The sequence below is a fragment of the Pseudomonas sp. NPDC087346 genome (genome assembly GCF_044744235.1).
Taxonomy (GTDB): Bacteria; Pseudomonadota; Gammaproteobacteria; order Pseudomonadales; family Pseudomonadaceae; genus Aquipseudomonas.
Map to the genome: position 1 here is coordinate 175605 of NZ_JBIUXX010000002.1, position 109589 is coordinate 285193.

At 56.5% G+C, this 109589-nt stretch carries 120 protein-coding genes, 1 tRNA gene and 2 pseudogenes (1 of these 123 only partly in view); 61 read left to right on the forward strand and 62 right to left on the reverse strand.

Going from position 1 to position 109589, the window contains the following annotated elements:
• Positions 1–670 precede the first annotated feature (670 nt).
• Positions 671–2590: a tyrosine-protein phosphatase gene (locus ACIOZM_RS02100; protein ID WP_401208955.1), complete on the forward strand. Its 1920-nt coding sequence runs from the start codon at positions 671–673 to the stop codon at positions 2588–2590.
• A 39-nt stretch (positions 2591–2629) separates the two neighbouring features.
• Here the strand turns inward: ACIOZM_RS02100 and ACIOZM_RS02105 are convergent, their stop codons facing one another.
• Both ACIOZM_RS02105 and ACIOZM_RS02110 read right to left on the reverse strand, forming a co-directional pair.
• Complete coding sequence (locus ACIOZM_RS02105) at positions 2630–4141, reverse strand: EAL domain-containing protein (protein ID WP_401208958.1); 1512 nt, start codon at positions 4139–4141, stop codon at positions 2630–2632.
• 186 nt (positions 4142–4327) lie between these two features.
• Positions 4328–5305, reverse strand: coding sequence for a helix-turn-helix domain-containing protein (locus ACIOZM_RS02110; protein ID WP_401208961.1), 978 nt, complete (start codon positions 5303–5305; stop codon positions 4328–4330).
• A gap of 261 nt (positions 5306–5566) precedes the next feature.
• Here ACIOZM_RS02110 and ACIOZM_RS02115 point away from each other — a divergent pair, with 261 nt between their 5' ends.
• The 3 genes and pseudogenes from ACIOZM_RS02115 to ACIOZM_RS02125 all read left to right on the forward strand — a co-directional run bounded on the left by ACIOZM_RS02115 (position 5567) and on the right by ACIOZM_RS02125 (position 11091).
• Entirely contained in the window at positions 5567–6370 is an 804-nt protein-coding gene (locus tag ACIOZM_RS02115) for a 2OG-Fe(II) oxygenase (protein ID WP_401208964.1), read from the forward strand.
• A gap of 744 nt (positions 6371–7114) precedes the next feature.
• Positions 7115–10207, forward strand: a pseudogene (locus ACIOZM_RS02120) (Ice nucleation protein); the annotation flags it as partial.
• Positions 10208–10362: 155 nt separating this feature from the next.
• Entirely contained in the window at positions 10363–11091 is a 729-nt protein-coding gene (locus tag ACIOZM_RS02125; RefSeq protein ID WP_401208966.1) for a type 1 glutamine amidotransferase, read from the forward strand.
• A 107-nt stretch (positions 11092–11198) separates the two neighbouring features.
• Here ACIOZM_RS02125 and ACIOZM_RS02130 read toward each other — a convergent pair whose 3' ends face one another.
• The 4 genes from ACIOZM_RS02130 to ACIOZM_RS02145 form a co-directional block, all read right to left on the reverse strand.
• Positions 11199–11714 (reverse strand): hypothetical protein, encoded by a 516-nt coding sequence (locus tag ACIOZM_RS02130; RefSeq protein WP_401208969.1) that lies wholly within the window; start codon positions 11712–11714, stop codon positions 11199–11201.
• Positions 11715–12011: 297 nt separating this feature from the next.
• Positions 12012–12311 (reverse strand): hypothetical protein, encoded by a 300-nt coding sequence (locus tag ACIOZM_RS02135; protein ID WP_401208972.1) that lies wholly within the window; start codon positions 12309–12311, stop codon positions 12012–12014.
• A 605-nt stretch (positions 12312–12916) separates the two neighbouring features.
• On the reverse strand, positions 12917–13318 hold the full coding sequence (locus ACIOZM_RS02140) for a GFA family protein (RefSeq protein WP_401208974.1): 402 nt from the start codon (positions 13316–13318) through the stop codon (positions 12917–12919).
• 339 nt (positions 13319–13657) lie between these two features.
• Complete coding sequence (locus ACIOZM_RS02145) at positions 13658–14422, reverse strand: SDR family oxidoreductase (protein WP_401208976.1); 765 nt, start codon at positions 14420–14422, stop codon at positions 13658–13660.
• Positions 14423–14519: 97 nt separating this feature from the next.
• Here ACIOZM_RS02145 and ACIOZM_RS02150 point away from each other — a divergent pair, with 97 nt between their 5' ends.
• Positions 14520–15461, forward strand: coding sequence for a LysR family transcriptional regulator (locus ACIOZM_RS02150; RefSeq protein WP_401209255.1), 942 nt, complete (start codon positions 14520–14522; stop codon positions 15459–15461).
• 202 nt (positions 15462–15663) lie between these two features.
• Positions 15664–16098 (forward strand): hypothetical protein, encoded by a 435-nt coding sequence (locus ACIOZM_RS02155; protein WP_401208978.1) that lies wholly within the window; start codon positions 15664–15666, stop codon positions 16096–16098.
• Positions 16099–16245: 147 nt separating this feature from the next.
• Here the strand turns inward: ACIOZM_RS02155 and ACIOZM_RS02160 are convergent, their stop codons facing one another.
• From ACIOZM_RS02160 to ACIOZM_RS02170, 3 genes are all read right to left on the reverse strand, one after another.
• Positions 16246–17133, reverse strand: coding sequence for a serine hydrolase domain-containing protein (locus ACIOZM_RS02160; protein WP_401208980.1), 888 nt, complete (start codon positions 17131–17133; stop codon positions 16246–16248).
• A gap of 88 nt (positions 17134–17221) precedes the next feature.
• Positions 17222–17659, reverse strand: a complete 438-nt coding sequence (locus ACIOZM_RS02165; RefSeq protein WP_401208983.1) for a GNAT family N-acetyltransferase — start codon at positions 17657–17659, stop codon at positions 17222–17224.
• Between the two features lie 48 nt (positions 17660–17707).
• Positions 17708–18568: a LysR family transcriptional regulator gene (locus ACIOZM_RS02170; RefSeq protein ID WP_401208986.1), complete on the reverse strand. Its 861-nt coding sequence runs from the start codon at positions 18566–18568 to the stop codon at positions 17708–17710.
• A gap of 192 nt (positions 18569–18760) precedes the next feature.
• Here ACIOZM_RS02170 and ACIOZM_RS02175 point away from each other — a divergent pair, with 192 nt between their 5' ends.
• The gene (locus ACIOZM_RS02175) at positions 18761–20284 is read left to right on the forward strand and encodes an MFS transporter (RefSeq protein WP_401208988.1); all 1524 of its coding nucleotides are present in this window, start codon (positions 18761–18763) and stop codon (positions 20282–20284) included.
• A 149-nt stretch (positions 20285–20433) separates the two neighbouring features.
• Complete coding sequence (locus tag ACIOZM_RS02180) at positions 20434–20901, forward strand: NUDIX domain-containing protein (RefSeq protein WP_401208990.1); 468 nt, start codon at positions 20434–20436, stop codon at positions 20899–20901.
• 82 nt (positions 20902–20983) lie between these two features.
• Here ACIOZM_RS02180 and ACIOZM_RS02185 read toward each other — a convergent pair whose 3' ends face one another.
• Positions 20984–21385 carry a hypothetical protein gene (locus ACIOZM_RS02185; protein WP_401208993.1) on the reverse strand — a complete coding sequence of 134 codons (402 nt, stop codon included), beginning with the start codon at positions 21383–21385 and terminating at the stop codon, positions 20984–20986.
• 191 nt (positions 21386–21576) lie between these two features.
• Between ACIOZM_RS02185 and ACIOZM_RS02190 the strand changes: the two genes are divergently transcribed.
• Positions 21577–22137 carry a fasciclin domain-containing protein gene (locus ACIOZM_RS02190; protein ID WP_401208995.1) on the forward strand — a complete coding sequence of 187 codons (561 nt, stop codon included), beginning with the start codon at positions 21577–21579 and terminating at the stop codon, positions 22135–22137.
• A 142-nt stretch (positions 22138–22279) separates the two neighbouring features.
• Here ACIOZM_RS02190 and ACIOZM_RS02195 read toward each other — a convergent pair whose 3' ends face one another.
• The gene (locus tag ACIOZM_RS02195; protein WP_401209258.1) at positions 22280–22528 is read right to left on the reverse strand and encodes a hypothetical protein; all 249 of its coding nucleotides are present in this window, start codon (positions 22526–22528) and stop codon (positions 22280–22282) included.
• A gap of 342 nt (positions 22529–22870) precedes the next feature.
• Here ACIOZM_RS02195 and sseB point away from each other — a divergent pair, with 342 nt between their 5' ends.
• From sseB to ACIOZM_RS02210, 3 genes are all read left to right on the forward strand, one after another.
• Entirely contained in the window at positions 22871–23671 is an 801-nt protein-coding gene (sseB, locus tag ACIOZM_RS02200; RefSeq protein ID WP_401208998.1) for an enhanced serine sensitivity protein SseB, read from the forward strand.
• Entirely contained in the window at positions 23668–24276 is a 609-nt protein-coding gene (locus tag ACIOZM_RS02205; protein ID WP_401209000.1) for a hypothetical protein, read from the forward strand. The genes sseB and ACIOZM_RS02205 overlap by 4 nt, the downstream gene beginning before the upstream one ends.
• Before the next feature lie 356 nt (positions 24277–24632).
• On the forward strand, positions 24633–25043 hold the full coding sequence (locus ACIOZM_RS02210; protein ID WP_401209003.1) for a hypothetical protein: 411 nt from the start codon (positions 24633–24635) through the stop codon (positions 25041–25043).
• Between the two features lie 228 nt (positions 25044–25271).
• Here ACIOZM_RS02210 and ACIOZM_RS02215 read toward each other — a convergent pair whose 3' ends face one another.
• From ACIOZM_RS02215 to ACIOZM_RS02230, 4 genes are all read right to left on the reverse strand, one after another.
• A complete protein-coding gene (locus ACIOZM_RS02215; RefSeq protein ID WP_401209006.1) occupies positions 25272–25511 on the reverse strand; it encodes a hypothetical protein in 240 nt (79 codons plus the stop codon).
• Positions 25512–25563: 52 nt separating this feature from the next.
• Positions 25564–25851 (reverse strand): hypothetical protein, encoded by a 288-nt coding sequence (locus ACIOZM_RS02220; RefSeq protein ID WP_401209009.1) that lies wholly within the window; start codon positions 25849–25851, stop codon positions 25564–25566.
• 170 nt (positions 25852–26021) lie between these two features.
• Positions 26022–26504: a hypothetical protein gene (locus ACIOZM_RS02225; RefSeq protein WP_401209012.1), complete on the reverse strand. Its 483-nt coding sequence runs from the start codon at positions 26502–26504 to the stop codon at positions 26022–26024.
• Between the two features lie 214 nt (positions 26505–26718).
• Positions 26719–27048, reverse strand: a complete 330-nt coding sequence (locus tag ACIOZM_RS02230) for a DHCW motif cupin fold protein (protein ID WP_401209014.1) — start codon at positions 27046–27048, stop codon at positions 26719–26721.
• Between the two features lie 329 nt (positions 27049–27377).
• On the opposite strand from ACIOZM_RS02230, the gene ACIOZM_RS02235 reads away from it, so the two are divergent.
• The 4 genes from ACIOZM_RS02235 (at position 27378) to ACIOZM_RS02250 (ending at position 30006) form a co-directional block, all read left to right on the forward strand.
• Positions 27378–27788 (forward strand): hypothetical protein, encoded by a 411-nt coding sequence (locus ACIOZM_RS02235; RefSeq protein ID WP_401209017.1) that lies wholly within the window; start codon positions 27378–27380, stop codon positions 27786–27788.
• Positions 27789–27870: 82 nt separating this feature from the next.
• On the forward strand, positions 27871–28395 hold the full coding sequence (locus ACIOZM_RS02240; RefSeq protein WP_401209019.1) for a hypothetical protein: 525 nt from the start codon (positions 27871–27873) through the stop codon (positions 28393–28395).
• 197 nt (positions 28396–28592) lie between these two features.
• Positions 28593–28898, forward strand: coding sequence for a barstar family protein (locus ACIOZM_RS02245; protein ID WP_401209021.1), 306 nt, complete (start codon positions 28593–28595; stop codon positions 28896–28898).
• A gap of 595 nt (positions 28899–29493) precedes the next feature.
• Positions 29494–30006, forward strand: a complete 513-nt coding sequence (locus ACIOZM_RS02250; RefSeq protein WP_401209024.1) for a hypothetical protein — start codon at positions 29494–29496, stop codon at positions 30004–30006.
• A 47-nt stretch (positions 30007–30053) separates the two neighbouring features.
• Here the strand turns inward: ACIOZM_RS02250 and ACIOZM_RS02255 are convergent, their stop codons facing one another.
• Complete coding sequence (locus ACIOZM_RS02255; RefSeq protein WP_401209026.1) at positions 30054–30416, reverse strand: DUF6124 family protein; 363 nt, start codon at positions 30414–30416, stop codon at positions 30054–30056.
• A 603-nt stretch (positions 30417–31019) separates the two neighbouring features.
• On the opposite strand from ACIOZM_RS02255, the gene ACIOZM_RS02260 reads away from it, so the two are divergent.
• Complete coding sequence (locus ACIOZM_RS02260) at positions 31020–31277, forward strand: DUF2790 domain-containing protein (protein ID WP_401209029.1); 258 nt, start codon at positions 31020–31022, stop codon at positions 31275–31277.
• Between the two features lie 51 nt (positions 31278–31328).
• Here ACIOZM_RS02260 and ACIOZM_RS02265 read toward each other — a convergent pair whose 3' ends face one another.
• The 5 genes from ACIOZM_RS02265 to ACIOZM_RS02285 form a co-directional block, all read right to left on the reverse strand.
• Complete coding sequence (locus ACIOZM_RS02265) at positions 31329–32267, reverse strand: LysR family transcriptional regulator (protein ID WP_401209031.1); 939 nt, start codon at positions 32265–32267, stop codon at positions 31329–31331.
• A gap of 104 nt (positions 32268–32371) precedes the next feature.
• Entirely contained in the window at positions 32372–33322 is a 951-nt protein-coding gene (locus ACIOZM_RS02270; protein WP_401209034.1) for an aldo/keto reductase, read from the reverse strand.
• 23 nt (positions 33323–33345) lie between these two features.
• On the reverse strand, positions 33346–34809 hold the full coding sequence (locus ACIOZM_RS02275) for an efflux transporter outer membrane subunit (RefSeq protein ID WP_401209036.1): 1464 nt from the start codon (positions 34807–34809) through the stop codon (positions 33346–33348).
• A 16-nt stretch (positions 34810–34825) separates the two neighbouring features.
• A complete protein-coding gene (locus tag ACIOZM_RS02280; protein WP_401209038.1) occupies positions 34826–36301 on the reverse strand; it encodes an MDR family MFS transporter in 1476 nt (491 codons plus the stop codon).
• Complete coding sequence (locus ACIOZM_RS02285; RefSeq protein ID WP_401209041.1) at positions 36301–37437, reverse strand: HlyD family secretion protein; 1137 nt, start codon at positions 37435–37437, stop codon at positions 36301–36303. The genes ACIOZM_RS02280 and ACIOZM_RS02285 overlap by 1 nt, the downstream gene beginning before the upstream one ends.
• Positions 37438–37675: 238 nt before the next feature.
• Between ACIOZM_RS02285 and ACIOZM_RS02290 the strand changes: the two genes are divergently transcribed.
• Together ACIOZM_RS02290 and mug are read left to right on the forward strand one after the other, a co-directional pair.
• Entirely contained in the window at positions 37676–38299 is a 624-nt protein-coding gene (locus ACIOZM_RS02290) for a TetR/AcrR family transcriptional regulator (protein ID WP_401209044.1), read from the forward strand.
• A gap of 5 nt (positions 38300–38304) precedes the next feature.
• A complete protein-coding gene (mug, locus tag ACIOZM_RS02295) occupies positions 38305–38820 on the forward strand; it encodes a G/U mismatch-specific DNA glycosylase (RefSeq protein WP_401209260.1) in 516 nt (171 codons plus the stop codon).
• A gap of 47 nt (positions 38821–38867) precedes the next feature.
• Here mug and ACIOZM_RS02300 read toward each other — a convergent pair whose 3' ends face one another.
• Entirely contained in the window at positions 38868–39104 is a 237-nt protein-coding gene (locus ACIOZM_RS02300; RefSeq protein ID WP_401209048.1) for a hypothetical protein, read from the reverse strand.
• A gap of 170 nt (positions 39105–39274) precedes the next feature.
• Between ACIOZM_RS02300 and ACIOZM_RS02305 the strand changes: the two genes are divergently transcribed.
• The 4 genes from ACIOZM_RS02305 to ACIOZM_RS02320 all read left to right on the forward strand — a co-directional run bounded on the left by ACIOZM_RS02305 (position 39275) and on the right by ACIOZM_RS02320 (position 41086).
• Positions 39275–39919 carry an ATPase gene (locus tag ACIOZM_RS02305; RefSeq protein WP_401209050.1) on the forward strand — a complete coding sequence of 215 codons (645 nt, stop codon included), beginning with the start codon at positions 39275–39277 and terminating at the stop codon, positions 39917–39919.
• 86 nt (positions 39920–40005) lie between these two features.
• Positions 40006–40347: a hypothetical protein gene (locus ACIOZM_RS02310; protein ID WP_401209052.1), complete on the forward strand. Its 342-nt coding sequence runs from the start codon at positions 40006–40008 to the stop codon at positions 40345–40347.
• Between the two features lie 155 nt (positions 40348–40502).
• Positions 40503–40886 carry a DUF1801 domain-containing protein gene (locus ACIOZM_RS02315; RefSeq protein ID WP_401209055.1) on the forward strand — a complete coding sequence of 128 codons (384 nt, stop codon included), beginning with the start codon at positions 40503–40505 and terminating at the stop codon, positions 40884–40886.
• A gap of 125 nt (positions 40887–41011) precedes the next feature.
• Positions 41012–41086, forward strand: a tRNA-Gln gene (locus ACIOZM_RS02320).
• Between the two features lie 72 nt (positions 41087–41158).
• Here the strand turns inward: ACIOZM_RS02320 and ACIOZM_RS02325 are convergent.
• Together ACIOZM_RS02325 and ACIOZM_RS02330 are read right to left on the reverse strand one after the other, a co-directional pair.
• Complete coding sequence (locus ACIOZM_RS02325; protein ID WP_401209058.1) at positions 41159–41929, reverse strand: HNH endonuclease; 771 nt, start codon at positions 41927–41929, stop codon at positions 41159–41161.
• Positions 41926–44325, reverse strand: coding sequence for an AAA family ATPase (locus ACIOZM_RS02330; RefSeq protein ID WP_401209061.1), 2400 nt, complete (start codon positions 44323–44325; stop codon positions 41926–41928). The genes ACIOZM_RS02325 and ACIOZM_RS02330 overlap by 4 nt, the downstream gene beginning before the upstream one ends.
• Positions 44326–44517: 192 nt before the next feature.
• Between ACIOZM_RS02330 and ACIOZM_RS02335 the strand changes: the two genes are divergently transcribed.
• A complete protein-coding gene (locus tag ACIOZM_RS02335; protein WP_401209064.1) occupies positions 44518–44898 on the forward strand; it encodes a RidA family protein in 381 nt (126 codons plus the stop codon).
• Between the two features lie 224 nt (positions 44899–45122).
• Positions 45123–47111: a U32 family peptidase gene (locus tag ACIOZM_RS02340; protein ID WP_401209066.1), complete on the forward strand. Its 1989-nt coding sequence runs from the start codon at positions 45123–45125 to the stop codon at positions 47109–47111.
• 19 nt (positions 47112–47130) lie between these two features.
• Here the strand turns inward: ACIOZM_RS02340 and ACIOZM_RS02345 are convergent, their stop codons facing one another.
• From ACIOZM_RS02345 to ACIOZM_RS02370, 6 genes are all read right to left on the reverse strand, one after another.
• On the reverse strand, positions 47131–48111 hold the full coding sequence (locus ACIOZM_RS02345) for a Dyp-type peroxidase (protein ID WP_401209069.1): 981 nt from the start codon (positions 48109–48111) through the stop codon (positions 47131–47133).
• A gap of 69 nt (positions 48112–48180) precedes the next feature.
• Entirely contained in the window at positions 48181–49455 is a 1275-nt protein-coding gene (locus ACIOZM_RS02350; RefSeq protein ID WP_401209071.1) for an FAD-dependent oxidoreductase, read from the reverse strand.
• A gap of 3 nt (positions 49456–49458) precedes the next feature.
• Complete coding sequence (locus tag ACIOZM_RS02355) at positions 49459–51036, reverse strand: aldehyde dehydrogenase (NADP(+)) (protein ID WP_401209074.1); 1578 nt, start codon at positions 51034–51036, stop codon at positions 49459–49461.
• A gap of 76 nt (positions 51037–51112) precedes the next feature.
• Positions 51113–52060 (reverse strand): dihydrodipicolinate synthase family protein, encoded by a 948-nt coding sequence (locus ACIOZM_RS02360; RefSeq protein WP_401209077.1) that lies wholly within the window; start codon positions 52058–52060, stop codon positions 51113–51115.
• 51 nt (positions 52061–52111) lie between these two features.
• On the reverse strand, positions 52112–53038 hold the full coding sequence (locus tag ACIOZM_RS02365) for a 4-hydroxyproline epimerase (protein WP_401209080.1): 927 nt from the start codon (positions 53036–53038) through the stop codon (positions 52112–52114).
• A gap of 34 nt (positions 53039–53072) precedes the next feature.
• Positions 53073–54707, reverse strand: a complete 1635-nt coding sequence (locus ACIOZM_RS02370) for an APC family permease (RefSeq protein WP_401209082.1) — start codon at positions 54705–54707, stop codon at positions 53073–53075.
• A gap of 200 nt (positions 54708–54907) precedes the next feature.
• Between ACIOZM_RS02370 and ACIOZM_RS02375 the strand changes: the two genes are divergently transcribed.
• The gene (locus tag ACIOZM_RS02375; RefSeq protein ID WP_401209084.1) at positions 54908–55681 is read left to right on the forward strand and encodes a helix-turn-helix domain-containing protein; all 774 of its coding nucleotides are present in this window, start codon (positions 54908–54910) and stop codon (positions 55679–55681) included.
• Positions 55682–55686: 5 nt separating this feature from the next.
• Here ACIOZM_RS02375 and phnE read toward each other — a convergent pair whose 3' ends face one another.
• The 6 genes from phnE to ACIOZM_RS02405 form a co-directional block, all read right to left on the reverse strand.
• Entirely contained in the window at positions 55687–56454 is a 768-nt protein-coding gene (gene phnE, locus ACIOZM_RS02380) for a phosphonate ABC transporter, permease protein PhnE (protein ID WP_401209087.1), read from the reverse strand.
• A complete protein-coding gene (locus ACIOZM_RS02385) occupies positions 56451–57278 on the reverse strand; it encodes a PhnE/PtxC family ABC transporter permease (protein ID WP_401209089.1) in 828 nt (275 codons plus the stop codon). The genes phnE and ACIOZM_RS02385 overlap by 4 nt, the downstream gene beginning before the upstream one ends.
• Positions 57272–58069, reverse strand: coding sequence for a phosphonate ABC transporter ATP-binding protein (locus tag ACIOZM_RS02390; RefSeq protein ID WP_401209092.1), 798 nt, complete (start codon positions 58067–58069; stop codon positions 57272–57274). The genes ACIOZM_RS02385 and ACIOZM_RS02390 overlap by 7 nt, the downstream gene beginning before the upstream one ends.
• Positions 58066–58929, reverse strand: coding sequence for a putative selenate ABC transporter substrate-binding protein (locus tag ACIOZM_RS02395; RefSeq protein ID WP_401209095.1), 864 nt, complete (start codon positions 58927–58929; stop codon positions 58066–58068). The genes ACIOZM_RS02390 and ACIOZM_RS02395 overlap by 4 nt, the downstream gene beginning before the upstream one ends.
• A gap of 211 nt (positions 58930–59140) precedes the next feature.
• Positions 59141–59611 carry a MaoC family dehydratase gene (locus ACIOZM_RS02400; protein ID WP_401209097.1) on the reverse strand — a complete coding sequence of 157 codons (471 nt, stop codon included), beginning with the start codon at positions 59609–59611 and terminating at the stop codon, positions 59141–59143.
• Positions 59612–59714: 103 nt separating this feature from the next.
• Positions 59715–60332, reverse strand: coding sequence for a LysE family translocator (locus ACIOZM_RS02405; protein WP_401209100.1), 618 nt, complete (start codon positions 60330–60332; stop codon positions 59715–59717).
• A gap of 156 nt (positions 60333–60488) precedes the next feature.
• On the opposite strand from ACIOZM_RS02405, the gene ACIOZM_RS02410 reads away from it, so the two are divergent.
• Positions 60489–60941, forward strand: a complete 453-nt coding sequence (locus ACIOZM_RS02410; RefSeq protein ID WP_401209263.1) for an Lrp/AsnC family transcriptional regulator — start codon at positions 60489–60491, stop codon at positions 60939–60941.
• A 13-nt stretch (positions 60942–60954) separates the two neighbouring features.
• Here the strand turns inward: ACIOZM_RS02410 and ACIOZM_RS02415 are convergent.
• Together ACIOZM_RS02415 and ACIOZM_RS02420 are read right to left on the reverse strand one after the other, a co-directional pair.
• Positions 60955–61152 (reverse strand): annotated as a pseudogene (locus tag ACIOZM_RS02415) (transcriptional regulator); the annotation flags it as partial.
• 13 nt (positions 61153–61165) lie between these two features.
• The gene (locus tag ACIOZM_RS02420; protein ID WP_401209103.1) at positions 61166–61564 is read right to left on the reverse strand and encodes a RidA family protein; all 399 of its coding nucleotides are present in this window, start codon (positions 61562–61564) and stop codon (positions 61166–61168) included.
• Positions 61565–61694: 130 nt separating this feature from the next.
• Between ACIOZM_RS02420 and ACIOZM_RS02425 the strand changes: the two genes are divergently transcribed.
• Positions 61695–62621, forward strand: a complete 927-nt coding sequence (locus tag ACIOZM_RS02425; protein WP_401209106.1) for a LysR substrate-binding domain-containing protein — start codon at positions 61695–61697, stop codon at positions 62619–62621.
• Here the strand turns inward: ACIOZM_RS02425 and ACIOZM_RS02430 are convergent.
• The gene (locus tag ACIOZM_RS02430; RefSeq protein ID WP_401209109.1) at positions 62602–63459 is read right to left on the reverse strand and encodes a LysR substrate-binding domain-containing protein; all 858 of its coding nucleotides are present in this window, start codon (positions 63457–63459) and stop codon (positions 62602–62604) included. The two genes, ACIOZM_RS02425 and ACIOZM_RS02430, sit on opposite strands and share 20 nt — an antisense overlap.
• Positions 63460–63571: 112 nt before the next feature.
• Here ACIOZM_RS02430 and ACIOZM_RS02435 point away from each other — a divergent pair, with 112 nt between their 5' ends.
• Genes ACIOZM_RS02435 through ACIOZM_RS02455 form a run of 5 tightly spaced genes read left to right on the forward strand, consistent with a single transcriptional unit; the run spans position 63572 to position 68892 of the window.
• On the forward strand, positions 63572–64624 hold the full coding sequence (locus tag ACIOZM_RS02435) for an agmatine/peptidylarginine deiminase (RefSeq protein WP_401209112.1): 1053 nt from the start codon (positions 63572–63574) through the stop codon (positions 64622–64624).
• Between the two features lie 3 nt (positions 64625–64627).
• A complete protein-coding gene (aguB, locus tag ACIOZM_RS02440; RefSeq protein WP_401209114.1) occupies positions 64628–65536 on the forward strand; it encodes an N-carbamoylputrescine amidase in 909 nt (302 codons plus the stop codon).
• A 1-nt stretch (position 65537) separates the two neighbouring features.
• Entirely contained in the window at positions 65538–66641 is a 1104-nt protein-coding gene (locus tag ACIOZM_RS02445; RefSeq protein ID WP_401209117.1) for an extracellular solute-binding protein, read from the forward strand.
• A 53-nt stretch (positions 66642–66694) separates the two neighbouring features.
• Positions 66695–67816: an agmatine/peptidylarginine deiminase gene (locus ACIOZM_RS02450; protein WP_401209120.1), complete on the forward strand. Its 1122-nt coding sequence runs from the start codon at positions 66695–66697 to the stop codon at positions 67814–67816.
• Positions 67817–67866: 50 nt separating this feature from the next.
• On the forward strand, positions 67867–68892 hold the full coding sequence (locus tag ACIOZM_RS02455; protein WP_401209124.1) for a GlxA family transcriptional regulator: 1026 nt from the start codon (positions 67867–67869) through the stop codon (positions 68890–68892).
• 1 nt (position 68893) lies between these two features.
• Here the strand turns inward: ACIOZM_RS02455 and ACIOZM_RS02460 are convergent, their stop codons facing one another.
• The 4 genes from ACIOZM_RS02460 to ACIOZM_RS02475 form a co-directional block, all read right to left on the reverse strand.
• On the reverse strand, positions 68894–69556 hold the full coding sequence (locus ACIOZM_RS02460) for a glutathione S-transferase family protein (protein ID WP_401209126.1): 663 nt from the start codon (positions 69554–69556) through the stop codon (positions 68894–68896).
• A 75-nt stretch (positions 69557–69631) separates the two neighbouring features.
• Complete coding sequence (locus tag ACIOZM_RS02465) at positions 69632–70306, reverse strand: DUF3313 domain-containing protein (protein WP_401209129.1); 675 nt, start codon at positions 70304–70306, stop codon at positions 69632–69634.
• A 40-nt stretch (positions 70307–70346) separates the two neighbouring features.
• Positions 70347–71615 (reverse strand): OmpP1/FadL family transporter, encoded by a 1269-nt coding sequence (locus tag ACIOZM_RS02470; RefSeq protein WP_401209132.1) that lies wholly within the window; start codon positions 71613–71615, stop codon positions 70347–70349.
• Positions 71616–71688: 73 nt separating this feature from the next.
• A complete protein-coding gene (locus ACIOZM_RS02475) occupies positions 71689–73305 on the reverse strand; it encodes an arylsulfatase (protein ID WP_401209135.1) in 1617 nt (538 codons plus the stop codon).
• 247 nt (positions 73306–73552) lie between these two features.
• Between ACIOZM_RS02475 and ACIOZM_RS02480 the strand changes: the two genes are divergently transcribed.
• Positions 73553–74242, forward strand: a complete 690-nt coding sequence (locus tag ACIOZM_RS02480) for an alpha/beta hydrolase (RefSeq protein ID WP_401209137.1) — start codon at positions 73553–73555, stop codon at positions 74240–74242.
• 41 nt (positions 74243–74283) lie between these two features.
• Here the strand turns inward: ACIOZM_RS02480 and ACIOZM_RS02485 are convergent, their stop codons facing one another.
• The 3 genes from ACIOZM_RS02485 to ACIOZM_RS02495 all read right to left on the reverse strand — a co-directional run bounded on the left by ACIOZM_RS02485 (position 74284) and on the right by ACIOZM_RS02495 (position 76066).
• Complete coding sequence (locus ACIOZM_RS02485; RefSeq protein WP_401209139.1) at positions 74284–74700, reverse strand: low affinity iron permease family protein; 417 nt, start codon at positions 74698–74700, stop codon at positions 74284–74286.
• Positions 74701–74817: 117 nt separating this feature from the next.
• Positions 74818–75561 (reverse strand): anti-sigma factor family protein, encoded by a 744-nt coding sequence (locus ACIOZM_RS02490; RefSeq protein ID WP_401209142.1) that lies wholly within the window; start codon positions 75559–75561, stop codon positions 74818–74820.
• Positions 75554–76066 (reverse strand): sigma-70 family RNA polymerase sigma factor, encoded by a 513-nt coding sequence (locus ACIOZM_RS02495; protein WP_401209145.1) that lies wholly within the window; start codon positions 76064–76066, stop codon positions 75554–75556. The genes ACIOZM_RS02490 and ACIOZM_RS02495 overlap by 8 nt, the downstream gene beginning before the upstream one ends.
• Before the next feature lie 153 nt (positions 76067–76219).
• Here ACIOZM_RS02495 and ACIOZM_RS02500 point away from each other — a divergent pair, with 153 nt between their 5' ends.
• From ACIOZM_RS02500 to ACIOZM_RS02510, 3 genes are all read left to right on the forward strand, one after another.
• Complete coding sequence (locus tag ACIOZM_RS02500; RefSeq protein ID WP_401209147.1) at positions 76220–77188, forward strand: metallophosphoesterase family protein; 969 nt, start codon at positions 76220–76222, stop codon at positions 77186–77188.
• 14 nt (positions 77189–77202) lie between these two features.
• Positions 77203–77511, forward strand: coding sequence for a cupredoxin family copper-binding protein (locus tag ACIOZM_RS02505; protein WP_401209150.1), 309 nt, complete (start codon positions 77203–77205; stop codon positions 77509–77511).
• A 79-nt stretch (positions 77512–77590) separates the two neighbouring features.
• The gene (locus tag ACIOZM_RS02510; protein ID WP_401209153.1) at positions 77591–79450 is read left to right on the forward strand and encodes an ABC transporter ATP-binding protein; all 1860 of its coding nucleotides are present in this window, start codon (positions 77591–77593) and stop codon (positions 79448–79450) included.
• A 36-nt stretch (positions 79451–79486) separates the two neighbouring features.
• Here ACIOZM_RS02510 and ACIOZM_RS02515 read toward each other — a convergent pair whose 3' ends face one another.
• Positions 79487–80413, reverse strand: coding sequence for a LysR family transcriptional regulator (locus tag ACIOZM_RS02515; RefSeq protein ID WP_401209156.1), 927 nt, complete (start codon positions 80411–80413; stop codon positions 79487–79489).
• Positions 80414–80569: 156 nt separating this feature from the next.
• Between ACIOZM_RS02515 and ACIOZM_RS02520 the strand changes: the two genes are divergently transcribed.
• Positions 80570–81775 carry an MFS transporter gene (locus ACIOZM_RS02520; protein ID WP_401209158.1) on the forward strand — a complete coding sequence of 402 codons (1206 nt, stop codon included), beginning with the start codon at positions 80570–80572 and terminating at the stop codon, positions 81773–81775.
• Positions 81776–81932: 157 nt separating this feature from the next.
• Here ACIOZM_RS02520 and ACIOZM_RS02525 read toward each other — a convergent pair whose 3' ends face one another.
• Positions 81933–82673, reverse strand: a complete 741-nt coding sequence (locus ACIOZM_RS02525; RefSeq protein ID WP_401209160.1) for an NAD-dependent epimerase/dehydratase family protein — start codon at positions 82671–82673, stop codon at positions 81933–81935.
• A gap of 589 nt (positions 82674–83262) precedes the next feature.
• On the opposite strand from ACIOZM_RS02525, the gene ACIOZM_RS02530 reads away from it, so the two are divergent.
• Entirely contained in the window at positions 83263–83544 is a 282-nt protein-coding gene (locus ACIOZM_RS02530; protein WP_401209162.1) for a hypothetical protein, read from the forward strand.
• Positions 83545–83584: 40 nt separating this feature from the next.
• On the opposite strand, the gene ACIOZM_RS02535 is transcribed toward ACIOZM_RS02530, so the two are convergent.
• Positions 83585–83785 carry a hypothetical protein gene (locus ACIOZM_RS02535; RefSeq protein ID WP_401209165.1) on the reverse strand — a complete coding sequence of 67 codons (201 nt, stop codon included), beginning with the start codon at positions 83783–83785 and terminating at the stop codon, positions 83585–83587.
• Positions 83786–84475: 690 nt separating this feature from the next.
• Between ACIOZM_RS02535 and ACIOZM_RS02540 the strand changes: the two genes are divergently transcribed.
• Entirely contained in the window at positions 84476–84604 is a 129-nt protein-coding gene (locus ACIOZM_RS02540; protein ID WP_401209168.1) for a hypothetical protein, read from the forward strand.
• 311 nt (positions 84605–84915) lie between these two features.
• On the opposite strand, the gene ACIOZM_RS02545 is transcribed toward ACIOZM_RS02540, so the two are convergent.
• The 4 genes from ACIOZM_RS02545 to ACIOZM_RS02560 form a co-directional block, all read right to left on the reverse strand.
• Positions 84916–85125, reverse strand: a complete 210-nt coding sequence (locus ACIOZM_RS02545) for a hypothetical protein (RefSeq protein WP_401209266.1) — start codon at positions 85123–85125, stop codon at positions 84916–84918.
• A gap of 368 nt (positions 85126–85493) precedes the next feature.
• Positions 85494–86543, reverse strand: coding sequence for a tyrosine-type recombinase/integrase (locus ACIOZM_RS02550; RefSeq protein WP_401209170.1), 1050 nt, complete (start codon positions 86541–86543; stop codon positions 85494–85496).
• Position 86544: 1 nt separating this feature from the next.
• On the reverse strand, positions 86545–86787 hold the full coding sequence (locus ACIOZM_RS02555; protein WP_401209172.1) for a DUF4224 domain-containing protein: 243 nt from the start codon (positions 86785–86787) through the stop codon (positions 86545–86547).
• Between the two features lie 38 nt (positions 86788–86825).
• Positions 86826–87029 (reverse strand): hypothetical protein, encoded by a 204-nt coding sequence (locus ACIOZM_RS02560; RefSeq protein ID WP_401209174.1) that lies wholly within the window; start codon positions 87027–87029, stop codon positions 86826–86828.
• A 213-nt stretch (positions 87030–87242) separates the two neighbouring features.
• On the opposite strand from ACIOZM_RS02560, the gene ACIOZM_RS02565 reads away from it, so the two are divergent.
• Positions 87243–88055, forward strand: coding sequence for a hypothetical protein (locus tag ACIOZM_RS02565; RefSeq protein ID WP_401209177.1), 813 nt, complete (start codon positions 87243–87245; stop codon positions 88053–88055).
• 313 nt (positions 88056–88368) lie between these two features.
• On the opposite strand, the gene ACIOZM_RS02570 is transcribed toward ACIOZM_RS02565, so the two are convergent.
• Positions 88369–89145, reverse strand: a complete 777-nt coding sequence (locus ACIOZM_RS02570; protein WP_401209180.1) for a DUF2786 domain-containing protein — start codon at positions 89143–89145, stop codon at positions 88369–88371.
• Positions 89146–89213: 68 nt separating this feature from the next.
• Between ACIOZM_RS02570 and ACIOZM_RS02575 the strand changes: the two genes are divergently transcribed.
• Entirely contained in the window at positions 89214–89900 is a 687-nt protein-coding gene (locus tag ACIOZM_RS02575; RefSeq protein ID WP_401209182.1) for a hypothetical protein, read from the forward strand.
• 243 nt (positions 89901–90143) lie between these two features.
• On the opposite strand, the gene ACIOZM_RS02580 is transcribed toward ACIOZM_RS02575, so the two are convergent.
• Entirely contained in the window at positions 90144–90545 is a 402-nt protein-coding gene (locus ACIOZM_RS02580) for a hypothetical protein (RefSeq protein ID WP_401209184.1), read from the reverse strand.
• 111 nt (positions 90546–90656) lie between these two features.
• Between ACIOZM_RS02580 and ACIOZM_RS02585 the strand changes: the two genes are divergently transcribed.
• Positions 90657–90935: a hypothetical protein gene (locus ACIOZM_RS02585; RefSeq protein ID WP_401209187.1), complete on the forward strand. Its 279-nt coding sequence runs from the start codon at positions 90657–90659 to the stop codon at positions 90933–90935.
• A gap of 14 nt (positions 90936–90949) precedes the next feature.
• Here ACIOZM_RS02585 and ACIOZM_RS02590 read toward each other — a convergent pair whose 3' ends face one another.
• Positions 90950–91294, reverse strand: coding sequence for a hypothetical protein (locus tag ACIOZM_RS02590; RefSeq protein WP_401209268.1), 345 nt, complete (start codon positions 91292–91294; stop codon positions 90950–90952).
• A gap of 29 nt (positions 91295–91323) precedes the next feature.
• Here ACIOZM_RS02590 and ACIOZM_RS02595 point away from each other — a divergent pair, with 29 nt between their 5' ends.
• The 3 genes from ACIOZM_RS02595 to ACIOZM_RS02605 all read left to right on the forward strand — a co-directional run bounded on the left by ACIOZM_RS02595 (position 91324) and on the right by ACIOZM_RS02605 (position 92354).
• Complete coding sequence (locus tag ACIOZM_RS02595; RefSeq protein WP_401209189.1) at positions 91324–91512, forward strand: hypothetical protein; 189 nt, start codon at positions 91324–91326, stop codon at positions 91510–91512.
• 69 nt (positions 91513–91581) lie between these two features.
• The gene (locus ACIOZM_RS02600) at positions 91582–91812 is read left to right on the forward strand and encodes a hypothetical protein (protein ID WP_401209191.1); all 231 of its coding nucleotides are present in this window, start codon (positions 91582–91584) and stop codon (positions 91810–91812) included.
• A 95-nt stretch (positions 91813–91907) separates the two neighbouring features.
• Positions 91908–92354 carry a hypothetical protein gene (locus ACIOZM_RS02605; protein WP_401209193.1) on the forward strand — a complete coding sequence of 149 codons (447 nt, stop codon included), beginning with the start codon at positions 91908–91910 and terminating at the stop codon, positions 92352–92354.
• Here ACIOZM_RS02605 and ACIOZM_RS02610 read toward each other — a convergent pair.
• From ACIOZM_RS02610 to ACIOZM_RS02620, 3 genes are all read right to left on the reverse strand, one after another.
• A complete protein-coding gene (locus ACIOZM_RS02610) occupies positions 92341–92694 on the reverse strand; it encodes a hypothetical protein (protein ID WP_401209196.1) in 354 nt (117 codons plus the stop codon). The two genes, ACIOZM_RS02605 and ACIOZM_RS02610, sit on opposite strands and share 14 nt — an antisense overlap.
• A 75-nt stretch (positions 92695–92769) precedes the next feature.
• Positions 92770–93063, reverse strand: a complete 294-nt coding sequence (locus ACIOZM_RS02615; protein WP_401209198.1) for a hypothetical protein — start codon at positions 93061–93063, stop codon at positions 92770–92772.
• A gap of 11 nt (positions 93064–93074) precedes the next feature.
• Entirely contained in the window at positions 93075–93350 is a 276-nt protein-coding gene (locus ACIOZM_RS02620; RefSeq protein WP_401209201.1) for a hypothetical protein, read from the reverse strand.
• Between the two features lie 359 nt (positions 93351–93709).
• Here ACIOZM_RS02620 and ACIOZM_RS02625 point away from each other — a divergent pair, with 359 nt between their 5' ends.
• Positions 93710–94555 (forward strand): hypothetical protein, encoded by an 846-nt coding sequence (locus ACIOZM_RS02625; RefSeq protein ID WP_273878434.1) that lies wholly within the window; start codon positions 93710–93712, stop codon positions 94553–94555.
• A gap of 845 nt (positions 94556–95400) precedes the next feature.
• On the opposite strand, the gene ACIOZM_RS02630 is transcribed toward ACIOZM_RS02625, so the two are convergent.
• Together ACIOZM_RS02630 and ACIOZM_RS02635 are read right to left on the reverse strand one after the other, a co-directional pair.
• Positions 95401–95652, reverse strand: coding sequence for a DUF1654 domain-containing protein (locus ACIOZM_RS02630; RefSeq protein ID WP_401209205.1), 252 nt, complete (start codon positions 95650–95652; stop codon positions 95401–95403).
• 145 nt (positions 95653–95797) lie between these two features.
• Complete coding sequence (locus tag ACIOZM_RS02635) at positions 95798–96454, reverse strand: LexA family transcriptional regulator (RefSeq protein ID WP_150653606.1); 657 nt, start codon at positions 96452–96454, stop codon at positions 95798–95800.
• An 86-nt stretch (positions 96455–96540) separates the two neighbouring features.
• Between ACIOZM_RS02635 and ACIOZM_RS02640 the strand changes: the two genes are divergently transcribed.
• The 8 genes from ACIOZM_RS02640 (at position 96541) to ACIOZM_RS02675 (ending at position 102104) form a co-directional block, all read left to right on the forward strand.
• Positions 96541–96753 (forward strand): Cro/CI family transcriptional regulator, encoded by a 213-nt coding sequence (locus ACIOZM_RS02640; RefSeq protein WP_150653605.1) that lies wholly within the window; start codon positions 96541–96543, stop codon positions 96751–96753.
• A 66-nt stretch (positions 96754–96819) separates the two neighbouring features.
• Positions 96820–97242, forward strand: coding sequence for a phage regulatory CII family protein (locus ACIOZM_RS02645; protein ID WP_401209209.1), 423 nt, complete (start codon positions 96820–96822; stop codon positions 97240–97242).
• 284 nt (positions 97243–97526) lie between these two features.
• On the forward strand, positions 97527–98234 hold the full coding sequence (locus tag ACIOZM_RS02650) for a helix-turn-helix domain-containing protein (RefSeq protein ID WP_116254781.1): 708 nt from the start codon (positions 97527–97529) through the stop codon (positions 98232–98234).
• Positions 98227–99606 carry a replicative DNA helicase gene (gene dnaB / locus ACIOZM_RS02655; RefSeq protein ID WP_401209212.1) on the forward strand — a complete coding sequence of 460 codons (1380 nt, stop codon included), beginning with the start codon at positions 98227–98229 and terminating at the stop codon, positions 99604–99606. Before ACIOZM_RS02650 ends, dnaB begins: the two co-directional genes overlap by 8 nt.
• Positions 99606–99815, forward strand: coding sequence for a hypothetical protein (locus ACIOZM_RS02660; RefSeq protein WP_339433061.1), 210 nt, complete (start codon positions 99606–99608; stop codon positions 99813–99815). Before dnaB ends, ACIOZM_RS02660 begins: the two co-directional genes overlap by 1 nt.
• On the forward strand, positions 99806–100108 hold the full coding sequence (locus ACIOZM_RS02665) for a nuclease domain-containing protein (RefSeq protein WP_401209216.1): 303 nt from the start codon (positions 99806–99808) through the stop codon (positions 100106–100108). Before ACIOZM_RS02660 ends, ACIOZM_RS02665 begins: the two co-directional genes overlap by 10 nt.
• Positions 100105–101418 (forward strand): tyrosine-type recombinase/integrase, encoded by a 1314-nt coding sequence (locus ACIOZM_RS02670; protein WP_401209219.1) that lies wholly within the window; start codon positions 100105–100107, stop codon positions 101416–101418. The genes ACIOZM_RS02665 and ACIOZM_RS02670 overlap by 4 nt, the downstream gene beginning before the upstream one ends.
• Before the next feature lie 296 nt (positions 101419–101714).
• Positions 101715–102104: an antiterminator Q family protein gene (locus tag ACIOZM_RS02675; protein ID WP_401209221.1), complete on the forward strand. Its 390-nt coding sequence runs from the start codon at positions 101715–101717 to the stop codon at positions 102102–102104.
• A gap of 63 nt (positions 102105–102167) precedes the next feature.
• On the opposite strand, the gene ACIOZM_RS02680 is transcribed toward ACIOZM_RS02675, so the two are convergent.
• Positions 102168–103979 (reverse strand): hypothetical protein, encoded by a 1812-nt coding sequence (locus ACIOZM_RS02680; protein WP_401209224.1) that lies wholly within the window; start codon positions 103977–103979, stop codon positions 102168–102170.
• Between the two features lie 336 nt (positions 103980–104315).
• Between ACIOZM_RS02680 and ACIOZM_RS02685 the strand changes: the two genes are divergently transcribed.
• The 6 genes from ACIOZM_RS02685 to ACIOZM_RS02710 all read left to right on the forward strand — a co-directional run.
• The gene (locus ACIOZM_RS02685) at positions 104316–104660 is read left to right on the forward strand and encodes a phage holin family protein (RefSeq protein ID WP_401209226.1); all 345 of its coding nucleotides are present in this window, start codon (positions 104316–104318) and stop codon (positions 104658–104660) included.
• Between the two features lie 400 nt (positions 104661–105060).
• On the forward strand, positions 105061–105630 hold the full coding sequence (locus tag ACIOZM_RS02690; protein ID WP_401209228.1) for a terminase small subunit: 570 nt from the start codon (positions 105061–105063) through the stop codon (positions 105628–105630).
• Between the two features lie 4 nt (positions 105631–105634).
• Complete coding sequence (locus tag ACIOZM_RS02695; RefSeq protein ID WP_401209230.1) at positions 105635–107629, forward strand: phage terminase large subunit family protein; 1995 nt, start codon at positions 105635–105637, stop codon at positions 107627–107629.
• A gap of 1 nt (position 107630) precedes the next feature.
• Complete coding sequence (locus tag ACIOZM_RS02700; protein ID WP_041481045.1) at positions 107631–107837, forward strand: phage head-tail joining protein; 207 nt, start codon at positions 107631–107633, stop codon at positions 107835–107837.
• On the forward strand, positions 107837–109318 hold the full coding sequence (locus ACIOZM_RS02705; protein WP_401209233.1) for a phage portal protein: 1482 nt from the start codon (positions 107837–107839) through the stop codon (positions 109316–109318). The genes ACIOZM_RS02700 and ACIOZM_RS02705 overlap by 1 nt, the downstream gene beginning before the upstream one ends.
• Positions 109315–109589, forward strand: the beginning of a protein-coding gene (locus ACIOZM_RS02710) for a head maturation protease, ClpP-related (protein ID WP_401209236.1). It continues 880 nt past the right edge of the window; 275 of the gene's 1155 nt are visible here — the first part of the coding sequence; the start codon lies at positions 109315–109317; its stop codon lies off the right edge, out of view. Before ACIOZM_RS02705 ends, ACIOZM_RS02710 begins: the two co-directional genes overlap by 4 nt.

The following is a 109589-nucleotide window of genomic DNA, read 5'->3' on the forward strand; positions in this document are numbered from 1 at the left end:
GGGGCGTGGCTGGATTTTGTGGTTACACCACAAAACCTGTGGGAGCCGGGCTTGCCCGCGATGGCGTCGGTACATTCAAAATATTGGTTGGCTGACACACCGCTTTCGCTGGCAAGCCAGCTCCCACAATGTCCGTGGCGCAGTTGAATAATGTGTTCACACCGCAAAACCTGTGGGAGCCGGGCTTGCCCGCGATGGCGTCGGTACATTCAGAATCTTTGTTGGTTGATATACCGCTTTCGCTGGCAAGCCAGCTCCCACAATGTCCGGGGTGTGGCTCAATTTTGTGGTTACGCCACAAAACCTGTGGGAGCCGGGCTTGCCCGCGATGGCGTCGGTACATTCAAAATATTGGTTGGCTGACACACCGCTATCTCGAGCAGGCTCGCTCCTACAGTGTCCGGGGCGTGGCTGAATTTAGTGGTTACACCACGAAAACTGTAGGAGCTGCCGAAGGCTGCGATCTTTTGATCTTTATCTTGAAAACCAGGATCAAAAGATCGCTGCCTCGTTTCACTCGTGAGCTCCTACAAAAAGCATTTCATGGACAGAATGCGCAGACACCGGACCAATCGCGCAGCCATTTCCGTTTGAACTCGTTTTGTCATATTCAGTATCACTTCAATACAGATAGTAGCCAGCCCAACGCTAATTCCAATGAGGCTGCACCGTGTTCCAACGTCTTGTGTGTTCGCTGTCCGTTCTGAGCCTGTCCATCGCCGCTGCCCACGCTGCCGAGTCCGTACCGCTCGATACGCCGCACCTGAAGAGCATCGACAACTTCCGTGACATCGCCGGCATCACCACCGCGTACACCACGGCCCACGATGGCACCATGCGCAGCGGCGTGTTCTATCGCTCCAACGCCATCACGCCTTCGGCAGCGGATCTGGCCACGCTGAACAGCCTCGGCATCAAAGCCGTCTACGACCTGCGCACGCCGAGCGAAATCGCCGGCACGCCCGACACCATGCTGACCGGCGCGACCTACCAGAACATCGACATCATCGGCAGCACCACCTCCGGCTCGAACATCACCACCGTCTCGTTCAAAAGCGCCGCCGACGCCATCGCCATGATGGAGCAGACCAACCGCGCCTTCGTCAGCGATGCCGGGATGCGCGGTCAGTTCGGCAAACTGTTTAATGACCTTGCGAGTGTCGACGCCGCGCAACTGTTTCACTGCACCGCCGGCAAGGACCGAACCGGTTGGACCGCCGCCGTATTGCAAAGCATCGCCGGGGTCGACAACGCAACGATCATGGCCAACTATTTGGCGACCAACGACTACACCGCTGCCCGCGTCGCCGCGACCCTCAAAGCCATGCCGCCAAGCATGGCTTCGGTCTACGCGCCGCTGCTTGGTGTGCAGGCCAGCTACTTGCAGGCCGGTCTCGATGAAGTCACCGCGCAATACGGCAGCATGGACAACTACCTGAAACAAGGCCTCGGCCTGTCGCAAGAAACCATCTACGTCCTGCGCGGCAAACTGGTCGAGTACAACAGCCTGCCGGGTCAGGCCGGGCTGATCGGCAATGGCGCCGCCGGTGCCAAGCTGTTGCGCGAATTGCAGAACACCAACCTGTCCGGCACCTACAGCGCCTACAACTACTACCTGCAATCGGCCATCGATGCAGGCACCCTCGGCGGCGTCGAGTCGCAAGTCGGCGGCCAGGTGCATGCTGACGCAGCCAGCTACTTGCTGCGGCAGAACGCAATGATCGAACAAGCCGCCGCGCCGTTCGCCAGCGGCACTGACCTCAAAGTCGGTCAATATCGTCTGTGGACCACCGCGCTCGCCGGCTACCTCGGTACCGACGGCTCGGCCCATGCCGAAAGCAGCAACGAACACAGCCAGGGCCTGATGGTCGGGATCACCCAGCGCTTCTCCGAGCAACTCAGCGCGCGAGGCGGTTTTGGCTATAGCAAAGGCTCGGTCGGTGGCGCGGGTGGCGAAGCCGATACCGACTTCACCTTCCTCAACGTCGGCGCCCGTTACGGCTTCACCAGCCTGGAACGCGGTCTGTTCGTCGACGCCAACGCCAGTGCCGGTTACGTCGATTACGACAGCAAACGCGACCTCGGCGGTGGCCTCGGCTCAGCCAAGGGCGACACCCACGGCAACCTCTCTGGCGCCACATTGGCGTTGGGCTACCGCGTCCCGGTCGACAACATGATTTTCGAGCCGAGCCTGGGTTTCCGCGTCAGCCATCTCGACCTCAAAGGCTTCCAGGAAAAGGGCAGCGAACTGGCGCTCGACGTCGATGACAACACCGAAACCCGCCGTAGCGCCGTCGCCAACCTCAACGTCGCTTTCGCCCCGGTAGCGATGGGCGCGTGGCAACTGGTGCCGGGCGTGCAAGTCGGTTATGAACGCACATTGGGCAACAACGAAGTCGACAGCCAAAGCCAACTGCTGGGTCTCGACATCGAACAACGTGCCGCCTTCGACAACCGCGATCAGTTCAGCGGCGGCGTCAACGTCATGGCTAGCCTCGGCGCCCTGAGGCTGGGTGCAGAGGTTGGCGCAAATGGTGGCGGCGACAGCCACGGCTTCAATGGCGGCCTCAAGGCCAGCTACGCGTTCTAAACGATAGGATGTCGGCCGTCGGAGTTCGGCGGCCGGCACTCACGAGCATTCCAGCGCGTGATCTACTGGCGCGACCACAACCGCGTGTTCCTGAACGAATCCTAAAAATTTGGAAGCAGGCATCGGTCTGGCAAACAACCAACCCTGCCCAAACTGCACACCATGCCCGCGCAAATAATCCAGCTGCGCCTCAGTCTCCACACCCTCGGCTACCAGCCTCAGACGCAGACTCTTGGCCATCTCGATAATGTGCTCCGTCACCGAACCCGCCTCGGAGCACGGGTCGATCGCATCAACAAACGACTTGTCGATTTTCAGCACATCCAGCGGCAGTTTCTGCACATGCTGCAAGCTGGAAAACCCGGTGCCGAAATCATCAATGGCCGCCAGATAGCCCAACTCACGCGCCCGATTGATCGTCGAGCGCGCAGCATCGATCTTCAAGAAACCACGCTCCGTAACCTCCAGCCAGATCTGGCTCGGCCAAACATCCGCCTGGCGCCTCGTCGCTTCGAGCCAAGGCAGAAAACGCCCACTGCTGACATCCGCTGCCGCCAGATTGATCGCCACGTGCAGGCTGCGATCCTTGACCAGCAATGGTCCCAATTCCTGCATCACGTTATCGATCACCTGATCAGTGATCGGCAGAATCAAACCACTCTGTTCTGCCAGCGGAATAAACGAGTCGGGCGGCACCAGGCTGCCGTCCGGACGACGCCAGCGCACCAGCGCCTCGGCACCGACACAGGCGCCATCGCTCATATCGACAATCGGCTGATAGTGGACGATGAACTCACGATTGCGCACCGCCAACTCAAGCTCCGCCAGTGGCGACAAACGCTTGCGGGCGCGCCGGATGATCAGCAACACCAACATGCCGGCGAGCAGTCCGCCAATCGGCAGCAACAGCATCTCCCTGCGGATCAGCCCTTGCAGCAACTCCTGACGCGACACCGCCGCAATCGCCACCCAATCGCCGCTGTGCACCAGCGTATAGAGGTAACCGTCCTCCAGCGCCGAGTCGGACCCAAAGTGCACCCGGCTCATAAAGCGCTCGGCCCCGGGCCGCGACGCGCCAACCAAATGGCCCGCCGCCGTACCGACTAGCAAGTGCACATCGTCCTCGACCATCACCTGCAAGAACTGCTCAGGATCGATCAATACATTGAATGCAGCGTATTGCAGGGCCATCATCGGCTTGGCCGGCACAATCCGCGCCTGCACACCGAGCGACACCCGCACGCCGTCGGAAGTGATGAAATCCTCCTTCCACGGCGTCACCCGATGGCCCACCGCGCCCCAAGAACTGCACGCATAAATATCTTCCTCAACGTAGCCGATCGACTTCACCGAAAACGTATTGATGGTCAGCAGACGCATCTCGTCGATGCTTTCCGGGGTGCAGGGCGCGAGGTTGGACGCGGCGACGGTCTTCAGCACACCGGCTGCTTCATGGAAGGTATTGTTGGCGCGGCTGGAGGCCACGGTGGCCAGCGATTCAAGACGCTGCTGCGCTGCCGACAGGTTCAATACCCAAGCGACGTAACCCATCAAAAGCACTGGAAGCAAGACACACGGAAGGCCCAGGAGAATACTCCCCCAGACAATGCGATTCTTATTCATTTGACGCCACCTTGGGCCTCGGCCCGTGACGTGCGGTTGCACGGCTGTTTCTTCAGCCAATACAGATTACGGCTGCCGCGAAACCAGAAAGTTGTCGCAGATCAACACTCGCAATCACGCCTGACGCCGCGAGCGAAAATCCGCAGGGCTCAACCCATAAGCACTCTGAAAATACTGACAAAAGCGCCCGACATTACTGAAACCAAAACGCAACGCCACCTCAGTCACCGACTGCGTGCCCGGTTGACTCAGCGCCGCATAAGCCCGTTCCAGCCGCACCTGACGCTGATACGCAACAATCGACGTCCCGACAAATCGCCGAAATCCCTCCTGCAACGCACGCTGACTGACATTGCTCAGCCGCGCCAGATCCGCACCGTTGACCAGATTGTCCGGATGCTCCTGAATGTACTCCACCGCCAATTTCACATGCCGTGGCGCAATCAGCGGAGCAGGGCGGCGCAACGCTTCGGTGAAATTGTGCGGCCACGCCTCCAGCACCGCATCCACCAACATCTCGCGCAGCCGCGACGGCATCAACGTCCCGGCATGGATCAACAAATCAAACTCGGTGCCCGTCGCCAGATCGATCAATGCCTTGATCCCCTGAAACCCCGCCACGTTCAAATCCACCATCGGCTCGAAGACAATCTTCTGCAGAATCGGCTTGCCCAGCAGCGCCGACAGACGCTCGGTGAGCTGCCCACGATTGATCGAAATCCCGTGCTGCGCGTGATTGTCGAGAAAGTGCATTGAGCGGATGTCAGCCTTGTCGATGGCCAGACCGACCTGAGCGACGCCGACAGATTCGGTGACATGGTTGAACACGATCTTGCCCGCCGTGGGAATGACGAAGGTGATCTCGTCTTGCGGATCGGGGAAGGAAACCGTGAAATCGCCGTGGTAGTGCATGCGCCGGAAACTAACGCCTTCGTGCCTGCCGTAGACGCCGCCGATGATGATGTTCGAGGGGATTGGCGGGGTGTCGGCGTAGCGGTTGCCGAAGAGTCGGGAGAACAGGGCACCGAAGTCATCGGAACCAAGGTTGTTGGAGCGCAGGATGATTTTTTGGCGGGTTGGAGGAGATAACACCTTGAGTGGCACCTTGTATTTGGGGCTCTTGGACAGGGGTGAGAAGTGACGCGTCGAGCAGATTAGCAGACGAAAGATGACGGATTTGTGACTGCTGGAAACATGCCGTAACAGCGTCAGGCCCAGTTTCAGAACAGGGAACTCGGCAGGCCATCGCCGACATGGCAACCTGCATGCGGATTTGCCGGTGTAGTGATCCTTACAGGATTTAGCCGATTTGACGTGACCTGAATATCTTCATCCAAGCTTACTGGAGCGGTAATGCAAGCCAACTCTCAAACCCTGCCGATCACGCTGTCCCCGGAACTCGACTTCGACCAGAACGCCGCCAGCGCCTTTGGCGAGTCGCTGACCAGTCACTACACCCAGGCCACGCCATTCCCGCACATCGTCATCGACAACTTCCTGCAAGAAGACGTGATCGCCAGCATCCGCTCAGACTTCCCGGTCGAGCCGACCAACAATGAAATGATTTACGAGCGCGGCTACAAAGGCCAACTCAAACGCCAGATCAGCCCCAACGAATGCACCCCGTACTTGAAGAGCGTTTTCAACACCTTCAACTCGGCACCGATGCTGCAATTCCTCGAAAAACTCACCGGCATCCAGGGACTGATCCCCGATCCGTACTTCAGCGGCGGTGGCCTGCACGAAACCAAAAGCGGCGGCTTCCTGGGCGTGCACTCGGACTTTCGACTCAACAAAAAGCTCAACGTCGAGCGCCGACTCAACGTCATCATTTACCTGACTGAAAACTGGCAAGAAGAGTACGGCGGCAACCTCGAACTCTGGGATGTCGGCATGAAAACCTGCCTCAAGAAAATCCTGCCCATATACAACCGCTGCGTCATCTTCAACACCGACAAAGACAGCAATCACGGCCATCCAGAGCCGTTGACCACGCCTGAAGACATCACCCGCCGTTCGATTGCGCTTTACTACTACACCGCGAGTGCGCAGGCGATTGATCCTTCGCAACGGAACAAAACCCATTACAAGCCACGGCCGAAGGATCGTTGGAGTGTGAAGTACTACGTGAATAAGTTGTTCAAGAAGAAGGTGTAGCGTCAATCAAATTCCTATTAAGTTTTTCTTGTCGATACTGAATATTACTTATTAATTCTTCACTAAAATCCAAATTCGTTCGATCATTGACTTATCGCGAAACAATACGGCTGATGTAAGTACCGTTTCTGGCTGATCTTCAGGGATATAAAGGGGCGCGGATTCAAAGTGCTGTGCCTGTTGATTCTGCATGTTGATATGGACGTTTAATTCCAAAGGATTTTGAGATGTAATGCTATAAGGATGTCGAAAATGAAAACTGGCAAGGTTTTAGTTTTGCGCACGTGTGCTAATAATATGTCCGATCACTGTGGTTTGATCTGGCCTGTTTCAGGGTTGGTTGAATGCAGATTTTGGGAGCCCACAATAAAACTCGAAAATGGCCTGGCCGGTGTGCTTTGGGGGCAAGGGGCAAGTGCCCAGTTAAGCATGCAGGCAGACGCTCAATGGGTTGTGTGCGAAGTGGAAGTGGCCGAGCTTATTTTTCTGGAAGATGATGAAGGCGTGAAGTTTTCTCGTGCTGAAGTTGTTCACGTGGGCACGCGAAGCAGTGCCATGAATTATATCTCCGAGAATGCCTCTGAATTTGAATCTTCAACTAACAATCTGTTTGAGATATCTGTATCTCCTGAATTGGAATCAGGGACGAATGCGCTCGTTCCAGCCTTGCCAGAGCTCGCAAAAATCGCTCGAGATGTTGTCAATCGACGTACAACTGTGCGCAATACGCATAAATTGGAAACCGCCGTTTATGGAAGCACCCTCACCGGAGCCAATCAGAGCCAGCTTATTGCAGGTTACGGCAGCACTGAAACTGCGGGAGACAGCAGCACTCTGATTGCGGGTTATGGCAGTACCGGAACTTCAGGCTCCGATAGCTCGATCATTGCCGGCTATGGCAGTACTCAAACCGCTGGAGATGAAAGTACGCTGATGGCGGGGTATGGCAGTACACAAACAGCGAAGGAAGGCAGTGATCTCACCGCGGGTTATGGCAGTACCGGTACCGCTGGCTCCGACAGCTCCTTGATCGCCGGTTATGGCAGCACTCAGACCGCCGGAGGGGAAAGCTCCTTGACTGCCGGTTACGGCAGCACGCAGACCGCACAAGTGGGCAGTGATCTCACCGCTGGCTATGGAAGCACCGGCACTGCCGGCTCCGACAGTTCGCTGATCGCCGGTTATGGCAGCACTCAGACCGCCGGGGGTGACAGTTCTCTGACAGCCGGTTATGGCAGTACACAGACGGCTCAAGTGGGGAGTGATCTCACTGCTGGCTACGGCAGCACCGGGACCGCGGGGTCCGACAGTTCGCTGATCGCCGGTTATGGCAGTACGCAGACTGCCGGCGGAGAAAGTTCTCTGACCGCAGGTTATGGCAGCACCCAAACAGCCCAAGAAGGCAGTGAACTCACCGCCGGTTACGGCAGCACCAGTACCGCGGGGTCCGACAGTTCGCTGATCGCCGGCTACGGCAGCACGCAAACTGCTGGCGGAGAAAGCTCTCTGACCGCAGGTTATGGCAGCACTCAAACAGCCCGCAAAAGCAGTGATCTCACCGCGGGCTACGGCAGCACGAGCACCGCGGGCTCCGACAGTTCGCTGATCGCGGGTTATGGCAGTACGCAAACTGCTGGTGGAGACAGCTCCCTGACTGCCGGTTATGGCAGTACACAAACGGCTCAACTGGGCAGTGATCTTACCGCCGGCTACGGCAGCACGAGCACCGCTGGCTCTGACAGCTCACTGATCGCCGGTTATGGCAGTACGCAGACCGCCGGGGGAGACAGCTCCCTGACTGCCGGTTACGGCAGTACACAAACGGCTCAAGTGGGCAGTGATCTCACCGCGGGCTACGGTAGTACGGGAACCGCGGGCTCCGACAGTTCGCTGATCGCGGGTTATGGCAGCACCCAGACCGCGGGGGAAGAAAGTACCCTGACCGCCGGTTACGGCAGTACGCAGACCGCTCAGGAAGGCAGTGATCTCACCGCTGGTTATGGCAGCACGGCCACCACCGGCCCTGATAGTTCGGTGACTGCCGGTTATGGCAGTTCGCAAACCGCCGGTCACGGAAGTGCTCTGATTGCGGGCTATGGCAGCACCCAGACCGCTGGTTACAAAAGCATTCTGACGTCGGGTTATGGCAGCACCCAGACCGCTCAGGAAAGCAGTGATCTGATCGCCGGCTACGGCAGCACTGAAACCGGTGGTTACGACAGTTCGTTGATCGCCGGTTACGGCAGTACGCAAACCGCCGGTCATGGGAGCATCCTGACTGCCGGTTACGGCAGTACACAGACGGCACAGGAAGGCAGTTCGCTCACTGCGGGTTATGGCAGTACGAGCACCGCCGGTCCTGAGAGCTCGCTTATCGCAGGCTATGGAAGCACCCAGACCGCAGGGCACGAAAGTACACTCACCGCCGGTTATGGCAGCACTCAGACAGCTCAGGAGGACAGTTCGCTCACCGCGGGATATGGCAGTACCTCGACTGCGGGATTCAACAGTTCGTTGATCGCAGGCTACGGCAGTACTCAGACTACCGGATATGAAAGCACTCTGACGGCGGGCTACGGCAGCACGCAAACAGCCCAGGACAACAGCTCGCTGACCACGGGCTACGGGAGCACATCGACAGCGGGCTATGAAAGCAGGCTTATTGCAGGTTACGGCAGCACCCAAACAGCGGGCTATGAAAGCACTCTTACCGCAGGCTACGGCAGTACCCAGACGGCTCAGGAGGAAAGTTCGCTTACCACCGGTTACGGGAGCACTTCAACGGCGGGTTACAGCAGTACATTAGTCGCCGGTTACGGGAGTACCCAGACGGCGGGCTACGACAGTACATTAACCGCAGGTTATGGCAGTTCGCTCACCGCTCTGGACAGCAGTACGCTCACTGCAGGTTACGGCAGTACTGAAATAGCAGGATTCGGCAGTACTTTGATGGCCGGCTATGGCAGTTCGCAGACCGCCGGTTACCAAAGTACGTTGACTGCAGGTTATGGCAGTACCCAGATGGCAGAGCGCGATAGCACGCTCACCGCTGGTTATGGCAGCACCGGTACTGCAGGGCAGAACAGTTCGCTGATTGCAGGATATGGCAGCAGTTTGACCAGTGGCATGCGCAGCTATCTGACTGCGGGATATGGCAGTACTTTGATCAGTGGGTTTCAAAGCGTGCTGACTGCCGGTTATGGCAGCAGCCTGACTTCAGGGATGCGCAGTAGCCTGACGGCGGGATACGGCAGTAACCAGATTGCCAGTCATAAGAGCTCCCTGATTGCGGGTCATGAAAGCACTCAGATTGCCGGACATAAAAGTATGTTGATCGCCGGTAAAGGCAGCTCGCAAACAGCCGGTTCTCGCAGCACGTTGATAGCCGGTGCCAACAGCATCCAAATGGCGGGTGACCGCAGCAAGCTTACTGCTGGTGCAGACAGCACTCAGACCGCGGGCGACCGCAGCAAACTCCTGGCAGGCAGCAACAGTTACCTGACTGCTGGCGATCGAAGCAAACTCACCGCCGGCGACGATTGTGTACTGATGGCCGGGGATCGCAGCAAACTGACGGCCGGCAAGAATTGCGTCCTGACCGCAGGCGCCGACAGCAGACTGATTGGGAGCCTCGGCTCAACGCTTTCAGGCGGGGAGAACTCAACTCTGGTTTTTCGTTGCTGGGATGGCAAGCGTTACACCAACGTTGTCGTCAAGACTGGGAGCAACGGTGTCGAGGCTGATGTGCCATATCAAGTAGATGAAGACAGAAACCTCGTCACCCAGGCGCAGGATGACAACGGAATCGTTGGGACCGAGTCCCGGATTCAGCCGTAAGGGCTCTATCTAAACCAGTGTCGGTTTGGTGCCAACTGACAAGGGAGCCGAAAAACAAAGTTTATACTTTCCAGACTTGAAAATGACACTGTGTGTCATATAGTCTTTCGCGTGTCACCAAGACCTTGCCATCCCGGCCTAAATAAGGAATTTTAATGAACGTTCATTTCGTGGTCCACGAAGCATTCGAATCGCCTGGCGCCTATGAGACCTGGGTTCGGGAGCGTGGATACGAAGCGAGCTATTCGCACGTTCATGCGTTCGATGCCTTGCCCGAGAGCGTGGAGAACATTGATCTGCTGGTGGTACTGGGTGGGCCTCAATCACCTGCGACCACTAAGGAAGAATGCCCGCATTTCGACGCAGCGGCCGAGTGCGATTTGATCCTTAGAGCCATCAACGCCAACAAAGCCGTGATAGGTGTTTGCCTGGGTTCGCAACTGCTCGGCGAGGCTTTGGGGGCTGCACATGGTCACAGCCCGGAGAAAGAGATCGGCAAGTTTCCGATCCTGCTGACAGAGGCGGGCAGGGCAAACGCCAACGTTGCGCATTTCGGCGAAGTGCTTGAAGTGGGGCATTGGCACAACGACATGCCGGGCCTGACGCCCGACGCGAAAATCCTCGCCTACAGCGAAGGCTGCCCGCGCCAGATTGTTGAGTATGGCGAGCTGGTTTATGGGTTTCAGTGCCATATGGAGTTTACGGCGGAGGTGGTGGAGAAATTGATTGCTGCTTCGGGTGAGGAACTGGATGCGGCGGTGGGGCGCCGGTTTGTGCAGCAGCCGGGGGAGTTGCGTGGGAATGACTATGAAGAGATGAATCTGAAGCTTTTTGGGTTTTTAGATGGGTTGGTGATGCAGTACCAGCAGCAAGGCAATGGTTAGAAATAGAAGATTGCTTCAAGCGACGGGGCAGATCTGTTTTTTCAGATAAATCTGTCCCTTTTTTTGCCTGATGTGCAAGCGCTCGTAACGTCCGTGAAGAGTTACGGTTATCTGTATATTTGCTCCGTAATTTGTTTTGTAGGAACGAATAAAGTGTTGGTGTAGTAGGCCTTGTATCCATACGCCGTAATACGCACCTTGCAAGGTATGGATGATTGATTAGCCAGACGCGGTCGAATAGCTTCGTAATCATTCAGGTCGTGCTGCGTTCCGTCCGCTCTCGTGTTGTAGAAAACAAGCTCGGAATAAAATCCAAAATTTGATTTGATTTCGCTGTCTGTCGCTACCAGGCCTTCAGCCCTCATGCTGATCGAATGCTCCGGCGAAAAATTCATATCCCCGTCTAAAGAGCACGTCAGTGTCGGGGTAAGCTGATTAGCGTTTTCGTAAGCGTTGAAGGCGTTGGCTAGATCCACTGTTGAGCTGAAATTTATTATTAGAAGATTTTTTGGCCCTGTTTCAACGGACGAAAAAGTTAGATCTGCTGGTGGAATACTCGCTGTTTTTACACAGCCGGCGCTGAGGAGAATGCTCAGGTAGATGAAGGCACGGTATGAATTCATTAGCCAAAAATTCCATTGATGTAATCAAATATCAGATCGAGGGCTGATTTTTTCTTGATTAAGTTTCGAAGGGCCTTTGCTTCGAATCGCGGGGGGAGTAAATGAGGAAGTCTGGCGCGGAGGCGCTTCCATGCGAGGAGCTGGCATACAAATGAGTCATCCGTGAAAAGGCGCCGCGAAGGATGCCCGAGGTGAATGTCCCGTTCAACGACATTTTTTAAGCATTCTCATGCTTTTCGTTTTGGATTCTGGGACCTGTTCACCTTGCGTGTAGGCCAGCCGCTGCCCTTATCAGATTCAAACCGGGCGAAATGCCAAACTGCGAAGGTCGATTTCGGCATACGTTCCCAGTTCGCCCTTGTAGAGAGAGATACCAGCGACCTTCAGCTCAGATTGTAGAAACTCAACGAGCTCTCTGAGTCTGGCGTTCGCGGACATGTTCGTTGGACGCATCACAGTAGCCTTGCCGGGCTCGTCATCGTAGGTTCTGATCAGAAAGACATCTTCTTCTTTCTGTATGACGTAATTAAAACCACGGTAATCATATCCAACATCGTGGTCGGTATCGTCAAAGCGAGTAACTGTTACTATTTTCATAATAAAGTCCGTTCAGTTTGATTGACTGCTTCCGGCCGATAGCTGTCCTCAACTCCTAGCCTTTTACAGACGTATAGCCACCTGTCTCGCCTGCGCAATGCCACGGAACCTCTTCGAAAAATCCGCTAGCGGTCAGTATTGCGCCGAGCTCATAAATTAGTTGCCTATTGAGAGTAGGGTGGTCGACTTCTCCGAAAGCGCTCCAAGAGTCGCTGTCAATTCGGAAAGTTGCGAACTTGCTTTCTAGATGGGAGTGAGATGCCCATATGCCATGTTCAGTGGTGTTGACTGAAAATCCCAATGGTACCAATACCATGCGGAGTGCCTCCTGAAACCCAATGTCCGATGGCTGTGGATAGAACTCAACTAGCAGTTTGTTGCTGACATATTCTTCTCTAATCGCGAAAGGGTACATGACCGTCCTATTGAACTATTTCGAGCTCTTTGCACCGTCCGTGAAAATTTAACGAGGTACAAGAAATTGGTTGGTTACGAAGCAATCGACAACATGTCTAGAAACAGGAGTCGTTAGCGCCTCTGCCAACACCCGTCCGCTTCTGGCCGATTTCTGCCTATCCGTAAGGGCTGCAACCGACTCGAAGAAATCAGTCGACCTGGGGACATAATTTGGGTGGTGTGTACCAGTGGACTGCAGAATCGATATGAACGTGTTTTTGCTTTTGAGGCATGAAGGGCGTGTCGAGCGTGCCCAGTGCTATCGAAACCCAGTCGGCAAATTCGCCTTGAGATCGTGACCAGAACAACGTTGAACCACAGTGCGCGCAGAACTCGCGTAACACTGTCTCTGAGGACGCATAGGTTTTGATGCTGGTGGCGCCGCCAAGTATCTGTAGCGCGTTGCGGGGAACGCTGCCATACGAAGCGAATGCTGCCCCGTGACCTTTGCGACACTGACTGCAATGACAATGATTCACTGCTTTTGGTGGAGTGAGTAGCTCGTAACTGACTACTGCGCATAGGCAGCTTCCTTGGTATACCTCTGTCATGCGCCCAACCCTGCACGTGAAAACTCGTTAGCTTAACCATCTCAATCAAGACAGTCGACCGACCGCTTCTGGCCGAAATCTGCCTGTTATCCAAAGAGCCCGGATCGACCACTCGCAATGGCGCTTGCTCATTTCTCCGACCAAGGGGCGCTGGACAGTGCCGCGCCAAAATGCAGAAAAGTGCAACGGCCGGGATCGAAGCACTGACATGATGCCAGTAGCCATGATGTCTGATTCCCTCGAAGTGGCCGTTATTCGCCGCAAGCAATCCTGAACCGCAACGTATCCACCACAGCCATGGCGTTGTTCTTGAAATAGCCTCAGTGCGAGGCAGGTAGCTCAGACCAGCCGAGCACCGCCGTCGATGTTTAGCGTGGCGCCGTTCATAAAGGTGTTGGTCATCAGGAAAACGGTAGCGGCGCCTGCTTCAGCGGCGGTGCCGATACGATGCAACGGTAGCGCTTGCTCCCATGCATTTACGTAAGCATCGCGTCCTTCACCGAGGGCTTTGCTAAAAATGGGGGTGTCGATCGGGCCTGGGGACAGGGTGTTCACGCGGATCGGCGCCAGCTCCAGGGCCAGTCCACGTGCCAGCGCTTCCATTGCCGCCGATGCCGCAGCGATCATAGCGGTGCCATGGGCGTTGGGCCGGTCGGCCAGACAGCCAGAGATAAAGACGATGGAGCCGTCCCTGGACAACCGATCCCCCAACGCGCGGATGGCGTGCAACGAAGCCCATATGCGCTCTTCGAACGCCCGACGCAGGTAGTCGATTTCAGCGTCCAGCACCTTGCCCGCCACAAATGTGCCGGCGAGTAGAACCAGATGATCCACGTGGGGGATGTCCGCCAAGGCAGCGTAGACGGCATCGCCGTGGGTGACATCAGCGGCGCGCCAGCCGGCGAGTTCGTGTTCTGTCGCCGCTCGTTCGGCTCGCTCGGCATTGGAACCGATCACGGTCACCGATGCCCCGGCGGCTTTGGCTTGAATCGCAGCGGCTAAACCGATGCCGGATGTGCCACCGAAAATCACTACCGTACGTCCTTCAAGTTGAGTGGGTAGCTGCTGGGTAAAAGCCGTTTGGATGGTGGTGGAATGGCTCATGGTCGATCTCCTTGACTGCCTGAATGACGTCGTTGGGCAAAGACTAGAGATAAGAGCCAACATTGATAATCAGGCCATAAGTCGCTTTACTAGTGCCATGAAGGAACAAATAGGATTAGACCGCCTTACCGGTCTTATTGCCTTTGCCCGCGCTGCCTCTTTAGGCAGCTACACCGCTGCAGCCCGCGATTTATCTGTGTCGCCGTCCGCTATCAGCAAAAGCGTGCAACGACTTGAGCAGCATTTCGAGCTGCGTTTATTCAACCGCACCACACGGTCGTTGACCCTGACGCCTGAAGGCCAGGATCTTTACGAACGGGCGCAACGAATTTTGCGCGAGGTGGAGGACATTGAGCAGGCCGCAGTGGCCTCGCGCGCCGAGCCCTCCGGCATCTTGAAAGTGACCGCGCCGCCGCCTATCGGGCTGAACATATTGGCGCCGGCGATTCCCAGATTTCGCGAGCGCTATCCCAAGCTCGCCATCGATCTGCGACTCGGCGATCAGTTTGTCGACATGGTTGCGCAAGGCATCGATGTGGCGGTGCGCGTGGGCAACCTGGCCGATTCACGGCTTATCTCCCGCACGCTGGGGCCGCATCGAATCTGTGCTTTCGCCTCTCCAGCGTATTTAGCCAAACGCGGTATGCCCCTGGAACTCAGCGACCTTGCCGACCACGACTGCGTGAATTTTCGCTATCAGAGTTCGGGCCAAGCCCTGCGTTGGCCATTCAACGTGGGGGACCAAATGGTGGAGATAGTGCCCGACGCCTCCATCATCATCGACGCCAGCGACGCGGTTGCCGCAGTGCTTGCAGCTGGCGGTGGCATTGGCATTTCACCCACTTACGTCGCCGCGCCCTATGTTGCACGGGGAGAACTGAAGCCGCTATTTCCACAGTTCGCAGTAGACCGTTCCTCCATCACGGCCTTGTGGCCAGAGAGCCGCCGAGGCAGCCCGAATGTGAAGGCGTTTGTAGGCTTCCTGAACGAGCTGTTTTCCAGCCCTACTGCGTGGGACGAGATCGTAGCGAAGGCGTAGCGCCGGGTTTCTTTGTGAACCAACGCTGGACGTCCGCTTCTGGTCGAAGCGTTCGCTCGTAAGCGGCAGCATTGGCCAAAGGCACTGATCCGTGAAGGGCCGATTTCGATCCAAAGCAGCCGTTCGACCTATGCAAGAGCGAACTAATAGAGTTGAATCCGCCCACTGATGGTCATAGGTCGACTGGATTTTTTGGAGCTTGATGATGGGTTTCTCCACAACATTGTGGGAGTGGTACGGCCAAGATGAATACAATCGGGTTCTTGCGGTGTGCGAGGCGATCCCGGCTCTTGAGTTCCTGGCACTGACCTCGGATTTACAGCAGAGAGCCATCCCGGATTGCCCAGCATGTGAAACCTGGTCAGAGATGATCCTTCCGTTGAACGAGGTTCTTTCAATCAGCGCGTTACCAGCGGAGATCAAGACACGGCTGCAAGACATTTGGGCGATATGCAATAGCTTGACTGAGGCTGCATTCCACTGCCATGACCCGCTGATATTTGATCATGACGAGTGGCGGCCGATTAGAACGGTCGCCGCCGAGTTGCTAGACCTGATGGGATCGCTGGAAATCAATCCATTCCTGGATGACTTGTTACTGGATTGCAGGAGCGTCGCTCGCGGAGTAAAGCGTTGAGCAATTCTGTAATCCAATGATGGTGTTGAGCGTACTTGGGCACGCATCAAACCCATCAGACTTGGCGCAGGTTCAAGCAAGCCTTTATGTGTGCTGTTTCCGCTTCCGGCGAATCATGAGGCCAACGCCAAAAGTACTTAGACGCCTTCAGTTTCCCTGCCGCAGAGCTTGCATCAGTTGTCCCACAACGATGGCTTCGACGGCACCTTGACTCGCGTCCGCCTCAACAACAGCGCAACAAGCCGATGCGTCGCCCACGCAAATACGGTAGACAGCAATGACACTGCCTGGCCCGCAGCCTGTGTGCCCACATAGGGAATATCCGCCATCAATCGACCCCAGCATTACGCCGAGGCCATAGCCCGGCATGATCCATGGACGACCCGGAAGCGGACCACCCAATACTCGTGCTGTTTGCATTTCCTGGAGCAATGCCGTGGAGAGCAGGTCTGCGCAGAGGAGTCGATCCAGAAATAGCGCTGCTTGCGAAATTGGGCCGATTAACAGGCCGTGATAAACCCAGGCGGGGTCATAATTCGAGGTGCTTCCAAGATGGGTCGTTTGTAAGTCTGCTCGCGTTTTAGCAAAGCGGACGTTTGATAGGCCCAAAGGGGAAAGTGCCCGCTGAATCACCGCTTCATCGAGCGTCAGATCAGTCAGCCGTTCAATTAGGCTGCCGATCAGCAAGTAGCCCACATTCGAGTAACGCCAACCGGTTCCGGGACTGTATCGAAGTCGAGCACCATCAAGGCGTTGCATCATTTCATTTGCCGACCAGGCTGGCTCACTGTTCGTAACGGCGGCGTGATACTCCGCAAGTTCGCCGTAATCAGCCAGACCTGCCTCATGCCGCAGTAGCTGGCGTAATGTGAAGGGCTGATCAAGAACTCGGTCGTCCAATCTGATCAGGCCGTCACGTACCAAAGACAGGGCTGTCGCAGCCAAGACTGTTTTCGTAAAACTCCACCAAGGGGCCATCAATTCCAATCGGTCAGGCGTTTGTAGCTGACCATTTGATACGAGTGAACTGAGCATTGGCTTCCTTGGAATATTGAGCGGAGCGACAGTTCGATCACTTATATGTGAGACCTAGCGCTCAAGGATCAGGTGTAGAAATCAGACGCTATGCAGGTTTTACAAGCCGTTTCTTTAAGTGATAAAGGTGAGTCCCGATGGGCCGATCCTCAAGAACGCCATAAACCTCATACCCATGCCGCTCATAGAACTGTTTAGCATCAACGGTTTTCAAGAATGCAACAACTGCCCCGTTGCGGGCGCCAATCGTTTCTGCTTTTTCCAATAGCATAGAACCGACTTTTCTACCGCGATGAGATTCCTTAACCCAAAAGGTATCAATTTCCAAGCCGTCCCAGTAACAATTACAGCTTATTGCGCCGATGTAGTCGCCTGCTTCATCGTGTGCAACCACCATAAATGTTTCATCTTCCGATTCTGGCGGTAGATCTGGATATTGAATTCGAAGATATTCTGCAAACCTATTATTCAGAGCTTCCCGATCTTTTTCTGATGGAGACTTCAATACATCGATCTTGATTTCCACGTTATTGCTCCGACGATTCAACTTTGAGGTGCCTCACGGCTTCTTGTTCTAGATCGATGGCGACTCCGACATCTCCACCAGCAGTTGCCCGAATGCATTGGCCGCAGGCGTCTTGCCAGTGGCGCTCCATATCAGTCTGAAATCAGCATCGAGCAGCGCTGGCAGGCCATATTGACCGTCAATCACTACCATGCCGGGCTCTAGATCGCCCAGCGGCAGAGCGGTGACGGCCAGCCCGGCCAACACCGCTGCTCGCAGTCCTTGCTGACTTGGAGAGGTAAAAGCCACTCGCCAATCCACGCTGGAATGCTCCAATGCCTCGACGGCGACTTGGCGGTGTACGCAGGGCGCTGGTGCAAAAGCCAGCGGCAAGGGAGAGTCGCCGGCAAAGTCGAAGCTCTGCGCCGCAGCCCAGACAAACCGGGTTTCGCGCAGCACAGACCCGCCCGCCGGACTGCCCGCCAATGCCATGACCACGGCCAGATCGAGCCCATCGGCATCGACCAGCGAACGCAGATCGAGGTAAGTGCCAACGGTTACATCCAGGCGTACGGCAGGAAACTGTCTGGCGAACCGAGCCAACAAGGGCGGCAGGCCGTCACCGATAAAGTTTGCCGGCACGCCGAAGCGTACGGCGCCGGATACCGATGACGCCTGGAAACGCCGGGAGAGGGCGTCTTGCGCTTTGAGGACGTGTTCGGCATGGCGCAGAAAATCTTCGCCATCTTCTGTCAGCGTCAAACGCCGGGTGGTGCGCACCAGTAGCGTGGTGCTTGCCTGTTCTTCCAGACGACGGATCTGATGACTGATCGCTGACTGGCTCAAGTGCAGCCGCTCTGCGGCCCGAGTGAAACTGCCGGTTTCCTTGATTGCAACAAAAGCACGCAATAGAGCGGGATCGAAGTCCATTTAGCCAACTCATGACGAATATTAATAAAACTTACGAAATTAAATCATTTCTGTCATTTTTTAATTACTTCCAGAATGCGCCCGGTCACTTGGAGTTATGTCTGGTGACGCTGGCGATGCTGTCGTGTCTGCCCCCTGACGGTGTTCAGCGTGGTCTTGCCGGTGCCCATCAACTTGATCTGGAAGATCACCATGCAGTTCTCTTCTTCGCAAAAAGATGTTTTCACAATAGCCGCCGTTTGCCTGGCCTCGCTGATGTTCGGCCTGGAAATCTCAAGCGTGCCGGCAATCCTGCCCACGCTTGAGTCGGTTCTGCGCAGCGATTTCAAAGATATGCAGTGGATCATGAATGCCTACACCATCGCCTGCACCACGGTGTTGATGGCCACCGGCACGCTGGCGGATCGGTATGGGCGCAAGCGAGTGTTTATCATCAGCCTTGTGCTGTTCGGCATGACTTCCTTGGGCTGTGGATTGGCAAACAACGTCAATGTGCTAATCGCCAGCCGATTCCTGCAGGGTATGGCTGGTGGCGCCATGTTGATCTGTCAGGTGGCGGTGCTGTCTCACCGATTCCAGTCGGGAGTCGCGCGCGGCAAAGCATTCAGTGCCTGGGGGATCGTGTTCGGCATTGGCTTGGGATTCGGTCCGATTATCGGGTCCGTTATCGCGGCGTTGTCGAGCTGGGAATGGGTTTTCCTGGTGCATGCGCCCATTGCGCTGCTCGCGCTGGCGCTGGTGATCGCCGGAGTTGAAGAATCTCGCGATCCGCAGCGTCGCAGGCTGGATGTATTGGGCATTGTTTCGCTGTCACTGGCAGTGTTGGGTCTTTCCTGGTTCATCACCCAGGGAGCAGGGGCAGGCTTTTCAAGCGGTTCGGCCATCGCCAGCCTGATAGTGGCAATCGTCAGCTTCATCGTTTTTGTCGTTGCGCAGCGACGCAATGTCGATCCCATGTTCGACTTTTCGGTATTGCGCATCCGCCGCTTCTCGGGTGCTTTGCTAGGTTCGGCAGGTATGAATTTCAGCTTCTGGCCATTCATGATCTACCTGCCTCTGTACTTTCAAAATGGCCTGGGTTACGCCAGCGTCGGCACCGGTCTGGCACTGCTGGCTTACACGCTGCCGACGCTGGTTATCCCGCCGTTAGGCGAACGACTGGCGATGCGTTATCGACCTGACGCGGTGATCCCCGCAGGTTTGTTCGTCATAGGCTTGGGATTCCTGCTGATGAAATGGGGTAGCAGTGTCACCGACGCCAGCTGGCTGACGATGCTTCCTGGCTGCTTGATCGCCGGGATCGGACTAGGGCTGACCAACACGCCTGTTACCAACACCACCACCGGATCGGTGCCGAGTGAACGTGCGGGCATGGCTTCGGGCATTGATATCAGCGCTCGTATGATCAGTCTTGCAATCAACATCGCACTGATGGGATTCATCCTGGTGGAAGGCATCCTGTCTTCGTTGCGTAGCCAGTTACCTGGTTCGCCCGATGATGGGCAACTGAGGCTGCTGGCGGAGAGTATTTCAGCGGGCAACGCTGTGGGGGTGGTGCAGACTGGTCAGTGGGCGACGATTTCGGTTGATGTTGCTAATGCGGCTTTGGCGAATGGGTTTGGTTGGGTGATGCTGTATGGCGGCATTGCTGCGTGGGTGTTGGTGGTGGCGAGCTATTGGGTTTTTCGGTCTGGCAAGGTTGTTCAATCTCAGTAGAGTGACTGGCAGGCGAAGGGCTGCTTTGATTGAAAGCTGCCGTACCTGGCTGACAGCTTTCGACCCAAAGCGGGCATTTGAATATCTGGTCGCTCACGCAAAGGATAAGCTCGTAAGATGTGTGCTTCATTGCTGATAAGGAAATCGCCATGTCACCGAACAAGGCTTGCCCCGTCATCCTCTCCAGTATTCCTGGCGCACACATCCTGCTGTTCCGCCATCCAATAGCAGGCGTACAACTGGTCAAAGGGACTATCGAGAAAGGTGAAACTCCAGCTCAGGCCGCTATGCGTGAATTAAGCGAAGAATCAGGCATAGCAGCCGTCTCGGTTGTCAGCGATATAGGTTGTTGGGACGCCGGGCATCTCGACCAGATATGGTCATTTCAACTGTGTTTCACGCAGGCACCTTTGCCGAAGCAATGGACTCATCACACGCTCGATGACCATGGCCATACATTCAGCTTTTTTTGGGCTCCGCTCGATGATTTGCCGTTTGCCGACTGTCACCCGATCTTCCGTCGAGCATTGCGGTACCTGACGGCCAAACTGACAGCGAAAGGTTACGTATTGGCTCAAGATCAAAGCAGAAACATATCATCCGAAGCGCCGATTTGATGTTCGCCAGCGGCTTTCGAACGTCTGCTCCTGGCCGATAGCAGTAGTTTGAAAATGGCCGCTTTCGACCAGTTACGCACACTCAATTTCCATGCTCGGACTCTCCTGCTGCAACCGACAGGATCGCCCCATATGCTTCACTCTCCGGGACATAGGAAACAAAGCTTTCACTGGCGTCCTTTTGCACCCAAAGGCGTCCACAGTTCTGGCATTCGTAGACAGTCGACGCTCGGTGAATGTAGTGGCTGGATATCCGGCCTTCCAGTTCGTCTGCGGCGCTGCACCAGTGTGCGCATTCGCCAAATGCCTGAGCTTCCGCAGTCTTGTCACCGGACTCCGCAACCTCTACCAAAGGTTTGAGTTCACGGTGCACCTCATCCCAAAATCCATTTTCTGCCTCGTCGCGAAGCAGACTCGCTTTATAGGGCAAACTGTCAGTCTGATCGACAATTACATGCCCACATCTGCAACCCAATTTGCTCATTCGCGGTTCAATTCCTTGAATTCGACGATGTCGTTTAATGGTGGACAAGTCTTTGGCAAAAAGCTCGACTCGGCCAGGGAGGACTAATGACGCTGGTATAAAACAATTTCTCCACGCTGCATCCACTTCAGCGTCTGCTCCGTAAATTCAATACCTTCACTCGAAGGGTCGAAGAATCAAGGAGACGCATCATGCACACTTTCTTCAAACGCATCGCCGTTACCTGCCTTACAGTGCTGAGCCTTGGCACTGGACTCAGCTTCGCCGCCAGCAGTGTGATGGTTGGTGGCGCAGCCATGTATCCAACGAAAACCATTGTCGAAAATGCGGTCAACTCCAAGGATCACACTACGCTCGTCGCAGCGGTAAAGGCTGCCGGACTGGTTGATACCCTCAACAGTAAAGGACCATTCACCGTCTTCGCCCCCACCAATGAGGCTTTCGCCAAATTGCCCGCCGGAACTGTCGATATGCTGGTCAAGCCAGAGCACAAAGCAGATCTGACTAAAATCTTGACTTACCACGTCGTGCCCGGCACTCATACTGCTAAACAGTTGATGGATGAGGCCAAAATGCACGACGGCAAAGTCGTGCTGAAAACCGTCCAGGGAGAGTCGCTGACCGTGATGCTGCACGATGGCAAGCTATGGTTGGTTGATGCCACAGGAGGCAAGGCTGCCATTAACATCGCTGACGTCATGCAATCCAACGGCGTGATTCATGTAATCGATACGGTGCTGATGCCGAATTGATTTTAACGGCTTAGGCGGACGCGCTTCAGAGTATCCGCCACAGGTTGGAAGTGATTCAGCCAGCGCCATCCGCTGAGTTACATCCCGGCTCAAACCACAGCCTGACGTAGCTAGGGCGCAAAGCCCTAGCAGACTGGAAATGCTAATTTTTCTTTTTCGCCGGTTTTTCTGCCTTATCTGATTTCTTCGCTTTTTCAGGTTTGCTATCAGCTTTTTTGGCGGACTTTTTTGGTTCAGCATCTTTTTTCTTGTCTTTCTTATCCGAAGATTTCGAAAGGGCCGAAGCCGCAGCAGCTTTCTTCGTCGGTGAGGACTTTTTGTCTTTCAACTCCTTGCTGGCTTTGGATGTTTCACCTTTGCTTTTTTTCTCGTCTTTAGCCACGTTGACCACCTCTCGGAGCATGCCGGTATTGGCAGATCGCCTGTGGGATTATCCATAGGCTAATCATTAGGTGAGCGTGCCCAACAGCGGTTCAAATTCTTTTGCTGCGTATCGATAGGAGTGGGGGCGCCCTTGAGCGACTGCTTCTGGCCAAAAGCAGACATTCGAGGCGAACCGCATTTGGCTCTTCATCCACCACTGACATGGAGGAGCTATCCTTGGAAAACCGTTCAGGGTGACTGAACGTACGCTCCAGATTTATTAGCTTGCCGTTCTTCCTGTTTTCACCGTCGCGTGAAAAACTGCGCGCTCTTTGCCGCTCACTTTTTGTCTGTTTTGATGGAACCGCCGATGGACATCATGGATACCAAGCAAGAAAACGCCCTCGAAAAATCACTCAGGCTGGCGGCGGATGAACCGGCCCATCGACCTGACTTTTTCAAGACTCTGTTGAATTCCACTATCTACGTCCTTGGCACTGCCGGCACTGGCGAAGGTCAAGTCAACCTCGAGGCTGGTAGCGACATCAGCATCGCGCATTGGCAAAAGCCTGACGGCTCCGCTGTCATCCCGTTTTTTTCTTCGTTGCAAACACTACAAAGGTCCATAGATAGCGAAGAGTCCTACGTAGAGATCCCGACCAGATCGCTGTTTGAAATCACACTGGGCACCCCTCTTTTCCTCAATCCAAAGTCTCCTTACGGGAAAGAGTTTTTCCCGGAGGAAGTGCGCCATCTGCTCTCCGACGAGATCGGCCAAACGCCGGTGCAGCGCACGGTCGAAAAAGACACCAAGGTGCTGCTCGGGCAGCCGTCGCAATATCCATCGAAGATGGTCAACTCGCTCACACAATTACTCGCCAAACATCGCAACGTAAAGCGTGCATTTCTGGCGCTGATGCATGACGCATCGTCTGATCAAAAGCCTCATCTGATCATTGGTATTGAAGCGGACGGAGATATTGAACTGGCCATGCGCGAATCAGGTAACGTCGCCAGGGATACCGCTCCGGATGGCGAACCCGTTGACCTCTATCGCGTTCACGAAGGGGAATCAGGCCTTAGCGATTACTTCCTCAAGCAAACCGCACCCTTCTATGAACGGAAGTCGGCAGGCTGGCTGCGTTCATTGTTCGGATTTGGCAAAGCGTGACAGAGATCAACGCCGTGCTAACCGCCGAGCAGGCCTGCGAAATCGTGCTTGGCCTGTTTGACGGCGTCATGAGAGATGGCAAACCTGAGCGTTTTGTCATTCAGTCATGTGAGCTTTCCGCCAACGGCGATTATTGGGTTATTCGCAGTAACAGTGAAGATTACGTCGTCCACGGCATGACGGAGTTCTGCTACGTCGGTGTTAACGCGCACTTGATCAACGTCATGACCGGCGAGCGTGAGACAGTCGTCAGTTGCATGAGTGTCGATGAATATCTGCAAGACAAATACGACCTCGAGGCAGCGTCGGGCAACCAGTATGTACTGACCCCGGCAATTGACCGAGGCGACAAACCGGCGCTGGTCAATTTGCGTCGAAAACTGCAGTGCACCTATCCGCAAACCCTTGCGTTGCTGACGGGCAAACAACGACATTGGCTCACAGGTAAGCGCAGGCTTCTTGGAGACGCGCAGCGACTGCTTCTCGAACAAGCCATAACCACACAAATCGAGTTAGTGCCTGATGCCGGCGGAGCAGTCACCATCGGCGTCGAAACCTGGCACATCGAAGCGGTGTTGAGGGCTGTGCGCGAGAGGTTGTGCTGAACCGACGCCAAGGAGCAGTCATATAAAATGCCGTAACCGACCATCAATAGATACGGCCGACGCCATGCTCCAACACACAAGTTACCTATTTGCTTATGTAAGGAAAATCAGCGATTTCCGGCCGGACGTACTGCTATCGTGCTCAGAAATTCAGAAAACCCCATTTTTTGTCGGTGTAACATGCGTTTAGTGATTTGACCGCTTTGGGTCGAAAGACATCTTTCGGTAACGACATTGGAACCTCGCTACGCCCCGCGCGGACCCGGTAGCCGTGTGGAGATGAGAATCGCCTGAGTCGTTGCGCGTTTGATAGGTCATCGTCATTCTGGAATGAAACGATTTTTGAGGAGATCGAAGTGGACATTGACCGTCTGTTAAAAAAACGGCAACTGAACGTGCAAGAGCAAAATGCTCCTGTGGCCCACAGACTCATGGTAACCGCCAAAGCTTGGTTGGCCAGAGGGATTCCCCTCGTATTAAAAAACTATGGCGAGTCGAAAGGCATTAGATGGTCAGAAACTGTCGTACTCGACCTTGAAGTCGACTTTCCCGGAATGCCAAGCCTTTATGGTCTTTTGCTCACTCACGCAGAACGGTTCATAGAGTTTGAAATTGATACCGATAACACTCATAGGTACGTGGAATCGGTGAGTAAATGGGAGGATGTTTCCGCTAATCAGGACTACGCGCCCCGCAAGCGCGGCACTGGGATGGGCTTCGCAGCAATTGCTCTTCAGGTGAGGCACGAACTCCTATACGGCTTGTAGGTGTAAATCACAGAAGCTGAGATTCCATTGTTGATTGGAAGCCGCTTTTACGCCGATTGCTTCCGGCAACTGGTGTCACCTTTGGGTCTAAAACGGCCATTCACGAGTGACGGTTTCTGGCCGTTCTGAGCCTGCTGCGACAGACTGAAATCGACCCAAAGCGGACGGTCGCGACTTTTTACAATAAACGGTGTAATGCCTCGCCAAGCCTGAATCGGCGGTGCTCTATTAAAAGTCTTTTGAATAAAATGCGCCGTCGTTGATCCAGCCCGCCACAACTACTCGCACCGTCTCTTTCACCGTTTCCCAATCCTCTGGATTTAGCCCATGCGACTCAATTCCATTTAAGGCGCTCACTGCTAAACGTTGGGCATGTTCGGGCGAAACACCAAACATCTCTACGATTAGACGTGCCGTTTTATCTAGTGTATTGAGGGTTTGATATTCTGGCATGAGGATCGCTAACATTTAAATTGTACAGGCATGCATTTGCTTTACTACTTCGGCGAGTTCTTGGGCGTTACAGCCATTGGTAGGAAGCTCCTTTAACAAGCTGCCGTCGAGCCTTGTTCGATAGCCAAGGGAATCCAGACGCAAGACGAGTATCTACAAGCGAGCAGCCATCAGCAAAGTCCTTGCTCGCAAGCCAACATTCCCTCTCTATTGCTGTACCCCAGACGCGCTTCAACTGTTCGAGGTCATTTGCGTCCAGAGATGGTGCAGATGATACAGACTCATAAAACTCCCAAGGCTGCTCCCAGCGATCAAACGCTTCTATTGCTGAAACCAGCTTGCGATGCAAGTCCATTGCGGCACCTAAAGGTAGCGAGAGGGCATACGTGGGCGTCCCATTGAACGATCCGCTGCCGAGCATTTCTCGCCAGCCTCGTCGCACAAGTTACTGTTTCGCCATCAGGCTGTCCACGGGCCGCTTCTGGCCGGAAGCGGACGGTCAGTAGTTGCAGCTATCGGCTAGCGTCACCGATGAGTGAAATGCTGCTGTATGAAGGCGTGCTCTTCTTCGACCAGTCGAGGGTATCTGCTTTCATCAAGCGTTTCACGAAGTCGCTTGGAGTAGCCTGCCTGCTCAAATGCTACTTGGCACCTCGCGCTGTCATAGAACGACCGGAGATGGGCGAGTGCCTGATCAAATTTGGGGCTTTCAATACGTAGAAATAGACCTGTCAAATCTAGCTGGTCCGTAAGCTCTCGATACAAGTCGATTGCGAAAATACTGCCTCCATTATTTCGAGCATGATACACATGCACGTCGCCGTAGCCGCTGTAAAGGTGGGCGAAATACAACTCGTGGAGTTCGAGAATATTGACGGAAATTTCAAGGGTCGAAAATACCGCCTGCAGGTAGACGCTGGGAGACGTCTGATCACCTTCCCAGGTTACTAAATCTGACATCGATACACAGATCGCGAATTCTTTGGCATAGATAGTTTTATCGGACATTCTCATTCCAACGCTGAGTGTTTGAATTTTTAAGAGTGGACCTTCATAAGGCACCGACTACGAGTTATGCCTCATATCGATCGGACAGAGCATCAGCTCATCACAGAAATAACCGGCAACCGCTATTTTATCTCTGCGAGCGGCCGGAAAAGGCCGCTTTTTGCCTGTTACTGAGGGCAGAAGTCGGCCAGAAGCAACTCTTCCTACTCAAGTCTCAATCCACGACGAACAACTTGGCGCCAATAGCGGTTGAAGACCTGTGAGCCTCCGCGTTGTCGGCCACTTGGTAGCTCATCCCGGCTGTCAAGGTGAAGGTACGACCATCATCAAGTTCGGTCTCCAGTCGACCATCCAGGCAGAGCAGAATATGCCCCTTGCGGCACCAATGATCGGCAAGGTAGCCAGGGCTGTATTCAACCATTCGAACTCTTGCATTACCGAATTGGCAAGTGTGCCAGTGTGCCGTGCCGGTTTCGCCAGGATGTGCAGTCGGTTCTATTTTCGACCAATCGGTGGTACCAAATGGGATGTCGGTGAGCTGCATGGGATTGTCTCGGACCAGGGCGGGGTTGAATCGTACCGAGGTAACAAGGAAGCCCAATAGATACAGATCCGGTTGATTTCATCAATACTCGAAGGAAGTTGTTACTGTCCCATCGATTGACGTCCGTGTACGCGCCCCCTGACTGGCCGCTTCTGGCCGAAAGCTGCCACGCACTTACGACCGCATTCGGCCAAGAGCTGCCGCCCACCCATGGCCTTTTCCAGCCCAAAACGATAATAATCGGAGCGGAGACGGCCTATTGAAAATTGGCAACATGGCTGAATCCGTCTCTTCTTCAGCATTCCATTATCGAAATCAGAGTAAGACTCATGGGCGCGCCCATCATTATCGGCAACAGCTATGGCCTCTGGGTCAGCAACAGCATGAAAGATACTTTTTGCGAGGTACTAACCGCTGTCGCGACCTTGGAAGGCCATGATGTGAAAGCCATATATGAGGAGGCACCAGGTGTGGCCGGCACCTATGGTGTTCCAGGCGTGGGTATCCTTCTCGACGAATTCTATCTCTACCTTGGCGGATTTTCAGGCGTTCGACGCCACCTCGATGTTTGCCGAGTACGACTAGACGAAGTCAGAGAATCTTGCGGACTGTCGCCAGTTGCTGCCGAACGCATGGCCCACCTACTGGCATGGGCCGCATATCATATGGATGGCAACCCGATCCCTGTAGGCGGCTCTTTCTATGAGGGCTGGCCTCCTGACGCAGCTGAAACAAGGTAATACCCGCCTGCTTTCGGCCAGAAGCGGACGTAAAGGCGTCTGTGTAGTATCTGCCTCTGTTCCCACCTATATGAGAAACCTGATGTCTGGCCGCCGCTTCTCGTCCCCAGCAAGAGCTGTCCGAGACTTGCAAAATGCACGCTCGCTTTTGGGCAAGCACCTGAGCGAGCTGCTGCACGACCAATACTATTTCAACGACGAGAAAAACTTGAGAGACATAGGTTCTTTAGAGTGGCGGTTTGGCGAGCGAGAAGTTTTATCCATGTATCTCTTGAGTGATGGCGAGAGAGTAGGCGCGGACTTGCTGCCGTCTGATACGCCGGCTTCCTTTGAAATAGAACCGAATGCGACCTGCTCATGGAAGCGTGAAAACCTGCTTACAGGTTTATCTGCAACACACCTCGAGAACAAAAAAGTTTGTGCAGTTGAGGGGATTCTTGACTCTCTCTACGGGCAAGAGCCTTGGCTTGCCGGATTCAGAGTTACGTTCGAGACAGGTGACTCCTTGATCTTCCTTAACCAGGGCGACGATGCCGTCGTTTTGATTAATGCGCTTCCGCCAGTAAGTGTTGGCCTCGAAACCCGTTTCGTTACCTCAATTCAGTGACCGCTTCGGGTCGATTTCTGCCTGTCACGAGGGCAGAAGTCGGCCATAGATGGGCGCTGGAACGTCATCTGTAGCGGATTAAGCACTGGATTGCGCAAATATGCCGTCAGCAATTGACTTCATCTTGCGAGACCGCCATACCTGTTTTTTTCAATGTGACGGAGGTTAATCTGACAATGGTGCGAGTGGATGCAAACTTGATAACTGACTGGCAAACATTTCACAGTGTTTTCGCAGAAAAATTCGGCTTCCCTAGCTTCTACGGTCGCAATATGGACGCCTGGGTTGATTGCCTGTCTTACCTCAATGATCCCAGTGCAGAAATGTCGTCTATCCATGTTCAAAACGGACAACCGCTTTCATTGGTCATCGACAATGCCCAGAATTTCAAGCTTCGCTGTCCTGAACAATTTGAAGCGCTTGTGGAATGCGCAGCTTTTGTGAACTGGCGATTGGTCGTTGCTGGCGGCACCCCACTCCTGGCGCCTGCTTTCAATGTTTAAGTGCTCGCCCACATTAGTCGAAGGGGGGGGCATCGACTGCGACAAGATGAAAGTTAACCGTCCTGACAGACTGTTTTTGGCCGATTTCTGCCTGTCACGAATGCGGGATGCCGATCTATAGCTGCATCCTTTCGTTATCAAAGTCAGGTAGAAGACTCACACAGACAAGCTAAAGTTCTTCGTATACCACCTCGAATTCTTCACCCAATTCCGGTCGGATGGATTTCAGTAATTTAGCGACAGCCTCGTCAAATCTTGCGTAATCAGATTGGCAAAGACAACCAGGCCAGGCCAGCGTCTGTAATGACAGGCGGCTCAGAAAGCGATTTTAGCTCATTGCGACCCGTTGCATCCGACCCAAAAGAGACCGTAGAGACAGGCGTAATCGGCCGAATCTGTTGAAAACGGTCCGGCTTGGTGTGTAGCGATCAACCAACTCCAAACGCTCCTACTGATGCTTTACTGCATTAAGGCAAGCGAGTGGCAGTCATCATTGGCTAGTCTGTTTTTATCCTCACGGATGCGATACCCCTGGGCGATCCGGGCTCGATTCGTTTGGTGACGCTACGCTAACTCGTGATGGAAGGGCGCCAACATGAATACAGCAATACTCAAGATCAAACATGAAGTCCTGAAAGTACTTCCGCCGACCCTGTTTTTTTTCGTCATTCTGCACATCGTTGCCCTCATTCGCGAGCTGATGATCAAGGGCACGGGGATAGATCTTCCGGTTTCGGCGTCGGTGCTGATCGCCTCTCTCATACTCGGCAAGTCGGTATTAATTGCGGATATGCTGCCCTTCATAAACAGGTTTCCTGACAAACCGCTGATTTGGAATGTCAGCTGGAAGACACTCATGTATGCCGTGGTCGCGCTTGTTGTTCATTATCTGGAGCAACTGTACGAATACTGGAAAGAGGCACACAGCATCATAGGTGCGAACTCACTACTTTTTTCTTCACTGAACTTTCCTCGTTTTTGGGCGGTACAGATTCTGCTCATCACGTTGATATTCATGTATTGCGTGATCGCAGAATTGGCGCGTGTCATCGGGCCTGCCCGGCTAAAGGTGATGTTCGTGGGCCCGCTTCCGCCAGTGCAACGCTGAACGCTCTGTGGTAATCGGCGTGCCGTCTACCACAGAGCGCCTACTGTCTATTCCACCGGCACAACGTTATCCAACGCCTGATTCACTGCCAATTCCCCCAGCATTACCACCTGCGCAATACCTTGTAGCGTCTTGCGAGTCGGCCCCTCCATCAGCGCCACCAAATCCCCGAGCATTACCGACGCGGAACCCAGTGATTCACTGGCGTTCGCCAGTAATTCTTCGGTCGCGGTTTTTGGGTTGGCGAGGAACATGGCGTTGGGTTCGTAGGGTTTGGCCATGATTTGGGCAGTGGGGTTGAGGTAGTGGTCGAGGGCGCGTTCGGCGGCTTCGTTAAGTTTTCTGGAGTCGAGGGATTCGTAGGGTGAGGCTGGATCGGTTTCAGGTGGGTTGGGTGTGACTTTGAACATTGATGAAACTCCTGGGAAACGATTAAGGAGCCATCACACTTCGCTACCAAACGAGGGGTGGCGGCCATGCACAGGTTGGTAGACCGGCCCAGGAGCCCGGCGCGCCCGAAGACGCCCTACGCATGGCCACCATAAAGCAGGGACAAAAAAGCGGCCTCTGCTAGAGGGGAACTATGCGACCTGGAAATGCCGGGCTACCAAACCCGATCGCTGTTTTTCAGCGACCAGCCAACGATAGAACCCGGGCCCAAGGCGCACAAGCCGGCGGATTCTGGCGTAGTCGTAGGTAATGGCGCAAGGCGTTGTAGGCTGGATGACGTAACAGTGGGTGTCTTTAAACGGGGGCGGGGAATTGATTAAACGGGGCCTCGTTGGGGGCGTGGGAATTCTGATTTGTTTCTGAAAAACGGGGGCCGCTGCGCGACCCAACGGGGATAAATCCCCTCACCACAGGGGTTGTGTTTTGCCTGAGTGGGTTTGGATTATTCATGTGCATTTTGGACACAGTGTTTGTCCGGGCGACCGATTTTTGCCAGCCGCCACAACCCCTAACATCGTCTCCAATCCGTGAACAAACACGGTCCCAACGAGACGGTGAACATCATGAAACTTTCAAAAATTGCTGTGCTTCTGGCGTTCAGCACTATCGGCGCGCAGGCCTTTGCCGCTGACGAACCGGCCAACACTCAGGTTGAAACCTACAGCTATTCCACCCAACTCGATGTCGCCCATGTGATCTCGATCTCCGACACGGGCACTCAGTGCGGCCCAGTGCCGGCGCAGATGACTTATGAAGACTCGAACGGTGCGCGGCATGTCCTGCAATACCAGGTGATGGGCAGCGGTTGTTCCAACGGTTGATCGCCGTGCTGACACTGGAGGGTCGACACTCCAGGTCTGCGGCACTCAGCGTCAGCGGTTTGTTGCTGACCCGGCAATGTCCTCATCGGACGCCAGCAGTTGCGGGATGGCGGTTTTCAGGAACTCCACCCAAGTCTTGATTTTGGCGTCGACGAATTTGCGCGATGGATAGATCGCAAACAGGTTGTATTCCTCCAGATGGTACTCCGGCAGTACCCGCACCAACGCTCCCGCCCTCAGGCCCTCGACGGCCGACGCTATCGGTTGAATGCCGATGCCCATTCCATTCTTGATCGCTGTCGCCATGCCGTCCGCTGTGTTGATGTGCAGAGGCGAGACGGGCACGTTGACGGTTTCCAGGCCTTGCGGTCCTTCGAACACCCAGTTTTCGGCCGGCATCACCGTGTTGACGATGCGCAGGCAGTCGTGTTCGCCGAGTGCGCCGGGCGTGGCCGGGCTGCCGCGTTTGGCGAGGTAGCCCGGCGAGGCGCAGAGGATGCTGTAGGTGACGCCAAGGCGTTGCGCGACAAAGCCAGAGTCGGGCAGGTCGCGGGCCAGCACGATGGACATGTCGTAGCCTTCTTCGAGTAAGTCCGGCAAGCGATTGCTCAGGGTCAGGTCGAACATCACCGAGGGATGAATCTCGCGGTAGCGGGCGATGGCATTGATCACATAGTGGTTGCCGATGGCGGCCATCGCGTGGATTTTCAAGCGGCCGACGGGCAGGGTCTGGGCGGTGCCGGCTTCTTCGTCGGCGTCGCGCAGGTCATCCAGAATCTTTTCGCAGCGTTGCAGGTAACGCACGCCGGCTTCGGTGAGAGCGAGGCGGCGGGTGGTGCGGTTGATCAGACGCGTGTGCAACCGGGCTTCGAGGCTGGAGACGGCTTTGGAGACGTTGGTCGTGGTGGTGTCGAGCAGGTCGGCGGCGGCGGTGAAACTACCGGTTTGGGCGACGGCGACGAAGAAGCGCAGGGTCTGGATGACGTCCATCGATTTCACCAAGAGGGATGAGGCGGAAATTATAGGGGTTGGCGAGTCATTTTCATCGCAGAAAAAAGGGCGACTGCGTCAACAGTCGCCCTTTTTCTTGCCTGTTATTTTTTACCCGGGATAAACCCCGGTACCCCGGTCTCGACCACCGAATTGAAGCGAATCCGCGTGCTGATCTCATCCTTGATCTCCTGCATCGCCCGGTGCGGCAAGGTCGCGATGTCGAAATTTTCCTGGATGTGGCTCGGCGTTGCCGAGGTGGTCAGGAACGCGGTGCCGCGCTGGACTGCCCAGGCCAAAGCCACTTGCGCAGGAGTTTTCTGCACACGTTTGGCGATGCCGGTGAGCACTGCGTCTTCGAGCACATTCGGCTGCATGCCGTGGCCGAGTGGGGCGAAGGCCAAGAGGATGATGCCGTGCTGTTTGCAGAATTCGAGCATTTCCCATTCCGGCAGGTATGGGTGGGATTCGATCTGCACCACCGCGGGTTTGATGCGTGCGTGGGCAACGATGTCCTTGAGTGCGTCGAGGGTGATGTCGGAAAGGCCGATGGATTTGGTGCGACCTTCATCCACCAGGCTTTCGAGGGCGCGCCAAGTGTCGAGCAGGGTCACGTCGCCATCGTAGAGGACGTGGCCGTACACGTCGCGTGGGTCCTGATCGTCACCGGGCTGGAAGGCGAACGGCGTGTGGATCAGGTAGCAATCGATGTAGTCGACCTGCAAGCGCTGACAGCTCGCTTCGAATGCCGGTTTCACGCGCTCGGGGCGGTGGTTGGTGTTCCACAGTTTGGTGGTGATGAACACGTCTTCGCGGCGGATCTGCCCGGCGCCGAATACTTGCGCGAAGGCCTCGCCGATCTGGGTTTCGTTGCGGTAGCGTTCGGCGCAGTCGAAGTGCCGAAAGCCAACTTCGAGCGCGCATTTGACGGCGGCGGTGGTGGTGCTCAAGTCGCGGAACAGGGTGCCGAATCCCACCGCCGGCATCGCGCCGGCGCCGTTGTTCAAGGGCAGGCGCGTGGTTTGCAGATCATCGTGAAGCGCTTCGTAAGTCATGGGTTATCTCCGGTAGCGGACGGCTATTGATAAGTGGGTTTGGCGGCTTCGCGGGCGGCGAGTTTTTGTTCGAAGACGCCGACGGAGTTGCCGCCGAGCGCCACGAACAGCCGCACCGAGTCGAGGTATCGGGCGGTTTTCACCTGGATCTGCCCGAGCAGTGCCTGCTGATAGGCGCGCTCGGCTTCGAGCACTTGCAGCACGCTGTTTTCGCCTTGGGCGTAGGCTTGCTGATTGAGGCGCAAGCTGTTGTCGGCGGCGCGCAATGCGTCGTCCTGCGCCTGGTTTAGCTCGGCGCCGTGGTTGATCGCTTGCAGGGTGTCCGCGACCTGACCGAACGATTGAATCAGCGTCTGCTGATAGCGGGCGAGGGAAGCGTTGTAGCCCTCGACGGCGCCCTGACGCTCGGCCTTGAGCGTGCCGCCGTTGAAGATTGGCGCGGTCAGCCCGGCGGCCAATCCCCACAGCGCTGCGCCGCCGTTGCCCGATGCGGCTTGGGCCAGCGAAGCGGAGAGTTCGACGTGCGGATAGAGATTGGTGGTGGCAACACCGACCGCCGCGCTGGCGATGTGCAGTTCAGATTCGGCTTGCAGCACGTCGGGGCGGGTGCGGGCCATCTCCGAAGGCAGGCTGAGCGGGATGCTCGCCGGCAGCACGAACTCGTCGAGGGTGAAGTCCGGCGCGATATAGTCTGCCGGGCCTTTGCCGGCAAGGATCGACAACGCATGGCGTGCGGCGTCGCGCTGTTGGGCGAGGGGCGGCAACAGCGTGCGGTCCTGGGCGAGACGGGTTTCAGCCAGCGACACGTCGATCTGCGTGGTCGCGCCACTGAGGTGGGCGGCGCGCACCAGATCGAGGTTTTTGCTGTCGTTGGCCAGCAGTGTTTGCACGGCCTGCATCTGCGCGTTGGCCGAGGCGAGTAGCAAGGCCTGACTGGCGACTTCGCCGGTGAGGGTCAGGTACGCGGCTTCGTAACGATGTTTTTGCAGGTCGGTCAGCGCTTGCTGTTGTTCGACCAAGCGTTGGTTGCCACCGAATACATCGAGGTCGAACGCCACGCGCGGGCCGATGGCATAGAAATTCGACACCGAGGCTTGTGGCGTATTGTGCGTGCGCTGACGGCCGGCGGAGGCGCCGAAATCCAACTGCGGATACAGCGCGCCTTCCGCCGCAGCGACTGAGGACGCCGCTTGGCGAATAGTCGCGTCGGCGGCGACCAGTTCGAGGTTGCCATCGATGGCGCGGCGCATCACTTGATCAAGCTTGGGCGAGCGCAAGGCTGACCACCAGTCGCCGTTGAGCTTACGACCCGGAGCTATGCGCTGAGCGTTCGTAGCACTTTGTTCAGCCTGGGTGTCGTAATGCTGCGACTGGCTGGCGGCCGGTTGTTGAAAATCGGGGCCGACGCTACAGGCCGAGAGCAAGACAAGCGCCGCCAACAGGGTGATGTTCGCCGGGTACGGGGTGAAGCGAGTAGACGTTTTCATTGCTCAGACTCCACGATCAGTTGGTCGCAACAGGCTTGCGAAGGAACAGCACCAGCGGGCTCACCACGAGCATCGCCATCAGCAAAATCTTGAATTGGCCCATCACCGCGATGAATGCGGCCTGGTGGCTGACCAGGTGATTGAGTCCTTCCAGTTGCGGCAGCGTGGGCAGGGTCGCGAGGCGATAAGGCGTCAGGTGGCTGACCATCGCCGAGTGCATCGCCTGGGTGTTGTTGTAGAAATAGATCTGCACCACCGCGACGCCGAGGGTGCTGCCGTACACGCGCATCAGGTTGAAGAAACCGTTGGCTTCCGGGCGCAATGCCGGGTCGAGAGTGCTGAACGCGGTTTTGCTCAGCGCCGGCATCAGGATGCCGAGCCCTGCGCCCTGAATCGCGCCGATCACGGCCACGGGCGTCCAGTCCATCAGCGGCGAATAGCCGAGCATCAGCCAGTTGGCATACGCCACCAGAGCAACGCCAAGGGCGACGAACCAGCGTGGGTCGAAGCGCGCGGGCAATCGGCCCATCAGCAGGAACGCGCCGATCAGTCCCGCACCGCGCGGGACGGTCAGCAGGCCGGTGGTGTCTGGCGGGTAGCCGAGGATTTCGTCGAGCATCGGCGAGGTCAGGGCCATGGTCGACAGCAGCACGAAACCGAGGGCGAAAAACATGATTGTCGACAGCACATAGTTGCGGTCGCGCAGCAGCCCTTTGCTGAGGAAGTGGCTGTTGGCGGTCAGCCGATGCACGACGAACAGGTACAGGCCGAGGGCGCAGGCCAGCGCTTCGATCCAGATTTCCGGTGAGTCGAACCAGTCCAGACGCTCGCCACGGTCGAGGAGCATTTGCAGGCCGATCATGCCGAGGGTGAACGTGCCGACACCAAAGAAATCGAACGGCGGGCGCTTGTCGGCCTTTTTCTCGGCGAGCAGCAACGTGACGATCAGCAGGATGTAAGCGGTCAGCGGCAGGCTGAGGTAGAACATCGGGCGCCAGTCGAAATACTCGCAGATCAAACCGCCGATGCTCGGGGCGCTGACAATGCCAAACAGCACGATGGCGGTCCATTGCGCGCCGAATTTCAGGCGTTTGGCCGGCGCCAGGGTTTCCATGGCAATCGCCATCGACAATGGCGCCAATACGCCGCTGGCCGCGCCTTGCAGGATGCGTGCGCTGATGAATTGCAGCGGCGTCTCGGCCAGTGTGCACAGCCATAAACCCAAGGCGAAGGCCTGCAAGGCGAGCTGATAAACGCGCTTGATCCCGAAGCGCCCGGCAAGCCACTGCGCAAGCGGCAGGGTGATCGCGCTGGCGGCCAGGTAAGAAGTGAAGACCCAGCCAGCCTGATCGTCGCTCATCGACAGGCTGCCCTGAATCAGGCGCAGCGCTGCGTTGGGCAACGGCAGGTTGGCCGATTGCATATAAGTTGCGAGCAGCACCACGAGCCTCAGCGAGCGCGCGTTGCTGTCCGCCGAAGAAGTGGCGTTCATCAGAAGGCTCCCGCGCTGAGCAGCGATTTCAGCGGATGCCACCAAGGCGTGCGGTAGGCGGTATCGACCTTGACCGTGGCGCTGGTGCCTGAGAACAGCTGCAGGCTTGGATCGGGCTCGTCCAGCTCAAGCCGAACCGGTACGCGCTGCACAACCTTGACCCAGTTGCCGGTAGCGTTTTCCGGTGGCAACAGGGCGAAATCGGAGCCGGCGCCGGGACTCATGCTAGTAACGTGGGCCTTGAAGACGCGGCCGGGATAGGTGTCGATGGCGATCGTCGCGGCCTGGCCCGGCCGCATGTGCGTGACCTGGGTTTCGCGGAAGTTGGCTTCGATCCAGATCTCCCGGTCGGAGATCAACGCAAAGGCCGGCGCGCCATTGTTGACGTAGTTGCCGACCTGCAAGTCGTCGACCTTGGCGACGATACCGTCGTCCGGCGCGGTGACGGTGGCGTATGACAGGTACAACTGCGCTTCGTCGAGCTGGGCCTGGGCTTCGCGCACAATGGGGTGGCTGTCAGCGGCGATGTCGGGATTGCCATTGAGGGCGACGACGGTGCTGGCGATCTGTTGTTCGACCGAAGTGATGCGTTGGCGGGCGATTTTGAGGTCGGTTTCGGCGCGCTCATAAATGGCGCGTGACACGAACTCGGTAGCGATCAGGGCTTTTTTACGAGCGAATTCTTTCTGATCGAAATCCGCTGATTCCTTGGCTGACTGCAACTCAGCCTGCTGCTGGCGATAGCTGGCCTTGAGGCCATCGATGCGCAGGCGTGCATTGCTCAACTGCGCTTCGGCGCGGTCGACGGCGATCTGCAACGGCTTGGGGTCGATGCGAAACAGCACCTGGCCCTTGCGCACGGGTTGATTGTCCTCAACCGCAATCTCGACCACTTGCCCGGAAATCCGCGCATTGATCGAGGCTTTGGCGACGCGGGCATAGGCGTTGTCGGTGGAGACAAAAGCCTGGTTCGCCGAGTAATAGGCGTAACCGGCAGCAGCGAAGAGGGCGGGGACGCCGATCATCAGCCACGGTCGCAATTGTTCCTTGAGCGGTTTCTTGCGCGGTGCGCCGAGCAGCTCGGACGCGGGGTATTCCATTGCGGGTGTTGCTGAAAGATCGAGTGGCTTGGTCATGATCGAATGCACCTTTAACCGGGTCGGGCCTGGGACCGCGACATCAATAATCATTAGGAGAAATCAAACCTGTGCGCGGAGGGGAGGATCACTCCCGCTGCCGCTGTTTCGTCGTCGCCACACCCGATACGAGCTCCGCTACAACAAACCTGCCGATCAAGGAATTTCTGGTTCCTTAATTTTGTGCGATGGTGTAAGAATATGCTTCAGGCAAACCCAGTCAAGGAATTTATACGAGATGGCACAAAATAAAGTGAGCGAAAGTAAAGGACGAGGCCGTCCGCGCGCCTACGATCCGCAAACCGCGCTGGCGAAGGCTTTGGGGGTGTTCTGGAGCACTGGTTATTCCGGCGCGTCACTGGACAGCATCGCCAGTGCCGCCGGAATGAACCGCCCCAGTCTGTACGCGGCGTTCGGCGATAAACACGCGCTGTACATCAAGGCGCTTGAGCAATATTGGGAAACTGCCTCGGCGGCGATGCAGCAGGCGCTGTCCGACACCAGCCTGACGTTGGAGCAGGCCCTGACCGGCTTCTATGAAGGCCAATTGGCGATCTATTTTTCCGGCGACGGCCAGCCTCGCGGCTGTTTCGCGATTGGCACGGCGACCACTGAAGCGGTGGAAGATCCACAAATTCGCGATGTGTTGGCGGATCGCCTGAGCCGTCTGGATGCCGATCTCCAGGCACGCTTGCAAACGGCAATCGATAGTGGCGAACTGCAAGCCGATGCTGATCCCGCTGCGCTGGCGGTACTGGCATCGTCCTTGCTGCACAGCATCTCGATCCGCGCGCGGGCCGGTAAATCCCGCGATGAACTGAGCGGGTTGGCGCGCAGTGCGATCAAGGTGTTCTGCGGTTGAACGCAGTGAGCGGGGAAGGATTGCAGGATATTCTTGCCGAAGGGCTGGATGTGGTGTTCTGCGGAATCAATCCGGGGCTGCTTGCGGCGGCTGAGGGGCACCACTTTGCCGGACGCGGCAACCGCTTCTGGCGCACTTTGCATCTGGCCGGGTTCACGCCGCATGAGGTGCAGCCGGAGGATGATCGATCAATTCTGCAATTTGGCTGTGGACTGACGGCAGTGGTTGATCGGCCGACAGCGCGGGCGGATCAACTGTCAGTGGCGGAGTTCACCGCCGCGGCTGCGGATTTCGAAAGCAAGATCGCCCGTCATGCGCCGTGCGTCGTGGCGTTTCTCGGTAAAGCCGCGTATGCCGGGTTATCAGGGCAGAAGGACGTGGCGTGGGGGCCGCAGGCGCAGACGTTCGGCAACGCGGCCGTCTGGGTGTTGCCCAACCCCAGTGGGCGCAATCGAGCGTTCACGCTTGAGCAGTTGGTGGACGCCTATCAAAAACTGCATGCGGCGACCTTCAAGCTTTAGCGCAAGCCGCCGACAACCATCGTCTGCCATTTCAGATTCGGCTAACGCTACTTCAACCAGGTCTCCACCACCCGCCGATCCAGCTCTTCCCAATCGGCCATGCCCAATACCCGCGTGGTATTCAGCCCGCGCAAGTAACCGCGCAGTTGATTGGCGACCTCGCGTGCCTCTTCGGCATCGAGGGCGTTCTTGCGCAGGGCGGTTTCGTAGTCGACAAGGTAATCAGCCACCCGCTCGCGGAATTCGGGAAGGACGGCGTCGCGGATCAGGTCAAAAGTTCTCAATCAGGGACCTCTCAGTGTTGTTTTATTAGTTGTCATTGAGTGTGCATCAGTCTGCGATGCGCGCAACTATCGCTAGAAGTAATAGTGACCATCACGAAACGCAAGTTTTGCTTTGCGTCCGATAGGCGGAAAATCGCATTCATCGAAACGCAGCTCAAGGAATTTGCGCGATGAACACATTAATCCGACTGGCTGTAGTTGCCCTGTTGATGGGTGGGGTGGGGATTACCGCACCGGCCTATGCGGATGATGCGCAATCGTGCCATTTCCTGCCGCTTGGCAGCAGCAGCGCGGTATTACGCCATTCGCAAAAGGTCGGCGTGCTCTATAGCGAAAACACGCTGGACAACCTGCAATACCTTGAGCGCTACCACGACGTAGCGGTGAACGGCGCAAAAGATGCGCTTGATCCGCGGATTCGTGCGGCGTTCGTCAACAGCTCCGATCCGGAACTGGCGATCGACTGGCTGGTGAATTCGCTGCAGCAGCAGTTTCTGTCGGTGACGGTCTACGACAACCTCGATGAGCTGTTGCAGGCGCATCCGGATGTGGTGGTGAAACTGGACACGTTCAATCGCCTGTTGACCCAGCGTAACAGCCTGGTGGAGGCGCGATTCGCCGCCCGATTCTACGACGCCGACCTGCAATACATCGGCAAGGCTGAAGGTGCGATAGAGAAACAAATGCCTTCGGTCTGGGTGCACAACAAGGCAGCACCGGCGATTGCCGCGCAGATCGAGCAGCAGCGTGACCTGCAACTCAATGCCTTGAAGCAGTTTGATAATTCGTTGAAAGCCTTGGTGAGAGCCGGCTGATTGACTCCTAAAGAATGGCAGCGGCGGCGCCCGTGACGTTGAACCGTTGCCCAATGAACCGATTTTTTGTTTTCAGGATTTCACCCATGCGTAATTTGTTTTTGCCTGCCCTGGCTGTCGCTGCCTTGTCACTCGTCGGCTGTACCTCGACGCCGAATAACCCGACCATGACCTTGCAGACCAGCAAAACCCCGGCCCAGTACGCGGATTGCGTCGTGCCGAAGTTGCAGGGCAGCGCGATGGCCCCGACCGTTTCGCAGACCCAGCGCAGCTACCGCATCGTGGTCCCGAGCAAAATCTCGGCGGACAACGTGCTGGAAGCCTACAAGGCTGGCACCGGCGGCAAGGTGTTTATCTATGACCGCCACCTGCTGGCCTCGAACCTGGTGCCATCGAATTTTGAGCGTGCGGCCCAGGACTGCATCTGATTCCGGCGTTCAAACGTATTAACTGAGCTCCTTTGGTTGGCCGCAACCAACCAATTTTTTGCCCCGCGCCCCATTCGGTCGCGGGGCTTTTTTTTACTTGCGAGCTAGGATTGATGCAATCGACGGAGGCTCTGACCTTTATGAGGACGATTGCCATGCAAACTGACAAGCCGGAAATCGACGCTGCGGCGCTGATCGATGCACGAATCGCAGAATTGAACGATTGGCGCGGCGCCACGCTGAGTGAAATCCGCAAGGTCATGCATCAGGCCGACCCGGACGTGGTGGAGGAGTGGAAGTGGCGGGGCGTACCGGTTTGGTCGCATGGCGGGATCATCTGCACCGGCGAGACCTACAAGGCAGCGGTGAAAATGACCTTTGCCAAGGGCGCTGCGCTGGCTGATCCGTCGGGGCTGTTCAACGCCAGTCTTGAGGGCAACACCCGGCGGGCAATTGATTTTCACGAGGGCGACAAGGTCGATGCTAAGGCCTTGAAGGCGCTGATTCTGGAGGCGATTGCGCTGAATACTTCGAAGTAAATGCCGGTCTCAGGAATAACTGGCTGTTTTAAAACAAATTTTTTTCACATTGGGCTTCCCAGATTGAAGAAATGTTGTTAAATTGCCGCCCACGCTTACACAGCACGTTACGCAGTGTGAGTTATAGGGGCGTCGCCAAGCGGTAAGGCAGCAGGTTTTGATCCTGCCATGCGTTGGTTCAAATCCAGCCGCCCCTGCCATATTCAAGAAACGCCAGTCTGAAAGGACTGGCGTTTTTTTATGCCCGTTTTTCGACTATTAACCAGGCTTTTCTAAATATCGATCATTCGGGTTACTGACGCGCCCAGCTCATCCTGAAAGTCGCGCAGCTTTTCTGTCTTCGCAGCATCAAATCGATCGCCGCACTCATTGATCGTCGCGACGAAAGAACTCAACGCGGGATTGTTGGCAATCAACATTTCCTTGGCCGCGATATGGCGCAATAAAGAGTTGCAAAGCGCCATGCCCTGAGGGGTCTTACCCTGATAAACGATAACGGTCGTTTCGTTCGATTCCAGGCGAACGTAGCGTATGTGTTGATCGTAGTCGTGGAATCGCGGGTGATACCAATCCTCAATGCTGGAGGGCAGGGGGTATTTCAAGCGATTGGGGTCGATACTTCCCCATATGGTGTTGGTCTTCTTGGAGTTGCAGTCGGTACACGCAACTGCCAGATTCCAGAAGTGAAGCGAGAACTGCGCGTATGAGGCTTTTGGCAATACATGCTCAATGGGGCGTGCATACGCCGTATTAACCAGCCAGCGTCGGCAGTAACAGCAGCGGTTCCCTTGTTGCTTGACCAACTGATCACGCAACGCTGCCTTGAGTTGGGAGGCAGTAGCAATGTCGCCGTCTTCTGGGTTCAGCGCCTCAAGTAACGTCCAGCCATCTGCCAGACCTTTTCTTGTTTTACGGAACAGCCTGTGCACCAGATCACGTGTTTCTGCACGAAGCTTTTTGGTTCGGTGCGGGCGTGCCAGATACTCGGCGAGTTCTCTGCGTAAACGTATATGGATTGCGTCGCCAGGGACTGAAGTTGTCATGGCGTCATAATCTCTCGTACAGCCGCGATAGCTTTGTCGACAAGGGACCGGTCAGATGCGGCGCCATGAACGATGGTTTCATCCAGGCTCTCTTTGAGAGACTCAAGTTCGGCCAAAAACTGGTTTTCATCGGCCCATATCTGGCCCTGCTCATCCGAATCACCCACGACCCTGGAGATAATTTCCGCGCAGCGCTCCTGTATATGGTGGGTGTAAGGCGTATAGGTCTGGAAACCTTCGAACAAACTTGCTTCTACAGATTTTCGCTCAGACGCTTTTAGCTCCTTGAGGCGACCTTTTTTCATCACGAAGCAATGGTCGTAAACATTGCTGGCTGAGGCGATGACGATGGGGGAGTGAGTGGCGACCACAAATGAGCAACCGAGAACCTTGGAAAACTCTCGCAGAACATGTGGGAGCTGACGTTGCCAGGCCACATGCAGGCTGATCTCTGGTTCATCCAGAAGCACAGTGGTGTCGCGCTGAACGTTGGCGACGATTTTGATCACCATTGTGAGAATCTGTTGTTCGCCCGAACTCAAGGTATCGAAAACCACAATTTCGGGGGAGTTATTGCGTATGACCGCGATTTTGTAGGCGCCTTTTTTGAGATTGCTGCTTACTGTCGAGCTGAGTTGGGAGAGCGGGTGGATGTCGGCCAGTATCCGCTCCAGATGATCTGAAGTGGACTTCATGGCGAGGGGCACCAGATATTGTTTTCGCTGAAAGCCCAATCTATCCATTGCCGTTTCAAAACAGCTGAGGCGGATAGGGTCGTCGAAAATCTCCTTGACCATGTCCCCCAACTCGCCAAGCAAGCGGCGCATGTTTGGCCCGTTGTGGAAATTACGGGCACCGGCATAGGTGAAATGTGATTTGAGAGGTTCAGATCGCGCTGATCTTTCGAATCTGTCGGTGGTGCCGAATGAGACACCGAAGCTGAAGCGTCCCTGCAAGGCAAGTGCTGTCGCGACGTCTCGCAATGCAAGGCTCTTGCCTGAACCGTTGTCTCCTATCAGATAGACCGATTGTCCTCGGGCATCCGGGCGAATTCTCGCCAGGATCTGATCGATTTTGACCTCCGCACGCCAGGCTTTGTCCTGGTATTGCGCTACGTAATCCTCGGCACGCAACGAAAAGCCTTTTTCCTGCATCTGGTCTCGGTTGACGAAGCGAAGAAAGCCAGGGATCTGGGCCTTGTCCTTATCTAGGGCTTCTTCAATGAACGTGATGACCCGCCTTGGGGCGCCTGATTCTTCCAGAATCGCCTGTGAGATCGGGAGTCCTTCAGTCCAGGCTCGTAGAAATGATCCAACCAACGACGCGCTGCTAAGCACTTCGTCCGTTTCCGGGTTCAGGCGTAATTGCCTTACGTCTATCTGGGCGACGTGATACGGATAGTCGAGGAAAGGAGGGCCGAAATACCAAAGGCTGAACCGACCTTCGCCTTTTGCCGTAAAGCTGGTGAAATCGATGACTGCTCTTAATTCGTGATGGACGACGAGTTCGCGGCGCAGGTGTTCATTCTTTTTAAATGGGCGCCGGTCTTTAGTCGCAATGACCACGAGCATAGGGGGATGGCCGCTGCGACGGGCATCCACTAATCCTTGGAGCTTGCTTTCGTTCAAGAACATCATCGGTGTGTCGTCATAGGCAGCTCGATTGATATCGAGGCTTTTATCGAACAACCACAGGTTGAATATTCTTTCACTTGCAGCCTTGCCCTCAAAAGGAATGTCACGCGCCGCAAGCCTTAGGTTGCGAAGAAAGCGCAGACGATCATTTAGCTTTTGAGGTAGATCGTTTTTACGATGATCGAAGTGGATATCTGCACGTTCCGCCATGCCCGTCCGCGTGAATATCTCACCCGTACCGGGTTGCCCTTCAGCGACTCCGCCGAAGAGACGAACCAGGGGCTCGGCATATCTGGCGACAAGTTCATTATGTTTTTGCTTGGTGGGTATTAAACGTGTGAACAATCTGTAAAAGATGACATCCAGTACATGCTTTCGTTCATCCTGATCCAGTTCAAGCAATTCATGCATGAGCATGCCGGCTATACGCCGGATAGCGATCGCCATTACACCTACTCCGCGAGTTACCCCTGTCCAGGCGCAACCCATTGCATGTGCCAGCAGTTGTCTCAGGTGATCAAGCTGATCCTCAGTCTTGTAAGGGTCGCCGTTATTCAGGATGTCTGAAATTAGTTCATCCAGTTCAGACGCTTGCAAAGACTGCAGGTAAGCGTGCGTACGGGACTCGCTTTGCAGTATCCATGCGCCGAGCAACACGTAAGCTACATCCTCAAGCTCCTCCTCAGCTACACCACTGTTTTTTGATTGCCTTGCAAGCTCACGACAAATCCGTTCTGCGCGAAGCACCCCCTCCGAAAGCATGTTTTTCTCCTTGAATCCTGCCAAATCAACATTCGAGCGCACCAATAGTGGCGTCGGGTCATCATTCTGATATTACCCGAGCAACTGCGACTCGTCAGTGTGGCGTTCGTTAGGGGCGTCCGGGTGTTGTAAACTGCCGACGCGAAAAAACACGCGTAGGCACCCCTTAAATTCCTTTGACCAGAGAGCCCAATGGCAAACCAAGACATCACCTTCACCCCAGACCCTGACGCAGACTCCATTTCTTCCGACGTTGTCGGTTTCGGCGGCATTCTGGTTTCGACGCAGATCCCGACCCGTGCCGACGGCAGCTTGGAGCTGGGCGATGTCACGCTGCAAAGCGAATGCACCCTGCAAGCGCTGAAAGTCGCGCTGGAGAAGGCCGGCAGTTCGATGGATCGGGTCATGCACCTGACCATCTACCTCACCGACATGGCCGACCGCGCCGCGTTCAACGAAGTCTACAAACGCTTCTTCGCCAAACCATGGCCAGTTCGCGCAGCGGTTGGCGTGGCTTCCCTGGCCGTCGAAGGCATGCGCGTGGAAGTCACCGCCATGGCCGCCAAAGCCTGACCTGACACCCAAAACCCTGTGGGAGCTGGCTTGCCAGCGATGACGATGTGTCAGTCAATATTGATGTTGCATGTGCCGACGCTATCGCTGGCAAGCCAGCTCCCACAGGGAATGGGGTGTCCCTAAGGGCGGGGCATCCGCCACTTGGCAGCACGGGCGTGCCGGTTTGGCGTTTCGCGGCTACAATGCGCGCCTCAACCGTGACAGTCTGACTAAAAAAATATATGTCCTTGCCCAAGCATCATCTGGAACTGCTCAGCCCTGCCCGCGACGTGGCGATTGCCCGTGAGGCGATCCTGCATGGCGCCGACGCCGTGTACATCGGTGGCCCGAGCTTTGGCGCGCGCCACAATGCCTGTAACGAAGTGAGCGAGATCGCCGATCTGGTCGAATTCGCCCGTCGTTACCATGCGCGGATTTTCACCACCATCAACACCATCCTGCACGACAACGAACTGGAGCCGGCACGCAAGCTGATCCATCAGTTGTACGACGCTGGCGTCGATGCGCTGATCGTCCAGGATCTTGGGGTGATGGAGCTGGACATTCCGCCCATCGAGCTGCACGCGAGTACCCAGACCGATATCCGCACGCTTGAGCGGGCCAAGTTCCTCGATCAGGCCGGTTTCTCGCAACTGGTGCTGGCCCGTGAGCTGAACCTCCAGGAAATCCGCGCCATCGCCGATGAAACCGACGCCGCCGTCGAGTTCTTCATTCACGGCGCGCTGTGCGTGGCGTTCTCCGGTCAGTGCAACATCTCCCACGCGCAGACCGGCCGCAGTGCCAACCGTGGCGACTGCTCGCAAGCCTGCCGCTTGCCGTACACGCTCAAAGACGAGCAGGGCGGCGTGATCGCCTATGAAAAACACCTGCTGTCGATGAAAGACAACAATCAGAGCGCCAACATCCGCGCCCTGGTCGAGGCCGGTGTGCGTTCGTTCAAGATCGAAGGTCGCTACAAGGACATGGGCTATGTGAAGAACATCACCGCCTATTACCGCCAGCGCCTCGACGATGTGCTTGAAGATCGCCCGGACCTGGCTCGCGCTTCCAGCGGCCGCACCGCGCATTTCTTCCTGCCCGACCCGGAAAAGACTTTCCATCGCGGCAGCACCGATTACTTCGTCACCGACCGCAAGATCGACATCGGCGCCTTCGATTCACCGACGTTCACCGGCTTGCCGGTGGGTGTGGTCGAGAAAGTCGCCAAGCGTGACATGCTGGTGGTGACCCAGGAGCCGCTGTCCAACGGCGACGGGCTCAACGTGCTGGTCAAGCGTGAAGTGGTGGGTTTCCGCGCCAACATCGCCGAGCCGAAAGGCGAGTTCGAAGAAGACGGCGAGAAGCGCTATCGCTATCGCGTCGAGCCGAACGAGATGCCTGAAGGTATGTACAAGCTGCGCCCGAATCATCCGCTGAACCGCAACCTCGATCACAACTGGCAGCAGGCCCTGCAAAAGACCTCCGCCGAGCGTCGTGTGGCCCTGAGCTGGGTTGCCCGTTTGCGGGAAGATCAGCTGGAAGTGACTGCCACCAGCGAAGAAGGGATCAAGGCCAGCGTCACCCTGAACGGCCCGTTTGGCGTTGCCAACAAGCCGGAGCAGGCGCTGGAACAGTTGCAGGATCTGCTGGGCCAACTCGGCACCACGCAGTATCACGCCACCGACATCAAGCTCGATGCGCCGCAGGCCTACTTCATCCCGAATTCGCAGCTCAAGACTTTGCGCCGCGAAGTGATTGAAGCCCTGACCGCCGCACGGATCGCCGCGCACCCGCGTGGCAGCCGTAAAGCCGAGACCACGCCGCCTCCGGTGTACCCGGAATCGCACCTGTCGTTCCTGGCCAACGTCTACAACCAGAAGGCCCGCGACTTCTATCACCGCCACGGCGTGAAGCTGATCGACGCTGCGTACGAAGCTCACGAAGAATCGGGCGAAGTGCCGGTGATGATCACCAAGCACTGCCTGCGCTTCTCGTTCAACCTGTGCCCGAAACAGGCCAAGGGTGTGACCGGCGTGCGCACCAAGGTTGCACCGATGCAGCTGATTCACGGTGACGAAGTGCTGACCCTGAAGTTCGACTGCAAGCCTTGCGAGATGCACATCATCGGCAAGATGAAAGGCCACATTCTCAACCTGCCGCAACTGGGCAGCGTGGTTGGCCACATCAGCCCCGAAGACCTGATGAAAACCATCCCGCGCGCACCACACTGAGTGACGGGCGGGCGTGATCCTACGGGGTCACGCTCGCCTGCTCAGGCTCTCGGTCCGCCAGTTCTTCGAGCAAATCGGCTGACGGTACAAAGAACAGCCCCCCGGTGACTGCCGTGCTGAAATCCAGCAAACGGTCGTAGTTGCCGACGGGTTTGCCAACGAACATATTCTCCAGCATCAGCTCGATCGGTTCCGGCGAGCGCGCATAACCAATGAAATAAGTACCGAACTCACCAGCCCCGGGCTTGCCGAAGGGCATGTTGTCGCGGAGGATTTTCACTTCCTTGCCGTCCTTGGTAATCGTCGTCAACGAACTGTGCGAGCAGCTCGGCTTGACCGCATCATCAAGCTCGATGTCCGCCAGTTTGGTGCGCCCGATCACCCGTTCCTGAGCTTCGACGGTCAGCGCATTCCACGCATCCATCTTGTGCAGATACTTCTGCACCAGCACGTAACTACCAGCGGCAAACTCCTGATCTTCGTCACCCACCAGCGTGAAGTCGCCAATCTTGCGTCCGACCGGGTTTTCCGTGCCATCGACAAAACCGATGATGCTGCGCATGTCGAAGTAGCGGAAACCCTGGACCTCATCGACCACCGCGACGGCATCGCCGAGGGCGGCCATCAATTGCGTTGCCAGTTCGAAACACAGGTCCATCTGCTCGGCGCGAATGTGCAGCAGGATGTCCCCCGGGGTGGAAATCGCCTGACGCCCGGCAACGCCGAATTCACGAAACGCATGCAACGCTGCCGGACGCGGGTTACCAAATAGCGCATCCCAGGCACTCGAACCGAACCCGCAGATGCACGACAGATTGCCGTCAGGCACGCGTTTGCCGACCGAGCGGGTGAGGGCGGCGATGTCGCCGCACCAGCCACGTACCTGACTGGCGGAATCGCTGCCTGGCGCCAGCGTCAAGACCATGAAGATCGCGCTGCGGGTGATTGGATTACCGATCGCTTGCGGCTCAGGTGTCCGGGTGTCCATTGCTGAGGTCATAAACAGTTCCATGGTTGCGTGACTAAGGTCGGCCGCCATTATGAAACCAAATCCCGCTTGATCGATATCTCAGAAGCGACTCAGTCGATAGGGCGCCAGTTCGGGCAGTCCGGGCAATGTCGGGGTGGTTGGCGACGAGGCCAGTTGCGCAATCAGTTCGGCGGTCACCGCTGCCTGCGTCAACCCCAGATGTTGATGGCCGAACGCGAGCAACACCTTGCCGTCGCAGACCCGGTCGATGATCGGCAGCGAGTCGGGCAATGACGGGCGAAAACCCATCCACGGCGTCGCCCCTTCAGCGCTCAAGTCATGCCGGAACAAGCCCTTGCTCAGCCGATGCAACTGCCACGCACGCTCCATCACCGGCGGGCGTTCCAGTCCGGCGAATTCGACGGTGCCAGCCAGCCGCAGGCCGTCAGCCATCGGCGTCATGATGAACTTGCGTTCAAACGAGGTGACGGCGAACGGCAGACGCTGTTGTTCATGGGGCAGCATCAAGTGATAACCGCGCTCGGTGTCCAGCGGCACCTGTTTGCCGGTCAGCGCCGCTGTGAGCTTCGCCGAGTGCGCGCCGCAGGCGATCAGCACCTGACTCGCGGTGAACCGGCCTTGATCGGTATGCAAAGACACGCAGTGCGCCTGCAACTGCCCGCCGAGAACCTGCTGCTTCAAGAACTGCACACCGCTGGCCTTGGCAGCTTCAACCAGTTCACAGACCACCCGATAAGGGTCGAGAAAATGCCCGGTGCGCGGGAAGAACAAGCCTCCCTGAATCTGCTCGCTGAGTTGCGGCGCCTGATCGCGCACAGCGTTGGCCGCCCAGAAATCCACTGACACCTGTTGCTGACGCATGCGTGCCTGCAAGGCTTCGATGGCCTGCCGCGAGTCCGTGCGTTCGAACACCAGTAACGAGCCGTCCTCCTTGAGCAGGCCGGGGTGGGCGATGCTTTGCAGCAATCGCTGCCAGGCTTGCAGGCTGCCTTCGTTGAGCGCTCGCAGGCCGGCGACCGTGCGCTGGAACGGCGCCGGGCGCAGATTCAGCAACAGCCGCGTGAACCACGGCAAGGCGCGGGGCATGTACTTCCAGTCCAGGCGCAACGGGCCCATCGGGTCCATGAGCATGGCTGGCAAGCGTTTGAGGATCGACAGGTCGGCAATCGGAAACACCTGCTCGGTTGCCAGATGCCCGGCATTGCCGAACGAGGCGCCGTGGCCGGGCTCGTCGCGGTCGATGACCACCACCCGGCGTCCTTGCCGGGCCAGTTGCAGCGCGCAGGCGACGCCGATAATACCTGCGCCGATCACCGCGACATCGGCGCTGTCCTGATTGAGGTTGTCAGGCATGTTCTAGGCTTCCCTCTGGCCGTCGAGCAAGCGCCGCAACAGCAGCGGATTGGCCTGTTTCAATGCAGAGGGCAGCAAACTGTCGGGGAAATCCTGATAGCACACCGGACGCAGGAAACGCAGGATCGCCGCCGTGCCGACCGAGGTCGTGCGCGAATCCGAAGTCGCCGGAAACGGCCCGCCATGCACCATCGCATCACACACTTCGACCCCGGTAGGCCAGCCGTTGACCAGCAGCCGGCCAGCCTTGCGCTCCAGCGTGGGCAACAAGGCCCGAGCGTTTGGCAAATCCTGCTGATCAAGGTGCAGCGTCGCCGTCAGTTGGCCTTCGAGGTGTTCGGTGACCTGAAGGATTTCAGCGTCGCTGGCGCACTGCACGATCAACGAGGCGGCACCGAACATTTCCCCTTGCAGACGCTGATCGGCGAGAAAGTCCTGCGCCTGGGTAACGAATAACTGTGCCCGACATTGGTTCGGGCCTTCGCCCGGCAGACCGCTCGCCACGACCTGAGCGCGAGGATTTTCCGCCAGCAAACCGGTGGCGGTTTGATAAGCGCTAAAGATCCCCGGCGTCAGCATGGTTTGCGCCGGACTGCGGCGGATCAGCTCGGCGGCGCTGTCGATAAAGCGCTCCAGCGCCGGGCCCTGACGGGCGATCAGCAATCCGGGATTGGTGCAGAACTGTCCGGCGCCCTGGGTCAGCGAGGCAACAAAGCCTTGCGCCAGCGCATCGCCACGCTGCGACAGAGCTTCGGGAAACAGGTACACCGGATTGATCGAACTCATTTCCGCATACACCGGAATTGGCTCCCGACGCGACTGCGCCGCTTTGCACAACGCTGTGCCGCCACTGCGCGAACCGGTGAAGCCCACGGCTTTGATGCGCGGATCGCAAACCAGCGCAATCCCGACTTCGCGGCCCGAACCGAACAGCAACGAAAACACGCCCTCGGGCAAATCACATTTCTTCACCGCATTCGCCACTGCACGACCGACCAGTTCACTGGTGCCGGGATGGGCGCTGTGGGCCTTGACGATCACCGGGCAACCGGCGGCCAGCGCCGACGCGGTATCGCCGCCAGCAACGGAAAACGCCAGCGGAAAATTGCTCGCGCCAAACACCGCCACTGGCCCCAGCGGAATCTGACGCTGACGCAGATCTGCGCGTGGCAGCGGCTGGCGTTGCGGCTGGGCATTGTCGACGCGTACGTCCAGCCATTCGCCGGCGCGGACGGTGCGGGCGAAGGTGCGTAATTGCTGGCAAGTGCGTCCGCGCTCCCCCTGGATGCGCGGGCGCGGCAGGCCGGTTTCGGCCACGGCGCGGTCGATCAGTTCATCGCCGAGTTTTTCTATTTCCCCGGCAATGGATTCAAGAAAATCCGCGCGGGCCGCCAGTGTGGTTTCGCGATATTGATCCAGCGCGGCCCAGGCCAAGACGCAGGCCTGCTCGACATGCTCCGCGCTGCCGCCGGCATAGGACGGTTCCAGCGCTTCGTCAGTGGCCGGGTTGATCGCCCGGATCGCTTCGCGGCTGCCGGTTATGGCTTGGCCGCCGATCAGCATGTTGCCTGTCAGAGTCATGGTGCTTCCTGATAAATAAAGTGAGGCCCCGCCGCTTTCACCAGAGTTACAAAGCACGCGGGGCTTGAAGCAGCGGTCAGGCGACGTTCTGTTCGGCGGACCAGTTTTTGTACCACTGGCGGAACAGCGTGTATTGAGTCTCGGCGTAACGGCGCTGAGCATCGCTGAGCGCATCACTGGCGTTGAAGTGCAGGGCGTATTGTTTGTCGCCGTTGAGCACCATCAGATGCTTGTAATAGAGCACCAGGTCGCAGCCTTCATCGAACGACGACAGCACCGCCAGCGCGGCTTCCAGTTCTCGCGCCAGACGCCGGGCCTTGGCATCGCCCTTGGCCGCTTGCTTGCTCAACGCCACCAATTGCAGAACTTCGCGGGGCAGGGCGTTGCCAATTCCGGTGATCGCGCCAGTGGCGTTGCAGTTGACGAAACCGTGCACCACCTGCGTATCGACACCGACCATCAGGGTTACGGCGTCGTCCTGCGAGGTGATATTTTCAGCGGCGTAACGCAGATCGGCAGCGCCACCGAATTCCTTGAAACCGATCAGGTTCGGGTACTCACGGCGCAGTTCGAAGAACAGGTCGGCGCGGGTGGCGAAACCGTAATAAGGACTGTTATAGATCACCGCCGGCAGACCCGGCGCGGCTTGCAGAATCGCTGCGAAGTGGGCCTTTTGCGCGGTGGCCGAAGCGCCACGGGACAGCACGCGAGGAATCACCATCAAACCGTGCGCGCCAACTTTCGCCGCGTGTGCTGCGTGGGCCACCGCTTCACGACTGTTGACGGCGCCAGTGCCGACGATGGTCGGCACGCCAGCCGCGACCAGACGTGCCACGCCTTCCTGACGCTCGGCTTCGGTCAGCAGCGGCCAGTCGCCCATCGAACCGCAGTAAACGACGGCGCTCATGCCGATATCGATCAGCTCACGGCCCTTGGCGACCAGTGCGTCGAAGTCAGGTTTGCGATCCGGGGTGCACGGGGTCATCAGTGCAGGGATGCAGCCAGTGAAGATGTTGTCGCTCATTGTTTTGATTCCTTGGGACATTGATTCAGAGGTAAGTGGATCGCCGGGCGCTCAGATGCCCCAGGCGAAAGGGTCCTGTTCGTCGATCAGCAAGGTGGCGTCGGCGGTCATGTAGGCGCGGCCAGTGATGAACGGGCGCACGCGCTCGCCTTCCCATTCGAAGCGGCCTTCGAACTGGCTGCCGGTGATGCTCGCCTGGGTCCAGATCTGCCCTTCGGCGAGTTTGCCGTCGGCCGCCAGACACGCGAGTTTGGCGCTGGTGCCAGTGCCGCAAGGGGAGCGGTCGTAGGCTTTGCCCGGGCACATGACGAAGTTGCGGCTGTCAGCCTGATGGTCATCGCCGAACAGTTCGACGTGGTCGATCAATGCGCCGTCCTCGCCATGAATGCCTTGGGCTTCGAGTGCCTTGAGCATCGCCCAGGTGTAATCGGTGAGGGCGTCGACGTTGTCCATGGTCAGCGTCTGGCCGTGCTCGGAGACGAGGAAAAACCAGTTGCCGCCCCAAGCGATATCGCCAAGCACGCGACCGTATCCCGGCACTTCGACCGGCACCTGTTTGCGGTAACGATAGGCCGGCACATTGCACAGAGTGACGGCGCCGTCAGCGTCCAGCGTGGCGGTGACCGGGCCCACCGGCGTATCGATCTTGTGTACGCCGGGGTCGATAAGACCCAGGTGATGCAGCGAATTGACCAGACCGATGGTGCCGTGGCCACACATGCCGAGGTAGCCGGCGTTGTTGAAGAAGATCACCCCGCACGTCGCGTCCGGCGACACCGGCTCGCAATACAACGCGCCGACCAGCACATCGTTGCCACGGGGTTCCAACAGGCAGGCGCGGCGCCATTTGTCGTGATGCTCGCGCAAGGCATCGCGCTTGTCGGCGATGCTGTTGCCGGGCAAGTCCGGGAAGCCTTTCATCACCAGGCGCGTGGGTTCGCCGCCGGTATGGGAATCGATGATGTGAACTCGTTTCATGGAATGGTCCATTGAGTGAGATTGAGGGCCGAAGTCAGGCATGTGCGCCGGCTGGACGCTGGTCGTTGGCGCTGGAAGTAGACGATTCGGCGGCTTCGCTTTCGTCGTCCTCGGTTTCCAGACGGATCAGGTGCGCCGGTACGCCTGTGGCCGCGCCCCAGTAGTAAATGCCCATGGCGCAGAGCGCGACGATCACTGTGTCGAAGGGATGGCTGAGGACGCCGATACCGCCGAAGCTGCCGAGTTTCGACAATACGATGGTCACCGCGTAGAAGCCGATCAGCCACGCCGAGGAGCGCACCTGTTGGCCGAGATTGAGGTGTTGGGTCGGCACAAATCGGCCGCACAGCAGGTAGACGACAAACATCAGAATTTGCAGACCGAGCAGCCACGACACGGTGTTCCAGCCCGACCAGTAGACGATCAGCGCAGCGATGATGAACGACAGCGGCCCGAGCACGCTCATGCCCTTGACCCGGAACGGACGCGGCATGTCCGGCGCATTGCGGCGTAGCGCGGCAACCGTCACTGGCGCCACGGCGTAACTCAGCACCAGCGCGGCGGACACCACGTTGATCAGCGCTTCCCACGACGGGAACGGCAGGGTCCAGAACACCGACAGACCGAATGTCAGCCACAGCGCCGGGCGCGGGATGCCGGACTTTTCATCGATGCGGGTGAAAATCTTGAAGAACGTGCCGGTCTGCGCCCAGCCGTAAATCACTCGTGGGGTGGCGTTCATGTAGATGTTGCCGCAGCCGCTGGGCGAGATCACCGCGTCAGCGACCACCAGATATGCCAACCAGCCTATGCCCAGCGCCAGTGCGATGTCGCGATAGGGCAAAGCCAGTTCCTTGGCGACGCCGGCCCAGCCGTTGGCGAGCATTTCGGTGGGGATGCCGCCGAGGAAAGCCACTTGCAGCAGCACATAAATCGCGGTGGAAAGCAGCACCGACAGGATCAGCGCAATCGGAATCGTGCGTTGTGGATTCTTCACTTCACTGGCCACCGAAATGATCGGCGTCAGGCCCAGATACGCGAAGATCACCCCGCCAGCAGACACCGCCATTTCAATGCCCGACAGCCCGAACGGCGCAAAGCCATGCACCTCGAAGTTGGCCGGTTTGAAGAAGGTGAACAGCACGCCGATGACCAGCAGCGGCACGATGAACTTGAACACGCTGACCAGATTGTTGGCCATGGCGAAGGTCTTGACGCTGCGGTAGTTGAGCAGGAAAAACACGCAGAGCAGAGCGAATTGCACGAGCCAGCCGAGGGTCGTCGGATCGCTGGAACCGACCTTGGTCAGCTCGGGAAACCACGCGGCGGCATATTGCCGGGAAGCGACCACTTCAATCGCCACCAGACTGGAAAACGCGATCAGCGTGATGAAGCCCATCAGGTAGCCGAGCAGCGGCCCGTGGGAATACACCGGGTAACGCACCACACCACCGGCACGCGGCAATGCAGCGCCCAACTCGCAATAAACAATGCCCAGCAACAACACGGCGAAACCGCCCAACAGCCAGGAGAAGATCCCCGCCGGACCGGCAATCGCGGAGACGTGACTGGCCGCAAACAGCCAGCCGAAACCGAAGATCGCGCCCAGTCCGATAAACGTCAGGTCTATCAGTGAGAGCTGTTTTTTGAACTTGCCTTGGCCTGTCATAGCGTCGCCTTTTTTTGGGTTATTGGAGGGGCGTGCAGTGGCCATACAGTGAACCGATCAAATCAGCCGCGATTGATGTTTTTTGCCGGCATCGATGACGAAATCAGCACAATTGCCAAGCGCGAACGCCCGGCTCGACAGGCTGTCGGCCATCGTGCAATCTGCGCAGCAGGTGAACCGCAGAGTGGGAAGTCAGCGTCATGACGCAGAACGCATTTGCAATCCTCTGTCAGCAAGACGAGGCGAATCAGCCGCAAACTCTCGAAGATTTGCTGGCGGGCATGGCGCTGCTGTTACCGATGCTCGACGTCATCCCCAACGCGGCGATCTTCATCAAGGATGTGCAGGCGCGTTACGTCCTGGCCAACCGCACGCTGGTGCAGCGCTGCGGTTTAAAAGACTTGCGACCGCTGTTGGGAAAGACCAGCGCCGAGGTATTCCCGGCGCAATTAGGGCCGGGTTACACCGAACAGGATCGGCGGGTTCTGGAGGAAGGATTGATTCTGGATGATCAACTGGAGCTGCACTTGTACGGCAGTCGCGAGCCCGGTTGGTGCCTGACGCACAAACGGCCGCTATACAATCGCAACCACGAAATCATCGGTCTGGCAGGCATTTCGGTCGATCTGCAAACAGCCAGCGAAACCCATCCGGCCTATCAGCGGCTGGCTGCCGTGGACGAGTACATTCGCGCGCATTTCAACCGCCGCGTCACGCTCGGTGAACTGACGCGCATCGCCGGTATTTCAGTGGCGCAACTGGAGCGCTACTGCAAGCGGGTATTCCATCTGACGCCACGGCAGATGATCCAGAAGGTACGTCTGGAACACGCGCATCGGCTGTTGCACAGCGAAATCCCGATTACCGAAGTGGCGCTGCAATGCGGGTATACCGATCACAGCGCCTTCACCCGGCAGTTCAAGGCCTCGACCGGGTTCACCCCGCGCCAGTATCGGCAGGCGACGGGGCATTAGAACGCTTACGCCTTGACCCAGCGTTGCCGGCTCCAGGCACTCAGCGAATCGACCCCGAGCACCAGCACCAGCATCGCCAGAATCACCGTGCTGGCCTGCGCTTCCTGAAACAGGCTGAGACTTACATACAACATTTGCCCAAGACCACCGGCACCAACAAAACCCAGCACGCTGGCCATGCGGATGTTGTTTTCCCAGCGGTACAGGACGTAGGCGAGCAACTGCGGGGCGAGGTTGGGCAGCGTGCCGTAGCAGAACGCCAACACCGGATTGCCGCCCTGCAAACGGATGGCTTCTGCAGGTTCGGGCGGAGTGTTTTCCAGTGCTTCGGCAAATAACCGACCGAGCACGCCAGTGGTGTGCAACGCCAGAGCGAGCGTGCCGGCATTCGGGCCGAGGCCGGCCGCAAGCACCATCAGCGCCGCCCACACCAGTTCCGGAATCGCGCGCAGGCCATTCAGTAGCAACCGCGAAGCACTTTGCAGCGGCCAACCAAATCGGCCAGCGGCGGGCAGGGCCAAGAGGATGCCGACCACGGCGGCGAGCAGGGTGCCGAGGGTCGACATGGCCAGGGTTTCCATCGAACCATGCAGTATCGCTTGCAGGTGCGTCGAACTCAGATCCGGGCTGAGAAAACGCTGCGCATAAACCCCCATTTGCTTGAGACTGGCGGCGCTGCCCAACTCACCAAGGTCGAGACCCAGATAGGCAAACGAGGCGATGACCGCTGCGCCGATCCCGGCGATCAGCAACAGATTGAGCAGACGGTTCATGTCAGCCTCCAGCGCAGCAGGCGGCTGAGTTGATCGGCGCCGAGCACCAGAATCAGGAAGGTCAGCAACATGCTGGCGACCTCACCGCTGGCGAACATGCGTAGCGACAGATCGATCTGCTGCCCCAAACCACCAGCGCCGACGAACCCCATCACCACCGAAGCGCGGATCGCACATTCCCAGCGATAGACCGTGTACGACAGCAGTTCCGCCGCGACATTGGGCAGGATGCCGTAGGCGAAACTTGCCAGCCGACCGCTGCCAGCCTGCATCAATGCGTGTGCCGGACGCTGGTCGGTCGATTCGAAAATCTCCGCGTAAACCTTGCCGAGCATGCCGCTGTAAGTGATGGCGATGGCCAACACACCTGCCGCTGGCCCGAGGCCGACCGCGCGCACGAACAGCAGCGCCCAAACGATTTCCGGCACGCTGCGCAGGAAAATCAGCAAGCCGCGAACCGGCCAGCGCAGCAGGCGACCAACACGGCTGGGAACACCGCTTCTCGATGCAGCGGAGAGCGACAAGGCGCGACTGGCAATCAGACTGGCCGGCACCGCCAACAGCAGCGCCAAGGCCATGCCCGCCGTGGCTATGGCTAAAGTTTGCAGGGTGGCTGTCCACAGCAGCCGAAGAAACTCGCCGTCGTGCGCCGGAGGCCAGAACCCCGCGACGAAGCTGCCCATGGCGCTGCGGCTGTCAGCCTGAAACAACACGCCGAGGTTCAACTCGCTGAGCTGGATTCCCGGCCATAACAAGGCAATCGCCAATAAGGTCAGCAGCAAGCGTGGCCCGGCAGCCGGGTCGCGTGAATCAGCGCTCAGCATCGCGGAATCTGCACGATCAGTGGCGTGGCCGGGTTCACCGGACTTTGCAGTTGTTCGTTGGCATACAGCGCATCGAGCATTTCGCGGCTGACTTTGTCGGAGGGGCTATCGAAGAGGATTTGCCCGTCGCGCAGGCCGATGATCCGTGGAAAGTGCGACAGCGCCAGCTCCACTGCGTGCAGGCTCGCCACTAGCGTGACGTTATGCTCGCGGGCATGCCGCGACAGAATCGATAGCGTATGCCCGGCCAGCACCGGGTCCATTGCTGATACCGGTTCATCGGCCAGCAGAATTTCCGGCGCCTGATACAGCACGCGAGCAATGCCGACGCGCTGTAATTGCCCACCGGACAGTTGCTGGCAATAAGCGAACAATTTGTCGCCCAGGTCCAGACGTGCCAACGCCGCACGGGCGCCGGGGATGTCCAGCGGGTGCAACAGATTCAGCAGACTTTTACCCAGGCTCCACTGGCCGAGTTTGCCGGCCAGTACGGCGGTGACCACGCGCTGACGCGGAGGCAGCGGCGGCGCCTGATGCACCAGACCAATCCGCGCACGCAGGCGTTGTCGCTGGTGCGCAGACAACGTCCAGGCGTTGTGTCCCAGTACGTCAATCTCGCCACTGCTGGGCCGCAATGCGGTGGCCAGCAGATTCAGCAGACTCGATTTACCGGCCCCTGAAGGCCCGATGATCGCCACCTGTTCGCCAGCGCCAATCTGCAAATCCACACCGCGCAGGGCGTGGACTCCATTGGCGTGGCGCAGGCTGCCTTGTTTGAGGCTCAGTGTCATTTCAGCAGATCGGCAGCGCGGGCGGCTTCCTCGATACCCTTGTAGTTATCCGGGCTGGTTTCGATGAAGCGGCTGGCCGCTTGCAGATCAAGAATCTTCTTCTGCTCCGGGTTGGCCGGGTCAAGCGCCAGGAAGGCTTTTTTGATCTTCGCCTGAAGTGCCGGATCAAGCGTGCCACGCACGGTCCAGTTGTAATCGAAGTAGGCCGGAGTGGTAGCGAAAACCTTGACCTTGTTGGTGTCGACCTTGCCGGCGTCCACCAGTTTTTGCCAGACGCTGGCGTTCAGCACCCCGGCATCGACCTTGCCGGCCTGAACCCAGGCCACGGTGGCATCGTGAGCGCCGGAGTAGGCGACCTTGCTGAAGTAGGCTTCTGGTTTGATGTTGTCGTTTTTCAGCATGAAGTAACGCGGCATAAGGCTGCCGGAAGTCGACGACACCGAGCCGAAAGCAAAGGTTTTGCCTTTGAGGTCAGCGAGGCTTTTCACGTTTGGGTCGGCGGTGATGAATTTACTGGTGAACTGCGCATCCTGCTCACGCTGCACCAGCGGGATCACCGGAGTGGTGGCATCGGTCTTCAAACGGGCCTGAACAAAAGTGAAGCCGCCCAGCCACGCCATATCGAGACGATCCGTGGCCAGCGCTTCAACCACTGCCGGGTAATCGGCAACCGGGACGAACTGCACCTTCATGCCCAATTGCTGTTCCAGATAAGCACCCAGTGGCTCGAACTTGCGCAGCAACTCGGTCGGTGCTTCATCGGGGATAGCGCTGACCCGCAAGACATCGGCGGCCTGCGCCATCAGAGCAGAAAAAGACAGGGCCAGGCCTGCGGTCAGTGCCAGGGATCGTTTGAGCATGGAATTCTCCGTTTCATGAGCGTCACATTCTAAGCGCCACGGACCATATCTCGACCGGGCGCCCATTCAGGGTAGACGAAGCGGCGAGGTTATACGCATTCCAAAGATCAAAGACCAGCATCGCCATAGCGGTGGCGGCTGAAGAAGTGTTTCGGCGCTGTGCAGTACATATTGGTTGTGACCTTGGCGCGGCGATTTACTGGCTGCCGCGTTACATCGGATGGGGCGAATCGCTCTCTATCATCATCCGCAACATTATTTCCCGTTCTTTCAAGCCTGGTAATACGCCACGGGTTTCACCCTCAAGCACTACGGCACCATCCTCGTCCGTCAGGATAATTGTGGCTGTCGCGCGATCTCTTTCATCCACATCGGTGATCAACCAATCACATGTCACAGTCTGGCCCGGATACACCGGGCGCTTGAAGTTGAATGTCATCGATGAAGCGAGCCAACCGATCTGTCCGCCAATTTCGGTAATCAGGCTGGCGGTCAGCAAACCGTGGGACACCGGGCCTCTGAATTGGCGGGCTAGAGCAAAGCTCTGGTCGAAGTGCACGGGGTTATAGTCGCGAGAAATTTTCGCGAAGCACTCGATGTCCTCTTGGGAAAAGCAGCGGGACAGAGTAAATCGATCACCGGTTTTCAGCCCGTCGATGGCTCGTTGTCTGAAGCTTTTCATTGATGGGGTTCCTGTTTCAAAGGTTGTCATGAAAGGAGTGTTCAGCCCCACGAAACTCACAGGCCTGCACATCGGCCGCAAAATTACGCGCCGCCCCAGCGGTTCAGTTGTGGATCTGTGCAATCAACAAAAATACTGCAATCAGAATCATGGTGGCTCCCGAGAGTCGACCGACGAATCGAGCCGCCACCGGACGTGTCTGCAAGACCGAACGAGAACCGAAGCCGACCAGCAGATAAACCACAGCGCAACTGAAAGCATGCAACAGACCCAAAGCGACGATCTGCAGCCACACTGGCCATGCTGCCGTCGGATCAGTGAAGGGCGGCAGCAATGCCAGAAATAACAGAAAGACTTTTGGATTGAGCCCACTCACGCACACTCCTTTCAAAATCCAGCGTGCCCGTGATTGTGAAACCTGGGTGTTAGCGGCGTGAGGTGTCGGCGGATGCACGAGCAAGTTGAAACCGAGCCACAGCAGATACAGCGAGCCGCCGATGGTGAGCAGCGACAGCATCAGCGGATTGCCGGCGATCAAAGTGCCAACTCCAGCAGCAACGATCAGGGTAGCGAATAGATGGCCGATCAGCAGCCCGACTACGGCAGGTATCACCACGCGGCCAACCAGTCCTGCCGATATCGCATACGCCCAATCCGCGCCCGGGGTGAGCACGAACAGAAAAGACACCGCCCAGAAGGCGGCGAAAACACTCAGGGACATCTTCTTTCTCACAAAAATTGAGCGAGGCCCGCGCTGTTCATTGCGAACTGCGCAGGCCAGACGCTGTAAAAGTCATGAAAAAGAATATTGGAATCAGGCTAGAATCTTTTGTCGTTTATTCTATTAAGTGAGTGCTTTAAGGGTAGTTATTTGCCAATGGATAGAATTGATCAGAAGATTCTTGCCGAACTGCAAGCCGATGGTCGGCTATCGATCACCGAATTGGCTGACCGGGTCGGGCTGAGCCTGTCGCCTTGTCATCGCCGGGTGCGCACGCTCGAAGAGTCCGGTGTGATCATTGGCTATCGGGCGCAACTGGCACCGGCTGCGCTGGGCCTGAATTTTTCAGCGATGGTGTTTGTCACGCTGCGCGAAGGCAATCGTCAGGCGGTTGAGGCTTTTGAGATGGCGCTGGAACATATCCCGCAGATAGTCGAGGCCCAGCGACTTTTCGGCGAGCCAGACTATCTACTGCATCTCGTCACACGAGATCTGCCGGCATTCCAGCAGCTTTATGATGAAAGCCTTTCAACCTTGCCCAACGTTCAGCGCCTGACCTCGACACTGGTGATGAAACGGGTGATTCAGGATCGAGCATTACCGTTATGAAGGGTGTTCATTGCGGGCCGGTGAACTGCGCGGCGCGGGCAGGGGAGCAGACCAGCAGACGATGGGTCAGATCGCAGACCAGATGCACCGGTCGCAGGCTCTCGCGCACCAGTCTGGCGAGGGCCTGATCGGCGGCGCCATCAAGTCTTGCGGCGAGCATCTGTTCGAGCTGCCGATGCGCGCCAATATCCATGGCCGGCGCGCCCTGCCAACCCGGCTGACGATCAGGCGCCTTCGGGGATTTTCGCGATCACCTTGATCTCGAACTCAAAGCCGTACAGCCAGGTCACGCCCACTGCCGTGACCGTCGGATGCGGCGCCTCGCCCCAGAACTCGGGCACGACACTCCAGATGCGCTCGAACTTCGTTTGAGGGTCGACAATGAATACGGTGACATCCACCACATCATCGAATGTGCAACCGGCAGCGTTGAGAATCGCATTCAGGTTGGTGAAGGCCCGTCGCACCTGGGTTTCCAGCTCCGGCTCGGGCGAACCATCCTCGGTGCTGCCGACTTGCCCGGAAACAAACAGAAAACCATTGGAGCGAATAGCCGGCGAGTAGCGATGACGCTCATAAAGTTCTTGGCGGCCGGGCGGGAAAACTACGTCACGTTGCGTCATACATTTCTCCATCAGTCAGTGAAAACCAGTGATGAAGCCACTCTAGGGACTTGCGTATGGCGGATAAACCAGCAACCTTGGCGCTCACTGTTTGTTAAATCCAAACAATCAGAGCCTTATTGGGGTGTGAATGGACCGTTTTGATGCGATGCAGGCGTTTGCCCGGGTAGTGGAGGCGGGCAGCTTCACCAAGGCTGCCGAGACGTTGCACATGAGCAAAACCACGGTGACGCAACTGGTTCAGCAACTGGAGGCACGCTTGCGCGTCAAGCTGTTGAACCGCACCACGCGCAAGGTCAACGTCACTGCCGATGGTGCGATCTATTACGAAAGAGTGATCAAGCTGTTGGCTGACATGGACGACGCCGAAACCAGTCTGTCCGGTGCCTCATTGCTGCCCAAGGGGCGATTGCGGGTCGATGTGCCGAGCCCGTTGGCCAGTTTGATTCTGATACCGGCGCTGCCGGAATTTCATCGGCGCTACCCGGATATCCAGATCGACATGGGCGTCAGCGACCGCATCGTCGACATCATTGATGAGAACGTCGATTGCGTGGTGCGCGGCGGCGAGTTGCTCGACCAATCGCTGATCGCCCGTCGGGTCGGTGATCTTGAATTAGGCGTTTTTGCCGCGCCGAGTTATCTGGCGCGTGAGGGTGTACCGCAGCACCCACGGGAGCTGGAAAACTCGCATCATCGGGTGGTCGGTTTTCTCTGGGCTCGCACCGGCAAACCGGTGCCGTATGCCATAAGCAATCAAAGTGAAAACCTGCGGATCACCGGGCAGCACGTACTCGCGGTCGACGATGGCAACGCCTATCTGGCGGCGGGTCTCGCCGGGCTCGGGGTCTTATGGCTACCGAAATACATGTCCAGACTTCATGAAGGGCGGGGTGAATTGATGCCGCTGTTCGAAGGCTGGCAACTTGAATCGATGCCGCTTTACGTTGCTTATCCGCAGAATCGGCATATCAGCCTGAAGCTGCGTGTGTTCATCGACTGGATTGCCGAACTGATGGCGCAGCACGCACCGGTCATTACTCGCTCAGGTTCTTGAGCAGCCATTCGACGAAACTGCGCGCCAGCGGATCGTTCTCGCTGTCACGGTGCGTCAGCAGCGCCCAGTTCGGGCCACGGATGGTTTGCTCCACCAACGGTTGCAGCAGACCACTGTCGCGCGCCTGACGGCTGAGCAACTGGCTGACCAGCGCAATCCCCAGCCCCGCACTCGCGGCGTCCAGCAGTAAGCCGGGATCGGAAAAATTCAGCCCCTGATCCTGCTGACCGACATCAATTCCAGCCTCCACCGCCCAATGACTCCAGTCCATTTCCCGCTCGCCATGCAGCGTGGTGCGTTGCTCTGCGGGCAGCGCTAAAAGGCTCGGATGGCACGCCGGATAGAGGCGGTCGGCGTGCAGCACTTTGAAGCTGCATTCGGCCTGGGAACTGATGTCGTCGCGCACCGCCAGATCGATGGTCTGGCTGGTCATGTCCGGCACTTCGTCGGTGCTGTAAATCCACAGATCGACCTGCGGATGCTCGCGGCGAAAGTCCGCCAGACGCGGCAGCAACCAATGCCGGGCAAATGCCGGCGTGGTGTTGAGCACCAGTTGATTGGGTTTCTGATATTGGCCCAAGCGGCGGATACCCACCGACAATTGCTGGAGCATGGCTTGCGTGGTGCTGAGCAGATCGTGGCCGGCATCGGTGAGCGCGACGCTGCGCCCGCTGCGGAAAAACAGCGGCTGTTCGAGGTACGCCTCAAGGCTGCGAATCTGCTGGCTGATCGCCGACTGCGTAAGGCTCAACTCATCGGCAGCCTTGTGAAAACTGCCCAGTCGAGCAGCCGCTTCAAAGCCGCGCAATGAGCTGAGCGGTGGCCAGTGTTTGAGCATATCGATAAGTTCCTCTAATCAGTTCTGCGCTAAATCCATCGTTTGTTTGCCTGTTTTAGCATCCGTAGCATAGCCGGTGTGAACACAATGGCTTAACTAACAGGTGCTTGTCATGCAGCAGAGTGAAAATAAAAACAGTGGTTGGATGATGCCGGCGGAATGGGTCAAGCATGCCGCGACATGGATGGTCTGGCCGCATAACAAGGCACTCTGGGAGTCGGGCTGGCGTGTGACATTGCCAGCGGTGCAGGAAGATTTCGCCCGGGTAGCGAATGCCATCGCCCGTTTCGAACCGGTGAAATTGGTCGTCGATCCATCGGCAGTCGCCTCTGCCAAAGCATTGTGCGGGCCGAACATCGAGCTGATCGAACTGGCCGTGAACGACAGTTGGTGCCGCGATTCCGGCCCAAGTTTTGTCTGTCACCCGCAGCACGGTTTGGCCGGTGTCAGCTGGCGGTTCAACTCGTGGGGCGGCAAGTCGGCGCATGAGCTGGATGAAGGTCTGGCGCGTCGCGCACTCAATCACCTGGGGCTGGATTGCTTTGGCACCTGGTTGAGCAACGAGGGCGGGGCGATTCATGTCGATGGCGAAGGCACGCTGATTACTACTGAATCGGTACTGCTCAATCCCAACCGTAATCCGGGCGTGAGCAAGGCCGAGATCGAAGAAGTTTTCACGCGGCTGCTGGGGGTGAAAAAAACCATCTGGCTGCCGGGCGATCCTGACTACGTCACCGGCGATATGACTGACGGCCACGTCGATGGCGTTTGCGCCTTTGCGCGTCCCGGTGTGTTGCTGGTGGACGCGACCCATGACCAGAAGTCGGTGTACGCCGAAGTGGCGCGGGAAAACCGTCGGGCGCTGGAACTGGCGACCGATGCGCAGGGCCGCAAATTCGAGCTGATCGAACTCTACGAAGCCAGCGAAGCGGTGGACACCGAAGCGGAAGTGTTCTGCGCGTCCTACACCAACTTCTACATCGCCAATGGCGCGATCATCATGCCGGCTTACGGCATCGAGGCGGACGGCGTCGCGGCAGAAGTATTGGCGCAAGCGTTCCCCGGCCGTGAAGTGGTGCCGGTACGGATCAACAATCTGGCGCATGGCGGCGGCGGTGTGCATTGCATCACTCAGCAACAGCCAGCCTGGCCGGTGGAGGGTTGATCGATGACGCTTCTGACCGTCGCCACCATCCAGATGCCGTGCACCTGGGACTTGCAGCGCAATCTTGATCAGGCCGAGCAGTTGGTCCGCGAAGCAGCCGGCAAGGGTGCGCAGGTGATCCTGTTGCAGGAGCTGTTCGCCACGCCGTATTTCTGCATCGAACAGCGCCACCAACACTTGGCGTTGGCCGAGGAATACAGCGACAGCCGCGTACTCGCACGCTTCGCCGCGCTGGCCAAGGAGTTGGGCGTGGTGCTGCCGCTGAGCTGGTTCGAGAAGGCTGGCAATGCGTACTTCAATTCGTTGAGCGTCGCCGATGCTGACGGGCGTCTGCTGGGTGTCTATCGCAAGACCCACATCCCTAACGCCATCGGCTATCAGGAGAAGGAATATTTCAGCCCCGGCGATACCGGTTTCCGTGTCTGGGACACCGCGTTCGGGCGCATCGGCGTGGGCATCTGCTGGGATCAGTGGTTCCCCGAAACCGCACGTTGCCTGGCATTGATGGGCGCCGAAGTGCTGCTGTTTCCCACGGCCATTGGTTCAGAACCCGGCTGCGCCACTCTCGATTCACGCGATCATTGGCAGATGACCATGCGCGGTCACGCCGCCGCCAATCTGCTGCCAGTGCTGGCGTCGAACCGCGTCGGGCGCGAAGTGGCGACCAGCGATGCGGACTTGCAAATGGGCTTCTACGGCTCGTCGTTCATCTGCGATCACAAGGGCAAGTTGCTCGCCGAAGCCGACCGCGACAGCACTGGCGTGCTGGTGCAAAGCCTCGATCTGGCGGCGATGCGCGAAGAACGCCTGAGCTGGGGCATCTACCGTGATCGTCGCCCGGAGATGTACGGCGCACTACTCAGCCAGGACGGCCGTCACCTTCATTCACGCTGGAACGCGCAAGGGGTTTGACATGCTCACTCACCACAAACGATTGCTCGGCGCTCTGGGCCTGGTTCTGCTCGGTGTGATGCCGTTGGCGCATGCCGAAGACAAAACCCTGCGGCTGTACAACTGGGCCGACTATTTTGCCGAAGACACGCTGACGCGCTTCACCGCCGAAACCGGGATCAAGGTGATTTACGACGTTATGGACGGCAGCGAAACCCTTGAAGCGAAAATGCTCTCGGGCGGCAGCGGTTATGACCTGATCTTCCCCGGTGATACGGTCGCCGAGCGGCTGATGCGCGCGGGTAGCTTGATGCCGTTGGACCAGTCAAAACTCGACGCCATGGCCGACATCGAACCCGGTTTGCAGAAGCTGCGCAGCCATTACGAGCATTCGAGCAAAGCCACGGTGCCCTACACCTGGGGCACCATCGGCCTGACATATAACGTCGAGCAGATCAAAAAACGCGTGCCGGACGCACCGGTCAACAGCCTCGACATGCTGTTCAAACCGGAGCTGGCGGCGAAGTTCGCCGATTGCGGGATTTCGATGATCGACTCGCCGGATGAAGCGCTGGCGGTGGTGCTGAATTATCTCGGACGCGATCCGCGCAGTGGCAAACCTGAGGATCTGGCGGCAGCCAGTGAACTGCTGATGAAGTTGCGGCCGTACATCCGCAAGTTCCAGTCGCAACCGGTGACCGATCTGGTCAATGGCAATCTGTGCCTGTCGCTCGGCTACAGCGGCGACATGACCCAGACGCAACGCACCTCGGACAGCGCCGGCAAGACCACGAAATTCGAGTACCGCATCCCCCGCGAAGGCACCACAGTGTGGATGGACACCATGGCAATTCCGGTCGATGCCAAACATCCGGAATACGCCTACGCGTTCATCAACTTCGTCATGCGCCCGGAGAACATGGCCGCGATCAGCAATTTCACCGGTTACCCGACCTCCAACGCCAAGGCGCGAGCGAACGTCGATGCAGCGATGCGCGACAACCCGGACATCTACCTCGACGAAGCGACCTATGCTCGATTGATCCCGGGCAAGGATATTCCTCAGGCCGACATGCGGGCGCGGATGCGTACCTGGACCAAATTCAAAACCGCTACTCAACCGTGATCCATGGCCGGCGCCCGAGGCGCCGGCCTTCACTTTTTTCAGGAAAAAACCACATGTCGACCCGTCGCGAATTCATCAAACAGGTATCGGTAGTCGCCGGCGCGAGCGCGGCTTTCATCGGCCTCGGCCTGTCGCCGATGCAAGTGTTGGCCGCCAGCGAAGGCCGCTGGTTCATGCCGGACGAAGGCGACAAACACGAGCGGGCCTATATTGCGTTCGGCGCGCAGGACGCGATCTGGGAAGACTTCACCGCCGATGTGCAAGCCGCGTTGGGCCGGGTCGCCCGCGCAATCGCCCGCTATGAGCCGGTCACGGTGTTCTGCCGTCAGAGCGAGCGTAATCTGGCGGAAAAACATTGCGGCAGCAGCAATGTCACCTACGTGATCACCGCACTCGACGACATCTGGATGCGTGATATCGGCGCCAACTTTGTCATCGACGACAGGGGCGGCCTCGGCGCAGTCGACTTCAACTTCAACGGTTGGGGCGACAAACAGCAGCACACGAAAGACGCGAAAATCGCCAAGCGTGTCGCCAGCGATTCACAGGCAACCTATATGCGCAGCGAACTGGTGGGCGAGGGCGGTGGCATCGAAGTCGATGGCCACGGCACCGGGATCATGACCGAAAGCAGCTGGATCAACGCCAATCGCAACCCGGACTGGAGCAAGTCCGAGGTCGAAGAAGAACTCAAAGCCCAGTTGGGCCTGCGCAAAATCATCTGGCTGCCGGGAATCAAGGGCAAGGACATCACCGATGCACACGTCGATTTTTATGCCCGATTCGTCAAGCCGGGCGTGGTGATCGCCAACCTCGACACCGACCCTGAATCCTACGACCACAAAGTCACCCTGGCGCACCTGGAAATCCTCAAGAACGCTACGGATGCCGATGGTCGAAAATTGCAGATCCACACGATGTCTCCGCCGTTGAATCCACGCAAAAGCAAGTTCAACAAGGGCAACCCGGATTTCGCCGCCGGTTACATCAACTATTTCGTGGTCAACGGCGCGATTATTGCGCCTGAGTTCGGTGACAAAGTGGCAGACAAGAAGGCGCTGGATCTGCTCACCAGCCTGTATCCAGGGCGCAAGATCGAGCAGCTCAACATTGACGCGATCGCGGCCGGTGGCGGCGGGATTCACTGCGTGACCAGTCATCAGCCACAGGCGTGATTGACTCTTGGCAGCATCAGGCCAACTATCGGCGGATAACAACGTAACCGATGGGCCAGACCTTGATCGAAAGACGCCAATTCAGCGGAGGCATGAAGGGTAAAAACCTTCGTTATCTCAACGAGCCCTCCGCTGATACTACCCGCGTGACCCGCACCGGTTTTCTGCTGCTCGAACACTTTTCACTGCCGGCCTTTACCCAGGCGCTGGATACGATCATCACCGCCAATTTGCTGCGTTCGGGGCTGTTTGCTGCCCGTACATTCGGGCTGGGCGAAGGCGAGGTGATCAGTGATCTGGGATTGGTCATTCGTCCTGACGCGCGGATTAACTCCGCTGCGCTGCAGGAGCTGGATTTACTGGTGGTCTGCGGCGGCTATCGAACTGAACTCAAAGCCTCGGATGAACTGAACAGTCTGTTGCGCTCCGCCGCCGAGCGTGGCATCAGTCTGGCCGGGTTATGGAACGGTGCGTGGTTTCTCGGCCGGGTGGGTTTGCTTGACGGCTATCGCTGCGCGATTCACCCCGAGCATCGGCCGGCGCTGACGGAAATCGCCAAGTCCACTCACGTCAGCAGCGAACCCTACGTGATCGACCGCGACCGACTGACCGCGTCGAGCCCGTCCGGCGCTTTTCATATGGCGCTGGACTGGATCAAGAGCCTGCACGGCAAGGCGCTGGTTGAAGGCATCGAGGACATTCTCGCGTTCGAGGAATCGCGTTACCGGCGGATCAAACCTGATGAAAACATCTGCGTCAGCGCGCCACTGCGTGAGGTGGTCAAGCTGATGGACGCCAATCTTGAGGAGCCGCTGGAGCTGGAGCAACTGGCGGTGTATGCCGGCCGTTCGCGGCGGCAACTGGAGCGCCTGTTCAAGGAACAACTGGGCACCACGCCGCAGCGCTATTACCTCGAACTGCGGATCACCGAAGCGCGGCGCTTACTGCAACACACCGAGCTGTCGCAGGTGGAAGTGCTGGTGGCCTGTGGTTTTGTCTCGCCGAGCCATTTCAGCAAGTGCTACAGCTCCTATTTCGGTTATCGCCCGTCCAAGGAAAAACGGCTGGTCAAATGACTCAGCGAAATCGCTCGGGGATGGCCTCGGCAAATGGGTAGAACTCGAAGCAGGGTTTGGCTTCCTCAAGAACCCGCTGGAATGACGGACGTTGAACCAATCGCTCGAAATAGGCGCTCAAGTGGCGATGTTCGTCGGTAAATGGCACCAGTGTGCTGGCGTAAAACAGCGCGGGTGCTGCCGAGCAATCGGCCATGCTGAACCTTTCACCCGCCGCCCAGGTGCGCGATGCCAATTGGCGGTCAAGGATGCTGTAAGCGGTCAGCAGGGCATTGCGATAGCTTGAGACGTCTCCATTTTTGCCGTGCAGGCGATCACTGACGATCTGCTGCATCGGCGTCTGCACATGGTTGTCGAAGAACCGGTCCCACAGACGCACCTCCAGCGCGGCATCCCTGTCGCTGGGAATCAATGGATGCTTGCCGGCATGGAAGTGGTCGAGGTATTCAATGATCACACTCGACTCCGGCACATTGCGTTGCCTGGCATGATCGCGGATCAGCGGAAACTTGACGAGCGGCCACAGCGCCTGAAGTTCGGCGCGGTCAGCGTCACTGGAAAGGTCGATGAGGCGTTTTTCGAATGCAGTCCCATGCTCATAAAGTGCGATCAGCACTTTGTGGCAGTACGAGGACAGCGGATGGTAATAGAGCGTCAGGGCCATGATCAGCTTCTCGGTTTACGGTGAAATGCGCTCTGTGGCTGATAACTATCAACCACAGAGCGCATTTTTCGAATGTCAGCGAATAAACGCCTGCATGTCCGAACCGAGCTTGTCGATGGCGACTTTGAAGTCCTTCGCGGTGATCTTCTGGCTGGAGTTCGACAGTTGAGTGCCGAAGACCTTACGCACTACTTTGGCCACGGTCTGCTGGTTGCTGGCGTCAATAAATTCAGCCTCGATGAACAGCGTGGTGTCCTGATCGCGATGGCCGGTGGCGGCGCTGACGCCACCCACTACCGCGGCGACCGGAATGACCTCATACCATTTCATACCTTCGTTTTCAGCATTCACCCCGGTAATCGCTGCACGCAAAATCAGCGTTCTTGAGCCGCGCGGGGCGGATTGCACGTTGCTCACGACGCGGTACTTCTGGCCCAGAATGCCTTGGGCTCTGCTGGTCATATAGTTCTGGATGTCTTGCAGGGTCTGGCGGTCGACCCGCTCATTCGGCTGTGGCGCCGGATACAACTCCAGCCGGTTGAAAACCACCGTGTCATAGGCGTTCGGGTTCCACGACGGGATCACCCAGCGCATGGCTTTTTCGCCGCTGGTGGTGGTCACTTCTTGCAGGTTGTTGTAATTCGGCAGGAAGCCTGAGTATTGCTCGCGCTCGGTGACTTTCGAGGTGCAGGCACCGAGCAGGAGACTGGCTGTTATCGCGCCGATCAGCATTTTTCGAGAAACGTTCATGTGTGCTCCTTGGATCAGGTCGAGTTGTTTTTGTGCAGTATCAGAAACGCCAGGTCATGTTTCCGGTCAGGGCTTGAATCCAGGCATTGTCGAACTGTCCGGAAGTTCGCGTGCCCGAGGTGGATTTGGTCTGATCGACCGGCATGTCACCGAGCCAGACCATCGCCCAGCTGACGTTGACGTCGGTGTCCTTGTTCAGAGCATAGGTGGCGCCTGTCGCAATGCGCCAGGACGCGCCCATTGGTACGGTGAAGGTTCGGTTACTGTCCGAAACGGCGCTGCTGTCGTAAGCCATGCCGACATTCCATAGCAGTTGCGGAGTGGCCTGATACTGGGCGCCGAGCGCCAGTTGCCAGGTGTCTTTGAAGTGCGCGTTGATCGTAGTCGACTGGGCGCCGACCGCGGTGGTGTCGACCTGAACGGCGATGTCACCGAACTCTGACCAGTCCTGCCAGTTGGCCGAGGCCAGCAGCGCCCATTTCGAGTCGAGTTGCTGGAACAGGCTCAGGGTCACGGTTTGTGGCACGGTCATGTCGAGCTGAGTGTTGAGGCCATCGAGGCGTTGCAGCGCCGGACCGTTGCCCTTGACGTCGAGACCATCCTCGAACTTCAGATCGACCTTGCTGGTGTAGGCCAGGCCAATGCGCGTACCGGCCTGCGGGGCATAAATCACCCCGGCATTGGCGCCGAAACCCCAGTCGTTGTCCTTGTACTTGAACTGGCCGTCACTGCGATCCGTCAGGCCGAAGGGCGAGCGATCGATCGCAGTTTGCGCCTGGAGCATGCCGTGCATGGCTTTGACGCCTAGGCCCACCGACCACTCATCATTGAAGCGATACGCCACGCTCGGCACAAACGACAAGCCGGCGAGGCTGGCGTTTTGCGCAAAGTAACGCCCGGACCAGTTGTTGTCGTAGTTGGCCGCCAGACCGAAGTCGCCGTAATTGCCAAAACCGACGCTCCAATGTTCGTCGAGTTGGTGGCTGATGAAAAAACTTCCGCCGGGAATCGGGTCGAGCGCGTTACCACTGCCGTTGCCCGTGCCATTGGTGTCGGAATCACGGTTGAAGGTCAGGTTGCCGTACAGCACCTGCAAACCGCCGGTGATTTGCGTGCCTGGCAGGTAACTCAGACCTGCCGGGTTGCTGGCGATGGTCGAGGGGCCTTGCGCCCGGGCGGCGGCGCCGGCGTTGGCCAGGCCGGCGTTATCCGTACCGATCTCGTAAAGCATGATGCCGCCCGCGTGGGCTTGCTGGATACACATGCTCAGTAGCGTGAGCGTGGACAAGGCGGATCTTCTGCTATGCATGGGGCTTACCTCGGCAAGCATTCGTCAAGAACACGGGTGACCGGCATTGGTCACCCGCCCATTGCCTGAAGTGCTACTTGTCCAACGCCGCACGCGCGGCCTGGATTCGCTCCTTGACCGCTTCAAGATTGAAGCTTGCGCCTTTCTGCATCGGCGGATACTCGACTGCTGTTTCCGCCAGTTTCACCACCTGTTGCTGGACAAACACAAAGCGCCAGAACTGGAATTTGAACCACTCGAAATACTCCAGCGAACCGGTGGCCGCCATGTTCTGTGGCCAGCCGGCGCGCTCGAACGGATCGAGCCGCAGATTGGTCAGGATCGGCATGTCCAGTGTGACTTTGGCACCCAACCAGCCACCTGGTTGATCGATGAAGCGGTACTTGAAGTCATCGATGCGGATCGCGCCGAGTGCGCTTTCACCGAAGTAGAAAATTTCATGCCGATTCGACGGACCTTTACCGGTGATCATGGGGGTCTGATCGTAGCCGTCCAGGTGAACTTTGTAGGTCGTGTCGCCTACTTGTTTGCCTTTGAGCAACTCGCTGGTGATTGAGGGATTACCCGCTGCGGTGATGAAGGTCGGGAACCAGTCCATGCCGGACATGATCCCGTTGGAGATAGTGTTGGGCGGCACCTGGCCAGGCCAGCGGACAATCGCCGGTACGCGGAAACCACCTTCCATTACCGTGCCTTTGCCCATGGCAAACGGTGTGGTGCCGCCGTCGGGCCAGGTGAAGTTTTCAGCGCCGTTGTCGGTGGTGAACATCACGATGGTGTTGTCGTCCATGCCGTCTTTTTTCAGCTTGGCCAGGACGTCGCCGACGATATCGTCTAGTTGCGCCATGCCTGCTTCTTGTTCTGACCAGCCATTTTGTGAATTACGCATGGCTTGGTACTTGTCGGAAAGGTGCGTGACGATGTGCATCCGGGTCGGATTGAGCCAGAGGAAGAACGGTTTATTGTCCTGCTTGGCCTTGTCGATGAATGCGAAGGCTTTCGCCTGGATTTCGTCATCAACGGTTTTCATGCGCTCCGGATACAGCGTGCCAGCGTCTTCGATCTTCTGTTTGCCGACCTTGCCCCAGCGTGGCATCACGGTGGCGTCGTCGGAGGTGGTCGCCCAGCTGTGAACCATATTGCGTGGCCCTACGGTGTCCAGCAGCTCTTTCGGATAGTTGGGATGCGCCGGGTCTTCCATGGCGTCGAGGTGGTAGAGGTAGCCGAAGAACTCATCGAACCCGTGCACGGTAGGCAGGAATTCGTTGAGGTCACCCAAGTGGTTCTTGCCGAACTGGCCGGTGGCGTAACCCATGGATTTGAGCACGGTGGCGATGGTCACCGCTTCAGCGGGAATGCCGATGGGTGAGCCAGCCTGTCCGACCGTGGTCATGCCGGTACGGATCGGCAGTTCGCCGGTGATGAAATTGGCGCGCCCGGCGGTGCAACTGGCTTCGGCGTAATAGTCGGTAAAACGCATGCCTTCAGCCGCGAGCTGATCGAGGTTGGGCGTGCGCCCGGCCATCATGCCCTGGTTGTAGACACCGATATTCGACCAGCCAATATCGTCGCCCATGATCACCACGATGTTGGGTGGAGGTTTGTCGGCAGCGTGCGTGGTGACGGGAACAATCATTGCGGATAACAGCATTGAAACAGCGAATAGCCTGGAGATTCTTGTCCGGTTCATGAGGTGCTCCTGCGTACTTGCATAAGTAGCGAAGTCAGGCCCCCGACCTTTCTTTAAATATGTATCCCCGGCAAGAGCGTAGATTCGAACCGGGATTTAGCCAGAAAAGATTTTCAAGCCGGAGCCGATGTAACACAGGTCTTACAGACAAATGAGTGGTTTGCGCACATGGCTGGATCGGCGGATCGGTTCCATACTGCGCCGGCAATTGGCAATTCATCTTTTCTTCACGGACAGGAGCAGGGCCATGAGTAATAAACCGACAATTGTGCTGGTACACGGGTTTTGGGGCGGTGCCGCGCATTGGGCCAAGGTGATTATCGAGCTGACCCGCAAGGGTTACACCGACATTCATGCGGTGGAAATGCCGCTGACATCGCTGGCCGATGACGCCGAGCGCACCCGCAAAATGATCGCGCAACAAAGCGGCCCGGTGTTGCTGGTCGGGCACTCCTACGGCGGGGCGGTGATCACCGAGGCGGGTAATCAGTCAAATGTCGTCGGGCTGGTGTACATCGCCGCGTTCGCGCCGGATGCCGGTGAAAGCCCCGGCGGTCTGACTCAGCAGCATCCTCCGGCGGCGGCGCCGAATCTTGCCCCTGACAGCGATGGTTTTCTCTGGCTCAAGGCCGACAAATTCCATGAAAGCTTTTGCCAGGATCTGACTGCCGATGAGGCGCTAGTGATGGCCGTAACCCAGAAGGCGCCACTGGCCAGCACCTTTGGTGACACGATCAGCAATGCTGCGTGGAAGAACAAACCGTCGTGGTATCAGATCTCCAGCGAGGATCACATGATCCATCCGGATAACCAGAAGCTGATGTCGGCGCGGCTGGGTGCGAAAAAAGTCATCACACTGAATGCCAGCCATGCGTCGCTGGCATCGCATGCGGCCGAGGTGGCGGCGCTGATCGACGAAGCGGCCAGCGCGGTTTAATAGAAGGACAGCCTCGGCTTCAACGGACAGGCGCCGGGGCGCTAGACCTGGGGCGCGGACGGGATGCTCGCTGCTTCGGCGTTGGTTGGGGGCGCATTTACCTGGATCGTCTCGCTTTCGCCCATCGCCGAGTATTCCTCCCTTAATGCGCGGAGTTCCTTGGTGCCCTTTTTTTCAAGACTTAGTGCGGCGTTCTGAGCTTCCTTGTTCGCTCGCAGCAATTCGTCGATTTTCAGGTGCAGGATGTCGTTGTCGCGGTTCTGGGTGTTTTGAATCAGGAACACCATCAGGAAAGTGATGATGGTGGTCGAGGTGTTGATGATCAGTTGCCAAGTGTCGTTGTAGTGAAATACCGGTCCGGTGCTAGCCCATATGAGGATCAACACCACCGCAGAAAGGAAGACTTTCGGGCTTCCTGACCAGTTGCAAAGTGTTTGGCAGATTTTGGAGAATTTCATGGCGGTAGATCCTTGTTGTCTGTAACAAATGGACACATCCGCCGCGGCGTAATTCGTTTTTTTTCAGCCATGAGAGTCAGATGAAAATAATTTCATCTGACGAGCCTCAACACTCCCTCAAGTACCACTCCTGAGCAACTGGCTAAACGCCTCCAGTTCGCTTTTTTCCACATCGGAAACCACCACGAAGCGCATGTGACCGGCTTGCCAGGTCACCACGTTGAAGCCACGAATCGTCTGGCTTTGCCGTTGTGTATCGGCCTCCTGCGTGGGCAGGATAAACACATTGATGATGTGTTTGGCCCGGCCATAACTGAGAGCCGCCGTGGTCTGGTGCTGCAAGTAGTCCAGTCGACCCCCGAGCAATGGAAAGCCCTGAGCCGAGTAATCGAAGACTGGTGGCGAGAAGTCGAGTTTGCCGGTGAACCAGGGCTTCACGGTGTGACGATCCGAGGACACCACATCGTTCAGATGTTCACCCATCAATGAGCGAACATGGCTGGAGACAGCCTCGTCCATCAACGGTTGTTCACTGCTTGGAGTTGCCACGTAGAGCACCGCAGCCAAGGCCAGCGCCGCCGCAGAAAACGTCGGTGCAAACCATTTTCGCCAGCGCTCCATGAAACCGGGTGAGGGCGCATCAACGGCAAACACGCTGGCGGCCAACGATGCCGGCGCCGGATAGTGCGTTGCCAGTCTCTTCACGCTGACTTTCAGCAGTTTCACCTCATCATGCAGACGCGTGCACTCGGCGCATGAAGCCAGATGCGCGGCCACATCCGCAGCCGTCGCGGTATCCAGTTCCTGATCCAGATAGCCGTGCAAGTTTGTCCGGCAAACGGTGCAGTCGAGTTCATTCATGATCGTGCAACTTCAGTAATTCGAGTTTGAGCATGGCGCGCGCCCGGGCCAGTCTCGACATGACGGTGCCGATAGGAATATCCACCACCATGGCGATGTCCTTGTAAGGCATGTCTTCGAGTTCTTTCAACACAATCACCTCTCGAAAGACTGGCGGCAGGGCGCTCAGGGCTTGCTGAATCAGAGCGGCGTTTTCCGTGTGAATCGCCAGCAGTTCCGGGGTCTGGCCGTGGCTGAGGGCTGCAACGTCATCGCCCATGTCGTCATCGATAGTGACCCAATGGTGACCGGCCGAGGCTTTGAGCCAGGTGTAGCTTTCGTTGCGCACGATGGTCAGGAACCAGGCCTTGGCGTTGCCATCGGCAAACCGCTGCAAGAATCTGAACGCCCGCAGAGCGCTTTCCTGCACGACATCGCGGGCGGCGCTGTCGTTGCCAGTCAGCCAGCGGGCGAGGTTGTAGGCGGCGTCCAGATGGGGCGCAATCAGTTCCTCAAATCGCTTCATAGTCGGTTCCGCACCGTCACACCTCTATAACCGTGATGCGTGGTCTTTTATTCCGCGAAAAAAATCTATTTTTCCGCGTGGAATAAACGTCCGTCCTGCAAGGTTTACCTCGTGTCAGCTACATCACTGTAGTCCGCCAGCGAGGACATACCGATGGACATTCAAGCAAAACACCCACGGCGCACCGACACATTGCTAAACCCTGACCGCCGAACGTTGCTCAAGTGCTCGGCGTGGGCCGGTGCCGGGGTGATCTGGGCCTTGCACGGCGGCATTCCCCGGGCCTTTGCGCTGGATGAGGCGGGCAACGTCATCGATCCCAAGGCAATGGCCAGCACGTTCCACTTCGTACAGATCAGCGACTCGCACATCGGCTTCAACAAGGAAGCCAATCCTGAACCGCTCAAAACGCTGCAAGTGGCCATCGACAAGGTCATCGCGCTGCCAAAACGGCCGGCGCTGATCCTGCATACCGGCGACATCACGCACCTGTCCAAAGCCGAGGAGTTCGATACAGCGGATCAGGTGCTCAAAGGCCTGCCATCGGCCGTGCATTACGTGCCCGGTGAACACGACACCCTCGACGAGGGCGGCGGCAAGCTTTATCTGGAGCGTTACGGCAAGGGCACCAAAGGCAACGGCTGGTACAGCTTCGATGACCACGGTGTGCATTTCATCGCGCTGGTCAATGTCTTCAACTTCCAGGCTGGCCATGAAGCCACTCTCGGCGCCGATCAACTGGCATGGCTGGCGGATGACTTACGCGCGGTGACCAGCAGTACCCCCATCGTCGTGTTTACGCACATTCCGTTGTGGACGATTTACCAGCCGTGGGGCTGGGGCACCGAGGATGGCGATCAGGCGATTGCGATGCTGCGCAAGTACGGTTCGGTGACGGTATTGAACGGGCATATTCATCAGGTCATCCAAAAGGTCGAGGGCAATATCACCTTTCATACCGCGCGGGGCACGGCCTATCCGCAACCTGCACCGGGTGCGGCGCCGACTCCGGGGCCAATGACGGTGGCGGCCGATCAATTGCGCAACTATCTGGGGATCACCGATGTGCGGGCGACACAGGGCGATCATCCGTTGGCGTTGATCGATTCGACACTGGTCTAGGGGAGGGCACTCAGATGAACACGCGAATGTTGCCGTTGCTGTGCCTGATGTTGTCGATGCCGGTGTGGGCGCAGGAGGTGAAGATCGATATCAAGGAGTTCATGTTCGGGCCCAAGGACCTGACTGTGGCGGTTGGCACCAAGGTGACATGGGTCAACGACGACCAGATTCCGCACACGGTGGCTGAGACGCACAAGGTGTTTCGCTCGGGAGCGCTGGATACCGATGACAGCTTTTCCTGGGTGTTCAATACGCCGGGAGAATTCGAGTATTTTTGTGCGCTGCATCCGCAGATGATCGGGAAGATTGTGGTCACTCAGTAGCCGTCGCTGGAAACTGCCCTTGCAGCTTCGAAGCCGCAAACCGCAGAATCTCCTCTACTTGATCGTTTTGGAGACCACCATGCTTCGTGCGTTTGAACGAAGACTCGACCCTTTTCCTCCCGACGAGGTACCGCCGCCACCCGCAGGACTGGCGCGTTTTCTGTGGGCCTGTACGCGGGGCGCTCGCGGTTACATCCTCGCGCTGGCGCTGCTCAGTGCTGCGGTGTCGATTTACGAAGCCTGGCTGTTTTCCTTTCTCGGGCAGGTTGTCGACCTGCTCTCGACCTGGCAGGCGGGCGGTGAAGCGGCTGCAATGGAAAGTCGGGTATTGTGGGGCATGGGCATTGTCATGGTGACCAGCGTCGGGTTGGTGGCGTTGCGGACCATGGTGCAGCACCAGATATTGGCGATTAATTTTCCGTTACGGCTGCGCTGGGACTTCCATCGCCTGATGCTGCGGCAAAGCCTTTCTTTCTTTTCCGATGAGTTTTCCGGTCGGGTCACCACCAAGGTCATGCAGACGGCGCTCGCAGTGCGCGACGTGCTGTTCACCCTGATCGAAATTGTGCCCGGGATCGGGGTCTATTTCATTGCGATCATCGCACTGGCCGGCGGCTTCGCTTTGAAGCTGATGCTTCCGTTCATTGGCTGGGCGGTGCTGTTCGCTCTTGCCATGTGGTACTTCGTGCCGCGCTTGGGCAAAGTCGGGCAGGAGCAGGCCAATGCGCGATCGATGATGACCGGGCGTATCTCGGACGCCTACACCAACATCACCACGGTGAAACTGTTCTCCCACTCCAATCGCGAAGCGCATTTCGCGCGTGCCGCGATGGAGGATTTCAAGCAAACGGGCTTTCGCCAGATGCGTCTGGTCAGCCAGTTCGAAATCGTCAATCAGGCTTTGGTGGTCGGGTTGATCATGTCGGCCGGTGGTTATGCCTTGTGGCTATGGCATCAGGGTGATGTCGGCGCCGGCGCCGTGGCGGCAATTACCGCGATGGCGTTGCGGATCAACGGCATGTCGAACTGGATCATGTGGCAAATGACCTCGCTGTTCGAAAGCATCGGCACCGTACAGGACGGCATGGCAACGCTGACCCAAGGCGCCAAGGTGCAAGACGCACCGGATGCCGGCGTGCTGGTGACCACTGGCGGCGCAGTCACTTTCGATAAAGTGCACTTCAACTACAACGGCGAACGTCAGGTGCTCGACGGCCTGAGTTTGAACATCCGTCCGGGCGAAAAAATCGGTCTGGTCGGGCGCTCTGGCGCTGGTAAATCCACGCTGATCAACTTGCTGCTGCGCTTTTATGACGTCGACAGCGGCGAGATCCGCATCGACGGCCAGAACATCGCGCACGTGACCCAGGACAGCCTGCGTGCCGCCATCGGCATGGTCACGCAGGACACTTCGTTGTTGCACCGCTCCATTCGCGACAACATCGCCTACGGCCGTCCGGATGCAAGCGACGCGCAAGTCCGCCGCGCCGCAATGAACGCGCAGGCCGATGAATTCATCAGCCAACTCAGCGATCGGCAAGGTCATTCAGGTTATGACACGCTTGTCGGTGAGCGCGGTATCAAGCTGTCGGGTGGGCAACGCCAACGCGTCGCGATTGCCCGGGTGATGCTCAAGAACGCGCCGATCCTGCTGCTTGACGAGGCCACCAGCGCGCTGGACTCGGAAGTTGAAGTAGCGATTCAGGAAAGCCTCGATGAAATGATGCAGGGCAAGACCGTTATCGCGATTGCCCATCGACTGTCGACGATTGCAGCCATGGACCGGCTAATCGTCATGGATGACGGGCGCATTATTGAGCAGGGTACTCACACTGAGTTGCTTGGGAAAAACGGCGTTTATGCGCGGTTGTGGCAGCATCAGAGCGGTGGGTTTTTGGGTGAGGACAAGGGCGTCGTCGAGGCGATGGATCAGGCGTAAGCGAGAAGGGGCACGACCCTGATCGGGCAGAGATGCTCATTGGATGTTGTTCGCAGACGGCATCAAATTAGCGGCAAGCGTTTCCACTAAGGCACTGACCTTGGGAAGTGCTTGTCGACTTTTGATCCACACGAGATTGATCGCCAGGCCGTTGGTTGCCAAGTGGGGGAGCACTTCAACCAATGTCCCTTCTTCAAGCTGGCGTTTGACCAGCCACGAAGGTAGCTGGGCGATCCCGCATCCCGCCGCTACCGCGATCACCAGACCTTCGCCATCCCCGACAACAAACTTTGCGTCTATCGCCCTGCGTACGATTTCGCCCGGGTGCTTTCCTGAAAAACTCCAGGGGTTAACGGTTCCATCCGTCCAGCCGTAAGCGATGCACTGATGCTGTTGCAGATCACGCTCGGTCACCGGCGTGCCATGTTTGCTCAGGTAGGCGGGCGACGCACAGAAGATATGCCACTCACTGCCCAGGTAGCGATGCCCCAGCGTATCGGGCCAAATATCTGAGCCGCCGATGCGCACAACGATATCGACATTTTCCTCGACAGGGTCGATGAAACGGTCGGAGAACGTGATGTGCGGGACCAGCAGCGCGTGTTCCTGAGCAAACCGCAGTATCACTGGGAGCGCCTGCTGGCGGCCAAAGGCACCCGGAAGGTCAATACGAATTCTGCCCCGAAGCTCACTGTTTTCGGCATGCAGAGACAGTTCAGCCTCTTCCAGGTCCGACAGCACCCCGGTGCAGGTGCGGTAAAACGCCGTCCCCGCATCCGTCAATGACAAGCGTCGGGTGGTGCGATGGAACAGCCGAACGCCAAGCCTGCCTTCCAGTCGCGCAATGCCTTTACTGACTGCCGACCCCGTCAGGCTCATTCGCTCGGCAGCTGCCTGGAAACTGCCGCAGTCTGCGACGCAGACAAAAACATCGATGCCTTTTAATCGTTCGGAGGAAAACATGGATGCCTCAAATTGATGAATTCAGTTCCGCAGCGCTAGTAAAAATCATCATAAATCAGAATTCAGTTCCCCGTTAAGCTTGGTTCCAACGCATCAATCAATGAGATGCGCCAGACAAATGCCATAAAAACAATCTGCTGAACGAAGAGGGCAAGGATGCTGACCACGCTAAAAAACTATCCGGCAACGGTAAATCTGCTGCTGTCAGCGTCGCTGATTTTGACCTTGGCGCGAGCGATCACCCTGCCTTATCTAGTCATCTACCTTTCCGGAAGTTTCAGTCTGAGCGTCGCCGATATCGGTCTGGTGATTGGCAGCACACTGATTATCGGGTCGCTATTGAGCCTTTATGGCGGCTTTCTGGTCGACAGGGTTTCCAGTTACCGGCTGATCCTGGCCCTCACTGCAGTGTTTGCGCTGGGTTTTCTCGGGACGTTTGTTGCTCGCGATATCTGGTTGTTCTACGGCTGCCTGGTATTGATCAACCTGGCTTATGCGGTCATTGATATCGCAGTCAAATCCGGTTTTGGCAGTTTGCTTCCCGTCACCGAGCGTGGCGAAGTTTTCTCGATCAAATACACGCTGACCAATATCGGCTATGCCGTCGGCCCCTTTCTTGGCGCCGGGATGGCCAAACTGGATATCAGCTTGCCATTCCTGCTATCTGCCGGGCTGGGGGCGGGTTTTTTCTTTATCTATTTCGTTTGGGGCGATAGAGGCTTGAATGCCGCTGATGAAACCCGCAAACCCGTACCGTTTCTGGCCGTGGGAAAACTATTGCTCCAGGATTATCGGTTGGTTTGTTTCACCCTTGGCGGACTGTTGAGTGCAGTGGTCTTTGGCCAATTCACTGCTTATCTTTCGCAGTATCTGGTGGTCACTACCACGCCAGAATCTACCTACCAGATCATCAGTACCGTTGTGGCTACCAACGCGCTGATGGTGATCGGTCTGCAATATTCCATCGGCAGAAAGATCTCCCACAAACACCTGAATCTTTGGCTTGCAGCAGGACTCAGCATGTTCATGCTGGGGCTGGCGGGTTTTGCCCTGTCGACGTCTATTCTGCTGTGGGTCGTTTCCATGGCCATCTTCACGCTCGGCGAGATCATCGTGTTTCCCGCCGAATACATGTTCATCGACAAGATCGCTCCGGACAACCTGCGCGGCATGTATTACGGCGCACAAAACCTTGCGAACCTTGGAGCGGCATTGGGCCCGGTTCTTTGCGGCGTGGTACTGGCGACCCAGCGTCCTCACTACATCTTCTACATGCTCGCGCTCTTCATTATTGCGGGTGGCTTGTTTTACTTTCTGGGCGCTTCCAGTTTGAGAGCTGAGCCCGACAAGGATTCTGTTTGAGGGACAGTAATCAGAAGGTCAGTAAGAATTTCGTCAAACCACTGAAACGACAAAGCCCTGAATAGTCAGGGCTTTGTAATAGATAAAACGGCGCAGGCGATGGGATTCGAACTCATGGAGCTTTTACAGTCGACGGCTTTCAAGTTCGAAATCACAGTCAATCAGGCTGGACGCGCCCCTCCAGAATCCCAAATGCATCATCACGGGGCTGATACCCAACAACTTCTCTGGTCTTATCAATAGCAAGGCGCTTGTATCTGTTGTCCGATACTCCATGGATAACGTGGAATCCGCTCAGCTCGGCCTCAACGCAGTTTCTGAGTAACGCGACGACATCCCGCGAACTGATAAATGCCGCGACATCCCTGGGGCTGTGAGTCTCGCCGGGATGAAATTCGGCTACGTTGGCAATGCGCACCGCAACGGTTGTCATCTGACCATCATTTGCATACATCGATGCCAGCGCCTCACCGAACGCTTTGCCGACGCCGTAAAGGTTGCCAGGTCTAGGCGCCATGAACTCATGTACTTGCACATCTTTTGGATAACCTTCGATGGCTTGAGCGCTGCTGGCAAATATGAAGCGCTTGCAACCCTGCGCCTTCGCCGCGAGCAGCATATTGTAGGTACCCACAATATTCACCGGTAGCACAGAGGTCATGAAGTCGGCATCTGCATTAGGATCAGCTGCCAGATGAATCACGGTTTCTATTCCTTCGCAGGCCGCAAGGCAGTTGCCTTGATCCCGGATGTCGAGGGCAACGCGCTCTACTGAATCCGGAAATCCACTTACATCGACGTCGGCTAAACGCAAATCCAGTTCATCGCCATACGCTGCCCAAAAGGCACTGCCGATTTTGCCCGCAGCACCCGTGACCAAGATTTTTCGCGCACTCATTTCCGTGTGTCCTCAAGGCGAGATTCCATTCAGGTTTCTCAGTAACTCCGATGAATATCATCGTTGGTGGCTGTACATCAAGGGGTTTGCCAGCGTCCGTGCCCGTGCCCGTCTCGTACGACTTCGACAGGGCCAATCAATTTTTCTTCAGGCATGACTTCGTCCTGGCCGCTATAGCGGCTGACTTTGAAGATGGAGGTGTAGTGGGAGGCCAGCGCGTATTTCGCATCAGTTGCTCAGTTGGTGTTTAATCGTGTTGTTTTTTTCTGCCTAACTGACCGTCCAAATTAGCCTTAACCCTGAGGCAGGAATCTAGAATGCGTACATGCAATATTTGCAAGCGACCTCTCGATACTTCTCCAGTGCTCCAGGACTGTGGGGGCGATTGTCTTGAGTGCATGGCTGAATGCGGAGATCCTGACGCACATCTGGCAATGCAACAGATTCTCCTGTCGCGCAGTCGTGTAACCAGTTCAGGCAAAGACGATGAAAAACGCCGGGATTAGCGCCTGACTTTGAAGGAAGAGGGCGTAGAGGTTTTTGAAGCTACGGCTACTATCGATATGAATTAGTTATTTTGGTGGCCCAGATGCTCAACGAGTCAGACAAGGTTGTACACACGTTCAAGCGGGCGTTTTTCCGGGTAGATGGCGTAACGATGTATTCTTTTTGGGCTGTTTGGCTTGGGCTCACGATCTGGGCGCTGTTTGACCCCGCCCCTTTAAGATTCCCCGCCTGGATTCTTTTCATGATCGGCGCAGTGTTGAACCCCTTTATCTACGTCCTACTGGGTGTTATGCGCTCACCTGGCTTGTTGACGGCGATCATCATCATTTTCTTCAATATTAAATTCCTCCTGATCTTTGTCTGACTTTGAAGAGAGGTGATGGGATAAATGAAGCGGTGAAGCTCTAGTCCCAGCGAACGTGGAGCTCTGAAATCTCGCGCTCTAACTGTTCTATGGTTTCGAACCAGGAATCAAAACCGTTCAGCTTGCCCTGTAACAAGTAAAGGAAATAGCCACCAGTTTCACCCGTGCTATCGTCGTGAACGCTCATGGTCCAGCCGGCATGTTCACCAGTTAAAACTGTTCCAGTGCGAGTGATCTGCATGTTTTGGCTGACGTCCCGAGCTTGGGTGAAATAGCGACTGTGCTTTTTACATCAGTCGGTGGATGTTGGTACTGCGATAGTTCCTCCGTTACCAAATCATGGGTATTCACCACCATCAGGCCGAGGCGGGGCAGGTCGTAAGCCATGTAGTCCGCCCACTCCGCACCGTCGAAGACCCGTGCTCGGTTGGGTTCTCGACCGTGCACCCCTGGGTGCGCAGGTCGGTGGTCATCTTGGTGAAGGCTGGGAAGTTGAAGTCTCGAAGCCAACCATAGGACCTGTAAGGTACAAACAGTTTTGCGATCGCTCTGAAGCGTGACGCCTGACTGTGCTGCAGCCGGCGGAAGACCCTACCAGCTAACGACCTCGACCTCGGCTGGACACAAGCCGAGGTGACTGCCGCTCGTCATTACCGCCGCGACGGCGCCGTGGCTATTCGTCCATGCCAGATAGAATTGGCCGACTTTTGTCACCGACACTTCGCCTTTGAAGTAGGCGAGCCCGATGCTGGGCATAGGGTCAGCAGTGACATCTTTCAGTATCCTGACCTCGCGCGGCACTCGCTCGCTTTACGGGTTGTTATTGCGTAGTGCAGAGCAATCGATTTGGGTTGCTGTGAGCATAAGGTGCTTCCTTGACGATCGGAGCCCATGTGCCATAGGCATTTCTCCATTATTCAAGGATGTAGATATGGCCGTTCAAATTGATTTGCACGATGGACGTTCTTTGGAATACGAGAATGCCGTGCGTGTGGTGGACGCAAAGCACGAATACGTGCTGTTCGACGAGTCAGGCGAGCGAGTGGGGCTGGTTACCTAATATCGAAGATACCAGCAATCATACCGAGGGCTTTCTTACCGTCAGATTCGTAAAGGCCCTGCAGCATTAGCTGGTCGCTGAGATGATGAAGGCGGAAATGATTGTAGAACGCTTGCCCCAATCTTTGGTGCTGGAACTTACCGCTGTCTACAAGACTAAGGAACTCCTCGTAGGCCGTTCTCTCAATTTCCAGTGTTATTTTAATTTCCAAGGCATGTCTCGAATGCTGGTGTTTGCTGTCGTGATACTACGAAGCCAAAATTTCCGGCGCAATGCACTCGATCCAGGTGACTGCTTTTGGCCTATAGCAATCAGTCAGGAGCCATCAGAACAGCCAGACTCATTTTGATGGACTCTCCGTTGTGATCGATCACGTATAACTCGCCGCGAACGTTTTCGGCTACGTCCGATGACCCGCGCTCTTCGACCCATTTCGTGAGCTCCATGATGGCGGCTTCAAGTGCGAGCTGGTTCTGGTTGATTTTGAAAAGCAGAGAAGTGAGCAGAGCTGAATCTGGTATGCGGTTTCCTCCGCGGAAGACCCCGGCGTCACCGTATTACATGAAGAGTGTTTTACCTCCGGCAGGACGCCAGAGAAGGGAAGAAAGGCGGAAAGTCTTTTTAACGCCTCAGTGGCTGCGGCAAAAATCCCAAACCCCAGAAACGACAAAGCCCTGAATAATCAGGGCTTTGTCGGTACAAATATGGCGGAGGCGATGGGATTCGAACTCATGGACCTGTTACAGTCGACGGTTTTCAAGACCGATATTCAAAGCCAATGAAACCGGGGCTTGTAGCCGTTTTTCGTTACGATACTTTTATTTTTCGACAGCTCTACAGACCCCATTCCACAAGGGGCGAAGTTTGAGTTTTGTAACGGTTTTTCGGGCTATTTCGAGGGCTTTGCAATGGCGCCAATTCGTCGATAGACGCGCTCAGTGATGTCACCCTTGGTATGCCCCAAGAGTAGGCTTGCATCACCGACGTCGAGAATTTCCGACGCCGCTTTCGGCCTGATGTCCCTGAACTGGAAGCCTCCTATTTTCTCCGCCAGCTGAGCATCGCCTCTTTCTTCGGCCTCTTTCTTGGCTCTTTCTCTGGCGTCGTCCCATCGATCGCGGAGCATCTTCGCCGTCATTCGTTTGCCGCGTGCGCTCACGATCAAATAGCTGCAAATGTGCTGAGCATTGCGCTCGGCCATTTTCCCGATTAGCAGGCCCAGGCTGTTTGGCTCATCACCGTCAGTCATCTGGATACGCAGCTTTTTGTGTGTCTTGTTTTGCTGCACTCCCAAATAATTTCCCTCGACGTCGTCCTTTCTCATAACCAGGACATCTGCCGGTCGTTGCCCGGTCAGATACGCCAAGTCCATCGCGTCTTTCAGCTCTTGAGCTGCCTTCATGTAAACAGCATCCCAAACCACATCATTCGCGTAATAGTCCCTAGGCGTTTCCTTGTTTTTGCGCACGCCTTGGCAGGGATTTTCTCTGGTTGTCAGCCCCCATTCCCGAGCAATATTGAAAACGTGGGAGAGGGTGGCAATCTCGCGATTCGCCCGAACCTTGGCGGTTCGCGCGTCGCGGTAACCCGCGATAGTTGCTGGGGTAATTGAGTCGATAGGAGCGCTGTCGAACATCGGCCGAAGCTGCTTGATCTCCGCCAAATTGTCCTTCTGCGTCCGCGCCGCTTTCTTCGATACGATGTCGCGGATATATCGGTCAAAGATGCCCTTCATGGTGCGCAAATCGAGCGGCTTTTCCTTTGCCTCAAGCTCTGCCCATTTGGCTCTTGCCAGGTCCAGGTCTTTGCCCAGCGGGATCGCCTTGCCTGTCATATCCAGATAGTAATAGGCGATCCAAACCTTTCCGCTTTTTCGTGTTCGTGTCCACTGGTACATCCGGGGCGGCAAGTTGCGTGTGTCGGCCTTGCGGGGGCGCATATCAGTTCACTCGCGAATAGTCAGGTGTCCATACCGGTATAGCCGGCGGTGGATTAGGGTCGGTATTGGTCGGGCTGACCATGCCCAGCTTCATGCGGGCATACATCCGACCCACCAGTGGACGTTTGCCGCGGCTTTCGACAAAGACCCACTGACGATCAATCAGCCAGCGGCGCTGGTAGGCCCTGGCCTTGTAACCAGTGAGTTTGGCCAGTTCCTCATCGGAGAGGATTTCGGTTTCCATGGGTATTGCTCCATGCCGCGCGTGACGGCAGAAGGTGGTTATTCGGTGCGGAAGACTTCGGCGCGGACTGCGCGCCATTCCTGTTTCGTGGTGACTGGGTCGCGTCCAAACCATTGCTCGGCCTCTCTCGCCAGATCTTCGCGGGCTTGGCTCCATCCGCCGCCGAGGCGAAGCGCGAGAACACGCACTTGATCGCCGAGCGATTTGCACTGACCGATCTTCGTATCTGCACAAATAAACATGCGTGCATACCTCGCCCGCCGTGCACCGGCAGGCTGTTGAGTTGGGGGAGGGGTTAGGCGATGACGGTCTTCAGCATCCGGACTGTGCGCGGCACTCGCTCGCCAAAGGGGTAGATGTTGCTGCGCTTGCGCAACGCCGGGTAGTCGATTCGGTTTTCTGTGGGCATGGGGTTCTCTCCCAGATATATTTGAGAATCACAAGTGAGGGCAGGTATGGATATTTTCTTGGCTTCTGGCGGATCGGCAGCACTATTTGCTTTAGCTCTATGGCTCGCGAGAAATTTAATAATTACGAGATTGACGAAATCAGTTGAAGCTGAATACTCCAAACTCATGGAGGCTTATAAGTTTGATTTGAGGAAGTTAGAGGAATCCTTTAAGGCGGATCTTAAAACGAAAGAGACAGAGATAGCTGCGCTTCGAAACGGAACTCTATCTGCTATCTCAAATCGACAGTTGCTGTTAGATCAAAAAAGAATGACGGCTGCTGAGGAGGTCTGGGCTTCAGTTGTCTCTTTGGGAACGTTTAAATTTGTATCAAGTTGGATGTCAGTAATAAAGTTTGAGGAGGCTGCCGAGGCTGCTAAAAATGATCCGAAGGTGCGGAGGCTTGTGGAGGCTTTAGATCGACAAATTGATCCCGAATTCATCAAGAAACAGTTGGTTCCCTCAACCGCTCGCCCGTTCGTAACGCCGATGTTGTGGGCTGCTTACTCTGCTTACTCTAGTGTGATGATGCAGGCTGTTATGGGGGCCTTTGTGATAAAGCACGGAGTTGGTGCGAAAGTAATTAGCAACGAAAAATCTTCTGAAATTTTAAAGCTTGTTCTTCCGCATCAGGCTGATTACATCGATAAGTTTGGTGTTTCGTGCTATCACTATCTCCTAGAGGAGCTTGAAGAAAAAATAATAAAGGAAATACATCACACGATTTCTGGTGCTTCGACTGACGACGATGGGTTACAGCAAGCAGCCGCCGTTATTAAGAAATGCAATGAGATAGTCACACCTGTCGAGAAAGGTTAAAAAGCAGTTTTTTGTCTCCTCTCGTTGCTAGCACGATTCGTAGAAGTGGAGAGGCGCTATGCTGAGCTGATACCTATTTGAGGATGCTCAGATGGCCAGGTGCAAAAAATGTGATGAAGAACTTCGGTTCGATCTGGATGACAGCAAGGATCAAATCGAAATTCGCTGCCCAAAATGCGGTGCCCAGCATGTGATTCGCTGGGTCGCATCTTCACCGGGAATTCCGGGCGAACAGTTTGAGGTACAACTGGTCGACGGAGGTGGATTTAACCATGGCAACGGGTAAGGCACACAAGTAGTAAGTGAGGACGGGTCAAGCGGTTACGGCTAGCGTTAGAGTTTCGTCGCCGCCGCGCGCAATGCCTGCGTGCAGATCCACCCTGCGCCCGGCAAGCATTCCCGCGATTTGCGCATTCAGGTCGATATCGATATCACGCGCTTTGCGGGCTTTGCCCACGCCTTTGTTTGCGAGGTACTCGGTGATTAGTGCCTTGTCTTGCGCCTCGACTGCGATGATGTCGCGTCCGTCGCTTGCTGGCGGGGTATCGTCTTCGCCTTTCGGAACAAGGGCGCTCAGCTTCCCGTAGACCTCATTGACCCATGCCAGGGCGAAGTGTTCGCCTGCTGTTTCGGCCGAGTACGAGCTGCGGTGCACCCCCGCACGAACCGCTGCGACGTATTGCTTACGGGCAAATTTCAACTTTGTCAGCAACGCCTCGAACGCATACAGAGCGATGTGCTGGGCGGGTGTTACCCCCACGAAAGACACGCGGGCGATGATCCGATCCTTTTCCTTGCAGTACTGCCGACCACACAGAGAGGTGCACCCGAAAACGTGAGCAACTGCTCCGCTCAGATTTCGCTCCCACGTCGGCAGGCGTTCGACTCGGGGGAACTGCGACTCGACTTCACCGACGTCGCTCAACTTCACATCCATTTCGGTCAAGCGGTACTCGCGCATCAGCGCCTGTGCCTGCCGAAGTGCAGTCGCGGCCTCGTTCTCGTTGGCGCTCTGGGCCAGTGCCAGGCAGTGCTTGATCTTGCGGATCGCACGCTCGAGTTTCTTTTCGTCGATCTGTTGTGCGGACATACAAGTACCTCGCCGAACGCTCTAGGATTCGGCATAATCGGATTAAATTTCGGAGTTTGGAGAGAAGCTTGAAGAAGGACTGGCTTACATGGGTTGGATGTATTTCATTATTTGGGGCAGGGGTGGTGTGGGGTTCGATACTTAGGGGGCGGGATTTTTTTCACATCAATGGCATTCATGATTTAGCAGAAACACTTGCAGGTTTTGCGACAGTTATAGGTGTTACGCTGGCGGTCGTCGGATACAACTCATGGAAGGCTCAGGCAATCGCCCAGTCGGATCACGAGCTTTCGAAGAAAGTTTTGGCGCCTATTCGAAAATATCAACCTTTGGCCGTGGATATTTTTGTTATTGCTAAACAACTCGCAAATAAGATGTACTCGCAACTTGGGTATAGAGAATCGCCCGAGACTTTAGAAGTCATAAAGGCTAACTTGAAGTTGTTTAAAGATGGGCATTCTGAGGCTTATGCGGCGGCCTTCGAATGCAAGGATTCTTGGGATGCTGAAAATTGGAACAAATTCGACGAGGTTTTTTCACTTACTGAAAGCTGCAAAACAACTGTTGAGCTATTTCTACTGTGGTCTGATCAACGGAAAACTGATGCGGTTAGATTAAACATCGCTCAAAAGGGTGTCGCCGCATTTGATGTTGTGAGTATTTTTGTTGGAAACGATAGAAAAGCGGTAGAAAAGTTTTTAACTGAAAGATTCGATATTCTGGTTAGTGAAGTGAAAGCTAAGAGGTTGGCCTGATTTGTAAAGCTGGCGGATGATTTGCGTCATGTGGCAACCCGGACGGTGACTGCGATGAGTGCGAAAACCGATATTCAGGCTTTGCGGCTGATCGGCGCCGAGATTGTTCGCCTGCTCAGCCTTCCTGATGAGCAACTCGATGCTGAAGCAGAAGAGTGTCTGAGGCTGATTGCCGACATTGCTCGGTGGCGCGAGCTGCTTGCCGCACCGGTGCCGAGGTTTATCGCAATAGATGAGGGCGGATCAGGCGCGCCGGACTTTGAAGTGGAGCATCGCTTTGATGCTGTGGCAGTAATCCTGAAGCCGCTCGTAGGCCTTGTATTTGGCCTGGCTTCGGGTCGCTGCCCACACCCTGACAAGATCCGCGCGGGCTTCCCGGCTCCAGTCCAGATCATTCCAGTCATGCTTGAACGGCAGGACCAGCCACTCTTTCAGCGGAAGTGTTTCGGCCATTTCGCCGTATTGCATTTCGTGCGTGGGGTGGTAGTTGCCGATGCGCTTCTTCGGGTCTTCATCCAGCACCACACCGATGTAGTGGCCACGATCGGCCAGAATTACGCCGGGCTTCCCGTAAGCGATCACGCGGCGGCCAATTTCGGCTGGCACCTGATAGTGCTGCCGCACGTATGCGCAGTTGTGGGTCATGGATTATCTCCAGTCAGGCGCCGCCATCCGTGACCGGTGGTGGCAATTTGGTTTGGGTTGGGGTATTACGGGTGACCGGCATGGAGCCGGTGACCATAAGGAGAGATACCGATGCCAATCATTCCAATCGAGACGATCGAAGTAACAACCAGCAAAGGCTACAAGGCTCAGTTGACTGGTATTAACCCTGCCAGCACTGACACAATCGTTGGGAGGGTCCAGCTTCCTAATGGTAAGGAAGCAACTGCTCGTTGGGATCTAAACGGTCTGGCGCGTGACAACGACGGCTCTTTCAACATCAGTTTGAATGATGATGAGTCTGGCGAGCTGGATGAGCTTAGGGAAACTGCCAAACATCTAATGCTGCCTCATGTTGCAAAGTTTCTCTGATTAATCGAGCAAGATTAATTATCTAGGCAGATTCGCAGCTTTTCGCGTCTGTATGCCAGATCCAATTTCCGCGACACGTTTTCGGGTATCACGTATTCGTGTCGCGGCGGCTCCAGCAGGGGAAGGGCGCCGCCCGGGCCAAGTCCGTGCAGGTGGTGAATCATCAGCGTGATTGCCTCGCCCTGTTCCTCAATTCCGCTCCAGGCCATCAGCTCAGCAAGGGCTTGGCGCGTGCCCGGCAGGCAGTGCAGCCTGATTTCCTCTTCGCCGCGGCTTTCGCTGAGCGATCTGCATTGCTCTTGGCCATGGCCTACCTCTTCAACTCCGCTGGCCGGCTCGTTACCAGGTGATGTATCTATGACTCAACTCACACTGACAGGAGGCCGACATGAGGTTGCAGAGCGATGTAGATGCGCTAGCGGCTATCAGAGAGGACGCTAACGCGATGCTGAAACGGATAGGGCTGCCTGACGATGCGGTGAGGCTGGAGATGGTGGTGTTTCTTCGGGAAGTGATCGACCTGGCCAGCTACATGGAGTCTGCGCATCGGCTGGTTGAAGCGCCGAGACTTGTCTGAGCAGGCACATTGCCGGCCGTTTCGGCATTTTTTATCGCCCCGGCATGTGGCCGGATCAAGGAGCCTGAAATGGACGGAAAACCTTCTAACAAACTCATCGCAGAGCAAAGCGGTCTGACCGAAGCAGAGGTCGGGACGTACTTAACAGCTCTCGAAATGCATGCAGATGGAAGCTGGATGGTTTACTTCGGTGTTGAAGTTGCTCAGTTGCCAGATGCCGACAAGAAAATTGATGCATCCCGAACACTGTTGATTCCAAGCTGGCTCGCCAAGCACTGGGTAGACCGAGATATTGGCTAGGCCGCGGCCCTCCGTGACCGGTGGTGGCAATTTGGTTTGGGTTGGGGTATTACGGGTGACCGGCATCGTGCCAAGGTAAAAAATGGAGTTTGAATATGGAAAAGTCGGATTTTGAATATGATACGGATGAGTTCAAAACCCTGATTTCAAGGACTGCACACAGCTATAAGCGAGCAACTGACCACTACCTTGAACTCGTGGATACGTGGAAAAACTTTTCGCCAGAAGAGTTTGGCGGGGAGGTTTCGTTCGAAGTAGAACGCGAACAATCTCGAGTGTTGGGACGAGTGATTGGACAGAAATTCAACATCCGATCAACCCTTCTGATCACAAACCAAAGTGTCTATCTTCGTGCCTCGATAACCGTGCTTGATGCCTTGGTCGACAATGAAAGCGAAATTGGAAGTTTCTTAGTGTCGCCGAATGGCTCTATCCATTCTAAGGATGGAGAGCTACTGATAGATCGCAATCAGCATATGATCGAATACAGTCTATTGGTTGCTGTTCTTCGCAGAGTTCTTGGCTTCACTACGAAGGGCTGATGATCTCATCGCCCGGATCGGCTGCAATCTCGGCCATGCTCTTCTCGTAAAATGTTCGCGACACCTTTTCTGGAATCTCATAAGGTGTCGTGACATTCCGCAGCATCCAAGCCTGAGTTTCGAAATCAGCGCTGATCAGGTTCTTCAGCAACCGCTGGTGAATGTCCTGCTGGTTGTTGATGCGGTGCGCTCCCATGACCCGCTTGAGGTCAGGCTTGAACACCCCGGCGACCTCAACCGTAAACTTCTCGACGCCCAATGCAGCGTCCTTCGCTGCTGCCTTCTCGCGCTTCCTGCGCTGCTTCTTGGCTTCCTCCGTCAGTTCCTTTTCCTCGGCCATGGCCTACCTCTTCAATTCTGCTGGCCGGCAAGTCCAGCCAGGTCTGTCGTTTGCGTTGTTGGATGCGAAAACGTCTCACGAGTCGACGAACCTGAACTTGTTCTCGCTGGCGATCAGCGCTACCCGCTTGACGTGCATGTGTAGCGTCTTGGCCGTCTCGCTGATGGACTTGCCGGCTTCGGCCAGTTCGCGCACCTTCGGGGCGATCTTGTTGCGCTCGACGCGCAGACGGTCGTGGTGCGGTGTGGATGCCAGCTTTGGATCGCCAGTGACGCCACTGGGGATTTGCTGAGCCTTACCGCCGGAACCGAAGAACTGATCAAGTTGCTGGTTCAGGTTGTCGAGCAACTGGTCTCGTGGGTTTGGCATTGGTGCACCGATCAATGCACACCTTCCGCCAGGCGATTGGCCTGCTTCTCGAACGCAATAGCCATGTTTACTGCTACCTGATAGTTGAAGCGAAAGGCCTTGGTCTTTCCGGTGACCAGATCAACGATGTGGTAGGCATTGCCGACCGACTTCACCTGGAAGCGCACTTTCTTATCCGGCGCTGCCACACCAGCAAGGCGGGCGAATTCTCCACGGGCTGCGTGGGAGCGAACAAACAAGGCGTTGAGAACTTCCCGGCGCTGTTGCATCAGTGGGTGCATTTGCATGGCTGATCCCTCGGTGGTGGGTTGCGTTTATTCCCTTTGAAGGGCATGAGCATGGAAAAGCAATTCGGCAATTCAGACTTATTCAACGCTGCTTCGTAGCACCGCATAGAATCCCTTGGTGGCGGTATGGCTAGCGTGGAGATGTAAAATATTGCGTTGAATACGAAGTGGTTATTGATATGTCCAAAGAAGTATTAGGAGTTTCCGCTATAGAGTTGAGGGTGGTCGGTGAGTTCTGTGCGATCTACATTGAGGTGGTATGAGCCCGTGACACGCTCTCAATTGAAAATTTTCTAAAGATTCACACTTCACTGCCGACAAAGGATAATTACCAATCACGACTGCATCGAGGATGAAAAATGGATTTGCGTTTAACAAGCACGGCTGTTGGGTGCACTACATTCAAAGGGGATTTTGCCGCGCTAATTCATAAGCTAAGGTTTGACAACGGCGATACCGTCCTTACAAGCTGGAGCATAGACGCATGTGCCCGGCTTATCGCAGTGCTTTCTCAACACCTTAATCCGCTTGGCTCTATAGCCATTAACACAGCCGCAGAAGACCTCTTTCAGTCGAAAGAAGGACGGCTGACACAAGCCGAAGTTGAAATGCCTGGCCTTGACTCTGTCGTGGGTGAGATCCTTGGGGTATCCGTCGGCCGCGAGCTTCACGTCACCTTACGATTCACAAACAGTGGCGACGCCAAGGTCATCGTTCTCGGCCTGGATGAGGCTCGATGCCTGATGGGCTACTCAGGAAATACTCTGCAGCACGCAGGTGTACTAGAAAAAGTAGTGGTGGCTTCACATCACTATGTACAACCGATCACTCTTTTCACCTGCAGTTTCAGTTCTGGCGGAGAAAAAATTCATCACACGAGAAATGAAGATATTGATCCGAATCATTACAACTTACTACCAAACCTATACTCCGTTACGGTAGTTGACAATTCCAACCTTGCAAAAAAACAAGTGGTTGGCGGTTTTCTTCTGAAAACCATTGATACTTCCGGTCAGCCAGGTTTTCAAAACAGCGTCCTCGAAATAATGAGCAGTACACCAGGATTTATTACATTAGAGAAAAGTAAAATCTCTTACGTTACAGTTCGCATGGGCGTATCGGACGGAGGGCAAATGACGGAAAAGGAAATGCTTCACCATTTTATTGAACAGTACACAACATATTCTGTAACCGGTAATGCATAAATAGCTTAGCCCTCTCAGTTGCTGAGAGGGCGGTTTCGGTCTTTACCGAAAGGCCTCAATCACTTCAGCAAAACCCTTATTAACGAATATAAATTTTCTCCTTGAGGGTTCCCGTCGTTGGATGCATTTTTTAGACTTTCACGTTAATTGGAGCCTCAAGACGCAAATCGTATGTGAATACTTAACGTCGCTCCTTCTCCTTCTCCTTCTCCTTTCAAGTTCACTCACGTGGACTTCTTTCTAAATCCCAGGTGCCGTCAGCGAGCTTGACATTCAGTCCCTCCTGCAGGACCCCAAACGCCAGGCTTTCATAGCGAGTGACTATCTACCGATTGATAGCTCGGCTCGTCTTGCAGTTGACAGCGAGTCTTCCTGCTAACCCAGTTCGATCAGCATTATTGGATGGTCGTTGGCTAATACAACATGCGGCGTACAGCTGTTGGAGCCTGTTTAAGTAGGCTCACTGTATGAGGTCCGGCGCTCCTCATAGCCGAGGCTCGGAGCGCTAATTCATTCTTTGTCTCTCCCTTCTCCCGCTGGGATTCGCGGAGCGCATTGCTTGCCGGGTCATTCACTCGGTTAAGGCGTTTCACCATCGAGCAGCCGTCCAGGTTGTTCCTGTCGTTGGCAGGCTTTCGGGCCTGTCTGCTCGCCGGTCGCCGGCAGAGGCAATGCGGTCTGTTGGTTTGTTTGTTGCGCTGACTGTTAAAGAGCGGCGCAGCTTTCACTGCTGGCCGTGCTGTTCGGCTTGAATCAAATATAAGCGTGCTTATCGACTCTCGTCAATAAGTAAACTTATAAAATTTACGCAGAACGATAAAAAGCCCGCATTGCGCGGGCTTCTTTCAGTAGTCGAGGTATCTCTTCCAGCCGATCCGTACGCTATCAATATCCAGCCTTTCCACCGTTATACCGTCCGTATCGTCAAGCTCTTGCAAGATGCGATTCCAAGCTTCCAGGGCTTCATCCTCGCGCCTGGTTATGGTGATTGCCTGATACTTCTGCACCCTCGGATCTGACAACATTCGTTGAAATCTTCGGCCTACTTGTTCATAACAGGTATTGGTGCCGGCGACGTTTGTATTGCTTTGATTCATGCCATCTTCCTTGGTATTGCTGTATGGATAAACAGTATTTCATCCTTGGCAAAACGGCAATGTGTATGGAGTACAATTGTACTCTTTTGTGGGGCGGGCATTAAAAAGCCCGCCAGGTGGCGGGCTTCGATAACGAGGTCGACGACTAGAGCTTGCCGGTCATTCGAACGGCGACGCCGATTATCCGGCAGTCCTCATCCATCTCAACCATTCTGTATGCCGGGTTGAGCGGCTTCAGATACCGCACACCACCATCTTCTATAAGTTTCTTGAAGGTGGCCTCGTTGCTGGCCGGGAGTTTCGCGATTACCAATTTTCCAGGTTTAACGTCGGCTTCTGTATCCACCAAAATCATCATGCCTTCAGGAACGCTGACCCCTGACGGTGCCGTCATCGAGTCACCTTTCACCTCGAGCCAAAACGCCGGGCCTTTCGAGTCGTAATCTGAAAGCTCGTAGCGATCGGAGAATCCGTCAGGGTATGGTTGAACTGCCTCTTCCCAAGAACCAGCGGAAACCCAACTGATTACTGGATATCGATAAAGCTGGGCGGGTTGTGGTGCCATTTTCACGTTGGAGTCGCCCGACAGTTTGTCTGTCATCGATCCAATCCCATCAGAAAGCCAGATCGCACTGACACCGCAAAGGTGGGCAAATTTCGCGAGATGGACGCTCTGCTGGTTTTTTCCTGTCTCCAATTGCGAAATTACGGGTTGCTCTACTCCGGCCTTATCGGCCAGCGCTTTCTGGGTCAGGTTCGCATGCTTGCGTGCGAGCTTCATGCGTTCGGCTAGTGTCGTCATGTCCGTAATTTATAAGTTCCCTTATGCCCTTGCAAATAAGCCTCCTTCTTAATACGATATAAGCATGCTTATTAGGAGGGCTCTTTATGACCCCTATCGAAAGGCTCGTCGAGCACTTCGGCGGGCAGACCAAAACAGCTCTTGCGCTGGGGGTTACTCAAGCCGCGGTTTCCTACTGGGTCACGGGAGCCTATTCCATGAGTGCGAAAACCGCGTTCAAAGCAGAAGAGCTTACCAATGGGCTGATATCGGCCCGCGACCTATGCGCAGAACCAAAAACCGCGGTCAGTGTTGCGTAGTCGATGAAGAACATTTTGCGGGTTGCGGTTGCTACTCGCCACGGAAACAAATTTGAGGGTTTACGAATGGAAGATTTCTTGAGGGCTTGCCACACCACAGTCAAGGAAAGTGGGGCAGAGGAGTTGGCCGGGAAGATGTGCATGGCACACGTGAGCTTGCTCCAGCGCTCGAACCCGGACAACGCGGCGCATCACCTGACTATTGAGCACCTGTTCGGAATCTTGCTGCACACCGAGGACATGCGTCCGCTGAAAGCCTTGGCCGATCAGTTCGGTTTTGAACTCGTTCCAAAGATCGCTCCGGCACCTAAAGAGCTGACCGCGTCTCTGGTGCACGTCGGCAAAGAAGTCGCAGACCTGACTATCGCAGTGCACGAAGCACTGGATGACCAGCACGTTTCGGTAAGTGAAAAGACCGACATTCTCAACGAGATCGGTCATGTCCGCGAAAGCCTGCATCTGCTTGAAAGCTCGGTCAAAGCCGCCTGAATTGCAAGCATAAAAAAACCGCCTGGCAGGGCGGCTTAGTACAACTTCATTTCGAGGTGAATAGTGACCAATAAGCCCCCCGGAGTCAACAGTTCCGGTGATGTCGCGACACCTTATGACCAGTCTGCAAAAGTGTCTCGACACCACCATGCAAGCCAGTCTGCAGCGATGAATGCCGCCCTCATGGTTGGTTCGCAGTACTCGCACGAATCCAAATCTCACTTCTGCCGGCAATGCCTGAATCACCTCAAGGCATCACTGGCAACTGTCCAGGATGTTTCTGCATGAGCACCATCATTATGAGTCTGTGTTGGCCGTTGCAGGGCATGAGCGGCCCGCAAAAGGCTGTGCTCATATCGCTGGCAGATAATGCTAACGACGAGGGCGTCTGCTGGCCTTCGGTTGCCCGTATTTCGGAGCGAACCTGCCTTGCTGAACGGACAGTCCAAACTGCAATCAAGTGGCTGGGGCAGGTTGGGTTGCTGTCAGTTCGTGAGCGAATGGGTCGTTCGACAATGTACACCCTAACCCCAGCAGCATATGCACCCCCGCGAGAGTCGCACCCCGCAGCAGCTGCACCATCACCCCCGCAGCTCACTACAGAAACCCCCGCAGCAGCTGCACCCAGAACCGTAATAGAACCATCAAGTGAACCGTCACCTCTTGTCGGCGATGAGCAAACGCCGAAAGTCTCGAAGACGAAATGCCCGACTCAGGCAATCGTGGACTTGTTCAACAAGACCATTCCCGAGTTTCCTCGCGTCGTGATGTTGACCAAGGATCGTATCGCCAAGATCGGTGCTCGCTGGAACGAAAGCGAAGTCCATCAGGATTTGCAGTTCTGGGCTGAGTACTTCGCTTTGGTGCGTTCGAGCAAGTTCCTGATGGGGGAGGTATCCGCTTCCGGGGGTACTCCGTTCCGCTGCAACTTCGACTGGCTGATTGCACCGAGCAACTTCGTTAAGGTCGTCGAGGGTAACTACCATGCGTGACCCTCACAGCATCGAGGCTGAACACGGCCTGCTGGGCGCCATGATGCAGCGCCCAGATCTGATCGATACGCTTTGCGAAGACTTGTCCGCAGAGGCGTTTTACTTCCCGGCAAACGCCGATCTGTATCGCAGCATTATGGCTATCCGTTCGGCTGGTCAGGCGGTTGACTTCCTGACTGTGGGTAATCACGTCGGTTCGATGGACGACGGCAGTCCGGCATTCGCCTATTGCGCCGAAATCGTCAGAAACACTCCGAGCATTGCTAACGCCAGAACATACGCCCAGATCGTTCGTGAACGGGCTATTGACCGGGCGCTCTACGACCTTGGCAGCCAGGCGATGGAAATATCCCAGGGCAGCGAGGACACGCAGGCGAAGATCGCCGCTGTTCAGGCTGCAGCCATGGCGATTGATTGCGGTTCGGGTGATGACGACATCGTCAAGGTGGGGGACGTATTGGTCGACCAGATCGAGGTCTGGCAGGAACGCCATGATCGTCATTGTCGCGGTGAAACGCTGATCGGTCTATCGACCGGCCTGAAAGATTTGGATGAAAAGCTGGGTGGCTTGCAGCCAGATCACCTGTACATCGTTGCCGGCCGTCCTGCCATGGGCAAGACCACGCTCGCCATGGGGTTCTCAATCGATGCGGCGGTGCGCCAGAACAAGTCAGCGCTCGTCATCAGCCTTGAGATGAACAAAGGTCAACTGGTGGACCGGGCTACGGCTTCCGAGGGGCGCATTCCACTAACGCTGGTGAAAAACGGAACCGCCTGCGAGACACACGGCACTGAACTACAGGCCGCTGCCGGGGTTCTTCGCCGCGCTCCGCTGTACATCGCTGACCGAGCTGGCTCGTCAATTGGACGCATCCGTTCGCTCGCTCGCCGCCACAAAATGCGTTACGGCCTGGACTTGCTGATGATCGATTACCTGCAACTGGTGGAAGGCGAGGGCGGCAACCGAACCGAAGAGGTCAGTAGCATAAGCCGCGGCTGCAAGTTGCTCGCCAAGGAACTAAGCATCCCCGTTGTGTTGCTCAGCCAGCTCTCCCGTAAATGCGAGGAGCGTCCGAACAAGCGCCCAATCCCTTCTGATTTGAGGGAGTCCGGAGCCATTGAGCAGGACGCCGATGTGATCCTGTTCGTGTATCGCGACGAGGTCTATCACGAAAACACCGAAGCCAAAGGCACTGCCGAAATAATCATCGGCAAGGGGCGCGACATCGAGATGGGCACTGTCCGCACGGCGTTTATTGGTCAATTCAACCGTTTCGAAAATCTTGCTGCTGGGTGGAAGCCAGAGCCTGTCGAGCAGCCGGAAAAAGTCACCAGCCTAGCCAGCCGTTACCGCAAAAAGGATTCGTTTTGATGAATACAAGGCGACTCGCTGCTCCCGACCCGTCCACCTACCGTTTCGCGGTGTTCTGCTGCTCGTTCAAGGTTGACCTGAGTTCTCCGCCGGATCACGCACTGGCATTGTTCGCGGATGAGGCCATGGCGAGGCGTTACGGCGCATGGATGTGGCCGGGCACCTACGAAGTCGTCGACGTCACGACGGGGAGACCGCCATGCGCGTGACCTCGAAGAAGCTCCGCGCCTCCGCCAACGGCCAAGAATGCACCGTCCGGATGCCGGGAATCTGCAACCACAATCCAGAAACCACCGTGCTCGCGCACTTGCCGTGCGGGCAGAAAGGCATGGGAATGAAAGGTTTCGACACCGTGGCGGTGTACGCCTGCTGCGCCTGTCACGACGTTATCGACGGCCGCGCCGCCGGCGAAATCGATTGGCGGGACATGCCGCGAGCTATCGCCGAAACCCACGAAGGCCTGATCCGGGCTGGAATTCTCACTGTGAGGGGGGCGGCATGAGTACTGCTGCGGTGAAGATCACCGAAGCCGAACTCAAGCGACAGGCTGCCGGCGCCGTTCAGGATGTGCGTGACCTCGAAAACAAAGGCCTGTACCTGCGCTTCAACAAGGCCCGCACTGGCGGGTCGTGGTACTTGGTGCTGAAGGGCAAGTGGAACCCCATCGGCACTTTCCCCGAGCTGACGCATAAGCAGGTCGTTGCGGCGCTGCCGTCGCTTCGCTTGCGACTGGCCGCCGGCGAAGGGGCGAGCCTGTCGAAGTGGGGCACCGTGGGCGAGCTGCTGGACTGGTTCGCGGATCGCATGTCACGCGACCGCAACCTGTCGACCAAGCGCAAGAACACTGGCGCGTCGATGATCAAGTGTCACCTGAAGCCACGCCTCGGCGAATTGCCGCTGATCGGCATCGACAAGGCGACGCTCGACACCCTGCTGATGTGGCCGCTGCAGGAGACCATTTCAATCGACTACGTGCGCTCGGTGTTCCAGTTGCTGGCCCTGGCATTCCGTCAGGCGGCCAAGCTGGGCCTGATCACGTCCAACCCGATGGCGGCGATCAAGTTCAATGACTTCTCCAAGGCGAAGGTCGGGATCAAGCCGTCTCGCCTGCGCGGCGTTCAACTGGAAGGCCTGCTCGGGCAACTGGCCGAAGTCATGAGCACCGCGTCGCTGGATTCGATGCTCGCACTGATGATGCTCTGCCATGGCACGCGGATCGGTGAAACCCGGATGGCGCGCTGGTCGCACATCAGCCTGGCCGAACGCGAATGGTTCATCCCGGCCGAGAACACGAAAACCGGTGTCGAGCATCACCTGCCTCTGACCGAGCAAGTATGCACGCTGCTGACCCGGTATCGAGAAGGCCAATACGCTCGAGGCTATGACGGCCAGTGCCTGTTCCCGGCACGTAATGGCAAGGCGCTGGGCGAGGCTCAGGGCTGCGCAGTGTTTCGTCGACTGGGGCAGGGCGATTGGACCAGCCACGACCTGCGCAAGGTGGCGCGCACCGGTTGGGCAGACCTTGGCATCGATCACCTGATTGGTGAGCTGCTGATCAACCACGCGATGGGCCATAACGTGAAGGTTTACATCCAGTCGGACGTGATGAGCCGCAAGCGTGATGCCCTCGAGCAGTGGCACGCGCATCTAGATCAGAAAGGCTTTGCAGCGATTCATGGATTGACCGGCTTTAGATTTGAAGATTCCGGTAATTCGCTGCAAGCCACAGACCATAAGGCCTGCAAGGCCATTGAAGAAACAACCATAGGCGAGGTTTTAGATCATGCAGCAAAGGGCAGTGTCTGGCTTTAAGCGTGAGCGGATAGAGCTGGAATTTTGCTCGATCTGTCTGGGGAAAGCGGTTGTAAAAGGTCTGTTTTATGAGCTGATTTGCACTGGTTGTAACGGTTCAGGTTGGGTTGTTCCGGGGAGCAAGTTGGTGCTTTCTTCCGACGAGTTGGTAACCCAATTAAGTCTCAAATTGCAGATTGCTATGCGAGAAATTTCTGCGCTTAAGGATCTGCCAACGACTACCGAGCCACGAAATCAATACGAGCGATCGAACCGCCTAGGGGCGGGCGGTACAACTTACACAGGGGATTAAACACATGATGATTCGTAAACCGGCAGGACGCCCACTAGGGGACACCGAATACCTCCTTGAACAGTGGGGTTGGTGGCGAATGGATGGAATGGGGGTTCCAGGCTACACATCACCGACTTTAGCGCTGATGCGCCAAACAATGGCGCAGCCGGCAGCAAGCAAGAACTATTGCATTACCGATGACTGGGCGATTGCTATCGACAATGCCGTGGCTAGGCTCGCACATCGGGATCAGCAGATGGGGGATGTCGTATGGCTGTATTTTGGAGCCAAATGGCCAATGGTTCGTGTCGGAAAATACTACGCGATGAGTGAAGGTAAAGCGCGTGAGTTAGTCCGGGCAGGTGCAGCATGGATTGATTGTGCTGTAAGCGTAATTCACAACGCAGCATAACTTTATCGAGAGCAAAGGCTGCGTGGCGGGCAGCCTTGCTTGTATACTAATACAGTGACGTTGTTAGATCATGTTTCTTAAACTCAACGGTAAAATGCGCTCGATCCGTTTTTTTCTGATTCCTTTGGATTTAATTATTTCGCGATCAATCAGGGATACTACTTCTTTCATCCAGGATTTTTCTTTTTTAAGTGTGGTTGAAATTTTTCCGTCAGAATACCTTTGCTCTAGACCTCTGCTTATATGCCTCCAGTTTTTTGCAGGCGATCCCATCCATTCTTGTACGAAGTCGCTAGGTAGTATGCTGGCTAGGATATCAATACTTGCAAATTCGTTACTGCCGCCGTTTGTATAGCTGATCTTTTCAGCGAATTCCTCGCCATTAGAAGAGATTAATGAAAGAAGTGTTTTCGCTATTTCGGGGAAACGTTGCTTTTCTGCTCTGTTCTGAACGTCTTTCAAATAATTGTTGAGTCTAGAGAAGTTTTTGTTATAACTGTCCTCTACCCAGAATGAATAGCCTCCGTAGCTAGGTAAGTTGTATCGGTAATCGACAATATATTTAATTCTACCTTGGCTGAGAAGGTCCTCCATGTATTCTCTACAGTCCTCTTCTGTTTCGGATAGGCTTCTTGGAATTAGTCCCATTTCTGAAAGTAGAAAACGTAGTGAGAAAAGCTGAAGCATTTCACCGGGTTCGATTACCTCTCGGTTGGTGAATTGTGTCTTTAGTTTTTCAGCAGCATCATGTGACTCCTTATCGCTGAGCTCATCAAATTTCATGAATACTAGCCAAGCGGGAAGATCCTCAGGGTTGGTGAAATACAGGCTATTGTTCAAGCACTCCCGTATTCTTGTTTCCGAGTAACTACCGTTAATTAACATGCTGGTTAATACGTCGTCGGCAAGAATTTTATTGCTAATGTCGATGTTTTTATATCTCATTGAAGCAGTGTAAATATCTGGTATTTTGCTGATTTTTTCCTTTCTGGAGACTTTTAATCGATGCCGGATGATTGAGCCGCTTCTGTCTTTAAGAGAAGATTCATCTAATCGGCCGGCTCTGATTTCCAGACTCAAGGCTAAGAATAGGCTCGTCAATTCGAGTATCGCAGCTTCGTTAGACTTGTGATTGTTTGTTAGAGCGTTAAATAGCCTGGTAAGATCCTCTAATGAATGTCTTAATATGCGAAGTGAGTGGGTTTTTGATTGATCAAATATGTCGAGTATTACGGGTTTAAGTTTGGTTAGCGTTGCCGAGGTGGTTGGAGATTTTATGGCGTTTGTGAAGCTGTCAAAAGCTTTTGATGTTTGGGGTGTTATAGGGATAGTCTGGCCGAAAACTTTTTCTTTTATTTCTTTTAAGGCGTCCGTGATTTTTTTATCGTGTGCAACGACGATGACTCTGCAGTTATGGTGCTCTATGTATTTATTAAATACACCTAATAAGTCGTTAATGTCTATTTTACTTCGTTCTAAATCGTCGAATACCAATATTTTGTCATTGTCTACCTGCTCGCGGATAATTGCATTCGCAATTCCGGATAGCAAGCCTCCGAGATTAACCGGCCCAGCTCCGGCACCATTCGAAGAGTTCGCAATTCCTTTTGTGATCGACTTCATGGGATGCATTTTTGCATATACTGCGGAGTATATTTCTTCTGTGGATTGCGCTCCGAATAAGCTTATGTAGTGTATTTCATCTTTATCTAATATTTCGGTTACTTGATATGTTTTACCTGACCCCCAATCTCCGGTAACTAGTATGCCGTAACCTGGGTTTGAGAGAGTTTTGTAATATTCTAGATATTCTCTTAAAAGTGAAGGCTCGTTGAGAGTGGAGTCGTTACCGTTTTTAGCTGTATGACTGGTCATTCAATTACGTCCATGCTTTAAATGTGTGGGGGCGCTAATTTTTAGATACGGTTGAGTGCAATCAGGCTCTCAATTACGTTGGCTGCTGAGAATTTACCGTGTTTAGGCATCGCAAAAAACACTTTTCCGCGCGGAATAAGTCTGTTTTCATAGCAGCGTGTATTGCTGTGAACGCAGCGAGACGCTTTCAAAAACCCGGCCAATGAGTCGGGTTTTTTGTACCTACTTACAAGCCCTGCCTTTGAGCAGGGCTTTTTCGTTTTCGGTCCCATGCCTGCCTCTTTGCTCTGCGCGGATGACAGTGACATGGCGGCCGAACCTATTTGAGGACTACAGATGAGCACGGAGCAACAAGCTCTCGCGGATGTACCCCTTTGGCTGTTGATATTGTTGAGCATGGCGGGCCTGTCGGGCGAGATGCTGAGAGCGTCAGGTAGCGATCTCGGTCTACAGCAGATCCTGCAACGCGTAGCGTTACGGTTTCTGGCGTCCGGCCTTTTGGGAATGGCCACTTTGCTGCTCGCAATGGCGCTCTGGAACAACCTGTATTTGGCCGCGGGACTGGGCATCGTGATCGCGGTGATTGGGGCAGATGTCGCGGGAGGCCTTTACACCCAGTTTTTGGCGAGGAAGGCAGGTGTTAGCAGCCCATCGGCAACCAACAATCTGGGCGATCAATAACAGCTGGCAGAGGGGAGGGTGTCCGTCTTTTCTAAGGGATGGGGCAAGGCATGGCACTCGGATGCAGGCTCAACCGACCGGACCGGGTAGAAAACCGCCGGGGACCCTGGTGACTTTCAAAGGGTACGGGGTCGGAAACCCGCGGGAAAGCGTTAGCCACAGGGCTGGAAAGTTAGTTGACAGTGGTTGACAGGTTGACAAGGAATGCTGGGTTTTCAGCGACAGAGTTCGCAAGATCAAAACAGTGTTTTTTAGTGAGGTCCCCCCGGTTCTATTGGGCTGCAGGCCTTTTCATGCCTGTTCATTTTCTTGAACAGCAGCCCCGGCGCAATGGTCAGAAGGCTTGTCAACTAAGCCGGGTTAGTTGACAGGCTTAACAAGCCACGACGATGGAGGCCGCATGGCTTTTGTAACTCGCAAGGAGTACTGCGAGCTGAAGGGGTGGTCTCGGCAGTACGTTGGCAAGCTGGTCAAGAATGAACGACTGGTTCTGAATGCTGCCGGGCAGATTGATGTGGATGCCAGCGAGCAGCTTCTGGCCATGACGAGCGACCCGAGCAAGGCCGCCGTCGCCGCTCGACATGAGCGCAATCGCCCGAAGCGGAGTGATCAGCCACCGCTGGAAATAGTCATCGCAGACTTTGTAGATGACCCCTCTGGTCAGGTACCCGACTTTCAAAAGTCACGCGCTCTTCGTGAGCACTACCTATCGCTTCAGGAAAAAGACAACTTCCTTAAAGCCCGAGGCACCTTGGTAGAGCGCAAAGCGGTCGAAGATGCGGCCTATAACGCCGGTCGCTTACTGCGTGATCTTTTGCTTGGAATGGCGCCACAGCTATCGCCGGAACTGGCCTCGCTGTCTGATCCATGGCAAATCGAAAAGCGTCTGACGTCGGCTTTGCGACAAACACTGGAAGATGCTGAGCGGCTGTCAGCAGCAGATCTACAACAAGCCATTACCCCGAGCTAAACCTATGTCCTTAGAAATGTCGAACGGTGCGACGGTGTACCGCGAAGCGTATTTCCGTGGGCAGCGACCAGAGCCAGATGTCTGGATTGATCAGTGGGCCGACGAGTACATGCGCATCCCGCGCGACACTGGTGCGGCCGAGCCTGGTCAATACCACACTTCGCGTACCCCTTATGCGCGTGAGCCGATGCGCTGTCTGTCACCAGCCCACCCGTGCAAACGCGTGGTGACTATGGTGGCTTCGCAGTTGATGAAAACGCAGATCGCCTTGAACTGGATCGGCGGCCTGATCCATATGGCCCCGTCCAACATCCTCACGTTGTTGCCCAGTCTGGGGTTGGCCAAGCGGGTATCGTCGCGGATTGGTAAAACCATCAAGGCCACGCCGGTGCTGCGTGAGCGCGTGGCGTCCAACCGCTCGCGGGATGCGCGCAACACCATGGACACGAAGGAGTTCGAGGGTGGTTCGCTGTACATCACCACGGCCGGTTCAGCGGCCAACCTGGCGGAGCTTTCCGCACGCTACATCTACGGCGACGAGGTTGATCGCTGGAGTGTGGACGTGGGCGAAGAGGGCGACCCGGTCGAACTGGCCGAGACTCGCGGCAGTACTTTCGGCCGTAACGCCAAATTTTATTTTTCCAGTTCGCCGACAGTCAGGGGGGCGTCACGGATCGCTGATCTGTTTGAGGTCAGCGATCAGCGTTACTACTACGTCCCGTGCCCGACCTGTGACCACATGCAGGTTCTCGAATGGGAGCGTTTGCATTACTCGGTGGATTTTCAGGTTGTGCATTACCAATGTGCCGGCCCCGACTGCGACGTCCTGATCGAGGAGCGCTATAAGGGCGAGATGCTGGCGAAAGGGGAGTGGCGGGCACACACCCAAGGCGATGGCGAAACTATTGGTTTTAACTTGAATGCGCTGTACTCGCCGCCCGGCTGGACCGGTTGGGCGTCGTTGGCCAAGCAATTCGAGAAGGCTAAAAAGGCTCAGGCCAAAGGCGATCTGGAGCCGATGCAGGTGTTTTATAACACCCGTCTGGCCAAGGTCTGGGATAGCGCTCAGGAGCAAACCTCAGCCGATGTGCTGAGGGAACGGGCGCGGCTGGAAAACTACGGGCTTGGCTCAATGCCCGACGGCGTGTTGATGCTGACCGCTTCTGTTGACACCCAAGCCAACCGCCTGGAATTGATGGTGATGGGTTGGGGTGCCGGCATGGAACGCTGGGTGGTCGACTTTCAAGTGATCTCCGGCGACCCCGCAGATGAGCGTACCTGGGCGGCGCTGGATCAGTTGCTCAAGGCCCGTTACCGACACCCTTGTGGTGCCGAGCTGATGATCATGGCTACGGCGGTCGACTCCGGTGGTAATCATACGGATGAGGTCTATCAGTTCTGTCGTATGCGCCGCTGGCGCAGCGTGTTCGCCATCAAGGGGGCGAGCAAGCGGGGCCGGCCGGTGATCGCGCAGCGACCTTCGATGGTCGACGTGACATGGAAGGGCCTGACTGAACGGCATGGCGCCGAGCTATGGATTGTTGGTACCGACACGGCGAAGGACTGGATCTATAACCGCTATGTATTCGACACCGGCCCGGGAGCGCTGCACTTTGCCAACGACCTGCCGGATGATTTTTTCGCCCAGTGCGTGGCTGAGCGCAAAGTCACCCGTTACGTCAGGGGGCATAAACGCATCGAATGGACCAAGGGCAAATCCGAGCGTAACGAAGCGCTCGATCTGTTGGTTTACAACCTAGCCATGGCCCATTACCTCGGCATCAATCGCTACCAAGATCACGATTGGGCGCGGATTCGCCAGGCGGTCAACGAGTCGGTTTCGGGCGATAGCAGCCAACCCGTTCAGAGCGAACGGCTCAGCCGGCCAGTCGTAACACCGGCCGCACCACAGGCGCCGCAACCAGCCGTGAAATCACGTCCGGCAGCCGCTCCCCCACAACGCCGCAGTTCCACCAGTGGCTACCTGAAGAGACGCTGATATGTCATTTACGAAAAAGCACCTCGACGCGGTTGAGGCGGCCATTGCTCGCGGTGAGAAAACTGTGCGCTACACCGACCGTACCGTGGAATACCGCACGGTCGATGAGCTGCTCAAGGCGCGCGAAGAAATACGCTCGTCGCTGGCCAGCGCCGCCGGGCCACGTTCGCGCGTGGTTCGCCTTTATCACGGGGGCAAGGGACTTTAATGGCCCGACATTTTCCGACGTTGACCCGCAACGGCTTTGTGCTGCCGTCCAACATCAAGGCCAGTTACGAAGGCGCCGGTGAAGGCCGCCGATCCGCTAACTGGGACGCTCCCGACAACGGGATCAACAGCATCAACACCCCGGCACTGCGCAATTTGCGGTCGCGCTCCCGGGCAGCGGTTCGCAATGACCCGTATGCCTTCAACGTCATCGACAAGCGCGTCAGCAACCTGATCGGCACCGGCATCACCCCTCGGCCAGCGACCGATGATGATGCCCTGCGCAAGCAGCTGCAGGAGCTGTGGAGCGATTGGGTTGATGAATCTGATGCGGATGACCGCACCGACTTTTACGGCCAGCAGGCGCTGGTGGCGCGCACGGTGGAAACATCGGGTGAATGCTTTGTTCGCTTGCGTCCTCGCAGTCGGGACGAAGGCTTGGCGGTTCCGCTGCAGTTGCAGATTCTGGCGCCGGAGTTCGTGCCGCACGACAAATTCGAGAGCACCAAGAACGGCAACGTCATCCGCGCCGGCATCGAGTTCACGCCCGGCGGCAAGCGGGTAGCGTATTGGATGTACCTGTCGCACCCGCGTGATGCGGCCTCATTGAACGCCGGCTACAACCAGCTAGTGCGCGTCCCGGCCGCGCAGGTGCTGCACATCTTCGAACCGGTCGAACCTGGCCAGTTGCGCGGTGTGCCGCGATTGTCGCCGGTTCTGAAACGGCTACGCAGTCTGGACAACTACGACGACGCGGTGCTGTTCCGTCAGGAGGTGGCCAACCTGTTCGCCGGTTTCATCAAGCGCCCGTCGCCTGACTCGGGTCCGGCTCCACGCGATCCGGTCACCGGCGCGTTATTGGATCTGGACCGCGACGGCTTCACGCCCATGGTTGCGCTCGAACCCGGCACCATGCAGGAACTCGGTCCGGGCGAAGAGGTGGAATTTTCCAAACCGCCGGACGCGGGCAACAACTACCCGGACTTCATGCGTCAGCAGTTGATGGCTGCAGCGGCGGGTAGCGGTACGCCTTACGAGATCCTCACCGGCGATATGCGCGGAATCAACGACCGAGCATTACGGGTGGTGCTCAACGAGTTTCGGCGCCGCCTGGAACAACTGCAATTCAGCGTGTACGTCCATCAACTTTGCCGCCCGGTACGGGCCGCGTGGATGGACATGGCGCTGCTGTCGGGTGTTCTGGTGCTGGACGATTACACACAGAAGCGCCGCCAGTACCTTCGCACTCGCTGGGTACCGCAAGGCTGGGCCTATATCCAGCCGGTTCAGGACGTGCAAGCACGAGCGATGGAGGTGAGAGCCGGTTTTTCGTCGCGCAGCGAGATGGTCCTGCGTACCGGCTACGACGCCGAGACGGTCGATCTGGAAAACGCCGCCGATCTGGCGCGGGCCACAGCGCTGGGCCTCAACTACAACACCCTGGATACCGTCGAAGACACCGACGACAAGGAGCAACCATGAGCAAGAGCGCGAAACCGCGTATTTACAACCGCGCCGGCAAACGCGTCGAGGTCAAGGACAAGACCTGGTACGCAGTTCATGCCAGCGGCGAGTCCACCGAGCGAGTGATCGAAGTCTTTGTCTATGGCGAGATCGGCGCGTGGGGCATCACTGCCAATCAGTTCGTGCAGGATCTGCGTGCCATGGATGATGGTGTGTCGCCGGTGGTCGCCGCGTTTAATAGTATCGGCGGTGACCTGTTCGACGGTCTGGCCATGCACAACGCGCTGTC

Bases quoted from the DNA above. Each gene is read 5' to 3' on its own strand.
- ACIOZM_RS02340 (WP_401209066.1), top strand. From the start codon at position 45,123: ATGTCCTTGCCCAAGCATCATCTGGAACTGCTCAGCCCTGCCCGCGAC.
- ACIOZM_RS02405 (WP_401209100.1), bottom strand. From the start codon at position 60,332: ATGTCCCTGAGTGTTTTCGCCGCCTTCTGGGCGGTGTCTTTTCTGTTC.
- ACIOZM_RS02645 (WP_401209209.1), top strand. From the start codon at position 96,820: ATGGAAGATTTCTTGAGGGCTTGCCACACCACAGTCAAGGAAAGTGGG.
- ACIOZM_RS02670 (WP_401209219.1), top strand. From the start codon at position 100,105: ATGAGTACTGCTGCGGTGAAGATCACCGAAGCCGAACTCAAGCGACAG.
- ACIOZM_RS02540 (WP_401209168.1), top strand. From the start codon at position 84,476: ATGGCCGTTCAAATTGATTTGCACGATGGACGTTCTTTGGAATACGAG.
- ACIOZM_RS02450 (WP_401209120.1), top strand. From the start codon at position 66,695: ATGTCGACCCGTCGCGAATTCATCAAACAGGTATCGGTAGTCGCCGGC.
- ACIOZM_RS02220 (WP_401209009.1), bottom strand. From the start codon at position 25,851: ATGGACTTGCATCGCAAGCTGGTTTCAGCAATAGAAGCGTTTGATCGC.
- ACIOZM_RS02690 (WP_401209228.1), top strand. From the start codon at position 105,061: ATGGCTTTTGTAACTCGCAAGGAGTACTGCGAGCTGAAGGGGTGGTCT.
- ACIOZM_RS02330 (WP_401209061.1), bottom strand. From the start codon at position 44,325: ATGCTTTCGGAGGGGGTGCTTCGCGCAGAACGGATTTGTCGTGAGCTT.
- ACIOZM_RS02390 (WP_401209092.1), bottom strand. From the start codon at position 58,069: ATGACACTGAGCCTCAAACAAGGCAGCCTGCGCCACGCCAATGGAGTC.
- ACIOZM_RS02570 (WP_401209180.1), bottom strand. From the start codon at position 89,145: ATGTCCGCACAACAGATCGACGAAAAGAAACTCGAGCGTGCGATCCGC.
- ACIOZM_RS02360 (WP_401209077.1), bottom strand. From the start codon at position 52,060: ATGAGCGACAACATCTTCACTGGCTGCATCCCTGCACTGATGACCCCG.
- ACIOZM_RS02435 (WP_401209112.1), top strand. From the start codon at position 63,572: ATGCAGCAGAGTGAAAATAAAAACAGTGGTTGGATGATGCCGGCGGAA.
- ACIOZM_RS02455 (WP_401209124.1), top strand. From the start codon at position 67,867: ATGGGCCAGACCTTGATCGAAAGACGCCAATTCAGCGGAGGCATGAAG.
- ACIOZM_RS02155 (WP_401208978.1), top strand. From the start codon at position 15,664: ATGATGGGTTTCTCCACAACATTGTGGGAGTGGTACGGCCAAGATGAA.
- ACIOZM_RS02275 (WP_401209036.1), bottom strand. From the start codon at position 34,809: ATGAAAACGTCTACTCGCTTCACCCCGTACCCGGCGAACATCACCCTG.
- ACIOZM_RS02180 (WP_401208990.1), top strand. From the start codon at position 20,434: ATGTCACCGAACAAGGCTTGCCCCGTCATCCTCTCCAGTATTCCTGGC.
- ACIOZM_RS02335 (WP_401209064.1), top strand. From the start codon at position 44,518: ATGGCAAACCAAGACATCACCTTCACCCCAGACCCTGACGCAGACTCC.
- ACIOZM_RS02305 (WP_401209050.1), top strand. From the start codon at position 39,275: ATGAACACATTAATCCGACTGGCTGTAGTTGCCCTGTTGATGGGTGGG.
- ACIOZM_RS02395 (WP_401209095.1), bottom strand. From the start codon at position 58,929: ATGCTCAAACGATCCCTGGCACTGACCGCAGGCCTGGCCCTGTCTTTT.
- ACIOZM_RS02495 (WP_401209145.1), bottom strand. From the start codon at position 76,066: ATGAAGCGATTTGAGGAACTGATTGCGCCCCATCTGGACGCCGCCTAC.
- ACIOZM_RS02160 (WP_401208980.1), bottom strand. From the start codon at position 17,133: ATGCTCAGTTCACTCGTATCAAATGGTCAGCTACAAACGCCTGACCGA.
- ACIOZM_RS02215 (WP_401209006.1), bottom strand. From the start codon at position 25,511: ATGTTAGCGATCCTCATGCCAGAATATCAAACCCTCAATACACTAGAT.
- ACIOZM_RS02265 (WP_401209031.1), bottom strand. From the start codon at position 32,267: ATGGACGTCATCCAGACCCTGCGCTTCTTCGTCGCCGTCGCCCAAACC.
- ACIOZM_RS02430 (WP_401209109.1), bottom strand. From the start codon at position 63,459: ATGCTCAAACACTGGCCACCGCTCAGCTCATTGCGCGGCTTTGAAGCG.
- sseB (WP_401208998.1), top strand. From the start codon at position 22,871: ATGGACATCATGGATACCAAGCAAGAAAACGCCCTCGAAAAATCACTC.
- ACIOZM_RS02280 (WP_401209038.1), bottom strand. From the start codon at position 36,301: ATGAACGCCACTTCTTCGGCGGACAGCAACGCGCGCTCGCTGAGGCTC.
- ACIOZM_RS02260 (WP_401209029.1), top strand. From the start codon at position 31,020: ATGAAACTTTCAAAAATTGCTGTGCTTCTGGCGTTCAGCACTATCGGC.
- ACIOZM_RS02530 (WP_401209162.1), top strand. From the start codon at position 83,263: ATGCTCAACGAGTCAGACAAGGTTGTACACACGTTCAAGCGGGCGTTT.
- ACIOZM_RS02660 (WP_339433061.1), top strand. From the start codon at position 99,606: ATGAATACAAGGCGACTCGCTGCTCCCGACCCGTCCACCTACCGTTTC.
- ACIOZM_RS02600 (WP_401209191.1), top strand. From the start codon at position 91,582: ATGGACGGAAAACCTTCTAACAAACTCATCGCAGAGCAAAGCGGTCTG.
- ACIOZM_RS02290 (WP_401209044.1), top strand. From the start codon at position 37,676: ATGGCACAAAATAAAGTGAGCGAAAGTAAAGGACGAGGCCGTCCGCGC.
- ACIOZM_RS02115 (WP_401208964.1), top strand. From the start codon at position 5,567: ATGCAAGCCAACTCTCAAACCCTGCCGATCACGCTGTCCCCGGAACTC.
- ACIOZM_RS02400 (WP_401209097.1), bottom strand. From the start codon at position 59,611: ATGAAAAGCTTCAGACAACGAGCCATCGACGGGCTGAAAACCGGTGAT.
- ACIOZM_RS02665 (WP_401209216.1), top strand. From the start codon at position 99,806: ATGCGCGTGACCTCGAAGAAGCTCCGCGCCTCCGCCAACGGCCAAGAA.
- ACIOZM_RS02140 (WP_401208974.1), bottom strand. From the start codon at position 13,318: ATGACAGAGGTATACCAAGGAAGCTGCCTATGCGCAGTAGTCAGTTAC.
- ACIOZM_RS02510 (WP_401209153.1), top strand. From the start codon at position 77,591: ATGCTTCGTGCGTTTGAACGAAGACTCGACCCTTTTCCTCCCGACGAG.
- ACIOZM_RS02490 (WP_401209142.1), bottom strand. From the start codon at position 75,561: ATGAATGAACTCGACTGCACCGTTTGCCGGACAAACTTGCACGGCTAT.
- ACIOZM_RS02250 (WP_401209024.1), top strand. From the start codon at position 29,494: ATGAATACAGCAATACTCAAGATCAAACATGAAGTCCTGAAAGTACTT.
- ACIOZM_RS02500 (WP_401209147.1), top strand. From the start codon at position 76,220: ATGGACATTCAAGCAAAACACCCACGGCGCACCGACACATTGCTAAAC.
- aguB (WP_401209114.1), top strand. From the start codon at position 64,628: ATGACGCTTCTGACCGTCGCCACCATCCAGATGCCGTGCACCTGGGAC.
- ACIOZM_RS02130 (WP_401208969.1), bottom strand. From the start codon at position 11,714: ATGAATTCATACCGTGCCTTCATCTACCTGAGCATTCTCCTCAGCGCC.
- ACIOZM_RS02425 (WP_401209106.1), top strand. From the start codon at position 61,695: ATGGACCGTTTTGATGCGATGCAGGCGTTTGCCCGGGTAGTGGAGGCG.
- ACIOZM_RS02695 (WP_401209230.1), top strand. From the start codon at position 105,635: ATGTCCTTAGAAATGTCGAACGGTGCGACGGTGTACCGCGAAGCGTAT.
- ACIOZM_RS02370 (WP_401209082.1), bottom strand. From the start codon at position 54,707: ATGACAGGCCAAGGCAAGTTCAAAAAACAGCTCTCACTGATAGACCTG.
- ACIOZM_RS02625 (WP_273878434.1), top strand. From the start codon at position 93,710: ATGGATTTGCGTTTAACAAGCACGGCTGTTGGGTGCACTACATTCAAA.
- ACIOZM_RS02190 (WP_401208995.1), top strand. From the start codon at position 21,577: ATGCACACTTTCTTCAAACGCATCGCCGTTACCTGCCTTACAGTGCTG.
- ACIOZM_RS02285 (WP_401209041.1), bottom strand. From the start codon at position 37,437: ATGACCAAGCCACTCGATCTTTCAGCAACACCCGCAATGGAATACCCC.
- ACIOZM_RS02505 (WP_401209150.1), top strand. From the start codon at position 77,203: ATGAACACGCGAATGTTGCCGTTGCTGTGCCTGATGTTGTCGATGCCG.
- ACIOZM_RS02235 (WP_401209017.1), top strand. From the start codon at position 27,378: ATGGGCGCGCCCATCATTATCGGCAACAGCTATGGCCTCTGGGTCAGC.
- ACIOZM_RS02685 (WP_401209226.1), top strand. From the start codon at position 104,316: ATGAGCACGGAGCAACAAGCTCTCGCGGATGTACCCCTTTGGCTGTTG.
- ACIOZM_RS02605 (WP_401209193.1), top strand. From the start codon at position 91,908: ATGGAAAAGTCGGATTTTGAATATGATACGGATGAGTTCAAAACCCTG.
- ACIOZM_RS02620 (WP_401209201.1), bottom strand. From the start codon at position 93,350: ATGCAAATGCACCCACTGATGCAACAGCGCCGGGAAGTTCTCAACGCC.
- ACIOZM_RS02145 (WP_401208976.1), bottom strand. From the start codon at position 14,422: ATGAGCCATTCCACCACCATCCAAACGGCTTTTACCCAGCAGCTACCC.
- ACIOZM_RS02355 (WP_401209074.1), bottom strand. From the start codon at position 51,036: ATGACTCTGACAGGCAACATGCTGATCGGCGGCCAAGCCATAACCGGC.
- ACIOZM_RS02460 (WP_401209126.1), bottom strand. From the start codon at position 69,556: ATGGCCCTGACGCTCTATTACCATCCGCTGTCCTCGTACTGCCACAAA.
- ACIOZM_RS02345 (WP_401209069.1), bottom strand. From the start codon at position 48,111: ATGACCTCAGCAATGGACACCCGGACACCTGAGCCGCAAGCGATCGGT.
- ACIOZM_RS02420 (WP_401209103.1), bottom strand. From the start codon at position 61,564: ATGACGCAACGTGACGTAGTTTTCCCGCCCGGCCGCCAAGAACTTTAT.
- ACIOZM_RS02515 (WP_401209156.1), bottom strand. From the start codon at position 80,413: ATGTTTTCCTCCGAACGATTAAAAGGCATCGATGTTTTTGTCTGCGTC.
- ACIOZM_RS02350 (WP_401209071.1), bottom strand. From the start codon at position 49,455: ATGCCTGACAACCTCAATCAGGACAGCGCCGATGTCGCGGTGATCGGC.
- ACIOZM_RS02270 (WP_401209034.1), bottom strand. From the start codon at position 33,322: ATGACTTACGAAGCGCTTCACGATGATCTGCAAACCACGCGCCTGCCC.
- phnE (WP_401209087.1), bottom strand. From the start codon at position 56,454: ATGAACCGTCTGCTCAATCTGTTGCTGATCGCCGGGATCGGCGCAGCG.
- ACIOZM_RS02150 (WP_401209255.1), top strand. From the start codon at position 14,520: ATGAAGGAACAAATAGGATTAGACCGCCTTACCGGTCTTATTGCCTTT.
- ACIOZM_RS02315 (WP_401209055.1), top strand. From the start codon at position 40,503: ATGCAAACTGACAAGCCGGAAATCGACGCTGCGGCGCTGATCGATGCA.
- ACIOZM_RS02465 (WP_401209129.1), bottom strand. From the start codon at position 70,306: ATGAACGTTTCTCGAAAAATGCTGATCGGCGCGATAACAGCCAGTCTC.
- ACIOZM_RS02125 (WP_401208966.1), top strand. From the start codon at position 10,363: ATGAACGTTCATTTCGTGGTCCACGAAGCATTCGAATCGCCTGGCGCC.
- ACIOZM_RS02560 (WP_401209174.1), bottom strand. From the start codon at position 87,029: ATGTTTATTTGTGCAGATACGAAGATCGGTCAGTGCAAATCGCTCGGC.
- ACIOZM_RS02550 (WP_401209170.1), bottom strand. From the start codon at position 86,543: ATGCGCCCCCGCAAGGCCGACACACGCAACTTGCCGCCCCGGATGTAC.
- ACIOZM_RS02595 (WP_401209189.1), top strand. From the start codon at position 91,324: ATGAGGTTGCAGAGCGATGTAGATGCGCTAGCGGCTATCAGAGAGGAC.
- ACIOZM_RS02105 (WP_401208958.1), bottom strand. From the start codon at position 4,141: ATGGGTTACGTCGCTTGGGTATTGAACCTGTCGGCAGCGCAGCAGCGT.
- ACIOZM_RS02185 (WP_401208993.1), bottom strand. From the start codon at position 21,385: ATGAGCAAATTGGGTTGCAGATGTGGGCATGTAATTGTCGATCAGACT.
- ACIOZM_RS02255 (WP_401209026.1), bottom strand. From the start codon at position 30,416: ATGTTCAAAGTCACACCCAACCCACCTGAAACCGATCCAGCCTCACCC.
- ACIOZM_RS02650 (WP_116254781.1), top strand. From the start codon at position 97,527: ATGAGCACCATCATTATGAGTCTGTGTTGGCCGTTGCAGGGCATGAGC.
- ACIOZM_RS02555 (WP_401209172.1), bottom strand. From the start codon at position 86,787: ATGGAAACCGAAATCCTCTCCGATGAGGAACTGGCCAAACTCACTGGT.
- ACIOZM_RS02615 (WP_401209198.1), bottom strand. From the start codon at position 93,063: ATGCCAAACCCACGAGACCAGTTGCTCGACAACCTGAACCAGCAACTT.
- ACIOZM_RS02635 (WP_150653606.1), bottom strand. From the start codon at position 96,454: ATGACGACACTAGCCGAACGCATGAAGCTCGCACGCAAGCATGCGAAC.
- ACIOZM_RS02445 (WP_401209117.1), top strand. From the start codon at position 65,538: ATGCTCACTCACCACAAACGATTGCTCGGCGCTCTGGGCCTGGTTCTG.
- ACIOZM_RS02175 (WP_401208988.1), top strand. From the start codon at position 18,761: ATGCAGTTCTCTTCTTCGCAAAAAGATGTTTTCACAATAGCCGCCGTT.
- ACIOZM_RS02535 (WP_401209165.1), bottom strand. From the start codon at position 83,785: ATGCAGATCACTCGCACTGGAACAGTTTTAACTGGTGAACATGCCGGC.
- ACIOZM_RS02375 (WP_401209084.1), top strand. From the start codon at position 54,908: ATGACGCAGAACGCATTTGCAATCCTCTGTCAGCAAGACGAGGCGAAT.
- ACIOZM_RS02700 (WP_041481045.1), top strand. From the start codon at position 107,631: ATGTCATTTACGAAAAAGCACCTCGACGCGGTTGAGGCGGCCATTGCT.
- ACIOZM_RS02640 (WP_150653605.1), top strand. From the start codon at position 96,541: ATGACCCCTATCGAAAGGCTCGTCGAGCACTTCGGCGGGCAGACCAAA.
- ACIOZM_RS02520 (WP_401209158.1), top strand. From the start codon at position 80,570: ATGCTGACCACGCTAAAAAACTATCCGGCAACGGTAAATCTGCTGCTG.
- ACIOZM_RS02475 (WP_401209135.1), bottom strand. From the start codon at position 73,305: ATGAACCGGACAAGAATCTCCAGGCTATTCGCTGTTTCAATGCTGTTA.
- ACIOZM_RS02170 (WP_401208986.1), bottom strand. From the start codon at position 18,568: ATGGACTTCGATCCCGCTCTATTGCGTGCTTTTGTTGCAATCAAGGAA.
- ACIOZM_RS02675 (WP_401209221.1), top strand. From the start codon at position 101,715: ATGATGATTCGTAAACCGGCAGGACGCCCACTAGGGGACACCGAATAC.
- ACIOZM_RS02630 (WP_401209205.1), bottom strand. From the start codon at position 95,652: ATGAATCAAAGCAATACAAACGTCGCCGGCACCAATACCTGTTATGAA.
- ACIOZM_RS02365 (WP_401209080.1), bottom strand. From the start codon at position 53,038: ATGAAACGAGTTCACATCATCGATTCCCATACCGGCGGCGAACCCACG.
- ACIOZM_RS02525 (WP_401209160.1), bottom strand. From the start codon at position 82,673: ATGAGTGCGCGAAAAATCTTGGTCACGGGTGCTGCGGGCAAAATCGGC.
- ACIOZM_RS02585 (WP_401209187.1), top strand. From the start codon at position 90,657: ATGCCAATCATTCCAATCGAGACGATCGAAGTAACAACCAGCAAAGGC.
- ACIOZM_RS02705 (WP_401209233.1), top strand. From the start codon at position 107,837: ATGGCCCGACATTTTCCGACGTTGACCCGCAACGGCTTTGTGCTGCCG.
- ACIOZM_RS02240 (WP_401209019.1), top strand. From the start codon at position 27,871: ATGTCTGGCCGCCGCTTCTCGTCCCCAGCAAGAGCTGTCCGAGACTTG.
- ACIOZM_RS02610 (WP_401209196.1), bottom strand. From the start codon at position 92,694: ATGGCCGAGGAAAAGGAACTGACGGAGGAAGCCAAGAAGCAGCGCAGG.
- ACIOZM_RS02230 (WP_401209014.1), bottom strand. From the start codon at position 27,048: ATGCAGCTCACCGACATCCCATTTGGTACCACCGATTGGTCGAAAATA.
- ACIOZM_RS02480 (WP_401209137.1), top strand. From the start codon at position 73,553: ATGAGTAATAAACCGACAATTGTGCTGGTACACGGGTTTTGGGGCGGT.
- ACIOZM_RS02410 (WP_401209263.1), top strand. From the start codon at position 60,489: ATGGATAGAATTGATCAGAAGATTCTTGCCGAACTGCAAGCCGATGGT.
- ACIOZM_RS02325 (WP_401209058.1), bottom strand. From the start codon at position 41,929: ATGACAACTTCAGTCCCTGGCGACGCAATCCATATACGTTTACGCAGA.
- ACIOZM_RS02225 (WP_401209012.1), bottom strand. From the start codon at position 26,504: ATGTCCGATAAAACTATCTATGCCAAAGAATTCGCGATCTGTGTATCG.
- ACIOZM_RS02680 (WP_401209224.1), bottom strand. From the start codon at position 103,979: ATGACCAGTCATACAGCTAAAAACGGTAACGACTCCACTCTCAACGAG.
- ACIOZM_RS02485 (WP_401209139.1), bottom strand. From the start codon at position 74,700: ATGAAATTCTCCAAAATCTGCCAAACACTTTGCAACTGGTCAGGAAGC.
- ACIOZM_RS02580 (WP_401209184.1), bottom strand. From the start codon at position 90,545: ATGACCCACAACTGCGCATACGTGCGGCAGCACTATCAGGTGCCAGCC.
- ACIOZM_RS02135 (WP_401208972.1), bottom strand. From the start codon at position 12,311: ATGAAAATAGTAACAGTTACTCGCTTTGACGATACCGACCACGATGTT.
- ACIOZM_RS02310 (WP_401209052.1), top strand. From the start codon at position 40,006: ATGCGTAATTTGTTTTTGCCTGCCCTGGCTGTCGCTGCCTTGTCACTC.
- ACIOZM_RS02470 (WP_401209132.1), bottom strand. From the start codon at position 71,615: ATGCATAGCAGAAGATCCGCCTTGTCCACGCTCACGCTACTGAGCATG.
- dnaB (WP_401209212.1), top strand. From the start codon at position 98,227: ATGCGTGACCCTCACAGCATCGAGGCTGAACACGGCCTGCTGGGCGCC.
- ACIOZM_RS02565 (WP_401209177.1), top strand. From the start codon at position 87,243: ATGGATATTTTCTTGGCTTCTGGCGGATCGGCAGCACTATTTGCTTTA.
- ACIOZM_RS02385 (WP_401209089.1), bottom strand. From the start codon at position 57,278: ATGCTGAGCGCTGATTCACGCGACCCGGCTGCCGGGCCACGCTTGCTG.